The following is a 113,134-nucleotide window of genomic DNA, read 5'->3' as shown; positions in this document are numbered from 1 at the left end:
CTGTTCGGAGAAGGGCGCGCCGTTCGGCGACGGCACGGTCGGGTCGGTCAGGGTGGCCTGGGTGTGGCTGTTGGCGTTGTACAGCTGCACGTTGCCGCTGAGCGCGGGCGTGATCTGGAAACGGTGGTTGATCGAGGCGACGCGGTCGCGGGTCACCTGGCCGGTGTCGTACGGAATCAGCTCGGACAGCTCACCGCAGGTGTAGGCGCCGCAGGATTTGTCGGCGTTCTCCGGCGAAGCCACGTAGTACGCCCACGCATAGTCCGGATAGAAGCTGTCGGCCTTCCAGCCCAGCTTGCGGATCATGTCGAAGGAGATGTTGTTGTAGCCCCACACTGCGGCCTTGCTGTCGGACAGGAACACGGTGAAGTCACCCCAGGCAACGTCCTGCTGCAGCTTCAGGTCGCCGCGCAGGAAGTTCTGCGTGCCCTCGCCCTGGTACTTGTCGGCCGACACGCGCTGCAGGTCGACCAGCAGCTTCGGGCCGTGCTCGCCCAGCTGGCCGCTCTGGCCCGAGACCGTGGTGACCAGCGTGTTGTTGCTGCCCACGCCCTGCTTGATGCGCAGGCTGGGCGTGTCCTGCAGTTCTGCCAGCCGGTACTCGAGGCTGCCGCCGTTGACGCTGCTGGAGAACACGCTGACCGGCGCACCGCCCGGGCTGACCGTGATCGAACCGATGCCATCGGGTACGCCGACGTTGACCACGCTGGTGCCGGTAAGCGAGAGGAAGCCGTTGTCGTTCAGCGGCACGCCCTCGAAGGTGATGCCCATTTCATTCATGCGGAAACCGCGCACGAACAGGCTGGTGGCGGAAATGTCCAGACCGAGACCATCGGTGGCGGTGTAGCTGGCACCGGGCACGTTCTTCAACATCGACAGGCCGTTGTTGCCCGACACCATCGCGTCGAGGTCGGTGGCGTTGATGACGTAGCGGTTGGGGCCGACCACCTGGGTGGGGGCAACGGCAGCACCGCGTGGGGTGGCGATGACCTGCAGCGCGTTCAAGGTGGTGGGGGTGTCGTGCGCGGCGTCGGTGGACTCTGCGGCATAGGCGGGTGTGGCAATGACCGTGATGATGGCCAGGGCGAGGCGCGTCGTGGGTGGGGTGTTCATTGGCAGATCCAAGGTGCGGGTGAAGATGGCGCAGGCGCACGCCCAGCGCGTTGCAGCGCCGTTGTGCGGCGCGCTGGCTGGCGGTGCGATTGCGTTGAAAGGCGTGGCAGCGCAGTGGTTGCCTGGGCAATCCAGGCGCCGACGGCGTAGCGCAAGCGGATCCGGATCAGCAGATGGGAACGATCATCTGCGAGGGTGTACGTTCCTCAACGGTGGCGTGCGTGGGAGTGATTTCGACGTGCGAAATTCTTGCATCCACCTGCCGCTTGCGCCATCGCGCGTTGGTACAGCGGCGATGACGATGGGGATGGCCGGGTTATACGTGGGTATAGCCCGGGCGTGGTAGAGGCCGACCTTGGTCGGCGCTTGCCGTCTGCGTGTGCCAACCAAGGTTGGCACCTACCGGCGAAGATGGTCGCGCGGTTACTGCAGGACGAAACGCTCGATCGCCTTGGCCACGCCTTCATCGGCGTTGGTCGCGGTCTCGAAACGTGCGGTGGCCTTCACCGCCTCGATGGCATTGCCCATCGCCACGCTGGTGCCGGCGTACTGCAACATGGTCAGATCGTTTTCCTGGTCGCCGATGGCCATCACGTTGGCGCGATCAATGCCCAGGTGCTCGGCCAGCTTCTGCAGGCTCGGCCCCTTGCCGGCGCGGCGGTCGAACACTTCAAGGAAGAACGGCGCGCTCTTCAGCACCGCAAAGCGCTCGGTCAGCGCAGCCGGCAGGCGTGCGATGGCAGCATCCAGCACCTCTGGTTCGTCGATCATCATCAGCTTGATGAAGGACATGCCCGGGTCCATGTCGGCCACGCGGCGGTACGACAGTGGCATGCGCGAAAGATGCGAGTCGGCCACGGTGTAGATGCTGATGTCCTGGTTGGGCGTGTACATGCGCTGCGCATCAAGAGCCTGGAAATGCACGCCGATCTCGCGGGCGACCTGTTCGCAGTACACGAAATCGTCGAAGCTGAGCGGATACTCGACCACCGTTTCGCGCGGGCCGATACGCTGCACGAGGCCACCGTTGCAGGCGATGCAGTAGTCGTCGTCGCCCTCGATGCCAAGTTCCTGCAGGAACGGTGCAAGCCCTGGAACCGGGCGGCCGCTGGTCAGCACGATGTGCACGCCCAGCGCGCGCGCCTCGGCGATGGCCTGTTTTACCCGCGGAGTGAGCTTGTGGGCGGGGTCCAGCAGGGTGCCATCCATATCGATGGCGACCAGTTCGATGGTCGATTGCCTGCGACCCATGTCCATCATCTTCAACCAGTGCGGGGGATGCCCATTTTAGGCCAGGCCGCCTGGCGCTGCCGGCCTCATGGATCGTTCACCTCCGCGCAGCGCGGGCCGGAGATACTCATCGGGCCTGTGCGTCCCCCACCGCAGGACGGCCCTATCGACCGCCCTTCCCTGGACATTCTTTCGACGCATGACCTACCAAGCGCCCGACGCCAACGACACCGCCCCGCTGGCCCAGCAGATTGAAGACCTGATCGACGGCCTGCCCGGCGACCATATCCGCGTCGGCACCCTGCTGCATGCGCTCGGCGACGAAGGCCTGATGCTGGTGGTGATCCTGCTGTCAGCGATCTTCCTGATTCCGGTATCGATTCCCGGGCTGAGCACGGTGTTCGGTGCGTCCATCCTGCTGATCGGCCTGAGCCGCGTGCGCAACCGTCCGCTGTGGGTGCCGCAGCGCTTGGCCGACAAGCAGATCGCCACCGACAAGCTGAAAGCCAACCTGGGCCGTGCCCTGAAATGGGTGCATCGCATGGAGCGGTTGTCGCGGCCGATGCGGCTGGCAGCAATGGTGCGCTCGAAGAAGATGATGCGGTTGAACAACCTGGCGCTGGTGTTCGCCACGATCCTGCTGATGCTGCCGGCCGGGCCGATCCCCTTCAGCAACACGCTGCCAGCGCTGGCGCTGATGTCCTTCGCCATCGGTTTCATCCAGCGCGATGGCGCGGCGGTGGCAGCCGGCTACGGCTTCGTGGTGGCGTCGGTGGTGTACTTCGGTGTGCTGCTGGGTGGTGTGGGGTTTGCGGCCGAATCGGTGTTCAGTGGGTTGCGCACCGGGCCATCAGCGCTGTAGAGCCGAGCCCATGCTCGGCTGCTCTTCCATCTGGGCGTAGAAACCCCGCGCTGCGCACATCAGCCGAGCATGGGCTCGGCTCTACAGAAAGCCTGTGATGCGAGGGTGGTCGGCTACTTCGCCGACACCCGCCACACCACGTCGCCCACATCGTCGGCGACCAGCAGCGCGCCCTCGGCATCGATGGCCATGCCGACCGGCGCGCCCATCAGCGTCTTCTCGTCCTTGGACGCGAACCCGCTCACCACGGCTTCCGGGCGGCCGGCCGGCTTGCCGTCCTTGAACGGCACGTACACCACTTCGTAGCCGCTCAACGGCGAGCGGTCCCAGCTGCCGTGCTCGCCGATGAAGGCGCCACCGTGGTACTTCGCCGGCAATGCCTGGCCGGTGTAGAACAGCAGGCCCAGCGGTGCCACGTGCGAGCCGATGGCGAAGTCCGGGCGGATTGCCTTGGCCACCAGGTCCGGCCGCTGCGGCTGCACGCGCTCGTCCACATGCTGGCCGTAGTAGCTGTAGGGCCAGCCATAGAAGCCATGCTCCTGCACCGAGGTGAGGTAATCCGGCACCAGATCGGCACCGATCTCATCGCGCTCGTTCACCACCGCCCACAGCTTGCCGGTGCTCGGCTCCCAGTCCAGGCCGGTGGGGTTGCGCAGGCCCGAGGCGTAGATGCGGCTGCCGCTGGTGGCCACGTCCACTTCCAGTACCACCGCACGGCGGTACTCGACGGCCAGGCCGTTCTCGGTGATGTTGCTGTTGGAGCCCACTCCGACGTAGAGCTTGCTGCCATCGCGGCTGGCCAGCAGTTCCTTGGTCCAGTGGTGGTTGATGGTGCTGGGCAGGTCGGTGAACTCGCTGCCCTTGTCGGACATGCGGGTTTCGCCGGGCACGTAGTGGTACTTCATGATGTTGCCGGTGTTGGCCACGTACAGCGTGTCGCCGATCAGCTGGATACCGAATGGCGAGTGCAGGTTCTCGATATAGACGTGCTGGGTCCAGGCGTTGGTACCCGGCGTGCGCCGCAGCAGGGTGACCCGGTTGCCGCCCTTGCCGGCCTTGCCCGAGCGCGCCTTCACCTTGCCGGCGATCCACTGCTTGGGCGTGGTGACCGGCTCTTCGCCGGGGCCGTTGCCTTCCACCACCAGCACATCGCCGTTGGGCAGCGACAGCAGCCGGCGCGGATGCTGCAGGTTGGCGGCGATGCGCTCGATCTTCAGGCCGTCGGCCACCGACGGTGCCTGGCCCTCGGCCCAGCCCACGCCCTTGGGCACCTGCATCGGCGGCATCAGGTAGTTCTGCGGCGCGGGCAGCGGTGGCTGCGCACCGGACTGATCGGCCGGGTGGTATTCAGCCTTGCCGGCACAGGCGGCCAACGCCAAGGACAACGAGAGCACGCCCAGGACGGGCAGGATGCGCTTAGCCATGACGAGCTCCTTGCAGCACCGGCTGCTGCAGCGAAAGCACGATGAAACCGAGCGCGATCAGTGCCACCGTCAGCGCGGAGAGGATGGTGCCCGGTACCGCCGCCGCATAAGCGTCGCGGCTGTGCACGAAGGCGTTCCAGACGGCCAGCACGATGGCGATCAGGTTGAGCAGGAAATCGAGGCGGTCGGCGCCGGTGGCGGTGCCGTTGCGGCGCCAGACCGCGAACAGGTTGATCAGGCGCGGCAGGATGGCGATCAGCAGGCCGAAGGTGATCAGCCACGCGGCCGATTTGCCCCACATCACTTCAGCGGTGTTGAGGTAGAGGATGTCGAAGATGAGGCCGGCCACGAAGAAGCCGAACGGTATCGGATTCAACAGGCTGAAGAGTGTAGTGCCGAGGCCGCGGTGGGCCTGGGCGACGGGGTTGACCATGGTCGTGCTCCGTACGGGGAAGGGCTGCACGGGCTGTAGTAGCACAGGGGGGCGGGAGGGGGTGCGATGACCTGGGCATCGGATCGCCTCGACACTATGGCGATACCCAATGCGAAGTCCGCACGACGTGGCCAGCACCATCCAGCTCCACCGACCACGCCTCGATATGGGGCAGGAATGGATTTTCGTACCACAGCCGTTCCACGCAGGTGCCGCTGCATGGCGTGCTGGCATAGCGTGAAAACCGTTGTCCACGCGGCTCGGTGACATCGGGTGCACCCAGCGCATTGATGACCACCTCTCGGCGGTCCCCCGGCTGCAGGGAAGCGATGCCGCGACCGGTCAGGACGGAAGTAGCCGAGCATCCCCCCACGTAAAGCACGGCTGCCAGCGCCAACTGCCACGCCAGGGTCCTCACGTCTGCTCCTCCGCATCTGGCTCCATGGCGGCGTCGCGTATCTCATGGAACGGCAGCATGGTCTCGAAGCCGAATTCGTGTTCCATGCTGATGCGGACCAGGCCGCCAATCGCGTACCAGCTGGTGTTGGCGTGTACATCGATGCCACGCCAGCCACCCTCGGCCAGCAGGTCCAGCGTCTGCGCCCGGGGCATCTTTGTCCTTTCCTCCCACAGCAGCGCACGGCGGTGCCGTTTCATCAGCAGGCGCAGCTGCTTCACCGTGATGATGTTGAATGCGCTGAGCTCCGGCAGCAGCTCGGCGATGTCCGCGTCGGTCCCGTAATCGTGGCGACGGTGATACATCGACAGCACCACCTTGCGGATGGTGGCCACGGTGAGTGGGGCCAGATCGGCACGGGCGCGGGCATTGGGGCGTTTCATCCAGTGTCCTCCGGGGGGGCAGGCATGGTGGCATGGCGGGTTGTGCCAACCAAGGTTGGCATCTACCGAAGCACAGGCCAGAGCGGCGCAGTCGTCATTACCAGGCGGCATAAGTGTTTGTGACGCATTTGGCACATCAGCACATTGGCTGCGTGACGAGGTAGGGGGTTGTTCGTTGTGCCGCGTTTGGCTCGTTGCGATGGGGCAGATCCGCCCCGCCGTCCTGCCATGCCGATTCACAACAGAAGGATTCGTGTATGAAGCGACACACGCAACGCTCCGCGCCACCGCGCTCTGCGCGCCTGGCCCTGGCCACTGCCCTGATATTGGGCAGCCTGGCCCTTACCGCCCAGGCGCAACAGGCCGACCCGCTGGCGGGTATCCAGTGGCATCTGCTCAACACCGGGCAGACGGTACCGGCCGATACGCTGCCGGTGGCCGGCAACGATCTCAACGTCGATGGGCTGTTCCGCAATGGCATCCGTGGCCAGGGCGTGGTGATCGGCATCGTCGATGACGGCCTGCAGATCGCCCACCCGGATCTGGCCGCGAACGTGGCGGCGGTGGCCGGCAAGAACTTCGCCAACGGCTCCAACAACCCCACGCCGTCCAATCCCGATGCCGACAACCACGGCACGATGGTGGGCGGCATCGCCGGTGCCGTGGGCGCCAACAACCTGGGCGTGCGTGGTGTGGCCCCGGCGGCGACACTGAAGGGCTTCAACGTGCTGGCCTCCAATGCGCAGGGCAACCAGCAGAGCAACATCGAATACGCTTGGTGGGATGGCGCCGAGTCGGCCGATGTGCAGGTGTTCAACAACAGCTGGGGCGCCGGCCCGGGCAACCCCAACCTGCCCGTGGCCTACAGCCAGAACACGGTGAGTTCTTACGAGCAGGCATTGTCGGGCACGCGCGGTGGCCGCGGCGGCATCTACGTGAAGTCGGCCGGCAACAACTTCAACAATGCCTCGATCAGCCAGACCCAGGACGTCTGCACCACCGATACCAAGAACCGCAACACCGGCTGTGTGCCGGCTGGCCGCGATCCACGCAACAATCTGTTCAACGTGATCACCGTGGGTGCGGTGCGCGCCGACGGCGTTCGCTCGTCGTACTCGTCCACCGGTTCGGCACTGTGGGTGTCGGCCTTTGGCGGCGAGTACGGCCTGCAGGCGCAGTACGCACCGAACCTGGTGGCACGTGCATACGATCCGGCCATCGTCACCACCGACGTGACCGGCTGCACGCAGGGCAGCAACAAGAACACCAACCGCCAGAACACGCTGGACAGCAACCTGTCGGCGATCGACAGCACCTGCAACTACACCGCGAAGATGAACGGTACGTCGGCGTCGGCGCCGATGGTATCGGGCGTGGCGGCGCTGGTGCTGGAAGCGAATCCGAACCTGTCCTACCGCGATGTGAAGTACATCCTGGCCACCACCGCTACCCGCAACCACCCGAACCAGCCGGCAGTGACGCTGGCCGACGGTCGCACGCTGGTGCCGGGCTGGACGGTGAACGCTGCCAACCGCGCGTACAGCAACTGGTACGGCTTCGGTGTGGTCAACGCGGCGCGTGCGGTGCAGGTCGCCGAGACCTTCCAGTCGTTGGGCCCGCTGCTGGACACCGGCTGGCGCACCACGACGCGCACCGTTGCCATCGGCAACACCACCAACGCTGCCGCACGGTTGACCTTCCAGGTGGCCAATGGCGCACGCAACATCGAGTCGGTGCAGCTGGGCTTCCGGGTCAACCACAGCAACACCCGCCAGCTGCAGTTCGTGCTGGTTTCGCCCAGTGGCACGCGCAGCGTGGTGCAGCCGGCGTTCACCGCCATCGGCTCGGGTACCAATGGCGTGCAGCGCAACTTCACCAACTGGGATCTGCTGTCCAGCAACGCCTTCCTGGATGAAAACGCCACCGGCACCTGGACGCTGGAAGTAACCGACATGGGGCAGGCCGCGAACGCTGCATCGCGCGGCAACCTCGAATTCTTCAAGATCCGCGTTCTGGGGCACTGATGATGAAGACGACCATTCTGTTGAGCACCCTCGCCTTCGCGGCGATGACCTCCCCTGCCTGGGCACAGAGCTCGGGGCAGACCCCACCGGCCCGGAGCCTGTCCACCGTGGATGCGCAGGAACTGAAAGCCTCCGCCACCGGCCGTTCGTTCGATGTGGGCGGCGCGCGTTTCCAGCTGTCTCCTTCGACCACCGTGAAGCAGGCCGCAGGCGGTCAGTTCACGATCACCCCGCAGGCGGCAGCGACCACGACCAGCGCGCGCAGCAAGCGTTCACTGGATGGTGCAGCAGCAGGCGGCGCTGATGCCGGTGCCGGCAAGTTCGCGGCGGCGGTCTCCAACGACGGTGCGCCGGTGGTGGCGACCTCGCGGGTAAAGGTGTTCTTTACCGATGCGGCGTCTGCACAGCGCGCGGCGAAGGCCACTGGCGGCACCGTGGTGAAGGTGTCCAAGGCCGCTGGCCTGGCCATCGTGGAGTACCCGTCGGTGAACGCGGCGCTGGATGCGAGCACCCGGCTGCTGTCGACCGCGGGCGTGCGCGCGGCCGAGCCGGACGTGGTGCAGTGGGAAGAGAAGAAGTGATCTAGGGCGTTGCGTGGTACCCCCGGTCGGTAGGCTCTCCTGGCCGGCCGGGGGATTGGCGAGCGGGCGTGCCGACCAACGGTCGGCACCCACCAGATTCATTCATCGCGTGTCGACCAAGATCGGCACCTACCAGGGAGATGCGTCGTTCAGCGTGTGGCGACGCTCGCGCTGTACGGCAGTTTGCATGCCGCCATTGCCTCGCTTCCTGCCGCCGGATGTTCCGGTTCCAGCAACAGCCGCTGCACATCCGAGAACAGCTGTTCCACTGGCATGCCATAGGGGGCGAACAGGCGCAGGCGACCCTGGCGGTCGAACACGTAGCCGCCGGCGATGTGGCTCATCGTGTAGGTATCCGGCAGCTGCCCGGGCTCTTTCTCGTAGAACGCCTTGAAATCGCTGGCCATCGCCGAGAGCTGTGCTTCATCACCGACCAGTGCCATCGCCTTCGGGTCGAACGCGTGCACGTAGGTGTGTGCGACGTCGGGGGTATCGCGCGCCGGGTCCACGCTGACGAACACCACCTGCAGCTGGTCGGCATCCTTGCCCATCAGGTGCTTGACCTGGCTCAGTTCGACCATGGTGGTCGGGCACACGTCCGGACAGCTGGTGAAGCCGAAGAACAGGTAGGTCACCTGCCCCTGCAGGTCCTTCGGGCCACGCAGGGTGCCGGCGCTGTCGGGCATGATCCAGTGCTGGCCCAGTTCCTCGCAGGCGATGTCCTTGGAATAGAAATCCATGCGCGACTGCGCGCTGCAGCCGGCCAGCAGGCCGAGTGCGAGGCCTGCGGCAAGCAGCGGCAGGCGGAGGGAACGAACAACGGAAGCAACACGCATCACGGGTACCACCAACACGAGGTGGGCGCGGTCTCGGTCAGGCCTGCCCTGGGGGAGAGAGGGCTGAGGTGCCAGGGCGATCGCGCACTCCTTGCCGATCGCCCCGGCCACGGTCAGTTGATCATCATGTGGTAGTGCATGCTCCAGATGATCCAGATCGACAACGCGACCACGATGAACAGGATCACCAGGGTGAACACGAAACTGGCGAGGTTCCAGCCACCTTCGGACTTGCGGTCCATGTGCAGGAAATACACCAGCTGCACCAGGATCTGCGCGACCGCGAAGCCGACCAGCAGGAACAGCGTGACCGGCCGCGACAGCACCGGGTTCATCACCAGCGCGAACGGCACCACTGTCAGCAACGCACACAGCACGAAGCCGATGAGGTAGGACTTGGTGGAACCGTGCGCATTGCCGGCGCGCGAGGTTTCGACGTGGGCCATGTCAGAAGGCTCCGATCAGGTAGACGAAGGTGAAGACGCAGATCCACACCAGGTCCAGGAAGTGCCAGAACAGGCTCAGGCAGGACACGCGGGTGATGTTGGTCGGGGTCAGGCCACGGCGGTACACCTGGTGCATCACCACCGCCATCCAGATCAGGCCGCTGGCCACGTGCAGGCCGTGGGTGGCAACCAGGGCGAAGAACGCCGACAGGTAGGCACTGGTGCTGGGGCCGGCGCCTTCGTGGATCAGGTGCGAGAACTCGTATAGCTCCATGCCGATGAACGAGGCACCGAGCACGAAGGTCACGCCCAGCCAGCGCAGCACCGCCGCCTTGTCCAGGCGGTGCATGGCCAGCACAGCCTGGCCGTAGGTGATGCTGGACACCAGCAGGATGAAGGTCTCGGCCATCACGAACGGCAGCGAGAACAGTTCCTTGCCGGTGGGGCCGCCGGCGTAGGCGGTGCTGAGCACCGCGTACGAGGCGAACAGCGAGCCGAACAGCACCAGGTCGGACATGAGGTAGACCCACATGCCGAACACTTTCATGCCGCCCTGTTCGTGGGCGTGGTCGTGCTCATGGTGGTCGTCGTGGACCAGCGCGTCGCTGTCCAGCTGCGGACGGGTCAACAGGTTCATGCGCGCACCTCCTGCAGCTTGGCATGGTTGGCCGCTTCGGTACGCGCCACCTCTTCGGAGCTGACGTAGTAATCCACGTCCTCGTCGTAGGAGCGCGCGATCAGGGTGACGATCATCGCGATGAGGCTGGCACCGGCCATCCACCAGATGTGCCAGACCAGGGCGAAGCACAGCACCAGGATCCAGACATTGAGGATCAACGGCACGCCGGTGTTCTTCGGCATGTGGATCGGCGCGTACTTCTTCGGCGGCGGTGGCAGGCCGCGCTTCTTCGCTTCGTGGAAGGCATCCAGCTCATCGGCCTTGGGCACCACGGCAAAGTTGTAGAACGGCGGCGGCGACGGCGTGGCCCATTCCAGCGTACGTGCATTCCACGGGTCGCCGGTGAGGTCGAGGTTGCGCTTGCGGTCGCGCACGCTGACGTAGATCTGCACCAGCATCAGGATGATGCCCGCGAACACGAACAGCGCACCGATGAACGCGGCGATCAGGTACGGCGTCCACGCCGGGTTGTCGTACTGGTTCATGCGTCGGGTCATGCCCATGAAGCCCAGCATGTACAGCGGCATGAAGGCCAGGTAGAAGCCGATCACCCAGCAGGCGAAGGACCACTTGCCCAGGCGCTCGTTGAGGGTGAAGCCGAACACCTTCGGGAACCAGTAGACGAAACCGGCCAGGTAGCCGAACAGCGCGCCGCCGATGATGGTGTTGTGGAAGTGGGCCACCAGGAACAGGCTGTTGTGCAGCAGGAAGTCCGCGCCCGGGATGGCCAGCAGCACGCCGGTCATGCCACCGATGGTGAAGGTCACCAGGAAGGCGATGGTCCACAGCATCGGCACGCTGAACTCCACGTGGCCGCCGTACATGGTGAACAGCCAGGTGAAGATCTTCACGCCGGTGGGGATGGCGATGATCATCGTCATGATGCCGAAGAAGGCATTGACGCTGGCACCGGAACCCATGGTGAAGAAGTGGTGCAGCCACACGATGAAGGACAGGATGCCGATCGCCAGGGTGGCGCCGACCATCGACTTGTAGCCGAACAGCTTCTTGCGCGAGAACGTGGCGGTCACTTCAGAGAAGATGCCGAACGCCGGCAGCACCAGGATGTACACCTCCGGGTGGCCCCAGGCCCACACCAGGTTCACGTACATCATCGGGTTGCCACCCAATGTGTTGGTGTAGAAGTTGAAGTCCAGGTAGCGGTCCAGGGTGAGCGCACCCAGGGCCACGGTCAGGATCGGGAAGGCGGCGATGATGATCACGCTGGTGACCAGCACGGTCCAGGTGAACACCGGCATCTTCATCAACGTCATGCCCGGCGCACGCATGCGCAGGATGGTGATGAACAGGTTGACGCCGGTCAGCAACGTACCGATGCCGGACGCCTGCAACGCCCAGATGTAGTAATCGACACCTACCCCTGGACTGAACTCGATGCCCGACAGCGGCGGATAGGCGACCCAGCCGGTCATGGCGAATTCGCCGACACCCAGCGAGATCATCATCAGCGCAGCGCCGACCACGAAGATCCAGAAGCTGAAGGCATTGAGGAACGGGAACGCCATGTCGCGCGCGCCGATCTGCAGCGGCACGATGATGTTCATCAGGCCGACCACGAACGGGGTGGCCACGAAGAAGATCATGATCACGCCGTGCGCGGTGAAGATCTGGTCGTAGTGTTCCGGTGGCAGGAAGCCATCACTGCCCGGCCCGGCCGCCGCCAGCTGTGCGCGCATCATCAGCGCATCGGCGAAGCCACGCACCAGCATGACCAGCGCGACGACCACGTACATGATGCCGATCTTCTTGTGGTCCACGGTGGTGAACCAGTCGCGCCAGAGCACGCCCCACAGCTTGAAATACGTCACCGCGCCGAGCAGCGCGAGGCCGCCCAGCACCATGGCCGCCAGCGTGACCACCACGATCGGCTCGTGCAGCGGCACGGCCTCCCACGTCAATTTACCCAACATGTTCGTTACTCCTGGGAAACCTGGGCACCGGCGGCCGTACCGGCCGGGGCCGCAGCAGCGGTGTTCTCACCGACGCCGATGAACTGGTCGATGACTTTCTTGAACAGCAGCGGTTCAACGCTGGAGAAGTGCTGCACCGGCGCATTCTTCGACGGTGCGGCCAGCGTTTTGAACTGTTCGAAGCTGAGCGCCTCCGGCGCACTGCGAACTTCGGCCACCCAGCGATCGAAGTCTTCGTTGCTGCTGGCGGTGGCCATGAACTTCATGTTCGAGAAACCATGGCCGCTGTAGTTGCCGGACATGCCACGGAACTGGCCGGGCTCGTTGGCGATCAGGTGCAGCTGCGTGCGCATGCCGGCCATCGCGTAGATCTGCCCACCCAGCTGCGGGATGAAGAAGGTGTTCATCGTCGAGTTGGAGGTGATGTTGAACGCCAGCGCGCGGTTGGCCGGGAAGTTGAGCTGGTTGACCGTGGCGATGCCGAGGTCCGGGTAGACGAACACCCACTTCCAGTCGGTGGCGATCACGTCCACGTGCAGCGGTTCGCCGGCCACGTCCAGCGGCTTGTACGGGTCGAGTTCGTGGGTCGACTTCCACACGATCACCGCCAGCACCGCGATGATGATCAACGGCACGCCCCAGACCACCACTTCCACCTTGGTGGAGTGCGACCAGTCCGGCGTGTACTTCGCCTTGGTATTACCGGCGCGGAAGCGCCAGGCGAACACGAAGGTCAGCACGATGGCCGGCACGACGACGATCAGCATCAGGCCGATGCAGATCAGGATCAGGTCGCGCTGTGCGATCCCGACCATGCCCTTCGAATCCAGCAGCACCCAATCGCAGCCCGTCAGGGCAATGCAGGCCAGAGCGACCAGCGCCAGGCGGATGTGGTTCCAGCAGATATTCATTGGAGGTCAACCCTGTTGAAGATGCGCGCTTGACTGGCTCGCCTGCGCGCAGCGCCCGGGCGTGGAGCGGCTACACTGTGGGTACGAGGTCGCCTACAAACAGGTGAACCACTCCAATCAAGCCCATACAAGATACAGCATTGTATGGACTTGTGCATCTGCACGTATGGAAAAATCCGACCGATGACGCCTCCTGCTGCCGGCCGCCGCCTGAAACACCCCAACCGGACCTGGGTTCGCCCCTTCCGTGAGGGCGCCGGACCGCTGTACCTGCAGATCGCCCAGCAGGTGCGCGAGGCGGTGGACGATGGCGTGCTGCGCCCGGGCGACCGCCTGCCACCGCAGCGCGATCTGGCCCAGCAGGTGGGTGTGGACCTGACCACGGTCACCCGCGCCTTCGCCGAACTGCGCCAGGCCGGGCTGCTGGATGCACAGGGGGCCGGCGGCACCTTCATCGCGATGTCCGCCGGCAACCGCAGCACCTCGGTCGATCTGAGCATGAACATCCCGCCGCTGCTGGGCAGCGCGCCGTTCGCGCAGGGCATGGAGGCCGGTTTCCAGCACCTGGGCCAGCAGCTGGGCCAGGGCGAGCTGATGAGCTACCACGTCGGCGCCGGCAGCCGCGACGACCGCGCGGCGGCCGTGCAATGGCTGGCGCCGATCCTCGGCTCGGTCGCCGCCGAGCGGGTGGTGATCTGCCCCGGCGCGCAGACCGCGCTGTGCGCGCTGATCCTGGCCCGTACCCAGCCGGGCGAACTGATCGCCGCCGAACAGCTGACCTACCCGGGCCTGCTGGCCGCCGCGCGTGTGCTGCAGCGGGGCGTGGTGCCGGTGGCGATGGACGCCGAGGGCATGCTGCCCGATGCCCTGGAAGAGGCCTGCCAACTGCGTCGGCCACGCCTGCTGTATCTGGTACCGACCATTCAGAACCCGACCACGGCGACGATGTCGGCGCAGCGCAGGCAGGCCCTGCTGGCGGTGGCGCGGCGGCACGAACTGACCGTGGTCGAGGACGATCCCTACTGGCTGCTGGCCGGCGATGCCGCCCCACCACTCGCCGCGCTGGCCGACGGTGGCTGCCCGGTCTATTACATCTCCACCCTGTCCAAGTGCCTGGCTCCGGGCCTGCGCACGGCCTACCTGGTGGTGCCGACCGGCCAGCCGATGGAGCCGGTGCTGGACGCCCTGCGCGCGATCGCGCTGATGCCCACCCAGTCGATGGTGGCCGTGGCCTCGCACTGGATCCGCACCGGTCAGGCGCAGGCGATGGTGCAGCGCTTCCAGCAGGAACTGCGCGAGCGCCAGGCCATCGCTGCCCGCTACCTGCCGGCCCGCCGCCAGGCCCACCCTGCAGGCCTGCATGTGTGGCTGCCGTTGCCGCCGCGGCTGGACCAATACCGCTTGATCCAGGCCGCGCAGGAACAGGGCCTGGGCATCGCCAGCTCCGACGCCTTCAGCGTGGAGGAACCGCCACCGGGCAACGCCATCCGCCTGTCGCTGGGCGGGGCCGTTGACCAGGAGGCCTTGGCCGGGGCGCTGGCCAAGCTGAACGAGATCCTGTCCGAGGCGCCTGACGCGCGGCATTCGGCGATTGTCTGAGCCCCCCGTGAGCCATAACCATACAAGATGATATCTTGTATGTAATGTATGGACCGAGGGACGTGCCGCCGATGGCTGCCGACAAACTGAAGTTCCACCTGGTGATGGCCGGCTGCGGCGGCTTCGTCGTGCTGATGCTGGCCGCCCTTGCCTGGGTCTGCCTGCAACCGCAGACCGTGGATGTGCAGGCCGCCGAGCGCCACGCCATCGAACAGTGCCTGCAACGCAGCGAGGACGCGGCGCGCAGCGAGATCCAGCGCCGTGCCCAGGCCGATTCCTGCCGCGAGATGCGCAAGCAGTACGTGCACAAGTTCGGCGAGGACGGCTCCTGATGGGCGCAGCCGCGCCGCGTCCACGCCGTTCGATGCTGCCGGTGATGATCGCCCTCGCCTGCCTGTTCATGGCCGGCGTGGCGGCGGCCCTGTGGCAGTACTTCGGCTATGGCGAGCAGTCCACGTTCGCCGAACAGGCCATCGTCTTCGACGACTCGCAGCTGCGGTTGCCGGCGGAACTGGCCGGCGACAGCGGCCGCATCCGCGTGGTGCATTTCTGGGACCCGGCCTGCGGCGCGTGCAACCGCGAAACCGGTGCGCACCTCAGCTACCTGATCAGCATGTACCGCCGCGCCGGCATCGACTTCTATGCGATCCGTCGCCCCGGCACCGCAGGCGAGCTGCCCGAGCCGCTGCGCAACAAGGTCATCACCCTGCCGACCATCGACGGCATCGAGAACATTCCGGCCAGCCCGGCAGTGGCGATCTGGGACCGCCATGGCCACCTGGCCTATGCCGGCCCGTACAGCATCGGCATGGTCTGCAATTCGGCCAACAGCTTTGTCGAACCGTTGCTGGACAAACTGGTGCGCGGGGAAACCGTGCGCCCGAAAGGACTGCTTGCCGTGGGCTGCTACTGCCCCTGGCAGGCCAAGCGCTGAGGGCGCGCGATGACAGCACCGACGCTGGCCGGCGCAGCCGCCACAAACAACAACGGCGGTCGCCTGTCCGAACCGACCGATGGTTATGGACAGGCTCCCGCCGTTGGAAGCAACGATACGCCCCGACATCCTCCGTACATGCCGCGACCCGATGTCGCAGGGCCTGGTGCCGCAGGACTGGGCTGGGTGCAGGACGTGCACGTGCACAGCGGCCCGATCTACCTGCGCATCGTCAACACGCTGGAACGCACCATCAATCGCGGCGGCCTTGCGCCCGGGCAACGGCTGCCTTCGCAGCGCGCACTGGCACAGCAGCTGGGTGTGGATCTGACCACGGTGACCCGTGCGTTCGATGAAGCACGCAAGCGTGGACTGATCGAAGCACGTGGGCCACAGGGCAGCTTCATCGCACCGCCCAAGGCCGGTTTCGATCAGGCCGTTGATCTCAGCATGAACGTGCCGCCGGTACCTGACGCCGATGCACTGGCGGACATGCTGCGTCGTGGCGCAGCGGCGGTGCTCGCGCGCAGCAATGCGCCGAACCTGATGACCTATCACCTCGGCGGTGGCAATCCGACTGATCGCCACGCGGCGGCACGCTGGCTGCAGCCGATGCTGGGCACGGTGGACGATGCACGCCTGCTGCTGACCGAAGGCGCGCAGGTGGCGCTGGCGGCGATCCTGGTCAGCCAGGGACGCGAGCGCGATGCAATCCTCTGCGACCGCTTGGTGTACCCGGGCCTGCTGCAGGCGGCCGCTGCACTGGGACGGCGACTGGTCACGGTGGAGGGCGACGAACAGGGCATGTGCCCGGAGGCGCTGGCCCGCCGGGCGCGGGAATGTGGCGCGCGCCTGGTCTACCTCAACCCCACCTGCCAGAACCCGACGGCGCTGACCGTGCCCACCTCGCGGCGCGAAGCGTTGGCGCGGGTGCTGGAGCGCGAAGGCCTGCTGGCGATCGAGGACGATCCGTACTGGCATCTGGCCGTCACCGCGCCCATTGCGCTGGCGACGCTGGCACCCCGGCACGTGTTCCATGTAGCCACGCTGTCGAAGGTGATCAGCCCCGGTCTGCGTACCGCGTTCGTGCAATGCCCAAGCGCCGCCCACGCCGAGGCGATGGCTGCCGCACTGCGTGCCACGCGGCTGATGGGCCATCCGCTGGTATCCGCGCTGGCCAGCCAGCTGCTGCTGGATGGTTCGGCGCAAGCGCTGCTGGTGCAGGTGCGCGAGGAAGCGCGCGAGCGTACGCGGATGGCGCGGTATCTGCTGGCGCCCTCACTGCTGGAGCGCGCCGATGGGCTGCATGCGTGGTGCCGGGTGCCTGCGCCATGGACCGACGCCACGCTGGTGCGTACGGCACAACTGCAGGGCTTGGCGATCGCACCTTCATCGGCATTCTGTCCGCCGGGCGCAGCGTTCGCGAGTGGGGTGCGCCTGTCGTTGGGATTGGCTGCGGACCGGCGGCAACTGGAGAACGCGCTTCGGCGGATCGATCGGTTGTTGTTGTCCGATGCGTTGCCGGCCATTGACCGGTAGGCGGAGAGCATCCACGCATGGCGTGGCTCTACTGGGCCTGTTTCGGTGGATGCCAACCTTGGTTGGCAATGCCCGTTCACGCCATGCGTGGATGCGGTGCCGACCAAGGTCGGCACCCACCCGGGCAACGTCGGTGCCAACCAAGGTTGGCATCTACCAAAGCGGCGGGCGTTCAGGCCAGTGCGGCCAGCGCCGCCACCAGCGCATCCATCTGCGCGGGGCGGGTGAACACCGATGGCGTCACCCGCACGCAGGCGCCGGAATCCAGGCCATCGCGATGGGTAGTGAATATCCGATGTTCATCCAGCAGCCGTTTCTGCAGCGCCTGGTTGTCTTCCACCGAGGCATGGCCACGCAGGCGGAAGCTGGCCAATGCACTGGCCAACGCCGGATCCGGCGACGACAGCACCTCGATATGCGCCATCTGCCGCGCCGGCACCGTCCACCGCTCGCGCAGGTAACGCAGCCGAGCCTGCTTGTTCGCCGCGCCGATGCGCTGGTGCAACGCGATGGCCTCGGGCAGCGCCAGATAGGCAGCGAAGTTGACCGTGCCCGTATGCACGCGGCTGCCGACGCGACCATCGTCGGTCTCGCCCATGTACGGATCCAGGTCGGCCACGCGCCCTCTGCGTACGTACATCGCGCCCACGCCCACCGGCGCGCCGATCCACTTGTGCAGGTTGATGCCAACGAAATCGGCCTTCAGCGCCGGCACCGCGTAGTCGATCTGGCCGAAGCCGTGCGCGGCATCTACGATCACATCGATGCCACGCGCACGCGCACGCTCGGCGATCTCCGCCACCGGCAGCACCAGCCCATGGCGGTGGCTGACCTGGGTCAGCAACACCAGCTTCAGGTGCGGCAGGCGCGCGAACGCCTCATCGTAGGCCTGCAGGATCTGCCGATGGGTTGGCACCGCTGGCAACGCAATGCGCTCGACCTGCACGCCACGACGCTGCTGCAGCCAACGCATGGCGTTGATCATGCTGTCGTAGTCGATATCGGCGTACAGCACCTGGTCGCCGGGCTGCAGGCGGTTGTAGCCGCCGATCAGCGCCAGCATCGCTTCGGTGGCGCCGCGGGTCAGCGCGATCTCATCGGCGCCCACGCCCAGCATGTCGGCCACCTGCCGATGCACCGCCATGTACTGCGTGGGAAACGCATGGCGCCCGTACCAGGCGTTGCCGCGATTCACTTCGGTGGTGTGCCGCTGATAGCTGGCCAGGGTCACCCGGCCCATCGCGCCCCAGTAGCCATTCTCCAAGTGGTTCACTTCATCGGTGATGTCGAAGTGGCTGGCGACGGCGGACCAGTACGACTCGTCACGGGCCAGCACATCCGGCGTCGTGGAAGATGCGGGAATGTCCATCGGCACAGCGTAGCGCGCGGCTGCCGGGGCAGCCAGCGCGGCCAGCGCCGCACTGGCCGGCAACAGCGCACTCGCACGCAGCAGGGAACGACGGCGGCTGTCCATCAGAAGGTCAGCCGGTACTGCGCGTACACGTTGGCGCCGTCGGTGTCATACGGGGCGTTGCGCGAATAGATCAGGCCACGGCTGGCCTGGAACGTGGCTTCATCCGGGTAGCGGTCGAACACGTTGTCTGCACCCACGCGCAGGCTGTGGTGTTCGTTGATGCGATAGCCCACCGCCAGGTCGAAGAAGGTCATCGCACCGAACTGCTGGTAGATATCGCCCGTTGCATTGCCGGTGGAGTCGGTCCACTTGCCGTAGTAGCGAACGCGCGCCATCAACGACCACGCGCCGACATCCCAGCTGCCGGTGAAGCTGCCCTTGTGCTCGGGCAGGCGGTCTTCGAACAGCACGCGCTGGGTCTCGTTGGTCGCCACCGAGGTGCTGCCGTTGTCGACGCGGGTCTGGTTGTAGTTCCAGGCCAGGGTCAGCGTCATGCGCCCGGCGCCGAGATCGCGCAGGTAGTTGCCGACCACGTCCACGCCGGTGGTGGTGGTGTCGAAATCGTTGGTGAAGTAGTTCACCGAGGTATAGCCCAGCGGGTTGGGCGTGCCGGCCGGAATGGCGAAGCTGGCCGACTGGCTGAAGCGGTCGCTGAGCGTGATCCGGTAGACGTCGACCGACCCCGACAGCCCCATGTCGGTGCGCCAGGTCAGGCCAAGCGAGGCGGTGCGCGATTCCTCCGGAGTCAGCGGCTTGGCGCCCAGCAGCTGCGCCAACGGATCGGTCGGCGACAGGCGGCCGCTGGTGAAGATCTGCAGCGTACGCGTGTCCAGGCCCTGGGTGGTGCTGGTGGTGTTGAGCTGGGCCGGCGTCGGCGCGCGGAAGCCGGTGGACAGGGTGCCGCGCAGGGCCACGTCCGGGGTGATCGCAAAACGTGCCGACAGCTTGCCATCCACCGTGCTGCCGAAGCTGGAGAAGTCTTCATAGCGACCCGCTGCGCCGATGCTCCAACGCTCCCCCAGCGGCACTTCCATGTCCACGTAAGCGGCCTTGCTGCGCTGGCTCCACTGCCCGGCCTGGCTGGCCGAGAAGCCGGGCGCGCCGTTGGAGTTGGCTTCCAGCCCCGCCGCCGCACCACGGCCCACCGCATACGAGGCGGGGTCGCCGGCGCGTACCTGGTAGGTCTCCTGGCGGAACTCGGCACCGAAGGCGACGTTGATCGGCTTGGACAGCGCAGCCACATCCCATTCGTAGTTGAAGTCCGCATTGGCGTTCTTCTCGGTCTGGGTCAGGCGGCCGAGGTCGAAGGAGGTCGGGCTGTCCGGGCCAAGCGAGGCGTTGATCGAGTTGTCCAGGCTGTAGTCGATGGCATTGCGGCCATATGAGGCGCTCAGGTCCCAGCGCAGCTTGGGGGTGATCTCACCGCGCAGGCCAGTGACCAGCTGCAGGTCGTTCTGCGTGTTGCCGTACTGCGGGCTGAAGCCCACCGGGTAGATCGAACGCAGGTTCCAGCCGGGGAAGATGTTGGTGGTGCGATAGGCGCCGGTGGTGGTATCCGGGTTGCGCCAGTTGAAATCGCTGACGCCATCGCTGTGGCTGTACAGGCCGAAGGCATACAGCTCCAGGGTGTCGCTGGCATTGGCCTTCAGGTTGAAGCCCACGCGGCGGCTTTCCAGCTCCGGCTGGCCCCATCGCTGCACCGGGTTGGGCACCTCCAGCTCGGGGTGCGCGGCCTGGAAGGCGATGGCGTCGGGACGCTGGCGGGTACGCGAGGTAGCATCGGAATTCGACGATTCGGCGAACAGGGCCAGGCTGCCGTAGTCGCCCAACGCCCAGCCGGTGCGCGCACTGAAGTCGCGCGAGCCGCCATCGCCCTGCGCGTACTGCGAATAGCCGGCGGTGATCTCGGTGCCGGGGCTGTCTTCCAGGATGATGTTGATGACGCCGGCAATGGCATCCGAGCCGTACTGCGCCGACGCACCATCGCGCAGCACTTCGATGCGCTTGATGGCACTGGTCGGAATCTGCGCCAGGTCGGCGGCCTGTGCGCCGCGGTTGCCAAGCAGGGCACTGCGATGGAAGCGGCGGCCATTGACCAGCACCAGCGTCTGGTCCGGCGACAGGCCACGCAGCGTGGCCGGGCGCACGAACACCTGGCCATCGGCCATCGGCAGGCGCTGCACCACGAACGACGGCACCAGCTGCGCCAGCACGTCCTTCAGGTCGGTGGAGTCGACCGACTGGATGTCCTGCTTGGTGAACACGTCCACCGGCGCCAGGGTTTCAAACTGGGTGCGGTTGGAGGCACGGGTACCGGTGACCAGCATCGCGTCAAGCTGGGTGGGTGCGGTGCGGCTACCACTGCTGCTGGTGTCTGCCATTCCGGCATCTGCTGCGATCGCGCCTCCTGCGCTGACCAGACCAAGGGCGAGGAGGATGGAACGCGACAGCTTCGAACGATGCACGGCAGAACTCCGGGAAGGCACGACAGGACCAGGTGGGACCTGGACAAGGCGCGCAGTCTCGGGGCGGGATGTGAAGCAGCGATGACGTGGAGACGACAGTTGCAGCGGTTACGGTGCGGGTGCCACCCATACCGGGCTTGCGCTACCCGGCAGCGTCGTCGTCGTCGAAGCCGAAGGTGGCCGGCCGCGCCGTTCGCAATGGGATGAACAGTGCGAACGCGAAGACGACCAGGAAGGGTGCGGAGAGAAACGCCGCATCCTTGCTGCCAAAGGCGATGAAGTTGGCCTGCAGATCGCCGATCCACTCCAGCCGCGTCAGCACCAGCACCAGGCCTCCGACCGTGGGGCCCGGCAAGCCGCCGTGACCGGCCATCAGCAGCGTCGGTGACAACAAACCGGCCAAGAACGCGAAGCCGAGGCGGTACAGCCATGGATTGCCGCGCCAACGCGGCGCCCAGCGCCACATCAGCACCAGCAACGCCAAGGTCAGCAGCGCCGGTACGACGAGAACCGCGATCACCAGTCCGATCATCCGACCGACTCCACTGCTGCGGTACTGCGCGCCTGCTCTGGCATGTCCCTGGCCTCCATCGCGTCCATGAAGGCCCCATTGTTGCCGGTACAACGGCAAACGCAAAGCCCCGCCACCGCAAGAACTGCTAAGCGCCCCACCCTGTCGATCCGTTACGCTGCCCGGCATTCGAACAAGGAACAGCGCGATGAGCGCGGCAGGCAAAGCGTTGTGGTACATCGAAAGCCATGCGGACAAACCGCTGGCGCTGGCCGACATCGCGGCCGCCGCCGGACTGTCGCCGTTCCACCTGTCGCGCCTGTTCCAGGCCCGCACCGGTACGTCGGTGGTGCGCTACCTGCGTGGACGCCGTCTGACCACCGCTGCACAGCAGCTGGCCAACGGCGCCGGCGACATCCTTCAGGTTGCGTTGGCAGCAGGCTACAGCACGCATGCTGCGTTCACCCGTGCCTTCTGCGAGCAGTTCGGGCAGACCCCGGAGCGTGTACGCGAGCGCGGTCTGGCGGAGCTGTCGCTGGTGCACGCGATCCGTCTCGACGATGCACCACAGGCCTGCAGCGAGGCGCCCAGGCTGATCGACTGCACACCGTTCCAGGTGGCCGGCATCGGCATGCGCCACACCCGCGACAGCGGTGGTGCGATTCCCGGGCAGTGGGCACAGCTCAATCGCGAATGGCCAACGCCGGCACCGGTCAGTTTCGGTGTGTGCTGCAACAGCGATGACGATGGGGGTTTCGATTACATTGCCGCGCTGCCGGTGAATGCCCTGCCGTCGGTCCCGGCACACTGGCAGCGGGTGGAGGTGCCTGCGCGTCGTTACCTGGTGGCCTGGCATGGCGGCCATATCTCCACCATCCGCTCGACCTGGTTCTGGCTGCTGGACCAGTACCTGCCCGCCAACCACCTCAGCCTGGCCAACGCGCCGGACCTTGAGCGCTACGACACCCGCTTCGATGAGCACAGCGGCCACGGTGGCGTGGAGATCTGGCTGCCGGTCGATCAACATCCTGCCTGACCCGGAGAGACTGATGATGCGTGCGACGCGATGGATGCTGACCCTGCTGCTGGCTTCGCTGGCACCGATGGCGATGGCGGCGGCTCCCATCACCGCCGGTGAACGCCACGGTGTGACAACGCTGGAAAGCGCGGCGATACGAGATGACGCACACCGCGATGTGCTGCGCTTCACCGTGTGGTACCCGGCAACGCCAGGCATCGAAGAAACGCCGCTCACCATCGGACCAGCGGATGCGCCGCTGTTCGAGGTGGGGCGCGCGGCGAAGGACGCCCCCATTGCCGGCGCGCGCCTGCCGACGCTGCTGCTGTCGCATGGCAATGGCGGTACCGCGCGCATGATGGGGTGGCTGGGCACCGCGCTGGCACGCGCCGGCTACCTGGTGATCGCCGTGGACCACCCCGGCAACAACGGCGCCGACGAGATGACGCTGGCCGGCAGCGTACTGACCTGGCTGCGCGCCGACGACCTGAAGGCCGCGCTGGCGGCGGTAAAAGCCGACCCGCAACTGGGGCCACACATTGATGCGTCCCGACTGGGCGTGATCGGCTATTCCGCCGGTGGCTTCACCGCACTGCTCAGCGCCGGCGCGCGGCCAGACATGACGCGGCTGCTGGCGTTCTGCAAAGCGCACGCGGACGACGGCGTGTGCAGACCGCAGCAGGAAGCGGCCGCACATACGATGGAGGCGCGTCTTGCTGCAGCGGCATCGCCGCAACTGCAGCCCTACGTGCAACGCGCGCAGGATGATCGTTCGATTCCCGGTGTCCGCGCCGTGTTCGTACTGGCGCCGGCCATCGTGCAGGCATTCGCACCGGAGCAGCTGAAGGCATTGCAGCAGCCGGTGGCGATCGTGCTGGGTTCAGCGGATGAGGTGGCGCCACCAGCAACCAACGGCGATGTGGCGGCGGCACTGATTCCGAAAGCAACGCTGCACGCGCTGCCGAATGTCGGTCACTATGATTTTCTGTCCGGGTGCACGCCGCTGGCGAAGGAGCGGCTGCAGGCGCTGTGTGCAACTGCGGTGCCAAAGGAACAGACGCATGCCGTGGTGGTGGCAGACGCGGTGCGCTTCTTCGGCGAGGCACTGCGGTAGACGCTGTCGAGCACGGTTTGACGTCGGCGGTTGGCAGCAACGATTCGTTGCGCAGGTGATGACGCGGCGCGAAGGTGCGCGGGACTACACTGCAGCCAGCGTTACACGGAGGATCGACCATGCGCCTGCTGCACCTCACCCTGCCGGTATCCGACGTCACCCGCGTTGCCGCTTACTTCCGCGACGTGCTGCAACTGGAGGTGGACGGCGACCGGGTCCGCATCGGCTGGAGCACGATCCAGCTGCAACCTGCCGGCCACCACCCCGTTGGCGGCGTGCACCTGGCCTTCAATGTGCCGGACAACCGCTTCGACGCAGCCATGACCTGGCTGCGTGCACGCACGCCGCTGCAACGCAACCCGGAAGGCCTCGACTACTTCGCACTGGAAAGCAGTTGGCAATCGCAGTCGGTGTATTTCACCGGACCCGATGGACTGATCCTGGAACTGATCGGCCGCAGGCGCTTGCCGGCCAGCGAACGCAGCGGTGCCTTCCATGGCAGCGAACTGACCTGCCTGAGCGAGGTCGGCCTGCCCAGCCGTGATGTCGATTCGGTACGCGAACAGTCCAGCCAGCGCTTCGGCCTGCAACCGATCAGCCCGCCGTCGCCGCAGTTCGCACCGATGGGCGATGACGAGGGCCTGCTGATCGTGGTCGCTGCCGATCGTCGTTGGTTCCCCGAGCAGAAGGACCTGCCCAACGCGCAGGGACTGCAGCTGCAGGTGGACGATGTGAGCGGCAGCGGTGAACTGCATGATGCCGCGCTTGGCTGGCGGGTACAGGCGGCCTGAGCTACCAGCTGCCCGAGGCGCCACCGCCGCCGCTGCGGCCACCCCCACCGGACCAGTCGCTGGAACTGCTCGAGGACGAACTGGACGAGGAGCTGCTGGACGACGAACGGTAGCCTCTGGACGAACCGCGGCCGCTGCTGGCTTTTTCGCCGGGCAGCAGGGTGAACACCCAGATGAAATACAGGAACAGCGTGCCGACGCTGGACACGATCGTCGTCAGTACGCGGGCGTTCTCATCGCCGGCACGGTCGATGGCCAGCAGTGCGCCCAGCGCATAGCCAGCGGTCAGCAGCACCAACACCACCAGGCGCATGGCGAAGCTGTTGCGGTTCTTCCGCCAGCACGCGCGACCGGCCTGCACCAGGAAGAACACCAGCATGGCAGCGATGCCGACCGCCAGGTTCAGCAGCGTGTGCAGCGCAAGGCTGGGCGGCAACTGGCCACGCACCAGCATCACCGCGAAGAGGCCGGTGCTGACGGCCAGCATGCCGTACAGCACGATGCGTACGCCGCGGCTGCGATGCCAGCACCAGCCCAGCAGCGTCGCCACCGGTACGGCGGGCACCATCACGAAGAACAGCGCCGGCAGCACGTGGCGCGGCAGCAGCAGCGTCGCAGACAGCACCCCCGCGGCGATCACCGCCGTCACCAGCAGCGGCCGGCCCCAGGCAGGTAAGGTCGGCCACGTCGGCCTGGGCATCGCCGCATTGGCTGCCAGTGTCTTGCGCCGCCGCTCACGGCGGTTGCCGGTGAAATCGGCTTCGGTCCTGGTCGCCAGCAGACGCGGTGGCGATCGCCACAGACCAGCCAGGAAGCCCGCCAGCAACGTCAGCGCAACGACCGAATCCCCCGTGCGCCAATCCGGCGGCAACACGTTGCGTGCCAATGAATCGTCCCAGGGCGGTAGTTGTTCGCCATCGATCAGCGCCACCAGCACTGCGGTGCCGTCCAGCACGCCCTGGTCCAGGTCTCCTTCGCGCAGGCGCGGCACGATCGCCTTGTCGATGATGCGCGCGGCATACGCATCAGGAATGGTGCCTTCCAGGCCATAACCAGTCTGGATGCGTACGCGCCGATCCTGCACCGCCACCAGCAGCAGCACGCCATCATCGATACCGGCGCGGCCCAGCTGCCATTGGTCGAAGACCCGCTGCGCATAGGCTTCGATGCCTTCCTCGCCAACGCTGGGCACCACCAGCACCTGCAATTGCGCGCCCTTGCGTGCCTGCAGCTGCAATGCCTGCTCACGCAGCGTGTCGCGGCTGCTGGCCGACAGCGCATCGGCGGTGTCCACCACCGGGTCGTTCAACGCAGGGATCGGGGCTGCCGCCAGCGCCAGCAGCGGCAGCATGCAGAGCAGCAGCAGTCCAAGCCATGCCCACGGCCTGGCAACGCGCGCCTGCGGCACCCGGCTCATGTGCCCTGCCCTGCCTCGATCTGCGCATACAGCGCCTGCAGCCGGGCAGCGTTCTGCGCGAACACCTGCAGATCCGCATCGACCAGTGCCGGCCAGTCCGGTGCATGACCCAGCAACTGCGCGACCTGTTCCTGCGGTGCGCGGTCAAAGCCCTCACCCAGCACGGTCAGATAGCGCTGGCGGAAGCCCTCCGGGTCCTGCTGGTCCTGCACATACAGCTGCACTGCCAGCAATCCGGCGTAGAGATAGTTGACCAGATACTGCGGGTCGTCATACATCAGGCGCTTGCCTATCCAGCTGCTGCGCAGCTGCGGGTAGCGCTGCGGCTGCTGGCCGTAGCGCGCCAGCACCTGGCCAGTGAGTGCGTCCAGATCGTCGGCGGTGCCCAGGGTACTGCTGGCCACGCCCTGGTAGATCGACTGCTCCAGCTGTGCTTCCTCGGAGGAGGTGAACAGCTGCAACACCATGTCGTCGAGCAGCGACTTCAGGTAGTACGCCTTGGCGCGCGGGTCCTGCGCCTGCTGGTACAACTGGTCACGGAAGCGCAGCTCGTTGTAGATGGCGAACGCCTCGGTCATCCACGCACTGCCATTGAGATGCAATGGCGAGGCATGCCCGCGCAGCATCCACTGCCCATGCATGGCGTGCCCTGCTTCATGGGCGATCTCCACGTCACTTTCCAGATCGCCGCTGCGCAGCCCGACGAACAGCAGCGCCGGCGTGTCCGGTGCGAACACATGGAACGCGTCCTGGCTGCGACTGCCGAGTACGGTGGCCAGATCCATGTGTTTATGCGCCGGATCCAGCAACGCGCGCAGCTCGGCAACATACTCCGGCCCCAGCGGCTGCATGGCGTCGGCTGCGGTATCGCGCAGCTGCTCCAGGGTCAGCACCGGTGGGGTGTAGCCGGCGTCCGGCACGGTGGTATCCCACAGCTGCGGCGACACCACACCGCTGCGCCCGGCATGCTGCAGCAGCATGTCCTGGTAGTCACGACGGTCTGCGGCGTGGCGCTCGATCGCCGCCAGCGTCGCGTCGACCGTCTGCGTATCCAAGCCCATGCGTCGATAGCCGCGTGCGGTGGCCGAGCCGTCGCCCTGCAGACGCGCGGCGGCATCGTTCACCTGCACCAGGCCCAGCAGTACCGACGCCATCGGCTCGCGGCGCGACTGCACGCCCTGCCAGTATCCCTTCCAGCCGGCCTCACGCAACGCGCGGTCCGGATGCTGGGCCAGGGCCTGCTTGTCGGCGCCGGTATCCCAGCTGCGGCCAGCACCCTCGATACGCGGGTATTCCGCGCTGTGCATGATCTGCCGGCGCAAGCGCGCGAACGTATCCAGTGCCGGGTCGGCCAGCGTATCCACGGCATCATCCAGCTGCGGATTGGCCGGCGCCGCGCCTTCCTGCAGCGCGCGGGCGCGCAGGAACCCATAGGACGCCAGCCAGGGGGCATCCGCCGGCGCCTCACGCAGGGCGGCTCTGCCGGTGCGCGCGATGCGGCTGCACAGCCCCATCACCTGGTCCAGCGCCTGCGCCGGGCGACGATCGCGTGCATTGCGCGCGGCCTGCAGATGCAGATACGCATGGTGACGCAGGCACTGTGCCTGCAGCGCTTCGGCCTGGCGGAAGCGCGTGGCCGGCTCGCGCGCCGTGGCGCGCTGCAATGCCTCAACGCGCACGCCCAGCGTGGCACGTGCCGTCTGTTCGGCGGCGGCGCTGGGGAAGTAAGCGCGGTCATCGGCGTGCAGCGACTGCGCGTGCGCGCCGAGGAAGGTAGTCATCGCCCACAGCGTGGCGATGACGACGGTAGTGGTGCGCATCCTGCGGGCCTGCATCGGCGTCTCCGTGCCTTGATCGGGCTTCGAGCCTAGCAGCCGCCGGTAGTCCGCGCCTGTCCCGATCTGGCCTCAGATCGACTCGTCTTCGCGCTTGACCAGTGTCCAGCACGGCTTCTGCGCGAAGGTGTAGGTCTGCTGGTCGCTGCTGTCCGGCGTGCGGATCTGCACCTGCATCTGCCCATCGGCCACGGCCGTCACCTGCATCTCCCGGCCCTGCCCGGCCAGCCCGGCTGGATCGGGCATCACCGGCCATTCGACATCGGCCAATGCCACTGGGCGTTCCACTGTGCGCGGCTCAGGCTCGGCGCCAGCGTCAACGTAGCTGTCCAGCAGCGGATCGGCCGTGGCCTTTTCCTGCAGGGTGATCTCATTGCCGAAGTGCTTCAGGAAGGTATCGAACGCCGGATGGGGGCACGCCGCGGTCGCCACTGCGGGCGCGGGTTCCACCGCCGTCGCTGTGCTGGCAGGTGCCGCTGCAGGGGCCGGGGCTTCAGCAGGCGCTGGCTGCGGCGCAGGCGTGCAGGCGGACAGCGCAAGGCCAAGGGCGGGTGCCAGCAGCGCAAGGGAACGGCGGGGCTTCATGGGATCGTCCTGATTCCGGTCTGGTCGCGCCATCCTATCCTGCCGCCTACAATCGCGCCTTTCCGCCTGTCCGAGATGCCCATGCGCCGCCTCCTGCTATTGATGGGCATGCTGCTACCTGCCCTGTGGCCAGCCTTGGCGATGGCCATCGAGGTCCGTGAAGGCGACCTGCTGTTCGTCACTGCGGGTCATGCCGGCCTGAGCGCGGCCATCGACGATGCAACGGGAAAGCAAGGCGCGCCCAGCTTCGACCATGTCGCGCTGGTGGCGTCGGTGCCGCAGGGCTGGGAGGTGCTGCATGCCGATGAGAAGGGCTCGCGCCGGCAGACGCTGGACCAGTTCCGCGAGGATGCGCGTGGCAAGCGGCGGCAGATCGTGGTCCATCGCCTGCGCGCGCCGCCAGGGAATGCCATCACCGATGCCGTGGCCACCGCACGCACGATGCTGGGCAAGCCGTACAACACCGCCTATGTGTTGAACGACGAAAGCTACTACTGCTCGGACTTCATCGAACGCGCGTTCCGTGCGCACCATGTGTTCGCGCTGCAGCCGATGAACTTCCGCAACCCGCAGACCGGTGAAATCTCCCAGCACTGGGTTGATCTGTATCGGGGCATGGGCCTGGACGTTCCGCAGGGACTGCCCGGCACCAACCCCAACGACATGGCCGCAGCGGCGGTGCTGCAGCGGATCGGCGTGCTCGAGTAAACGAAGCCCCGCACGGGGCGGGGCTTCGTCGGTGATGGATGGCGGCTGCCAAGGTCACTCTTCCTCGTCCTGCCCGCCCTGCTGCTGGTTCTGGTTGCGCTTCTGCTGTTCCTGCTGCTGTTGCTGCTGCTGGTCGCGGCCGCGCCCCTGCTGCTGATCCTGCTGGTTCTGCTGGCCCTGCTGCTTCTGGTTCGGGTTCTGGTTCTGCTGTGCCATGTCCGATCTCCAAATGCCACGCGCGGAATGCGGTGGACGGGGCCATCGTCGGCAGCGATTGGTTAACCATGCGTTGTCAGCGGGCTACACCGATGTGTACGCGCGTGAATCAGCCCGCGCCAACCCTTGTGGCACAAGCGACTGAAGGATTCATGCGGGTTTGGCATGTGGTCATGCCGCAGCCGCAAACGCACGCATTCAGCGTCCGCCCCCCCGCAGCGCGCGCAGGGACGGCCTACGCCTATGGTCCCATTTGCAGCATGCAGGGCCGCCGCCTATCGTCGGGATGACATCACCCCGGAGATGCGCATGGCCCGCGACACCGCAGCACGCCCCACCTACGAACAGGCACTGGCCGGCTTCAGCATCGAGCACGGGCAACGGCAGCTGCACGGTGACCTGCAGGCCGGCATCAATGCCTGCGTGGAGTGCTGCGACCGCCACTGCGGCCGCAATGCGCTGGCACTGCGCTGGGTGGATGCCCACGGCGCCCTGCACCAGTACACCTTCGAGGACCTGCGCGATGCTTCCGCGCGTGTTGCCCAGGTATTGGCCGCGCAGGGCATCGGCAGGGGCGATGTGGTGGCCGGCCTGCTGCCGCGTACACCGGACCTGCTGGCGACCATCCTCGGCACCTGGCGGGTCGGCGCGATCTACCAGCCGCTGTTCACCGCGTTCGGCCCCAAGGCCATCGAAACACGGTTGAACACAGGGCGCACCGCACTGGTGGTGACCGATAGCGCAAACCGCAGCAAGCTGGACGAGGTCGATGGCTGCCCGCCGGTCGCCACTATCCTGGCATCGGGACAGACACTACGTGCCGGCGACATCGACTGGAGCGCACGCAGCGCCGATGCCACGCCTGACTTCGCGCCGGTGATGCTGCACGGCGATGCGCTGATGGCACTGCTGTCCACCTCCGGCACCACCGGCAGCCCCAAGGGCGTGCCGGTGCCGCTGCGCGCATTGCTGGCCTTTGCCAGTTACATGCAACTGGCCGTGGACCTGCGCGCAGACGACGTGTTCTGGAACATCGCCGATCCCGGCTGGGCCTATGGGCTGTACTACGCGGTGATCGGCCCACTGCTGCTGGGCCAGGCCACCACCTTCAGCGAAGCCGGTTTCAGCGTGCAGGGACTGAACGACATCGTCGCGCGGTTGGGTGTCACCAATCTTGCCGGCTCGCCCACCGCCTATCGCCAGATCATCGCTGCCGGCCCCGAAGCCAGTGCGTCCATCAAGGGACAGCTGCGGGTGGTAAGCAGTGCCGGCGAACCACTGAACCCGGAGATTGCCCGCTGGTTCGCCGCCCATCTGGGCACCACGGTGCTCGACCACTATGGCCAGACCGAGACCGGCATGGTGGTCAACAACCACCACGCGCTGGAGCATGCCGTGCGGCCAGGGTCATCGGGTGTTGCGATGCCCGGCTACCGCGTGGCGGTACTGGACGATGCCGGCAACGAACTGCCACCGCGCACGCCGGGCATCCTCGCCGTGGACCTGCGGCAGTCGCCGATCATGTGGTTCACCGGCTACTACGGCGCCGACACACCGGCGCTGGGTGATCGCTACTACCTCACCGGTGATTCGGTGGAATGCGAGGACGACGGCTCGATCAGTTTCATCGGCCGCTCGGACGACCTGATCACCTCGTCGGGCTATCGCATTGGTCCATTCGATGTGGAGAGCGTGTTGATGGAACACCCTGCGGTGGCGGAGACCGCGGTGATCGGCGTGCCGGATGCGGAACGCACCGAGATCGTCAAAGCGTTCGTGATCCTGTGCGATGGTTTCAGCGGCAGCGACACGCTGGCGCAGGAACTGCAGCAGCATGTGCGGCGCCGGCTGTCCGCCCATGCCTACCCACGGCAGGTGGAATTCGTGGCGGAACTACCGAAGACACCCAGCGGCAAGCTGCAGCGCTTCCTGCTGCGCAAGGCCGAGATCGAGAAGCAGGCGGCGGCTGGCTGAGGGTTTCTGGGGTCGGATCCTCTCCAGCGGAGAGGCTCTGACCCCACATGTCCTCGTGTTTTCGCTACGGCATGACCGGCGGCACGTAGGCCAGCGTCATCCCCAGCAGCCACAGCAGGCCCAGCACCAGCGGGATGTGCACCAGCAGCTGGATGAATGTGAAGCCGACGATGTCGCGGGCCTTCAGGCCGAGCACGCCCAGCAGCGGCAGCATCCAGAACGGATTGATCAGGTTCGGCAGTGCCTCGGCCGCGTTGTAGACCTGCACCGCCCAGCCCAGATGCGCCTGCAGTTCGTTCGCAGCCTGCATCACGTACGGCGCTTCGATGATCCACTTGCCGCCACCGGACGGTACGAAGAAGCCCAGCACCGCCGAGTACACGCCCATCACCAGCGCGAACGTATCGGTGCTGGCTACGTGCACGAACAGGCTCGACAGCCGATGCGCCAGGGTCTGTCCATCGCCACCGGCGGCGTGGGTGAGGATCATCGCGATGCCGCCGTACAGGGGGAACTGGATCAGCACACCGGTGGTGCTGGGTACCGCCTTGGCCACCGCGTTGAGGAAGCTGCGCGGGCGCCAGTGCAGCAGCAGGCCCAGCGAGATGAACATGAAGTTGTAGGTGTTGAGGTTGGCGATGGCGCTGACCAACGGCTTGTTGGCGAACTCGTTGAACAGCCAGCCGAAGGCCAGCAGCGAAAGCAGCACGGTCAACAACGGGCTGTATTCCAGCCATTCGCCCGGGCGCGTGCGGCGCTGCAGCGGCTCCGGCTCGGCCTGGGCGGCACCGGGGAAATCTTCGGCGGTACGCGCACTGCCAGCGGCCGGTGCGGTCAGCCAGGCGATCAGCAGCGAAACCAGGATCAACACCGAGGTCAGCGCGATCGACTGCCACAGGAAGATGGTTTCGGTGAACGGCAGCACGCCGGTGATCTCCACCAGCCCCGGCGGCATGCTGGCCGGATTGGCCTGCAGTTGCGCAGCCGACGAACTCAGGCCCATCGCCCACACCGCGCCCAGCCCCAGATAGGCCGAGGCTCCGGCGGCACGGTAATCCATGCGCAACTCGGTACGGCGGGCCAGCGCGCGCACCAGCAGGCCGCCGAACACCAGCGAGAAGCCCCAGCTGAGCAGCGAGGCCAACATGCTGACCAGGCCGACGTACACCACTGCACCACGACCGGCGCGCGGTACCCGGGCCAGGTAGTCGATGAAGCGCGCGACCACCGGTGCAGTGGCTACCGCATAACCACCGATGACCACGAAGGCCATCTGCATGGTGAAGGGAATCAGGCTCCAGAAGCCGTCGCCGAAGGCGCTGGCGGTGGCCTGCGGGGTGGCACCGAAGCCCATCGCTGCCAGCGCGACGATGACCACGCCGAGCACCGCGAACACATAGGCGTCGGGGAACCACTTTTCCGCCCAGGCGGCCGAACGCAGCGCGGCGCGCGCCATCCAGCCGTCCTGTACTGCTGCCGTCGAAGCCATCACCTACCCCCCCAGGTTCGATGGCCTGATTCTGGGCGGTGGGGTGCGGGCTGTCTGCCACCTATTGGTCGTAGGTGGCAGGAGGCCCGGCGCTGTGCGCCGCCGCCCGAGCATGGGCTCGGGCGCTACAGAAGCACTGTCAGCTGTAGAGCCGAGCCCACGCTCGGCTGCGCGTCTCAACGCAGCGCCAGATCCACGGCGATACCGGCAAACAGCGCGGCACCCACCCAGTTGTTGTGCAGGAAGGCCTTGAAGCACGGCCCACGCTCGCGGTTGCGGCAGATCCAGAACTCGTACACCACCAGCAGCGTCGCCACCGCTACGCCGGCCAGGTAGTACCCGCCCAGCCCGCCGCGCACGCCCACCAGCGCCATCGTGGCCAGGAACAACGCGTACAGCACGCCTTGGATGACCAGGTCCAGGTCGCCGAACAGGATCGCGGTGGAGTGCGATCCCATCTTCAGATCATCCTCGCGGTCGACCATGGCGTACCAGGTGTCGTAGGCGGTGGACCACAGGATGTTGCCGGCATACAGCAGCCAGCCCAGCAGCGGCACCTCGCCCTGCACGGCCGCGAAGGCCATCGGGATGCCCCAGCCGAACGACATGCCCAGGTACACCTGCGGCAGATGCGTATAGCGCTTCAGGTAGGGATAGCTGGCGGCCAGGAACACGCCGATGAAGCTGAGGGCGATGGTCAGGCCGTTCAGGGTCAACACCAGGCCGAAGGCCACCAGCATCAGCACCGCGAACAGTGCCAGCGCCGCACGGCCGCTGATCGCGCCGGTCGCCAGCGGCCGCGCCTTGGTGCGCTCCACATGCGGGTCGAGCCAGCGGTCGGCATAGTCGTTGATGACGCAGCCGGCCGAGCGGGTCAGCCAGACGCCGGCGGTGAACACGAAAAGGGTCCACAGCGGCGGCAGGCCGCCCGCAGCCAGCCACAACGCCCACCAGGTGGGCCACAGCAGCAGCAGCGTGCCGATCGGGCGATCGGCGCGCATCAGACTCCAGTAATGACGCCAGCGCGGCGTCGGCGCCGGATGCGGCGCGGAAAGGGGGGTATCAGCCATGGCACTAGGATACTCCTGTGCCTTCTGACCGACTTTGCCGGCGGGGGGAGATTTGTGCGGCAAAACTGGATAGAATGCCCATCCCGCACCGCCTCATTGCGTTGCGATGCCCGCCCCGGCCCTGGCCGACGGCGCGGCGGTTCCACCACGCGCTCGTAGCTCAGCCGGATAGAGTAGTGGCTTCCGAAGCCATTGGTCGGGGGTTCGAATCCCTCCGGGCGCGCCATCTTCCCTCAGTCTTCCGCCCCCGCCCGCCACCACGGCATGGCGCGCTGGTCGTGGATTCATTCGGCTTCCCGATCCCCCGCTGCGGCTCTGTTGACGCCAGGCTGGAAGGGAACCGAGCGGTGAGCGCAGCCCTGCACGTCGCGGACGATGATCGAGAATTCCTCCGCAGCGCCGATCGCGCCGGGCATAAACGCGCCGTCGCCGTCGAACAGCACCGTCATTGCCTCGCCAGGGGCGATCGACAGCCGTGCCGCCGGAGGCGCAACTTCTTCGAGGATGACATTGAAGGACCGCCACGCCTGTTCGCCAATCCGGCGAACCTCTGCGGTGGCTGTCCTGGCATACAGGCGTCTGTCGGCGCTGGCCAGCAACAGCTGCAGTGGCCGAGAACCATGCGGATTGATCTGGAAGCGGCCGTAGGTCATGCCATCCACCCGTGCGATGCCGGCATAGGTGACGACGACTGTCGGGCATGAGTCCGCGCGTGGTTCTTGGGCGGCGCATGCGGTCAGGCCAATGGCCAGACAGAGGACGAGATGCTTGGTCACGCTGCAGATCCTCCATTGATGTTCCGCGTGCCGCCTACCGGATGATCCGGCAGCGACGGCAGGGCACCTGCACCCTGCCGCCGCTCGACTCTTCATAGCACTACAGCGCCGCCGAGCATCGACCGTACACGTTGGCGGGCTTCTCCCGCAGGCTCACGGCAACCACCCGGTGCTTCTGCTCGCCGCAGCCCCCCATGACCCCATACATGAGGAGAAGTCCCTTGTCGTTGACGTAGCCGATGAACTTGCCATTGCCTTCATCCGAAGCGGCCCTGACGAGATAGACGCTCTCCCCGGGTGCTGGCTTCAGGCCACTCAACGGCATTGAACCGATCTTCCCTTCAACCTCTGATGCCGATACCGCGACCAGTGAATTCTTCAACATCCACTCCGCAATGGCGGCTTCACTATTCGGATCAAGCGTGAAGATGCGATCGAGCGGCAGAGTCGTGGAGTTTCCAGGGAAGATCGCATCGGATGAAACATCTACCCAGTCCGATCTCCATTCCGTGTGTTGAAACTGGTTGATGCTGCACCCGCCCAGCATTGGCAAGAGCAGCAGCGCTGCGCGCAAAATTCCAGCCATCGGCATTGCCGGGGTACCCCGAATCTTCCTGCGCTTGCCGCGCCACAGACCGGTCAGATACCCGCTGGTGGGTGGGCCCACCCTATCGGGAATACAGGCTGGTGCCCGGGCACCGGACGCCTCACTCATACCGTTCCACTCCCAGCTTTCTACATCGGCCGTCACCGCGGATCGACTCGCCAGCCCATGGCCAGGATGTCGAGCGAACTGCCGGTGGTGCAGGTTTCGATGCGGAAGCACTGAAGTTCTGGCAGCAACACCCCCGAGGCCGCCCAGCGCTGTCTGCAGTCGGCCAGTACCTCGCTTCCATCATCGACATACGCACGCTCGATCGTGTCCTCACCCAGCACTCCGAAGTTGAGCGCCAATCGAGCGCCGCGGCATTCAACGAAGGTCACCTGCTCGTTACGTCCGTCGGGCCAGCGCACGTGGACCACTACTTCATCGTGGTTGCCCGGATTGCTGCGATCAACGGACACCGCAACCAAGGTGGCGTCCGACCAGGGCAGTTCGTTGAACTCAAGGATCATGCGTGGAGGCCTGCTTCTTGGCACGTACGTAGCTTCGATCTGGATCCACCTTGTCACGGCAGATCGTTCCTCGCGCATGCATCGCCATCGCTGGTACGTGGCATAGCAGAAGCGCGGCTACCCAGAGCGCTGCCATCGCCATCCATTGCTGCTCCATGTAGGCCCATATCAGCGGAAAGGCCGCGATCAGCGCGATGAATTGCGTGTATAGCAAGAACAGAAGATACACGCCGATTGAAGAGTATGAACGAAGCACGATCCCACAGCCTCGACAGAGCTCTTTCGGCCGGCGCGCGAGTGCCGAAAGGATCGAAAAGCACTGCCGATCGGCGGCGCACAGGGGGCAGGCAAAGGTGAACAAGCGCACCAGACACCCTCTGTGCCATTCTGCACGTTCAACCGTCATGTAATTTCCTTGCTAGGCGCCGGCGGACTGAACACACGGCGGTACCAATAGGCGTCACTGCGCCTGAACCAAGTCGAGAAGGCAGTGTCACCTTTGCGGCGTCGGCTCAGCTGCACCGCACTTCGCACGGATACATACCGTAGCGAACTAGAAGCGCGTCGCTAGTTGCTGAGTACCATCTGCAACCCGTCCTCCAAAACGATCTTCGCGCGATCGAGGTCACGTCTAGAGATGGAGACCGAGGCCAGCCCAACAGCCCGAGCGATCTCGCATTGCGAGAAGAATGAGTCGTACGTATCTATCATGTCGGCGTGGAACATCTTCCGTGGAGCATTTGCTACTACCCTGAAAAGATCAGTCATGAAGTTCCAAGCATCAATAACAGCATCTGGACTAACTCCAACTCCCGAATCGATCGAAGATATCAAGGACTCGAAGTCGAGCAACGATTCACCCTCCCAGTCCAGGGCCCCCTCGCAAGCAGCGACTACGCAATCGAGATCCTCCTTGCTACCGGCTGATACAGGCCTCCCATTTTTTGATAGCACATAATCGTAGTCATCGGAAACCCACGCAAACCAGACGACTCTTCCATGCGCAGCAATCCCAACCGGATATATATCAGTCATCACAAACTCCCGCCTAAATGCCCCCATCAACCCTGAGCTCTTCTGGAATTGCGTCCATCAGAGGATCTTGACTGAAATTGAAAAAGAACTCCTCAAAGAATCCCGGCTTCTCACCGCTAGGAGTGAAGTGCGTTTCCGCATATTTTTTTAGCTTGCTCAAGTTTGACCCCTGCCCTTTGCCGGGGTCCTGACCAAACTCCTTGCACACTCGCTGGGCATACTGAACAGGTGTCTCCCCATTCGTAGGATTTGTACCCCGCGCCCAAGATGGTATGTCATTTTTTGACTTCCCTCCTTTAGGCGCAATTTTTTGCTGGGGCCGGCTGTACCACGAGTGCGATCTACCCGCACCTGCACTAGCTCCAGCCCCCCGACCAGAATTACCTGGGGGCCGAACGACGACCGGAGGCCGAGCAAGTACGCAACCGGGACAGAGACCAAGCGAGTCATCCCTTTCCATGGGACCGGATTCAGCGTAGGCGTAAGTGCTGATGCCACCACTAAGGCCAATCGGATCACTCTGCGAGTACCGCCCCACCGCCGGCTCGTACTCCCGCTGGTAGTTATAGAACAACCCACTCGCATCGGTCGCCTGCTGGCCCGGAAAGCGCAGCGCCAGGTCAAACACCACACCATCCCCATCGGGGTCATTGGCCGGTGCCTGATCACCAAACACCTCGCTCTTGTTGCTCCACGCCCAGATCGCGACATCGCGCACGGGGTCGATCACTACTCGCGGCGTACCCAAGTGATCGGGCTGGATGTACGCCAGCTCCGGCACGCCCGCGGCTGGTGTCTGGATCAACGCCACCGGGTAGTTGTCCAGCCAGATCGCCTGCTGCTGCGCCTGCCCGGTCGCCGAATAGTTGCCAACCCACTGCCCGGCTTCGTCATAGACCGTGACCTGCGCATTGCCACTGGCCGGGCTGCGCAGCACGCGCTCACCGCGATGGTTGTAACCGTAACTCTCCACTACAGCAGCGCCCTGCTTCACCGCATTCATGCGGTTGGCATCGTTGTAGGCGAACGCCTTGCCGCCAATGCTGATGGTATTGCCCGCGGCATCCTGGTTGCGCGCCTGACCGTCCACGGCAATCAGGCGATGGCTGTCAGCCGGATAGGTGTAGCTTGCGGTCCCGGCCGAGGTGGTCAGTGAGGTAAGGTTGACGGTGGCGTCGTAGCCATAGGTTTCAATCGGCGTACCCGTGGCGCCATCCTGGGTCTGGGTCAGGCGGCCCAGCGTGTCATAGGCGTACTTGGCCAGCACTTCCGAGCCCGCACCGCTCTTCAATTCGGTGATCGAACCGACGGAATCATGGCCATCCCATCAGAAATGACGACCATTCTTTCGGATCAATTATTTCTTCCCGACTTTGTTATCCATACTAGGGGCCCGCCCAACACGTAAAGGACAGCTTTCAGCACCTCGGCGATCTTCTGGCGCCCGCTCAAGGCAACGCTCGCTGAATACTTCTCCCGAATCGCGCGCCTCCTGCGTGCGACGCCAACTTTAGCGTCGCTTCGCGAAGCCGAAATCGTTCGTTTTGATTTACTTACCATCAGCCTCATCCATTCCCCGAGCAACGGCCAAGCTCAGAATTTTTCCAGGAACGATCAGCAGCAGCATATATCCACTCAGAAGGAATGGTATGGATTGCCTCTCAATGCTGCCCTGGAATCCAGCCGCAAGAATAGCCAGTGTTCCAGCCATCCCGATAGCAGATACCCACCGCCTTGATAATGTGACATTTATCTCGTGCTCGCCCCCATTCATCAGTGGAGCCACACTTTTCAAGACTAGGAACACCACAACCAAGTTCAGCATCAGCCCAGCGATAACAAGAATGAACATTTTCCAACCTGTCAATGGTGGAAACAGCACGCTCATGAAATCAAGCGACGCCAGAACGAAGCATGTCTTCAATCTGCTCTTTGTACTTTTCATCATTTGACCTTGCACCAGCACTCCTCAGCCGCTTCGGCGAATTTCATCGCTTCGACGCCCAAGCTTAGCAAGCCCAAATTGCGTCCAATGACTCGAAAAAGCTGATTTAGGCTCTTGTTAGCTTGGATGCCCGTTCTAATTTGAGATTGTTCTCTACGATTCCTTCCCCATCGATCAAGTTCCTGAAGCCTTGCGTTGGCAGCGGCATCTGCCCTCTGCGTGTGCACCTCAGTCGCCGCTGCAGCCGTGCTCATTACCGCGGAGGCTGAATCCAGAGAATTGGCACCCTCGGTGAACGCTTTGATTGTTCCAACTCCGGGCGTCAGATTTAGAGCAGAATCGAGGATTGCCGCATCCATGCACGCGTCAGAGGCCCGAGGCTCACCCCCGATGTACGCCCCCATGGGTCCAACGCTCTGCAAACCCTCTGGATCAGCGTAGCTCACCGGATTGCCATGTACATAGGCATAGGTACTTACGCCCCCTTCCAACCCAATCGGATCGCTCTGCGAGTACCGCCCCACCCCCGGGTCGTATTCCCGCTGGTAGTTGTAGAACAAGCCACTCGCATCGGTGGCCTGCTGGCCTGGGAAGCGTACTGCCAGATCAAACACCACGCCATCCCCATCGGGGTCATTGGCCGGTGCCTGATCGCCAAACACCTCACTCTTGTTGCTCCACGCCCAGACCGCGACATCGCGCACGGGGTCAATCACTACGCGCGGCGTACCCAGGTGATCGGGTTGGATGTACGCCAGCTCCGGCACGCCTGCAGTTGGTGTCTGGATCAGCGCCACCGGGTAGTTGTCCAGCCAGATCGCCTGTTGCTGCGCTTGCCCGGTCGCCGAATAGTTGCCAACCCACTGCCCGCCTTCGTCATAGACCGTGATCTGTGCACCGCCACTGGCCGGCGCGCGCAGCACGCGCTCACCACGATGGTTGTAGCCGTAACTCTCCACTACAGCAGCGCCCTGCTTCACCGCACTCATTCGATTGGCATCGTTGTAGGCGAACGTCTTGCTGCCAATGCTGGTGGTGTTACCCGCGGCATCCTGGTTGCGCGCAGCTCCATCCACGGCAATCAGGCGATGGCTGTCAGCCGGATAGGTGTAGCTTGCGGTCCCGACCGAGGTGGTCAGTGAGGTACGGTTGCCGGTGGCGTCGTAGCCATAGGTTTCAATCGGCGTACCCGTGGCGCCATCCTGGGTCTGGGTCAGGCGGCCCAGTGTGTCGTAGGCGTATTTAGCAAGCACCTCAGAACCTGCACCGCTCTTCAGCTCGGTGATCGAACCAACGGGATCGTAGCCATAGCCCAGTGACAGACCGCCTGCCGCGGGGTCATGCACCGCCTGCGGGCGGTAGTCCAGATCCAGCGGGCGCTGCAGTTGGCGCCCATTGCCGTAGGTCCAGCCGGTCGCCGGGCCGAAGGCTGCATAGGTCACGTTGCTGACCACCACCTGCCGGGCCTGTCCCGGGCGAGTCAGCCCAATCTGGCTGATACGACCCAGGGCGTCGCGTGCGTAGTCCGCCACACTTCCGTCCGGGTAGGTCAATGCGGTCAGGCGACCAGATTTACTGTACGCATAGCGCAGTGTGCTGGCCACGCCATTGATCGTCTGCACCTTGCGGGTGACCTGGCCGAATCGGTCATGGCAGTACACGGTGCTGCCATTGGCGTGCAGCACCTGACCCAGGCGACCCTTGGCGAAACGCTCGTCACTGGCACATACCGCTGGCGCGGTGTCGTAGTGATAGCCCACGTCCAGGTTGGGATCAGGATAGGCGATACCGACAAGCCGATTGAGCGCGTCGTAGCTGTAGGTGGCGGTCACGCCGCGCGCATCGGTGCGGGTCTTGCGATTGCCAGCAGCATCAACAGTGAAAGTAGCACTCCCACTGTCCGGACTGACCTGCCCAGTCAGATCACCAAAACCATTGTAGGCGTACGTGGTATGCAGCCCCTTGGGATCGGTCACCTGGGTGACCTGATCCAGCGCGTTGTACTGGCTGCGGATTTCCGCAGCAACACCGCCCACATCCTGCAGGGTCTGCGCCAGGCGGTTCAGCGGATCGTACTGCTGGCTCGTCACCCGCTGCAGAGCATCGGTGACCGACTGCGGATTGCCATTGGCGTCGTACGCAAAGCCGGTGGCGTTGTTGCCCGCATCCTTCAGCGTGGTCAGTTGCCCGAGTGTGTTGTAGACACGGGCCAGCGTGCGGCGCAGCGTGCCACCCGCATCGACCGTGCTCTCCTGCAGGCGGTTGCCGGCGTTGTCCAGGGTGTAGTGAATGGTGTTGCCGGCGCTGTCGGCAATGTCCGTCAGCCGCTGGGCGGCGTCGTAGACATAGGTGACGCTGCTGCCGTCGGGCTCGGTGACCTGCTGCACGTGGCCGGTGGGCCAATAGCTTAGTTGGGTGCTTCGGTCTTCGGCAGTAGTGGCGCCACGCACGGTGATCGACGTCGGCCAGCCACGCGGATGATAGGTGTAGTCGGTCACCACGCCATTGGCATCGCGCACCGACAGCGGGCGACCCAATGCGTCGTAAGCGAGTGTTTCAACGGTATGGCCCAATGCACTGGTGATGCTGCGAAGATCACCCTTGCGGAACGCGCAGGCACCGTTGGTCGCACATCCCGCATCATCGGCGGTGTACCAAGCATAGGTCACGGTATCGGTAACGTCCGTACGCGGACCGTCGATGCTTCGCAGCAAGCCCACCTGTGGGCAATCCGGACCTTCGGCCTCGCAGTAGTTCTGTGTGGTCACGCGGGTCTGGTTGGTCGTGGTATCGCGCACGGTGACGCTGGTCGGCTGCAGGCGCGCGTTACGGGTGATGCGGGTCTCTTGGTTGCCGACGGTCTGCTGCACCAAGCGATTGCTGTCGAGCGCGACACGCATCTCACTGACGCGCTGCTGGGGTGTTCCAGCCGCTTCGGTGGTGGTTGTCACGGTCACCGCACCGGCGGTCGGGTCGCTGGCTTCGGCGTAGGCGTATTGGGTCACCACGCCACGCCGATCGGTGAGGGATTGCAGGCGACGGCGGAAGTCCGTGCCCTCTGGGAGGTAGGTACGACCGGCGGTGCCACTGCTGTCGGTGATGCCATTGACCTTGCGTGGAAGACCGCTGCCATCGGCAGCCGTCAATCCGTAGGTACTCTGCTTACCCAGCGCGTCAGTCACAATGACTGGACCGGTGGCGGTGTAGTCCAGATGAATTCCATCAACACCGACATCCGTTCCGGTGCAGTCACCAGAATGCCGGCTGCAGAAGACGCGTCCCTTGTCATCATAGGCGTACCAGCTGTATCGACGATTGTCTTCGGCGGTGATTCCTGTGAGATACGCCGGGAAGCGAGCATCCTCATAGTGATAGCTTCGCGACTCGCCATCGGCATATGTAGCCGTCGACAGCTCACCTGCGGGCGTATAGGTATAGGCCACCACTATTTGCCCGGAAACCCGCAGGGCGGAGATCAAGGAGTCGTTTCCGGGGACGGCATACTCCATCTGCAGTTGGCGACCAGTGGAATGAGAGATGCCAAGCAACCGCTTCTGCTCGTCATAGGTGTAAACCAGCCAAGTGCCGTCCTCGAAGTCGCGGCGCTCCATCAGCCCGGAAGCGCTGAACACGATGCGCTCGCGCGAGCGCGACATCAGCCAGCTTGCTCCTTGCTGGACGACACGATCCCCACTGCCATCGTTGGACTCGTAGTACGCGCCGCGCTTCGGGAACGCGCCATGTGTGCCATCCTCGCTCAAGAGCCCCACTTTCAGTTCTGTCCCCGGCGGGTAAGTACTGCTGTCAACGCCAAGCGTAAGACGGAGATTGTGCGAGTGCGTCCAACCCGTACCCAGCGCACCGCCGGGCGTGCTTGTCAGCGAGTGATAGTGGCGACGAAAACTGATCCAGCCCAGATCAAAGTCCGGCTCAGGTTGGGTTTTGTCGCCCGTGGTCGGATCGCAGGGATTGCCAGGCGTGTCACACTGTTTGGCGACTGGGGAGCTTGTATACTTGCGCATCAGCGAAAGCGTGCCGGTATCCAGCGAAGGCGGCATCGCACACATACCCTTGGCTGCCTGCCAGGTCATGATGGTGCTGTTGATGTTCGGGCATTTGACTTCACGCTTGCGCTGAAGATAGCGGGTCCCGCCTATCAGCACGCAAGTTGAAGTACTCGGGTTGAGATAGTAGAAGTCAACGGTAGCTCCACCTTGCTCGCCGGTGTTGCTGCCATCCGCGCCCGCACCTGCGCCGCCCCCGGGAATGCCTTCCCAGTCCTCTCCAATTGTTACCTGCGTGATCGGACAGGAAGGTACTTGAGGCACTTCTGCCTTCAAGGCAGCAGACAGTTCTTCTGGAGAGTTGTATTCCTGGGATCCGTAGCTGTACACCCAGTCGGTCTTGATCAGCTTGGCAGGCTTGATCGCATAGTCATAGATCACCTTGCCGGGGAGCGATGCAACACCGCGCACCTCCCAACTGAACGCACCATACTGCTGATAACGCTCATATCGAGCCTCCACATCACGCTGTGCCAGCTTCTCGGTCGCGCGCTTTTGACTCCCCGGCGCCAATGCAAGCCATTCCTTCTGGACCTCCTGCGCCTGTACCGCAGTGGTACCCACGCACCCCAGCGCGGCTATCGCCAGCGCTGCGCACGAAAGATCCTTCAATCGCTTCAACATCCCTGTTCTCCATCCTGGGCGGTTACCACGCCGGGAGGAACGAAGGCGCTCGGGCAGCCATTGCCCTTTCCCGCCCTGCTTCGGATCGTCCCTGTTCCGGATTGCGGCGTGGCCGCATGGGGACGTTATCTCCGATGTGGGTTACGTATTCAAGTCAGAAACTGTGGAACCGGTTGAATTTCAGAGTTTTCTGATAGTCGCCAGCCACCGATAACGGGCGGCAGAAACAAAAACGCCGGGCAATGCCCGGCGTCTCCGTCACAGCGTGGAAGGGTGCAAACCTCAATACTTTCCGTCAAACGCAAAAATCGGCTTGCGCTTCTGCCACAGCCCCGCCGTGAAGTCCGGGAACTCCAGCGTCTGGAAACTGTTGGCGATCGACTGCTCGCTCAACGGGGTAATCGCACTCCACGTCACCGCGTCGTAAATATCGATCGGCATCGGTGCCTTGGCCTTCAGCGCTTCCACGAACGCATGGATCACGAACCAGTCCATGCCTCCGTGACCTGCACTCGCAGCAGTGTCGGCATTCTGCTTCCACAGCGGATGTTCGTACTGGCCCTGGTACGTCTTGAACTCTTCCCACTGGTGCGGCGGGCTGCGGCCTTCGATGTGGATCGAATGGTTCACATCCATCCACAGGCCTTTGGTGCCCTGCACGCGGAAGCCCATCGAATACGGGCGCGGCAGCGAGGTGTCGTGCTGCAGCAGGATGGTCTCGCCGTTCTCGCAGGCCAGCGTGGTGGTGACGATGTCGCCGAGCTTGAACTTGACCTTGGTGCTCGGGTGGGTGGTGCCACCACTCTTGACCACGGTGTATTCGTGCAGGCCGCGCGCCTTGGTGGCGAACGCGTTGATGTGGGTGAAGCGGTTGCCACGGTTGATGCCGGTGTACATCGCGCACGGGCCGATGCCGTGGCTGGGGTACAGCTCGCCATTGCGCTCCACCGAATGCTCGGTGCGCCAGCGTGCTTCGCTCCAGCCCTTGGGGCCGAATTCCACGCCGCTGTCGTAGGGCTGGTTCGGGTCGCCGGAGTTGAACTTCACCCCGCGCAGGTCGTGCTGGTAGCCGGCCTGCAGGTGTACCAGCTCGCCGAACAGGCCTTGGCGCACCATCTGCAGGGCGGCCATCACGTCGCGGCGGTAGCAGACGTTTTCCAGCAGCATGTACGGGGTGCCGGTGCTCAACTGGGCCTTCAGCACGTCCCAGTGGTCCTGCAGGGTGATGCCGGCCACCACTTCGCAGCCCACGGCCACGCCGGCCTGCATCGCGGCAATCGCCATCGGTGCGTGGTATTCCCACGGCGTGGCGATGATCACGCCGTCGACGCCCTTCTGCTCCAGCAGGCGCTTCCAGGCATTGATGTCACGATCCTGGCCGTAGGTCTTCGGCGCAGGCTTGCCCGCCTTGCTGACCATCTCCACGGCGCGACCGAGCATGATCGGCTCGATATCGCACAGGGCAACGACTTCCACGTCGTCGCGACGCACCAGTTCCTTCAGCAGTACCAGGCCACGCATGCCGGTGCCGATCACGGCCAGGCGTACCTTGCGGCCACGTGCCCATGCCGGGGTCTGCGGCAGCAGGCTGCTGGCGGCGACAGCGGCACTGGCCGCGATGAATTCCCTACGCTTCATGGCAAACACTCTCCTCTTGAAGGCGCGCCAGCCTTGGCTGGCGCGCCTGGTCACGCAAACGGAATTACTTGAACCGGTAGCCGATGGTCACACTGTAACCACGACCGAAGATGGTGGCGTAGTCACTGGAGTCACCCAGGAAGCTGTTCGGATCGTAGAACGGCAGGCGGTTGAACAGGTTCTTGACGGTGAAGCTCAGGTTCCAGGCATCGTCCGGGCGCCAGGTGACGCTCATGTTGGCGGTCCACCACGACGGTGCACCATCGCACTTGCTCTTCTGCAGTGCCAGGTAGCCGCCGGTGCAGGTCTCCTTGTTGTTGCTCACTTCGTCGACCTGGTCGGTGGCCCACTTGGTGCCGCCCACGTAGTTGACGAACATGCTGGTAGTGACCTGCTTGTAGGTCCAGTCGGCATTCAGCGTCGCGCGCAGGCGCGGGTTGTTGTAATAGCCCACCACGTCGCCGTAGAACCAGCCGTTCTGTTCATCCATGTAGAAGCGGTTGCGGTTGGCGATGGTCGCGGCCAGACCAATGTTCAGCCCACCCCATTCACCCAGCGAGAAGCGGCTGCGCGCATCGATGTCGAAGCCATCGATCAGGGTCTTGCCGCGGTTCTTGTACTGGCCCACCACGCTGGCCACGTTGCCGGCCGAGTAGCCCGGCAGCGTTCCCGGGCAGCTGACGCCGCTGGCCGGATCGGCGCACATCGCCGCCAGCTGCGCCAGGTTGGCGCGGTCGCTGTCGGTGATCGGCGAGCGCGACGACGAGATGATGTCTTCGGCGCGGCGGTAATCCGGGGCGACGATCTCGTTGTCGCGGTAGATGAACCAGTAGTCGGCCGACACCGACAGCCAGGTGGCCGGCTCATAGACGAAGCCCAGCGTGGCGATCTTCGCCTTCTCCGGCTTCAGGTTCTGGTTCGGCTGGGTCATGCGCGCGACGGTGCGGCTGCAGTCCACGTTGAGCAGGCTCTTGCCCAGGTCGACGTCACCGCCGCGCTGCGACTTCAGCAGCAGGTTGGCGATGGCGTTGGTCTCGGCGCAGCGCAGTTCATCACGGAAGCCGCCCAGCTGCGCGTACACGCCACCGTTGCCGGACTCGGCCAGGCTGGGGGCGCGGAAGCCGGTGGAATAGGTACCACGCAGCATCAGCTGATCGAACGCCTGGTACTTGAAGCCGATCTTCGGCGCGACGTTGGCGCTGAAGTTCGGGTACTTGTCCACGCGCACGGCCGCGTCCAGCTCCAGCTTCTCGGTGATCGGCGCCACCGTTTCAGCAAACAGCGCATAGGTGTTGCGCGCGCCATCGAACCACGAGCCACCCTGCTGGGTGATCAGGCCGGCGGCGGCATCGGCGTTGCCGGGGGTATAGAAGGTTTCGCGGCTGGCGTTGAAGCCGAACGCGGCGCGCATGTCACCGGCCGGCAGCTTGAACAGCGGGCCTTCGATCTTGCCGTCCAGGGTATGCAGGCGCGTCCACGACTGGATGTCGAAGGTCGGGAACGCTTCGCGGATCAGTGCGCCGTTGGCCTCGCTGATCTCACCGAACTTGTACGCCGGATGATCGGAGATGATCACCCGGCCCGTGCCCGGGTCGATGCTGTAAGGACCGAACGCCTTCTCGAATCCCTTCACGTTGACGTTGATCGTCTGGTAGGTGGTCGAGTGCGTGCCAGCGGTAGCGAACGCGGTTTCCCAGTTCCAGTCACCGACGTTGCCACGCGCGCCGGTCAGCACGCGGTAGCTCTTGTCGGTGTTGCGCTGGCCGAAGTAGTTGGCGCCGGCATCCTGCAACAGGTACTGCAGGCCGACCACGCCCCCCATCATGGCCTTCAGCTGAGGGCTGGCGTGGTTGTACTCGTTGTTCGGGCCCAGGAACGGATACAGGAACTGGTTGACGTTGTTGCCGGTATCACGCGAGAACCAGCTGGTCGGGTTGCCGGTGGTGGTGCCGTAGCTGCGCGGCGTGCCGCCGTTGGCACGCAGGTCGATATCGGTATAGGTGGCCTCGGCGAAGATCTCGGTGCTGTCGCCCACCAGGAAAGTGCCGTTGAGGTAAGCGGTGTTGCGCTCGGATTTGGCGCCGGCGTCGATCTCGTTGTTCATCCAGGTTTCCCAGACGCAACGCGGACCGGCCGCTTCACTGGTCAGCACGTTCTGGCAGCCCGGCGCGGCTTCCTGCACGCGGCGGCCGGTGACCGGATCGAAGGCGAAGTAACTGCCCGGGTTGAACTCACCCGGCTTGCTGCCCACGCCCAGGCGCAGGTTGTTCAGGTAGTTGGGGTTGTTGACGTAGTACTGGTCCGGCCGCTTGTCATAGAAGTCGGCCAGCGGAATCGCGTCACGGCGGTACATGTTCACCGCGCCGTAGATGTTGAAGCGGTTCTCGGTGAGGTCACCGAAGCCGGCGGTGATGCTGGCCTGGCGCTCGCCGTAGGAATCGATGCGCGAGGAGGTGTCGTTGGTGAAGCTGATCTCCGCGCCCTGGAAGTTGCGCTTGGTGATCACGTTGATCACACCGGCCACTGCGTCAGTGCCGTACACGGCCGAGGCGCCGTCGGTCAGCACTTCCATGCGTTCGATGGCGGCGGCGGGAATCGCATCGATGTTGACGAACTGGGTCTGGAAGCCGGCTGGCGCGCCGTAGTACGACAGGCGACGGCCATTCAACAGCACCAGCGTGCCCTGTGCGCCGAGGCCGCGCAGGTTGGCCTGCGATGCGCCGTCCGAGCCGGTGAACAGCGAGCGCGAATCCTGCTGCGCTGGCCGTGCGGCCGGCAGGTTGTCGAGCACCTGCAGCAGCGTGCGCGCACCCATGTTCTGGATGTCCTGCTTGCTGATCACCTGCACCGGCGAGGCGGTTTCAACGTCGGTGCGGCGGATGTTGGAGCCGGTGACCTCGATGCGGGCCAGGTCGGTGGCCTTGTCCTTGCTCTCCTGGGCGAAGGCAGGAATGGCGACCGACAGCAGCACGCCGGCAATGGCCAGCGACAGCGGTGCGATCGAACGACAGGGGGGACGGTGGTGGCGGGCGGGCAACATCGGGGTTCTCTCCTGGCAGGGGTGCGGCGCGAATGGTGGATCGGCGGGCAAAACGCTCCCGGGCCACGGCCGTGAGGGCCGCAGTCGGAATGGGCGGGGGAGGAGCGGTGTTACGTGGCGGTCATGGGGCGACGATGCTGGCGGAGTCGCCCTCCTGGCCGATCAGGACGGCGTTGGCCCAGTTGGCGCAGACCTGGGCGGGTTGGCTGCCCTGCGCACCCAGCGTGCGCAGGCTCAGGGTGGAAAGGCCACGGATGTCCAGCTCCGGCTTGACCACGCCGGGCGCCTTCACCAGGCCGCTGTCGTACAGCAGGTGGTTGTCACCCCAGACCTGGAACTGCAGGCCACCGGCAGTGCGGCAGGCGTCGTCGATGCCGAGGTCGGCGCGCAGCAACCGCCAGCCACCCTGCAGGCGCAGGTCGACGCGGCTGCTGGCGGCCACGCCGAGGCCACGGCGGAACTGCAGGCCGTTCATGCGCATGCCGGCGTCACCGGTGAACGCCTTGTCGGCGCGCACCTGGCTGGCCAGCGCGGCCGGCACCGGCAGCTCGGAGAGATAGCGCTGCCGGGCCGGTCGCTCCGGTTCCTGGTGTTCAAGGATGTGGAAGGTGGACAGGGCGATCGGGCCGACGTCGCGCGGCTGCAGCGCGTCGAAGGCACGCGCACTGCCCTGCGCGGCAGTCACCATCGGATCGGTACTGCTGCCGCCATCGCCTTCGGGGTTCTGCACGCTCAGCACGCGGAAGCGCAGCAGGCGGCCGGCGTGGGCGGGGAAGTCGATGCGCTGCACGCCTTCCTTCAGCTGCAGGTGGCCGCGGGCGATCGGTTCGCCCCACTCACCATTGCTGTCACCCAGGTACACCTCGTAGTCGCGCACCTGGCCGTGCTTCCAGTTCTTGTCGTTGCGCGGCGCGATGTCGATGCCATCGATCATCTTCCGTTCGCCGAAACCGATCACCCACTCGTGGGCACCGGTGCGCACGGCCTGGTTGCGCACGCTGCGGAACCAGGTGGCCGGATCATCATCGAAGGCATTTTCCAGCGCATGGCCGGGTTCTTCGGCCGGGCGGTTGACCACCAGCAGGCTGTCGGCCGGCAGTTCGCGGCCCAGCACCGGTGCGGCCGGGTAGGCATCATCGGCGGCCGCGGCGGCGACCGCGAAGTCCAGCTGCAGCTGCAGCGGCTGGCGGATGTCCTGCGCAGCGGTGCGGACATGCAAGGTGCCGCGACGCTCGGTTGCGTCGAAGTACCAGCCTTCGTTGGCGCTGTTGAATGCGGCCGCGTCAGCCAGTGCGGGCAGCGCGCGGCCGGCAGCCTGCACCGCACGCGGCGCCTGCCGGCTGAGCACACGCAGGCCATAGCGGCGTTGCGCCAGCTGGCCGGTGTACTGGCCCTGCACCGCATCGATCTGCACCTGCACCGGGCCACTGCCCTGTGCCGGCGCCTGCACGGTGATCTTCTGCGTGCTCGACTCGCCCTGCTGGTAGCGGCGGGTGTTGCCGTCATCTTCGTACAGCGTGTACTGCGACTCGCCCTGCGGGTACAGGTCGAAGGTCACTTCATCGAGGGGTTTTTCGCCGTCGTACAGCATCGACGGGTACATCGGCAGGATCGCACCGGCACGCACGAACAGCGGCAGCGTGGCCAGGTCCACCTGGCGGTCAAGCTGGCGGCCATCGGCGGTGGCCTGCACGCGGCGGCCATCCCAGTAGTCGATCCAGCCGCCGGCCGGCAGGTGGATGTCGCGGCGCCAGCCACGGCTGGCGGCCTGGCTGCGGTACACCGGCGCGACCAGCAGGTCGCGGCCGAGCAGGAACTGGTACTTGTAGGTTTCATCCTGCGCGTGCGGATCGCGCGGGTTGTCCCACATCAGGCCTCGCACCGGCGGTGCACCGGTCTGCGCGGCCTCGTGCACCAGCCCGTACATGTACGGGGTCAGGCGCATCTTCAACTTCAGGTAATCGCGGTTGATGCTGCGGTAGGGCTCGTCGTACCACCACGGGTGCTTGCGCGCGTTCGACGACCAGCCGCTCATGCCCATCAACACCGGGGTGAACGCCTTCCACTGCAGGTCACGGGTGAAGGTCTCGGCGCTGCCGCCGAAGATCGCATCGACATCGCCGCTGGCGTAGGCCATGCCGGACAGGCCCGACCCGACCAGGGTCGGCACATGCCAGCGAATGTAGTCCCAGCTGCTGCTCTGGTCGCCGGTCCAGGCCACGGCATAGCGCTGGATGCCGGCCCAGCCCATCACCGTCCACAGGAACGGGCGCGAATCGGAATTGTCGAGGATGCCGTTGAATGCCTGGCGATTGGCATCCATCGCGAACTGGTAACCCTTGCCGGTCCAGGCCACGTCCAGTTTCTGCACGCGGCTGCCGACCTTGCCCACTTCCCAGGCGATCTTGTCGACGCCGTTCTCGGTCCACAGCCCGGTGCGGAAACCATACCCGGCCAGGCCCTTCACGGTTTCCGGCAGCTGCTTGTAGCCGCAGCCGTAGCCATCGTTGGGCAGGATCCAGCCGCCGGGCATGTCGTTGGCGCGGTACTGCTTGGCCACGCTGTTGATCACGTCGGGGGTGGTGCCGGTCGGGCCGTCGCTCCAGCCTTCGGGCACGGTACCGGGCTTCTTGCTGTTGTCGCCATCGTTGTAGCAATCGGCATCGCCGTAGGACAGCGCCCAGCGCGCGACCATGTTCGGGCGGCCGGTCAGCTGGGTGTAGCGCTCGATCAGCTTCGGCAGGTCAGCGCCAACGAAGTAGTAGGCATCGAAGCGGTCTTCGCGATGCAGCAGGGTGGCCTGGTCGCTCTGGCGCAGGTCGTAGCTGCCGTCGCTCCATGTGTTGCGCAGCATGCCCCAGCCGCGGCTGCTCAGCAGCATCGGTGCCGGGCTCGGGCGATCGCCCTCTTCCCAACCGCCGGAATACGAGACTTCCAGCTCGCGGCCCTTGAACTGGTAGCGGCCGTTCTGCTGGCCACCACCGTAATAGCCTTCATCGGCCTGCGAGGACAGCACCTGCACGCTCTGCGTGGCATCCAGGTCCAGCGGCTGCAGTTCCTGCCACAGCGCGGTGGGCTGGCCGTTGTCCAGGCGTTCCAGACGCAGGCGCAGCGGCTGCCGCTGTACATGCAGCACGAGTGCAGCGGTACGTACGCGGATTTCCTGCGCGTCTTCTTCCAGTTGCGCCTGCACGTTGGCCTTGGGCTGCGGCAGTACGATCGGTGCGGCCTTGTCGCCGGCGCCGGTCAGCGTGCCGTTGCGGCCGGCCTGCACGCGGATGATGTCGGTGGCCGGCAGTTCGATGCGGATGCGCGTGCCGTTGTCGGTCTGCAGGTCCCAGCCACTTACGCCGTCGCTGCTGGCGCTGGCGCTGACCGAGCGCAGGTTGCCGGCCGGTGCGGCCTGGGCCGACAGGGACGCCGACAGCAATGCCGGCAACAGGGCCAGCAGCAGTGGCGAGCGACGAACGCAGATTTCCACACGGACTCCCAACCCATTCACCGGGCGTTTCGAAAGCGGTTGGGCCGACTCTAGGGCAGCGATTCGAAAGATGTCAACAAATTGAAAGGAAAAAGGAAGATATATTTATATGAAACGAAAGTTGTTGCGTTGCAATACTTTGTGTAAGCGCTTGCAGGGGCCTGTTAAGTATTGTGCGATACGACATTCGACGGCTTCTTTCGTTTCCAGCGGCCAGCCGCCCCGGGAAAGTGGGCATCGCGATATCTTTCTTTTTACTTTCGATATTTGACATTTCGAAAGAAAACGCAGATGGTGCGCTGGCCCAACTGGAACCTCCGAATGGACGTCACCCTGCTTTCCGATGTGTCCGCCTGGCAGCGCCGCGGCGGAGCCGATACCGCTACCGAAATCGCCCAGCAGCCGGCGCTGTGGGAAGCCCTTGCACAGGATCTGTCGCGTGCCCGCGACCGCCTGCAGGCCTTCCTCGGCGACAGCCTCAATGACCCGAACCAGCGCGTGCTGTTCACCGGCGCCGGCAGTTCCGGCTTCATCGCCGAAATGGTGGCCGATGCGATCAATGCGCAGTGGCCAGCCGAGGTGCGCGTGGTGCACACCACCAGCCTGCTCACCCATCCGGCGCTGTACCTGCAGCGCGACCGTCCGACCCTGCTGGTGTCGTTCGGCCGCAGCGGCTCCAGCCCTGAAAGCGTTGCCGCCGTCGATCGCGTGCGCAGCGACGTGGATGATGCGCGCTTCCTCGATATCACCTGCAATGCCGATGGCGAACTCGCCCGTCGCGGCGCCGGCCGTGCCGACACCTGCACCCTGTTGATGCCCTCGGCCAGCTGCGACCGCGCCTTCGCCATGACCAGCAGCCTGACCTGCATGCTGCTGGCCGCACTGACCGTGTTCGACCGTTCCCCGTGGGATGCGCGTATCGCGCGCCTGAAGCAGATTGCCGGTCTCGCCCGCGAAGGCCAGGCGCAGTGGGACGCACCGGTGGCCGCGCTGGCGCAGCGCCCGTTCAACCGGGTGATCTACCTTGGCAGCGGCCCGCTGGAAGCACTCGCTCGCGAAGCCGCGTTGAAGGTGCTGGAGCTGACCGCCGGCCGCGTGCTGGCGCTGGCCAACACCCCGCTCGGCTTCCGCCACGGCCCGAAATCCACGCTGGACGGCAGCACCTTGGTGGTCGTGCTGCGCAGCGGGCAGCCGCTGGCGCGCCGCTATGAACAGGATCTGCTGGAAGAACTGCGCCGCGATGGCGTGGCCGGGCAGGTATTGTCGATCGGCCCGCATTCGGATATCGGCGCCGACGATGACTACACCCTCACCGTGCCGGCACTGGATGACCCGTGGCTGGCGCCGGTGTGGCTGGGCTTTGCGCAGCTGTACGCGCTGCAGCGGTCGGCCGCACTTGGCCTGACCCCGGACAATCCGTTCCCGGACGGCACCGTCAACCGCGTGGTCAAGGGTGTCACCATCCACCATGGCTGAGCTGATCGCCAACGCCTGCTATGGCATCGACATCGGCGGCACCAAGATCGAGCTGGTGGTGTGCGATGCGGCGATGCAGGTCACCTGGCGGCGCCGCGTGGCCACCCCGCAGGGCGACTACGACGGCTTCCTGCAGGCGGTGGTGACACTGGTCGCTGAGGCCGATGCCGCGCTGGGTCGCAGCGATGCGGCCATCGGCATCGCCCTGCCCGGCGTGCGTGATCGTCGCAGCGGCCGCCAGCTCAGCGCGAATGTTCCTGCGCTGACCGGCCAATGCGTGGCAACCGACCTGCAGGCACGCCTGCAGCGCCCGCTGCATTTCGGCAACGACCTGCAGTGTTTCGCGCTCTCTGAAGCGCATGGCGGCGCCGCCGATGGCTACCCCAGCATGTTCGGCGCCATCCTCGGCACCGGCGCCGGTGGCGGCTTCTGCCTGCAGGGGCGCCTGCTGTCCGGCTTCAACGGCCTGGCCGGCGAATGGGGCCACTGGAGCGTGCCAGGGCACCTGCTGCAGCGCCATGGCCTGCCGTTGATCGATTGCGCCTGCGGCCTGCAGGGCTGCGTGGAGCGCTACGTGTCCGGTAGTGGCGTGGCGATGATCGAGCGCCACCTCGGTGGCAGCGCTGCCGATGCCAGCGTGGTGATCACCCTGGCCGAAGCCGGCGATGCGCGTGCACGGCAGGCGCTGGACATCCATCGCGACCTGCTCGGCCACAGCCTGGCCGCACTGGTGCTGGCACTGGACCCGCACGTGATCGTGCTCGGCGGCGGCCTGTCCCAGTACGCACCGCTGTACCAGCTGCTGCCTGCGGCCATCGCCGCGCATCTGTTCAACGGCGTGCAGGTACCGCCCATCGTGCCGCCGCGCTTCGGTGATGCCGGTGGCGCACGCGGTGCCGCCCTGCTGGCCAGCCAATCTTCGTTTTCCTGATGTCCGGAGCCTGACCATGTCCCCGTTGCAGACCCTGCTTGCCTCCCACCGCGACGGTGCCAACGTCGGCCTGTACAGCGTCTGCTGCAGCAACGAGCAGGTGCTGCGTGCGGCCATGCACGTGGCGTTGGCGCACGATACCGTGCTGCTGATCGAAGCCACCTCCAACCAGGTCGACCAGTTCGGCGGCTACACCGGCATGACCCCGCCGCAGTACCGCGACTACGTCGGCACCCTGGCCGATGAGGAAGGCTTCCCGCGCGAGCGCCTGATCCTCGGCGGCGACCACCTCGGCCCGAACGCCTGGCAGAAACGCCCGGCTGCCGAAGCGATGACCCATGCGCGCGTGCTGATCGAAGCCTACGTCGCCGCTGGTTTCCACAAGATCCACCTGGACTGCAGCATGTCCTGCGCCGATGACCCGGTGCCGCTGCCCGATGCCATCGTCGCTGCACGTTCGGCCGAACTGGCTGAAATCGCCGAGCGCACCGCCGCCGAACACGGCCTGCCGCCGCCGGTCTATGTGATCGGCACCGAAGTGCCGATTCCCGGGGGCGAAGCCTCGCTGGCCGGTGGCCTGCAGGTGACCACCCCGGCCGCAGCCGCACAGACCCTGGCCATCCACCAGCAGGCCTTCGATACCCCGCAGCTGCGCGATGCATGGCAGCGCGTGCTGGCCATGGTGGTGCAGCCGGGCGTGGACTTCGACCACAGCAGCGTGCACGAGTACGACGCTGCCGCCGCCAGCGAACTGGCCGACTTCCTCGAACAGCAGCCGCGCATCGTGTTCGAAGCGCATTCCACCGACTACCAGCGCGAAAGTGGCCTGCATGCCCTGGTGCGCGACCATTTCGCCATCCTCAAGGTCGGCCCCGCGGCCACCTTCGCCTACCGCGAAGCGCTGTTCGCGCTGGCTGCGATCGAAGCCGAGCTGCTGCCGGCCGCGCAGTGCTCGCGCCTGCCGCAGGTGCTGGACGAAGTGATGGTGGCCCAGCCGAAGTCCTGGCAGTCCTATTACCAAGGCGACGAGGCGACCCTGCGCCTGCTGCGCAGCTATTCCTTCAGCGACCGCTGCCGCTACTACTGGGGCGAGCCGGCGCTGCTGCAGGCCGTGCAGACCCTGTTCGCCAACCTGGAACAGCACGCGCCGCCGCTGGTGCTGCTCAGCCAGTACCTGCCCGAGCAGTACCGCGTCGTGCGCGAGGGCACCCTGGCCAATACGCCTACCGCCCTGGTGCAGCATCGGATCGGCCTGTGCCTGGGCGAATACGCACGCGCCTGCAGCGCCAACCAGGCTGGAAGCCGCAAGCACAACGAAAGTTCGGCTGCCGCCGATCTTGCGAACGGCTAATCTCTACCTTTCCCCGCGAAACCGAGAATGGCCATGCGCAACACCCGCTCCCGCCGGCAACAGATCCTGCAGCTGCTGATCGAGCACGGCTCGGTGCAGGTGGCTGACCTGGTCGAGCGTTTTGGCGTGTCGGCGGTGACCATCCGTGCCGACCTGACCCACTTCGAAGCACAGGGGCTGGCCACGCGTACCCACGGTGGTGCCACCCTGGTGCGTACGCCGCCGCAGGAACAGGACATCCATGAAAAGGATGCGCTGAACCTGCCGCTGAAGGATTCCATCGGCACGGCCGCCGCGCGCCTGGTGCAGGCCGGCGACAACATCATCATCGACTCCGGCTCCACCACGATGACGTTGGCCCGCCACCTGCGCGAACACCGCGATGTAACGGTGATGACCAATGGCCTGAACATCGCCTGGGAACTGGCCAACGCCGCCGGCATCACCGTGCTGTTGACCGGTGGTCTGCTGCGCCAGCAGTCGTTGTCGCTGCAGGGCAGCCAGGCCGAAGCCAGCCTCAATTCCTACAGTTTCGACACGCTGTTCCTGGGCGTGGATGGCCTGGACCTGCAGTTCGGCCTGACCACCCACGACGAAGCCGAAGCCCGCCTCAACCACCGCATGGTCGAACGCGCGCGGCGCATCGTGGTGCTCACCGACGCCTCCAAGTTCGGCCGCGTCAGCCTGCACCGCATCGCCCGCCTCGACCAGATCCACGCCATCATCACCGACGCCGGCATCGACGACGCGACCCGCGAGGGGCTGCAGCGGCTGGGCATCGAAGTGATCATCGCCGAGCCCCCCGCATGACCGATATCCGCTCCCTGCACGGCCGCATCCTCACCCCGTTGGGTTGGCGTCGCGGCCAGGTCCAGTTCGATTCGCACGTGCGCCAGCTGCAGGTGGACGACCACAGCGGCGGCGATGACCCGCGGCTGCCGGTGATCCTGCCCGGTTTCATCGACCTGCACGTGCATGGCGCAGCCGGCGTCGACCTGATGCAGGGCGGCGACGTGGCCCGCACCATCGCCCGCACCCATGCGCGCTTCGGCACCACCACGCTGCTGGCGACCACCATGACCGCCGGCCTGGACGAGATCGAATACGCGCTGCACGGCGTTGCGGCAACAATGGCAGCGCCTGATGCCGATGCCGCCTGCATCGCCGGCGTGCACCTGGAAGGCCCCTTCATCAGCCCGCAGCGGCTGGGCGCACAGCCCAACCGCACGATCGAGGCGACGATGGCGCTGGTGCAGCAGCTGCACGCACTGGCACCGATCCGGGTGATGACGCTGGCGCCGGAGATCGGCGAGCACACCGCGCTGATTCCCGCGCTGTCCGCACTCGGCATCCGCGTGCAGCTCGGCCACAGCGCCGGCACCTATGAGGAAGGCGTTGCCGCATTGCAGGCCGGTGCTTCCGGCTTCACCCATCTGTTCAACGGCATGACCGGCGTCGACCACTACCGGCCTGGCATCGCCGCGGCTGCCCTGGCGCACGCGCAGTACGCCGAGATCATTCCCGACCTGCAGCACATCCACCCGGGCGTGATCCGGCTGGCCGCACGCGCGATTCCACGACTGTACGCAGTGACCGACGCGACGGCCGCCACCGGCATGCCCGACGGCGAGTACGCGCTGGGCGAGCAACGCGTGCACAAGTGTGGCGGCTGCGTGCGCCTGGCCACCGGCTCGCTGGCCGGCAGCGCGCTGACCATGGACCAGGCGCTGCGCAATCTGGTGCAGGTGGGATTGGATCTGGCTGACGCGTCGCAACGCGTGTCCACCTTCCCGGCCGATTACCTGGGCTTGAGCGATCGCGGCCGCATTGCGCCCGACGCCCGTGCCGATCTGGTGGTGCTGGATGCCGAACTGCGCCTGCAGCAGGTGGTGGTCGGTGGCCGCGTGATCGACCTGCACTAGGCGACGCACGTCTGTAGAGCCGAGCCATGCTCGGCTGCTTTTCGCACCGACATCGACGACGTCCGCGCCGCGCTTCGCGCGGCAAGCCGAGCATGGCTCGGCTCTACATGAAGCGCGCAAGCGCATTGCATCAGCCACGCACCATCCCCGTTATTCCAGGAATACGCCGATGACCGCAGCCACTGCACCTGCCGTACCCGCTTCCACCGCCCCGCGCTGGCCCGTGCGCTATCTGCTGTTCATCGGCGGCCTCGGTGGCCTGCTGTACGGCATCGACATCGGCATCATCGCCGGCGCCCTGCCCTATCTTGAAGCCACTGCCAGCCACGCCTGGCAGCTCAGCAGCCAGCAGCTCGGTTTCGTCGTCGCTGCAGTGCTGCTCGGCAGCGTGCTGTCCTCGCTGTTCGCCGGCATGATCGCCGACCTCATCGGCCGTCGCGGTGCGATGCTGCTGGCCGGCATCCTGTTCACCGCCAGCATCCCGATCATGGCGCTGGCCTCGGGCTACACCCCGCTGCTGCTGGGACGCCTGCTGCAGGGTGTCAGCGGTGGCCTGATCGGCGTGGTCATTCCACTGTACCTGGCTGAAGTGCTCAGCCCCGAGCGGCGCGGTCGCGGTGCGGCGATGTTCCAGCTGCTGCTGACCGTCGGCCTGGTGCTGGCCGCATTGATCGGCCTGTACCACGCGCATGCCGTGGACGCCGCCGCCGAGGCCGTGCGCTCGCTGCCGGTTGCACAGCAGGCGCAGGAACTGTTCACGGTGAAGGACCACGCCTGGCGCACCATCTTCTGGACCTGCCTGGCGCCGGGCCTGCTGTTCTGCGCCGGCATCTTCTGGCTGTCCGAATCGCCACGCTGGCTGGTGCGCCGTGGCCGCATCGATGATGCCCGCCGCAGCCTGCAACGCGTGCTGCCCGCGGCCGATGTCGAGCCCACGCTGGCGCAGATCCAGGCGCCGGAATCGAGCAGCAGCAGCGGCAAGCGCGACCCACTGCTCAGCCGTCGCTACGTGGTGCCGTTCGTGCTGGCCTGCGTGGTGCTGGCCTGCACCCAGGCCACCGGCATCAACTCGGTGCTGGCCTATGCGGTGAATATCCTCAACCAGGCAGGCCTGTCCGGCTCGGTCGCCAACGGTGCCGACGTGGCGATCAAGCTGCTCAACGCGGTGATGACCGTGGTCGCGCTGCTGCTGGTCGACCGCAAGGGCCGCAAGTTCCTGCTGATGCTGGGTAGCGGTGGCATCTGCGTTGCCTTGCTGGCTGCAGCAACGCTGTTCTTCCAGGCCGAGCGTGGCCGCGCCGACGTACAGCCGCAGCTGCAGGCCGCAGTAAGTGGCGATGGCCTGCATCTGGTACTGGACGACGCGCAGTGGCAACGTCTTGCCGGTGGCATCGACCGTGAGGGGCGACCACTGCAGCTGACCGTGTCCTACGCCTATGGCGACTTCACCAACGTGCGTGCGCTGCGCAGCGACAACCTGACCGACCGCGAGCTGCGCATCGAACGCGCGGGCACCGTACAGCCGGACAGCATCATCGGCGCGTTCTTCCGCACGGTGCACCTGAATCCGTTCGCCGACCCGGCCAGCGCCGCGCAGGCACCGCTGCGCATCGAGCAGGCACGCATCGGCCCGATCCCGCCGCCGGCGCATGGCTGGGCCGTCGCCGCCTGCATCCTGGTGTTCGTGGCGTTCTTCGCGGTCGGCCCCGGCGTGTGCGTATGGCTGGCGCTGTCCGAGCTGATGCCCAACCGCATCCGCTCCAACGGCATGAGCATCGCGCTGCTGATCAACCAGTTCGTGTCCACCACCATCGCCGCGATCTTCCTGCCCACGGTGGGGCACTACGGCTACGCCAGCATGTTCCTGTTCTGGGCCGGCTGCACGTTCGTGTTCTTCCTGGTGGCCGCGTTGTGGCTGCCGGAAACCAAGGGCCGCTCGCTGGAAGAGATCGAAGCCGGCTTTGCAGGAAAGCAGCGCTGATTCAGCGCTGCTGTGACGGCGCAGGGCCGCCGTGGACGATGTAGCGCGCCATGTCGTGCACTTCGGCCACGCTCATGTCCGTACCAACCACCTGCATGGACTCGCCAAAAGGGCCCGCTATGGTGGCCACGGACAGCACGTGGTCATCGACGGTAAGGGCGACCTGCTTGCCCACCAGGGCCTCGGTCGCGTGCAGCAACCGGTCGACGGACTCCTTGCGGAACGTCAGTTCGAGCACGGGCTGGTGGGCGGCGTCCAGCTCCGCTCGCACGTCGAGGATATCGGCACTGGTGAGCATCGGCGGCTCTTTCACGGCGATGCTGCGCCCTTGCCACTGCAGGGTAGCGCGGCCATCGGGATCGACCACACGCATCTGCACCTGCACGCCCTGCCGCGGCGGATGCCGTGTCTCCGCCGGAAGCACCCGGTTGCAGCCCACCAGCAGCAACACTGCGAGGCCGCTGCCGAGCAGCGCCCATCTGCTCCAGCCCCACATCAGCGCAGCTTCCTCAACTTGAACGCCACCAGCACCTGCAGCACGCCGTACAGCAGGCTGCCGATACCGATCCACAGCGTGGTCACCGCCACGCCTGCATAGGGGTTGGCTGCGAACAGCAGGCCCAGCACGATGGCCAGCACGCCGCTGAGGATCAGCAGCCACTCCCCCTGGATCTGCTTGCGTACGCGTAGGGCGAAGACGATGCGGTAGATGCCCGCCACCAGCAGCCATGCCGCCAGGAACAGCACCAGCACGCTGGCGGTGGCCAGCGGATTGATCACGGCCAGCACGCCGAAGCCCAGCGAGGCAACCACGTACAGCAGCAGCCAGCCGCGCGAGGCGCCACTGGCACCGGTGATCAGCGCCAGCAGACTGATGACGCCCTCGACGATGGCCATCACGCCCAGCGTCCACGCCAGCGCGATGGCTGCCGACATCGGCCAGCCGATCGCGATGATGCCGAAGCCCAGCGCGACCAGACCGTACAGCAGCAGGATCCACCAGCTGCGTCCAACGGCCGACAACAGGGGAGACAAGGGGGAATTCATGACCACTCCTTCGATCCGGGTTCGTGCTCATCCTAGCCCTTGCGGATGAAAGGAGCGATCACGGCACGCGCGCGCAGACCCATGCACGCACCTCCCCTGCACCCACCAGCCGCAGTGTCTCTGCAATTTCCAGCATGGTGCTGCCAGTGGTCATCACATCGTCGACGATGGTCAGCCGCGCTGGCACGGCGCCGCGCACATCGAAGGCGTCGAACAGGTTGTCGCGGCGCTGCTCGGCACTGCGTTCGGACTGCGGCGCGGTGTGGCGACGACGATACAGCCCGCGCCACGTCGGCAACTGCAGCAGGCGGCACAGTTCAGCAGCCTGGTCGTAGCCACGTTGACGCAGGCGCTTGCGGTGCAGCGGCACGGGTACCAGCGGCGCGCACGACCACGGCGGTGGATTGCGCAGCATCAACTGCGCAAGCAGGCGTCCGGCAGCCAGGTCCTGATGGAACTTGTAGCGGACCAGCAGCTGATCGACCGGCGGCAGGTACAGCAGGCTGGCATGGGTTGCGGTCTGCGCTGGCGGCTCATCGCGGCAGGTCCCGCAGATGGGCAGGGCTTCATCCGGTAGCGGCAGCGCGCAGCGAAGGCAGGCGCGACCCGCCCACGGCAGATCGGCGAGGCAGGCGGGGCAGAGATCGAGGGTGTCATGACCGCGCTCGCTGCAGACCAGGCAGCGCAGGGGCAGCAGCAGGCGAAAGGCGGATGGCAATAGCTGGCCAAGGGCGGAAGGCAGTGGGAGGCGCATGCCGCAGCATCTCCCTGCAGGCGCAGGCTGCCCATAGGCATATCCAGCGTATTCGCGTCAGGGAAGAGACTGATCCGTCTCTCCCACTTACTGGCTGGGGTCCTCAAAGTGACGGCAGTGTTTCCGCTTTCGCTTGGGAACCCGGTCCGTATCCACAGGCCTCCAGTTCCTCACCGTGCCGCTCGGTCTTCTGCAGCCAGGGCTATGCACATCGACCAGCGCCGTGCACGAAACTCCGAACGGATCGACGTCAGGCGCGCGTAAGCGCGATCCATCGGTAGCCGAAATAGACGGCGCCTGCGGCCACGGGTGCCAGACTTATCCAGAGCGGCAGCCCGAGCACGAAGAACATCAGCGAGGCGGCGGCAAGCGCGAGGATCGACAGCCCGATCACCCTGATATCGAACAACGCGATGTCCGCTGCGTCTTCTTTCCAGGTGTTTTGCGCCCGGCCCCTGCTGGCGCGCTGCCGACGCAGCAGCCATACATCGGAGACGTAGCTGGCTATCCCTTCCAACAGATCACCGATGAAGCCAGACATGGACGATCCCTGACGGCCGGATTGAAGGGGTAGATCTTCATGGCGCGCGCGTTGGCCCGTCAAGCGATTGTTCCCGGGGCCCGGGGGAGCCGATCCAGCGTGATGGATCGTGGCATGCGCTGCTTGACAGGCAACCGGGATGTCCTGACTCTCCGCAGCATGACTATCGACGTTGAACATCTGAGCCTGCGCGAACTGAACGCCCTTGTGGCTGCTGCCGAGCAGCGGAGGGCGCTGGTCGCCAGCCGCCGCCCGGTTGCCGTCGTGCGCCGCAAGCTGATCGCCTTCGCTGCGCAATGCGGTTACACGATCGAGGAACTGATCGGCACCGCGCCCGCCGAGGCCACGGCGCCGGCCAGAAAACCTGCCGCACGGCGCAAGCCCGGCAAGGTGGCCGCCAAGTACCGCGACCCTGACAACAAGCGCAATACGTGGTCCGGCCGTGGCCGGATGCCGCGCTGGCTTGCCGAGAAGACCAAGCATGGCCGCAGCCCCGCTGATTTCCTGATTCCCGGGCTGGGCCGGTCCGCCGCTCGCAAGACCAGCACGATCGGCCAGCGAACGGTCTTCAAACAAGGCTGACTGCAGACGCTGGGCGCCCGGAGCGGACGCTGGCCGGCCGCTCACGGCGCCGTCTCATCGCTGAACCGTGCAGCCAACGCGCGCGTTTCCAGGTACGGCGGTGCATCCGCTGGTCTGCCTGCTGCGTACCTTCCATGCCCCCATGCCGGGGGCGGAAGTACCCAGGAGACGCACCATGCACGCTCTTCTTCAACGTATCGCCCTCACCGCCAGCCTTGCTGTGCTCTGCGGCACCGCCTCGGTCAGCTTCGCCGCTGACACGGTGATGGTCGGTGGCGCTGCGATGTACCCGAACAAGACCATCGTTGAGAACGCCCTCAACTCGAAGGATCACACCACGCTGGTGGCAGCCGTGAAGGCCGCCGGGCTGGTGGACACGCTCAATGGCAAAGGCCCGTTCACGGTCTTTGCGCCCACCAACGAAGCATTCGCCAAGTTGCCCGCAGGCACGGTCGACACCCTGATCAAGCCGGAGAACAAGGCAGACCTGACCAAGATCCTGACCTACCACGTGGTCGCCGGCACCCATACCTCGCAGCAGTTGATGGCCGACGCCAGGAAGCACGGCGGCACGGTGTCGCTGAAGACAGTGGAAGGCGAGCCGCTGACCGTGAAGCTGCACGACGGCGCGCTTTGGGTGGTTGATGCCAAGGGCGGCAAGGCCGCCATCAGCATTGCCGATGTCAGGCAGTCCAATGGCGTGATCCATGTCGTGGACACGGTGCTGATGCCGAAGTGATCTGATGCGCCGGGCGGGCACTCACGCGAGTGCCCGATCTGGTGTGGGCTTACGGCCGGGCCTCTGCAAGAACGCGCTCCTGCAGCGGCATCCGCAGCACTTGTGAGATGTAGCAGACGTCATGCCCCGAGACGATTGAGTACGTGCACCAGCTCCAACTGGTTGCAGCCTGCGGCGGGCAGCACGCCATCCGCGCCCGGCACTCCTATCTCGAACCCATGCTCCACATCCTCGAAGTACAGCAGGCCCTGTGGAAAGTGAGCCACGACCAGCACCGGCTCAATCAACCCCAAGCGATGCAACCGCACCGTATGGATCGGCACCCTCAGCACCGCAAAGGCAGCTTGCTGCTGCGGCGAGCAATCCTGCAGCTGGCGCGCAATCAACGCTTCCAGTTCCTGCACGGTCATCGGTTCCCAGCTGTCCACCTGGACTCCTGCAGTTTCACTTCCCGCTGTCGGCAGCATCAGCGTACGCTCCGCACCTCGCAATAGCGCATGCGCGACAGATCACCTACGGCCTCCAGCACGCCCCGCTCGACCAGCTTGCGCACACGTCCTGCGTAGAACACATCTGGAATTCCAGGCTGACGCTTGGGGTCCAGCGACATGGCCGTGCCCACGACATAGGCGACGTTGCGGAACTGGCCGTCACAGTGGGAAAGCAACTGCTGATCGATCCACGCGATGTCCTCGTCGGTCAGCGCTGCGATGCGGTGCCGCTGCTCGTCGGTGAGGTGCGCGTCGCTGTCCGGTGCATCGTCAGCATCAGGTAGCCGGCCATTTACAGCCAGCAGGCGGACCAGTACGAAAAAGCCAAAGTCCGCCAACTCTGCCTCAGACAGGCCTTCGGGTTCGGCAAGAATGTTTGGTGGATAATCCTTGAACGTAACAAACGTGTGGTGCTGCCACATACCAGCGGCGTCCGATTTCCGCAGGTCATCCACTACCACGCGCATGCCCCCATCGGGCAGTTCAGCCAGGCTGCACAGCACAGCGTTGCGACGGGTTGCGGCGTTCTTGTGCGTGTCCATGCCGATTCTCATGTTCCATGCGTAGCGGCGAACTTAGCACCACTGCATTTGATCCGGGCCATCACACACTGTAAACCAAAACTATAAATAGATAGTTGACATAAGTTTCGGCCCCACCCAGACTGCGCCCTCGCTCCAGCACTTCCAAGGTCCCGCCATGGCAACCGCCATCCGCCACGACTGGCACCACGACGAACTGCAGGCGCTGTTCGACCTGCCCTTGCCGGAACTGCTGTTCCGCGCCGCCACCGTCCACCGCGAGCACTTCGACCCAGCCCAGGTGCAGGTCTCCACGCTGCTGTCGGTGAAGACCGGTGGCTGCCCGGAAGACTGCGCGTACTGCCCGCAGGCGCAGCGCTACAGCACCGGGGTCAACGCGCAGAAGCTGATGGACACCGACGCGGTGCTGGCCAAGGCACGCCAGGCGAAGGCTGCCGGTGCTTCGCGTTTCTGCATGGGTGCGGCGTGGCGTTCGCCGAAGGACCGCGACATCCCCAAGGTGGCGGCGATGATCGCCGGAGTGAAGGCGCTGGGCATGGAAACCTGCGCCACGCTGGGCATGCTCAGTGGCGAGCAGGCGCGCGCGTTGAAGGACGCCGGCCTGGACTACTACAACCACAACCTCGATACCGCGCCGGACTACTACGATTCGATCATCCACACCCGGCAGTACCAGGATCGGCTGGATACGCTGGGCCATGTGCGCGATGCGGGGCTGAAGACCTGCTGCGGCGGCATCGTCGGCATGGGCGAAACGCGCGCGCAGCGGGTCGGCCTGCTGCTGGCGCTGGCCACCTTGCCGGCACATCCCGATTCGGTGCCGATCAACAAGCTGGTGCAGGTCGCCGGCACGCCGCTGCATGGCAGTGCCGAGCTGGACCCGTTCGAGTTCGTGCGCATGATCGCCGTGGCGCGCATCGCCATGCCGCGTTCGATGGTGCGGCTGTCGGCCGGCCGCGAAGCGATGAGTGACGAACTGCAGGCGCTGTGCTTCCTGGCCGGCGCCAACTCCATCTTCTATGGCGACACGCTGCTGACCACCGGCAACCCGGAAAGCGAGCGCGACATGGCCCTGTTCGCACGGTTGGGGCTGCAGCCGATGGCGGTGCAGGTGGACGCCGATGGTCACGACCATGGCGGCACCGTGCATGCCGATATCAGCGCCGATGCCCCCGGCTGCGGCTGCGCCCACGCGGCCTGAGCCGGCGGCCAAGCAGGCGTCGCGGCAACGCGCTACCCTAGCCGCCCCGTCGCCGCATCCAGCCGCCATGGCACGCCCCGACCTGACCGCCCGCCTCCAAGCCCAGCGCGCGTTGCGCGATGCACAAGGCCGTCGCCGCCCACGGCGCACGGTCACCCGTCGCGATGGTGTGCGCCTGGAAGTCGATGGACGCTGGCTGACCGGCTTCTGCAGCAACGATTACCTGGGCCTGGCCCAGCAGTTCAGCGTGGTCAACGCACTGCAGGATGCCGCCGCGCGCGAAGGTGCCGGTGCCGGTGCTTCGCACCTGGTCTGCGGTCACCACGCGCTGCATGATGCATTGGAACGCGAAGTGGCCGAGTGGCTCGGTTACCCGCGTGCGCTGCTGTTCGGCAGTGGCTTCGCCGCCAACCTGGCCGTGCAGCAGGCGTTGCTGAGCGAAGAGAACGATGTCTGCGTGCAGGACAAGCTCAACCACGCCAGTCTGCTCGATGCCACCCGGCTGGCCGGCGCACGCCTGCGCCGCTACCCGCACCTGGACGCGGAAGGTGCGATGCGCCAGCTCAAGCATGCGCCCGATGGCGCGGCGATGCTGGCCACCGACGGTGTCTTCAGCATGGATGGCGATATCGCGCCGCTGCGTGCGCTGTCGCTGGTCGCGCGCCTGCAGCAGGCGTTGTTCTACGTTGACGATGCGCATGGCGTGGGCGTGCTTGGCGATGGCCGTGGCGCGGTCGCCACCGCCGGCCTGGGCGTGGACGATGTGCCGTTGCAGCTGGTCACCCTGGGCAAGGCGCTCGGCGGTTCCGGGGCGCTGGTGCTCGGCCGCGAGGACCTGATCGAGCACTTGGCCGAAACCGCACGCCCCTACATCTACACCACCGCCATGGCGCCGGCGCTGGCGGCATCCGCACTGGAAGCGGTGCGCCTGGCCCGCCGCGATCATTGGCGGCGCGCGAAGCTGGCCGATCTGATTGCACTGTTCCGCGGCGAAGCGCGCCGTCACGGGCTGGATCTGATGGCATCGGAAACGCCGATCCAGCCGTTGCTCTGTGGCGACGACCACACCGCCGTGGCGATGTCGCAGGCGCTGGAACAGGCCGGCTGGCTGGTCGGCGCGATCCGCCCACCGACCGTGCCGGAGGGCAAGGCGCGCCTGCGCGTCACCTTGTCCGCGCTGCACACCACCGAACAGGTGCGCGGCCTGGTCGAAGCCATCGCCGTTGCACGCAACCGCGTGGCCTTTGCCGCGCGCGAAGTACTGCCACCGTCGTTGCCGGCGCTGGCCTGAGTGATCGTGTAGTTCCCCATGCATATTGAAGTGACCGGCCATGGGCCGGACCTGGTACTGATCCACGGCTGGGCCCTGCAGGGCGGCGTGTTTGCGCCGCTGGTGCAGCGCCTGGCCGATCGGTTCACGCTGCATCTGGTCGACCTGCCCGGCCACGGCCACAGCCGCGACGACAGCACCCCGCTACGCCTGCCGTTCGTGGTCAACGCCATTGCCGCGGCCACGCCGCCGGCGGTGTGGTGCGGCTGGTCACTGGGCGGCCTGTTCGCGCTACACGCGGCGGCCACGCTGCCGAAGGTGCGTGGTCTGGCGATGATCGCCGCCACGCCGCGCTTCGTGCGCGCTGATGACTGGCCGCACGCTGTGGAGCCATCGGTGTTCGAGCAGTTCGGTCGTGACCTGGCGCAGGACTTCAGTGGCACCCTGGAACGTTTCCTGGCACTGGACGTGATGGGTTCGGCGCATGCCCGCGAGGAACTGCGCACCCTGCGCCAGCGCCTGGTCGAACGCGGTGCGCCTGCCGAACGCGCATTGCGCGAGGGCCTGCAGTTGCTGGAGAACACCGACCTGCGCGGCGCCCTGCCCGCACTGGGCAAGCCCAGCCTGTGGATTGCCGGCCAGCGCGACCGTCTGGTCTCGCCGGCCGCGATGCAGGCCGCTGCTGCGCTGGCGCCGGGCGGCCAGTCGCTGACCGTCGCCCATGGCGGCCACGCCCCCTTCCTCGGCCATGCCGATGAAGTGGCAGCCGCTCTGCAACACTTCGTTGCCGGCCTGTCACCAGCCGATGGCGGACAATGAGCCTCCCAACGCTTCTGCAGGACTGACGCATGGATCTGGGCATTTCCGGCCGCTGGGCACTGGTCTGCGGCGCCAGCAAGGGGCTTGGCCTGGGCTGCGCACGGGCGCTGGTGCGCGAAGGCGTGAACGTGGTCATCGTCGCCCGCGGTGACGCTGCGCTGCAGGCCGCGGCTGCGGAACTGCGCACACTGCCCGGTGCCGCTGAAGTGCGCGCCATCGCCGCCGACGTCACTACCGAGGCGGGCCGCGCCCACGCGCTGGCCGCCTGCCCGCAGGTCGACATCCTGGTGACCAACGCCGGTGGCCCGCCGCCGGGCGACTTCCGCACGTTCGAGCGCGACGACTGGATCGCGGCGCTCGACGCCAACATGCTGGCGCCGATCGCGCTGATCCGCGCCACCGTGGACGCGATGATCGAACGCGGCTTCGGCCGCATCGTCAACATCACCTCGTCATCGGTGAAGGCACCCATCGATACGCTGGCGCTGTCCAACGGCGCGCGCAGCGGCCTGACCGGCTTCGTCGCCGGGTTGGCGCGGCGCACTGTCATCCACAACGTCACGATCAACAATCTGCTGCCCGGCCAGTTCGATACCGACCGCCTGCGCGCCAACTTCGCCCACGCGGCGGGGCAGGAGGGTGATGCGCAGGCTGTGGCCGAACGCCGCCGCCAGCAGATCCCCGCCGGTCGCTTCGGCACGCCGGACGAATTCGGCGCCGCCTGCGCCTTCCTGTGCAGTGCACAGGCCGGTTACCTCACCGGACAGAACCTGCTGATCGATGGCGGCGCCTACCCCGGTACGTTCTAAGAGACTTTCGCAATGCCGTCCCACTTCGATGCCCGCCATATCCGCCGCGCCTTTGCACGCGCCGCCAGCAGCTACGACGCTGCCGCCGCCCTGCAGCGCGAGGTGCAGTCGCGGCTGCTGGAATCGCTGGATTACCTGGAGGCGCGCAAGCCGGAGGTGGTGCTGGATATCGGCGCCGGCACCGGCCATGCCAGCGCGCTGATGAAGAAGCGCTGGCCGAAGGCGCAGGTGATCGCGCTGGACGTGGCGCTGCCGATGCTGGACCAGGCCAAGCGCCAGGCTGGCTGGTGGAAGCCGTTCCAGCGCCTGGCCGCCGATGCCACGGCGCTGCCGTTGGCCGACAACAGCGTGGATGTGATCTTCAGCAACCTGTGCCTGCAGTGGGTGGATGACCTGCCGGCGGTGTTCGCCGGTTTCCGCCGCGTGCTCAAGCCCGGTGGGCTGCTGCTGTGTTCGACCTTCGGGCCGGACACGCTGGTCGAGCTCAATGAAGCTTTCGCCGCCGCCGATGACCGTCCGCATGTCAGCCGCTTCGCGCAGATCGCCCAGTTCGGCGATTCGCTGATGATGGCCGGCTTCCGCGACCCGGTACTCGACCGCGACCTGTTCACCCTCACCTACGACGATCTGCCTTCGTTGATGCGCGAGCTGCGCGCGATGGGGGCGACCAACGCGCGGGTCGATCGCCGCCATACGTTGACCGGTCGCGGTCGGTTTGCGGCGGCCGCGGCGGCGTACGAACCGATGCGCCGTGACGATGGCAAGCTGCCCAGCAGCTGGGAAGTGATCTACGCCCATGCCTGGGCACCCGACCCGGGCGCACCGATCCGCGAAGGCGGGCATGACATTGCTTCGGTGCCCGTGTCGGCGATTCCGATCCGGCGCAAGCAGACCTGATCGAGCGGCCGCAGGTCATGCGCCGACCAAGGTCGGCGACTACCGATTCATGCACGGAATCCGCTCTGGTAGTTGCCGACCTTGGTCGGCGCTGTGCTTCCCGTGCCGACCAAGGTCGGCAACTACCAACAGCAGGTCCCGGCCGGCCCCATTGCACGCCTGCCCTCAGGTATTGGCCGGTGAACTCAGCGGCGGCCGTACCAGGTCGCGATGGAAGAAGTAGATCTCCTGCACCAGAAAGCGCCAGCTGGTATGGAAGCTGCGGAAGCGCGTGCTCGGCGTGGACGATGCCAATGCCTGGATGCCCAGCGCCTTGCTCAGGCGCAGCGCGCGCGCCATGTGCAGCGGGTCGCTGACGATGATCACCGAATGCAGCTTGCGCTGGTCCATCAGCCGCTTGGCCTCGACCAGGTTCTGCACGGTATTGCGCGAGGCGGTCTCGATGAGGATCGCCTCATCGGGAATGCCGTGCTTGAGCGCATAGCGCCGGGCCACCTGCGATTCCGAGAAGCGCGCGCCGGTGCCGCCGTAGCCACCGGTAAAGATCAGCAGGGGCGCGTAGCCGGCGTCGTACAGATCCAGGCCGTGGCGGATGCGCTCTTCAAACACCGGCGAGGGCTTGGCATCGTAGGCCGCCGCGCCCAGCACGATGATCGCGTCCGCCTTGGCCGCCTGGTCACGTTCGCCGACCCAGACGATCCAGGCGGTCACCCCCAGCAGCCAGATCACCAGCAGTACGAACAACCGCCACACCCAACCGAACAGGCCGGTGCGTTCGCGATGGCGGCCACGGCTCATGGCGCTCCCCAACGCAGGACAGGCAGATCGACATTGCCGCCGGACAGCACCAGTCCCACGCGCAGGCCGGCAAAGCGCGCGGGTTGGGCAAGCACCGCCGCCAGCACGATCGCCGAGGACGGCTCGACCACCTGCTTGAGCACGTCCCACAGCAGGCGCATCGCCGCCACGGTGGCGGCATCGTCAACCACGATGACTTCGGCGCCTGCGGCCTGCAGCAGCGCGAAGTTGGGTGCGCCGATCAGCGTGCGCAGTCCGTCGCAGATCGTGTCCGGGGTAAATGCTTCCTGCCGCTTGCCAGCCGCCAGCGAACGGGCGGTATCGTCGGCACCGGCCGGTTCGGCCAGCACCAGCCGGGTCTCCGGGCTGGCGTGCTGCAGGGCCAATGCGGTGCCACTGGCCAGGCCACCGCCGCCTACCGGCACCACCAGCACGTCGAACGGACCCTCGCTGTGCAGCAGCTCCAGCGCAGCCGTGCCCTGCCCGGCCATCACTGCCGGGTTGGCGTACGGATGGACCAGGGTGGCGCCGGTATCGGCCTGCACCTTGGCGCAGGTGGCCTCGCGGTCGGCGATGGTGGCCGGGCAGCGCCAGAGGGTGGCGCCATGCCGGGCAATGTTCGCCAGCTTGGCGGCCACTGCCCCTTCGGGCACCACCACATGGCAGGGAATGCCCCGTGTGCGGGCAGCCAGCGCCAAGGCGGCGCCGTGGTTGCCGGAGGAATGGGTCACAACACCGGCACCGGCGTGACCGGCGTCCAGCGACCACACCGCATTGCACGCACCGCGGAACTTGAACGCGCCGCCGCGCTGCAGGTGCTCGGCCTTGAACGCCAGCTGCGCACCGGCCAGTGCGTCCAGCGTGCGCGAGCGCAGCACCGGGGTCACGCTGGCATGGGGCGCGATCCGCGCGGCGGCGGCGAGGACGTCATCAGCGCGGGGCAACAGTGAATCGCTCATGACGCAAGATTAACGTATGCCTCCGCGCTGGCGAGGGCGCCATCGGTCATGCCAGCATGCTGGCGTACACCGCCATTCATCCTGGGCGGCGAAATTAAGGGCTGATTCAACGCCGGCGGCTGAAGCTGCCTGCATACCCGTCCTCTGGGGGGACCCATCATGAAAACGCGCCTGATGCTTGCCGGTGGCCTGCTGCTGGCCCTGACCGGTTGCACCACCTACGACTATGTCGGTGGCCGCGGCGGTGGCTATTACCACGGTGCGCCGTCGGTGGAGTACCGCTACCCCTATGGCTACCCGGCCGACTACGGCTATCCGTATTACGGCGGCGGTGGCTATTACGGCTATGGCGGCCCGTACTACCAGCGGCCGATCTACCGCCCGCCGCACCACAACCACCGCCCGCCGCCGCGTCCGGGCAATGGCGGCGAAAACCGCCCGCCACCGCCGCCGCGCCAGAACAATGGCGGCTCGCCCTGGCGCAACATGGATTCGATGCGTCGACCGCCGCAGCCTGCACAGCGGGTCGAGCGCCCCTCGCCGCCGCCGCAGGCCCGTCCGGCTCCGGCTCCGCGTGCGCCGAGGATGAACAGTTCCCCCTGGCGTGCCATGGATCGTGAGAGATAGCGCACAGTTGACGCTTGTTCCATCTTGCATTTCACACGGTCCAAGCCTCAATCTACGCAGGTGGTGACGGCCAGCGTCACAAAGTGACAAAAGCGTTAAGAGGCCGTCCCAAAAAGCTCTGCGTCGATATCCGACAGGAACATCTGGATCCCCCCTGTTCCGGCCCTGTCGGATGTCGGCACCTTTAAAGACGAACGGCCCCGCAGTGCGGGGCCGTTTGCTGTCCGGGGCGCCGCAACGGCATCCACGCATGGCGTGGATCTACCTGCAGGGCGCCCGGGACAGTAGATCCACGCCATGCGTGGATGGCGCTTTCCCGGAAGCCAAAAAAAACAGGGCCGGACAGTCGCCCGACTGCCGGCCCCTCTGCTTCCCCACCGTGCGCCTGTACCGGCCCCTGTTCCAATTCCGGTCACCAGCGCCTGCGACGCCAGCCACGGTGGGTGCTATTGGGTTATCTGCAAAAATCCTGCCAACTTTAGGGTTGATTTCGACGCCAGCCGGCCGGCGCCGACGCCCCTGCCCCGATTGGCGCTAAAATCGCCACCCCGGCGCGGCCCCCCGGCTGCGCCCGTCCCTTGCTGAACAGCCCCCATGATCGATTCCTTCCATCGTTACGACGTCATCGTCATCGGCGGTGGCCACGCCGGCACCGAGGCCGCGCTGGCTGCGGCCCGTACCGGCGTGCGCACCCTGCTGCTGACCCACAACATCGAAACGGTCGGGGCGATGAGCTGCAACCCGGCCATCGGCGGCATCGGCAAGGGCCATCTGGTCAAGGAAATCGACGCCCTCGGCGGTGCGATGGCGCATGCCGCCGACCGCGCCGGCATCCAGTGGCGCACGCTCAATGCCTCCAAGGGCCCGGCCGTGCGCGCCACCCGCTGCCAGGCGGACCGCAACCTGTACCGCATGGCGATCCGCGCCATCGTCGAGGGCCAGGCCAACCTGACCGTGTTCCAGGCGGCGGTGGATGACCTGATCATCGAGGGCGACGCCGTGCGCGGGGTCATCACCCAGACCGGACTGCGTTTCGACGCCGAGGCCGTGGTGCTGACCGCCGGCACCTTCCTGGCCGGCAAGATCCACGTCGGCCCGACCCAGTACGCTGCCGGCCGCATGGGCGATCCGCCGGCCACCACGCTGGCCGCGCGCCTGCGCGAGCGGCCGTTCCAGGTGGACCGCCTGAAGACCGGCACGCCGCCGCGCATCGACGGCCGTTCGCTGGACTACAGCGTGATGGACGAACAGCCCGGCGACACGCCTCGCCCGGTGATGTCCTTCCTCGGCTCGGTGGACGAGCATCCGCAGCAGGTCAGCTGCTGGATCACCCACACCAGCGAGCAGACCCACCAGATCATCCGCGACGCCCTGCACCGCTCGCCGCTGTACAGCGGCCAGATCGAAGGCATCGGCCCGCGCTACTGCCCGTCCATCGAAGACAAGGTGGTGCGCTTCGCCGAGAAGGCCAGCCACCAGATCTTTGTAGAGCCGGAAGGCCTGGGCATCGTCGAGATCTACCCCAACGGCATTTCCACCTCGCTGCCGTTCGACGTGCAGCTGGAGATGGTGCGCAGCATCCACGGTTTCGCCAACGCGCACATCACCCGCCCTGGTTACGCCATCGAGTACGACTTCTTCGACCCGCGCGGGCTGAAGGCCTCGCTGGAAACCAAGCTGGTCAACGGCCTGTTCTTCGCCGGCCAGATCAACGGCACCACCGGTTACGAAGAAGCCGCCGCGCAGGGCCTGCTGGCTGGCCTCAACGCCGCACGCCAGGTGCGTGGCCTGGAGGGCTGGTGCCCGCGTCGCGATGAAGCCTACCTCGGCGTGCTGGTGGACGACCTGATCACCCACGGCACCAACGAGCCGTACCGCATGTTCACCAGCCGCGCCGAATACCGCCTGCAGCTGCGCGAAGACAATGCCGACCAGCGCCTGACCCCGGCCGGGCGCGACATGGGCCTGGTCGATGACCGCCGCTGGCGTGCGTTCGAGACCAAGCAGGCCGCCGTGGCCGCCGAGCGCACGCGCCTGGGCGCGCTGTGGGCGACGCCGGCCAATGCGCTGGGCCGCGAAGTACAGGAAACGCTGGGCGTGGCGGTCAGCCGCGAAACCAACGTGCTCGACCTGATCAAGCGCCCGGAACTGGATTACGCGCAGCTGATGCAGGTGCCCTCGCTCGGCCCGGCCGTGGCCGATGGCAAGGTGGCCGAACAGGTGGAAATCGGGGTGAAGTACGCCGGTTACCTGGATCGCCAGCGCGAGGAGATCGAGCGCCAGCAGCGGCATGAAGCAACGCCGATTGCCGGCGATTTCGACTACGCCATCGTGCGCGGGCTCTCAGCTGAAGCGCTGCAGAAGCTGGAGCGCGTGCGACCGCAGACCATCGGCCAGGCACAGCGCATTCCGGGCATGACCCCGGCAGCGATCTCGCTGCTGCTGGTGCACCTGGAACGCGCGCGGCGCGGACGCGTGGCGTAACGCGGGATCGGCAAATGCCATCCACGCATGGCGTGGATCTACTCGCGGTCCGATCTGGTAGGTGTCGACCTTGGTCGACACGGATGCATGAAGCATCCCGGTCGCTGCAGGCGCCCGCAGGGTCGGCATCGGCAGAGCGCGTATCATCGTCGTGTCAGCCCCACCTGGAGACACCGATGACCCCGCTGCGCCCTTTCCGCGACAAGATGCCGGTACTCGGCCAGCGCGTGTATGTCGATCCGGCCTGCACCATCATCGGTGATGTCGAACTGGCCGACGACGTGTCGGTCTGGCCGGGCACGGTCATCCGGGGCGACGTCAATGTCGTCCGCATCGGTGCACGCACCAATGTGCAGGACGGCACCATCATCCACGTCAGCCACCACAGCCCGTACAACAAGGCTGGCTACCCGACCCTGATCGGCGAAGGCGTGACCGTCGGCCATGGCTGCATCATCCACGCCTGCAGCATCGGCGATTACAGCCTGATCGGCATGGGCGCGTGCATCCTCGACGGCGCCCGGGTCGAGCGCCATGGCTTCGTCGGTGCCGGTGCAGTGGTCGGCCCCGGCAAGGTGGTGGGCGAAGGCGAACTGTGGGTGGGCAACCCCGCCCGTCCGGCGCGCACGCTCAGCGACAAGGAGATCGAGTCGCTGCATTATTCGGCCGACCACTACGTGCGGCTGAAGGACGAGTACCTGGGCTGAGCCCGCATCACGGGTGGCCGGGCTCTGCTAAAGTCTGGGCCCGACCAGGAACCGTCGAGATCCCCCATGCCCGTGGCTGCACGCCGGAGAGGACTCCAGCGCCCACTTCGGCGGCCATCGCGCTGATGGCCGCGCCGATGCTCGATACCTACCGCGAGGTGGTAACGCCGGAAGGCGTGCCGCTGCAGTTGCCTGCGGCCGGCCCGATGCCGCGTGCGCTGGCCTGGCTGATCGACCTGGCAGTCCGCTTCGGCGCGCTGACCGCGCTGTCCATTCCGCTGGCCCTGCTCGATGAGTTCGGCCGCGGCCTGTACATGGCGCTGATGTTCCTGCTGATGTGGGCCTACCCCATCGTCTGCGAAGCGCTGTGGGGCCGTACCCTCGGCAAGCGCGTGCTGGGCCTACGGGTGCTCGCGCAGGATGGCGCACCGGTGGGCTGGATGGCCTCGATCACCCGCAACCTGCTGCGCACCGTGGACATGCTGCCCTTCGGCTACGCGTTGGGCCTGATCAGCAGCCTGTTCGATCCGCATGGCCGCCGCCTGGGCGATCTGGTTGCTGGCACGATGGTGGTGCATTCGCCACCGCATTACCTGCCGCCGCCGGCGACCATCGACAGCGTGCTGGCGCCGCCGCAACCGCTACGGCCGGAAGAACAGGCGGCAGTGATGGCCTTCGCCGAACGCGCGCCACGCCTGTCTCCCGCTCGCCAGCAGGAGCTGGCCGGCATCGCCGAGCCATTGACCAGTGCGTCCGGCCAGGTCGGCGTGCTGCGCCTGTATGCGATGGCCAACTGGCTGCTGGGTCGACGATGAAGCAGGAACAGTTCGTCGCCCGCCATCAACAGGAATGGCATGACCTGGAGCAGTGGCTGCAGCATCGCGCTGGTGCCTCGCGTCGGCGCAGGCGCAGGCCGGGCGCGGAAGAAGCCGGCGATATCGGCTTCCCGCAGCGTTACCGACGGCTGTGCCAGCAGCTGGCGCTGGCCCGTGAGCGCGGCTACAGCCCGCAGCTGGTGCAGCGCCTGCAGCAGCTGATGCAGCACGGCCATGGCGTGCTGTACCGCACGCCACCGACCCGCTGGCGGCGCGCGCTGGAATTCCTGGTCGCTGATTTCCCGCTGCTGGTACGCAGCCAAGCGCGCAGCATGTGGGCGGCGCTGGCGATGTTCGCGATGCCGGCGCTGGCCTGCTTCGTGCTGGTACAGGTGTACCCGGACAGCATCCACCTGCTGATGGACAACGGCCAGATCGCCGAGATGGAGCGCATGTACGATCCATCCGCCGAGCGCCTGGGCCGCGACAGCGGCACCGACTGGATGATGTTCGGCTACTACATCATGAACAACATCAGCATCGCCCTGCGCACCTTCGCCAGCGGCCTGCTGGCGGGGTTGGGCACGTTGCTGGTGCTGCTGTTCAACGGCATCACCATCGGCGCGGTCGCCGGTCACCTGCAGCACATCGGCCATGGCGGCCCGTTCTGGCGCTTTGTGGTCGGCCACGGTGCGTTCGAGCTGACCGCGATCGTGATTGCCGGCGGCGCCGGCCTGCAGCTGGGCATGAAGCTGCTGGCGCCCGGGCGGCGCCGCCGCCTGGATGCGCTGGTCGAAGGCGGGCGCATCGGCGCGCGGCTGTGCCTGGGCGTGGCCTTCATGCTGCTGCTGGCCGCGTTCGTGGAAGCATTCTGGTCGTCCATCGCCGAAATCCCGGCTGCAGTGAAGTTCAGCGTGGCCGGTGTGCTGTGGGCCGGTGTGCTGCTGTGGCTGTGGCGCGGTGGACGCGGAGGCAACCATGCGGATTGACCACCTGGACGTGGTGCTGCGCGCGCGCAGCAGCTGGGAAGCGATGGAGCTGGGCAGTGCGCTGGCCCGCCGCCATGCACGCGGTGTGTGGGGCAGCTGGCTGCTGGCCAGCGCACCGTTGTTCGTGCTGTTCAATGCGCTGGCCTGGTGGCTGGATGCCTTTGGCTGGGCCTGGCTGGCGATGTGGTGGTGCAAGCCCTCGTTCGAGCGCGCGCCACTGTACGTACTCTCGCGTGGCATCTTCGGCGAGCGGGTCGGTGCGCGCGATGCGCTGCGCGCACAGCGGCATTGGGGCGGCAGCGGCTTCTGGGGCTACCTGGGCTGGCGCCGCTTCAGCGGCCTGCGCAGCCTGTGCCTGCCGGTCAATCTGCTGGAGGGCAATGCGCCCGCCCAGCGCGGCGCTCGCCGCCGAGCGGTGGCTGCCGGCGCCGCGGGCCCTGCGCTGGTGCTGGCGGTGACCTGCCTGGCATTCGAGCTGGTGCTGGTGATGGGCGCGATCGCCACCATCTTCATCTTCATCCCCCTGGAACTGTTGCCCGAATCCTGGCGCGCGGCGTGGGCGATGGTCAGCGTGGAAGCGCCTGCGTGGGCCAAGCTCGGCCTCAACCTGCTGTGCTGGCTGGCAGCAGCGCTGATCGGGCCGTTCTACGTGGGCGCCGGCTTCGGCCTGTACTTGAACAGGCGCACGCAGATGGAAGCCTGGGACGTGGAAATCGCCCTGCGCCGCCTGCGCGAACGCTTGCTGCCCATCGCCTCTTCGTTGGTGCTGCTGCTGTGCCTGGCGCTGCCGTTGGCGCCCGTACACGCGCAGGACGCCGACACACAGGACGCCGGGCAGACCGCTGCGGACAACGCCGATGAAGACGCAGAGGCGGAAGATGCTGAAGAAGCCGATGACGTGGCCACTGCGGAAAACGATCCGGCCAATACACCGGCAGTGATCTTCGGCGACACGCCGGTGGATACCGCTGGCTTCCGCCAGGCCGTCAACCGCGCCTACGAAGATCCGCTGCAGCGGCCGACGCGGCAGGTCAGCCGGTGGAAGCCGATCGAAGACGCGGCCGAAAAGAACAAAGACAAGAAAGAGCTGCAGAAGGACACCGGCAGCAACGCCGACCGCAAGGCGCGCAGGAGCGGCCAGCTGTGGCTGGCGCGGATCGCCGAATGGGGCCTGTGGGGGCTGCTGGGTGTCCTGCTCCTGGTGCTGTTGTTGACCGCGCGGCTGTGGCTGCCGTGGTTGCGCGGTTCCGGCCGCCGCAAGCAGAAGCAGGCACCGCAGATCACCGAAGAGCAGGTGGTAATGCCGGTGGTGCTGCCACCGGATGTAGCGACCCAGGCCGGGCTGCTGTGGGACCAGGGACGCCCGCGGCAGGCGCTGGCCCTGTTGTATCGCGCCAGCGTACGCACGCTGGTGGAGCGCACGGGTATCGCGTTGCCGCCCGGTGCGACCGAAGCACAGTGCCTGCGTGCCTCCCGGCGCATGACCGACAGCAGCGACCGTGAACTGTTCGCGCGCATCGTGCGCATGTGGCAGTACGCCGCCTACGGTGGGCGCCTGCCCAGCCGCAGCGATTTCGATGCGTTGGCCAGCACCCTGCGCCAGCAGTACGGGTGGCAGGCATGACGCCGCGCCTGTTCTGGTCATTGCTGCTGGGCGCGCTGGTCCTGTTCGGGGTACCACTGACGATCCTGTTCCTGCGCACGCACGAAAAGGTGACCGAGACCGTTGTGTTGCCGCCGCAGGGCGAAGCCAGCTACAACCCGCTGTATGTGCTGGGCCAGGCCCTGCGCGCCGACGGCATCGAGGTGCAGTCCCGGCAGCGGTTGGACCTGGCACAGATGCCACTGGCCGCCACCGATACGCTGGTGCTGCTGCAGGACACCGCCGACATGCCGCCGCGCACTGCGCAGGCCCTGCTGGACTGGGTGGATACCGGCGGCCATCTGCTGCTGCGCACGCAGCCGCCGGCCGAGGACGACGCCAGCAGCACGCAGGGTCCCTTGCTGGACAGGATCGGCGTGGACAGCCTGTTCCATGGCAGCGACTGCCAGCCCTTCCATGTGGTCGATGATCCCAGCCATGTCGAGTTCTGCGGCGGCCGGCGCTTCAGCCTGGGCTTCCAGGCCAACGCCACGGCCGAGCGCCGCTGGGGTGGCAACGAAGGGCTGGTGTTCGCGCGCCTGCCACACGGCAAGGGCAGCATCGACGTGCTCGCGGACATGGACGTCATGCGTGGTGATGGACCGAACGCGTCCACGCGCCGCCGCCCTGTCGGCGTCGATGCCGTTGCCCGCGATGGCCTGCATGACCTCTCGCACCGCGACCTGACACGCTACCTGCTCGATCCCAACTATGGGCAGGGCACGGTCTGGCTGGTGTACGGCAGCCGCCCGCCCTCGCTGGGCGCGCGCATCTTCTACCACGGCTGGCCGCTATGGGTGCCGCTGCTGCTGGCGATCCTCGGCTGGCTGTGGTCGCGTGCGCAACGCTTCGGCAGTGCCCTGCCCGCGCCGGTGATCGAGCGCCGTTCGTTGCTGGAACACGTCCGCGCCAGTGGCGAACTGCTGCTGCGCTTCGGCCATGGCACGCGCCTATACCTGGCCGTGCAGGCGCTGTTCCTGCATCGCCTGCGCCTGCGTGCGCCCGTGGCTGCCGCACTCGACGGTGCCGCGCGTGACCAAGCCATCGCCGCGGTGCTGCAATGGCCGGTCAGTCGTGTCACCAGTGCACTCACGCCGCCTTCGCCGCATGATTCCTCCGCCCTGCGCGAGCGCATCCGCTTGCTGCTCCAGATGAGATCCCTGCTATGACCGATGCCCCTGAACTTCCGGCGGCCGCCACCGCCCGCCTGATCGAACGCGTCGACGCCATCCGCCAGGCCGTCGGCCACGCCTTCATCGGCCAGGCCGATGTGCTCGACCAGATCCTGGTCGCCCTGCTGGCCGGTGGCCACGTGCTGATCGAAGGCGTGCCCGGCCTCGGCAAGACCCTGCTGGTGCGCGCGCTGGCGCAGGCGCTGGAACTGGACTATGGCCGCGTGCAGTTCACCCCCGACCTGATGCCCAGCGACGTCAGCGGGCATGCGGTGTACGACCCGAAGAGCGAGAGCTTCAAGATCCGCCGCGGCCCGGTGTTCACCAATCTGCTGCTGGCCGACGAGATCAACCGCGCCCCGGCCAAGACCCAGTCCGCGCTGCTGGAAGTGATGCAGGAGGGCCAGATCACCATCGAAGGCAAGGCCTTCACCCTGGCGCCGCCGTTCATGGCGCTGGCCACGCAGAACCCGCTGGAACAGGAAGGCACCTATCCGCTGCCGGAAGCGCAGCTGGACCGTTTCCTGCTGAAGGTGCTGATCGACTATCCGCAGCTGGAAGACGAGAAGCGCATGGTCGCGGCGATCACCAGCGGCCGTGCCGCCAGCGATTTCGACCTGAGCCAGGTGCCGCGCGTACTCGGTGCCGGCGAACTGCTGGCGTTGCAGCAGGCCACCGCGGCGATCACCGTCGATGACGAAGTGATCGACTACGCGGTGCGCATCGTGGCCGCCACCCGCCAGTGGCCGGGCATCGCCGTCGGTGCCGGCCCGCGCGGCAGCATCGCCCTGGTGCGTGCCTCGCGCGCGCAGGCGGTGCTGGCCGGGCGTGATTTCGTCACCCCCGATGATGTCCGCGACATCGCCCGCCCTGCCCTGCGCCACCGCATCGCACTGGCACCGGAGCTGCAGATCGAAGGCCAGGATGCCGACGACGTGCTGGGTGCGCTGCTGGCCAAGGTCGAAGCGCCGCGCCGATGAGGCCTGCGCCGCTGCTGCTGGCGTTGCTGTTGGCCTGGGCCGTGCTGGGCGGCATGGTGCTGGGCGGCCTGCTGCCGCGCTGGAGCTGGGCGCTGGCCGGCGCGTTGATTGCGGTGCTGGCACTGGTTGATCTGTGGCGACAACGGCGACGGCCGTCGCCCAGCGTCGAGCGCGACGTGCCCGAGGCGCTGGCACTGGGCGTGCGCCGCGAGGTCGGCCTGCGCCTGCACAGCGAACAGGCCATGCACGTGCACGTGTTCGATCTGGTGCCGGGCGGTTGGCCACTGGAATCGCTGCCGCAGCGCGTGCCGTTGCGGGCCGGCCATGTCAGCTCGCTGCATTACCACGTGCAGCCGCAGCAGCGCGGCCGTTTTGCCTTTGAGGGTGTGCAGCTGCGCATCCGCTCGCCGTGGCGGCTGTGGTGGCAGCAACGCACGCTGCCACCGGCGCTGGAGGTGCGGGTCTATCCCAACTTCGTGCCACTCACCCGCTTCGCGCTGTTCAGTGCCGACCAGGCCTCGCGACTGGTCGGTGCCCATGTGAAGCGCCGCCGCGGCGAAGGCACCGACTTCCACCAGATGCGCGAGTACCGCATCGGCGACAGCCTGCGCCAGCTCGACTGGAAGGCCACCGCACGCGCGCGCAAGCTGATCTCGCGCGAGTACCAGGACGAGAAGAACCAGCAGCTGCTGCTGATGCTCGACAGCGGCCGGCGCATGCTGGCCAGCGAAGGCGGGCTCTCGCATTTCGACCATGCCTTGAACGCCTCGCTGGTGGTGGCTTACCTGGCGCTGCGCCAGGGCGATGCCGCCGGCCTGTTCGCGGTGGGCGGCGAGCGCCGCTGGGTGGCCCCGCAGCGCGGCATGGGCACGGTGCAGCACCTGTTGCGCGCCAGCTACGACCTGCAGCCGCAGGCGGTGGCCACCGATTATCTGGCCGCCGCCACCGAAGTATCACTGCGCCAGCGTAGGCGCGCGCTGGTGATGCTGGTCAGCAACGTGCGCGACGAGGACATAGAAGACCTGCTTGCTGCCGTGCGCCTGCTGCAGCGCCGCCACCTGGTGTGCGTGGCCAGCCTGCGCGAGCGCGAGCTGGATGCTGCGCTGGAAGGTGAGGTGCACACGGTGGAAGATGCCGCGCAGGCCGGTGCCGCCGCGCTGTACCTGCAGCAGCGCGCGCAGGCGCATGACGCCCTGCGTGCGGAACGGGTGATGGTGCTGGACGTAACCGCCGACGCGCTGCCCGCCGCGCTGGTGGAACGCTACCTGGCGGTGAAACGCGAAGGGTTGCTCTGATACCAGCGACGGTTGTCGGCCAGCGGCCGGCACTACCCCTGCAGCAAGCGCTTCTGCAGCCGCTCCACCGCGCGCTGCAACAGCACGCGATGCCGCGCCAGCTTCATCCACTGCGGCAGCCGCGAGAACATCGAGCGATGATGCCCTTTGGTTTCACGCAGTGTCGCGACAGCGTACTCATGAAGCGCCTGCAGATGCTCGGCGTTGTAGGCCCAAAGCAGACCTGCGCGGGTCGGCTCGACCAGATGCAGCGGCAAGCCGAAATGTGGATCGGCGGGCTCGGCATCGCGCAGCGGACGCGTCACGACCGTGACATCGCTGCTGCGACCACATTGCCCGCATCTGGACGAAAACGTTGGTGGTGCGGGCACGCCAGCGGGAATCCTCCGATGTACATGCAACCATTGGTGCCCGCAGAATCCACAGGGTTGACGCCCCGACATGCACATCGCGCCCACCCAGTCACCACTGTCCAGCGCAACGCTGCAGCCAGTGCAGCGGAAACGCGCCGTCCAGTGGTAGGGCTGCCAGCTCGCCATCACCCAGCCCGGCGTATCGCAGCGGTGGCAGCGCACCGCGATGCGGTCAGCGAACGCATTCAGCCCGCGACCATCGTCGAAATGACGGCCCGCCACGGGAGTAGGACGCCCGCGCCGACCGGGCAGACGCCGCACCACCATCAGACGTAGATCCGCGTCGGCGCCTCGTCGACGATCGCGTGCGGCACGAAGCGCGCGCTGTCGCGGGTGATCGCGCTGTCGTCTTCGCGGATGCCGATGCCGCAGGCGTGGTCGCCGATCACCCAACTGCCGATCAGCGGGTAACCGCCTTCGAAGCGGGTGAGCGGGTGCGCACGCTGGAGGATCGCCGGACCGTCGTACGGGCCGTCGCTGCGCTGCGTGCTGCCATCGGCCAGATGCATCTCGATGTTGGCACCTTCGCGCGAGAACAGCGGCTTGCGCACCCAGCCCGAGGCCAGTGCACTGCCATCGTCGAAATGTGCTTCCAGCAGGTTCGGATGGCCGACATTGCGCTGCCACAGCAGCGGCAGGATGCCCTTGTTGCTCAGCACCGCCTTCCACGCCGGTTCCAGCAACTGTACGCCCGAGCCCGGCAGCGCGCGGCCGAATTCCTCGGCCATCAGGTCTTCCAGCGGGTACAGCTTGAACAGCGTGCCGATCACCGTGTCGTCCAACGCGGTGAAGCGCCCATCTTCGGACAGGCCGATGTCTTCAATAGCGATCGCTTGCCCGTGCAGGCCCGTCTGCGAGGCACAGTCGCGCAGGTAATCGACCGTACCGCGGTCTTCCTCAGAGCTGCCCACCGCACTGAAGTACAGCGGCGGCGGCAGCTGCGTGGCCAGCTCGCCAAAGCGTTCAACCAGGGCTTCATGGATCGCGTTGAACTGGTCGGCATGCTGCGGCAGGCGCCCAGCGTTGCGCTGGTCCTCCAGCCATTGCCACTGGAAGAAGCTGGCCTCGAACAGTGAGGTCGGCGTGTCGTAGTTCAGTTCGTACAGCTTGGCCGGGCCGGTGCCGTCATAGGCCAGGTCCAGGCGCCCGTACAGGTGCGGCTGGCGCTGACGCCAGCTGTCGGCGATCCAGTCGCGGTAATGCGCGGGGATCGCCAGCTGGTCCATCAGGCGCTCGCTGGCGATCACATCGCCGACCAGATCCATCGCCATCGCATGCAGCTCGGCGCTGGGGTCTTCGATGTCCTGTTCGATCTGGCGCAGGGTGAACGCGTAATACGCGCTTTCATCCCAGTACGGCTGGCCGTCGATGGTGTGGAAGCGGAAACCGGCTTCCTCCGCGCGCGCCCGCCACTGGGCGCGCTCGGCAATACGGATACGTTGCATGGATTGATCAGCCGCCGACGCTGCTGCCGCTGCGGCGCGCACTGGTGCTGCCGAAGCCGCTGCGGCTGGCGGTCACCGCACGGTTCGGTTCGCTGCTGACCGGGGCCAGCCCGGCCTTGCCCGCGCCGATGCCGCTGGCGGTGTTCAGGCCGCCGCTGCCGCCCGGGGCAGGACGCGCCCAACCGGCGCTCTTGTCCTGGTAGGCAGGCGCCGACGCCGGCGCCTGCGGGGCCAGGCTGCCGCGGTTGCTCAGCATCTGCGACATGAAGAAGCCCATCATCATCGGGCCGATGAACGAGGTGCCGGCCGAGGTGTGCTGCTGCACGCACTGCTCAGGCTTGTAGTCCTGTTCGCAGGCTTCCTTGGTCGCGTACTTCGGCGCTGCATCGGCGGACTTCTTCTGCGCCTCGGCAAATGCATTGCGGCAGGCAGAAGGATCAGCGGTAGCCGTGGTGCAGGCCTCCACCGAGGTATACAGGCCTTCCTGCACCTGCACCTGCTCTTCCTTCTGGCAGGCAGTGAACAGCAGCGGCGCAGCGCTCATCAGCAGCAGCGCGGTGGTGCGGGAACGTTTCATGGCCTCATGCCTTCAAGTCGGAACAATGCCCCATCATGCCAAATCCCGGCCAACAACCGGAATCGGCAAAGTGGGAAAGATGAACGATCTTTCATTTTCGCCGTCCTCCCCAGCCCCATCCACGCACAACGTCGATCGCCCGTGTCGACCAAGGTCGACACCCACCAACTGCGGCGGGAACCCCGCCATCCCAGGGATAGCCAGTTTTTGACGTTGACGTTGCCGTTGATTCGGCAGGTGCAGGGCGCAGCCCTGCCGGACCACCACCGGTGGTTGCAGCAGCAACCGAAAAACTCCGCCATGATCAACCGACCCCCACGTCGTACGGCCCGCCCGTTCCGCCAGCCATGCCTGAATACCGCTCCCGCACCTCCACCGCCGGCCGCAACATGGCCGGCGCCCGCGCCCTGTGGCGTGCCACCGGCATGAAGGATGGCGACTTCCACAAGCCGATCATCGCCATCGCCAACTCCTTCACCCAGTTCGTGCCCGGCCACGTGCACCTGAAGGACCTTGGCCAGCTGGTCGCGCGCGAGATCGAACAGGTCGGCGGCGTCGCCAAGGAATTCAACACGATCGCCGTGGACGACGGCATCGCCATGGGCCACGACGGCATGCTGTACTCGCTGCCCAGCCGCGAGATCATCGCCGACGCCGTCGAATACATGGTCAACGCCCACTGCGCCGACGCGCTGGTGTGCATCAGCAACTGCGACAAGATCACCCCCGGCATGCTGATGGCGGCGCTGCGCCTGGACATCCCGGTGGTGTTCGTCTCCGGCGGACCGATGGAAGCCGGCAAGACCAGGCTGTCCGAGCACAAGCTGGACCTGGTCGACGCGATGGTCGTCGCTGCCGATGACAGCGCCTCGGATGAGAAGGTTGCCGAGTACGAGCGCAGCGCCTGCCCCACCTGTGGCTCGTGCTCGGGCATGTTCACCGCCAATTCGATGAACTGCCTGACCGAAGCGCTGGGCCTGTCGCTGCCCGGCAACGGCACCACCCTGGCCACGCATGCCGACCGCGAAGCGCTGTTCCGCCGTGCCGGCCGCCTGATCGTCGAGCTCTGCCATCGCTGGTATGGCGGCGAGGATCCGCGCGCACTGCCGCGCGGCATCGCCACCCAGGCCGCGTTCGCGAACGCGATGACCCTGGACATCGCCATGGGCGGGTCCACCAACACCATCCTGCACCTGCTGGCCGCCGCGCAGGAAGCGGAGGTCGACTTCGACCTGTCCCACATCGACGGACTGTCGCGGCGCGTGCCACAGCTGTGCAAGGTGGCGCCGAACTCGCCCAAGTACCACGTCGAAGATGTGCATCGCGCCGGTGGTGTGTTCGGCATCCTCGGTGAGCTGGACCGCGCCGGGTTGCTGGATACGTCCGTGCCTACCGTGCACAGCAGCACGCTCGGTGAAGCACTCGATCGCTGGGACGTGATGCGCAGCGACAACGACACCCTGCACACCTTCTTCAAGGCCGGCCCCGCCGGCATTCCCACCCAGGAAGCCTTCAGCCAGGCCACGCGCTGGCCATCGCTGGACCAGGATCGCGCCGAAGGCTGTATCCGTGCGCTGGAGCATGCCTATTCGCAGGAAGGCGGGCTGGCCGTGCTGCGCGGCAACCTCGCCATCGACGGCTGCGTGGTGAAGACCGCCGGCGTGGACGAATCGATCCACGTGTTCGAAGGCAATGCGCGCGTGTTCGAAAGCCAGGACGCGGCGGTGGCCGGCATCCTCGCCGATGAAGTAAAGCCCGGCGACGTGGTGGTGATCCGCTACGAAGGACCGAAGGGCGGCCCGGGCATGCAGGAAATGCTGTATCCGACCAGCTACCTGAAGTCGAAGGGGCTGGGCAAGCAATGTGCGCTGCTGACCGATGGTCGTTTCTCCGGTGGCACCTCGGGCCTGTCGATCGGCCACGTTTCGCCGGAAGCGGCCAGCGGCGGTGTGATCGGACTGGTGGAGGATGGTGACCGCATCCGCATCGACATTCCGGCGCGCCGCATCGACCTGCTGCTGGACGATGCCACCCTGGCACAACGCCGCGCCGACGCCGACGCGCGTGGCTGGAAGCCGCGTGCACCGCGTCCGCGCAAGGTCACCAGCGCGCTGAAGGCGTACGCCCTGCTGGCCACCAGCGCCGACAAGGGCGCCGTACGCAACACCGCCCTGCTCGGTGATTGACAGAAAAGGGGACGGAGGGGATTAAGTCGTTTGTGCCACAAACGACTTAATCCCCTCCATGCCCTTTTTGCTCAGAACGAGAACAGCTCGCCATCCATGCGGCACGAGCCTGCGGAAACGTGGACCGCACCGCCGGACTGCAGCTCGAACACCACGCGGATGCCGCCCTCGGCGCGATCCTCGCTCGCCATCACTTCGTTGATCGATGCACTCGGACCCCAGGGCTCGCTCCTGTCCAGCACCACATGCTCGACCGCTTCGAACTGCAGATGGCGCTCCGTTTGGGTCGCATCGCGGAGGACGAGCTCGAAAGTGGCGGCGATCCAGTCACTGTGGGTCGCGATGATTGTCCAATCGTGCATGTGACTCCCCTCTGCGCGTGCGGTCGCGCCATGGTAGTCCAATCCGCGAGGTTGCCGGCCAGCGGCCGGCACTACCACTTCAGGGGTTGAGGCTTTTCACCGGACATGGCCCGCCGCTACCAGAGCGCGTCAGCCGATGGTGCGCTTGAACGGCGGCAGCGCGTCGATGATGCGCTTGCCGTAGCGACGGGTCAGCAGCCGCGAGTCGAGGATGATCACCCGGCCGGTGTCGGTGGAGGTGCGGATCAGGCGGCCGGCGAACTGGGTCAGCGTGCGCAGCGCATGGGGAATCGCGATCAGGTTGAACGCATTGAGCCCGCGCGCTTCCACCCACTCGCTGAGGGTGGCGGTCTGCGGATCGGTCGGCACCGCGAACGGTACCTGGGTGATCACCACCGTGGTGCAGGCCTCACCCGGAAGATCCAGGCCTTCGCCGAACGAGTTGAGCCCGAACAGCACCGAACCCTCGCCGGCGGCCACGCGGCGCAGGTGTTCGTCGATCATGCGCGTCTTCGACATCTCGCCCTGCACCAGCACCTGCTTGCGCTTGGCGGCCGGCATCAGGCCCGCCACCTTCTCCATCTTCCAGCGCGAGGTGAACAGCACCATCGAGCCTTTCGTCCAGTCCAGTTCCTTGCCGATGTAGCGCGCCACCTCACGCGGATGGCCTTCGCGATCATCGGGCGTGACCGGGAACGGCGGCACGATCAGCTCGGCCTGGTTGGGCAGGTCGAACGGGGAGGACAGCGAGACCATCTCGGCGGTTTCGGGGATGCCGTTGTCGATCGCCAGTGACTGGAAGTCGCCACCGCCGGTCAGCGTCGCCGAGGTCATCACCACCGAATCCACTTCATCCCACAACAGCTTGCGCAGCACGTGCGCGGCCGACACCGGCGAGCCATGCAGCACCAGGTCGCCATCGCGGGTGGCGGTCACCCAGCGTGCCATCGGTGGCGCGCCTTCTTTGTCCTCGCGGCGCCAGACCTGCCACAGGTTGTACTGCTGCTCGATCATCTCCAGCGCCATGCCCAGGTTGCGCTGCAGGCGCTCGCGCGCCGGATCGTCCGGCTTGCCCTTGGCGACCTGCGCGGTGGCCGCGTGCGCCCAGTTGTAGAGGCTGCGGGTATCGTCGGCCAGCGCCTCGATCGGCTCGCGCCAGGCCTCGGGCAGGCGTCCGTTGGCCGCGCGCCACATCGGCTCCTCGTCGGCCGGCGCCGGCATCCACACCGCCTCGACATGGTCGCGGAACGCACGCAGGCCCTTGGCCACGTTGCTGGCCGCGTCGATGGCTTCGTTCGGCAGCAGGTTGCCGAGGCGATCCTTGTCGACCGCGCGGTAGGCACCGGCGATCAGGATCTGCAGGCGGCCGGTGCGCTTGGCCATTTCATCCAATGCCAGGCTGGCCGCGCCCTGGTCGATGGCCACATTGCCAACGTGGTGGCCTTCGTCGAGCACCAGCAGCATGTCCGACGGCGCGGCGATCATCGGCTGGCCGTTGTCGCTGTCACCAATGGACAGCGCCGACAGCAGCAGGGCGTGGTTGGTGACCACGATCTGCGCATCGCGCACGGTGTTGCGCGAGCGCAGCACCGCGCACTGCGCCGAGTACGCACAGCGCCTGCCCGCGCAACCCGAGGCCGGCGTGGTGATGCGGCTGCGCAGGCCGGGGCTGATGGTTTCCGGTGCGTTGTCGATGTCGCCGTCCCAGCTGCCGTTGCTGAAGGCCACGGTGAGGCGCTTGGCGATGTCCATCTCGATCGGTGCCAGCGGGCGGTCGAACAACGGCTGCTCGTCCTCGAACATGCCGTTCTGCGCGCCCTCGCCATGTGCCTCGGCGGCGTTGCGCGTGCACAGGTAGCGGGTGCGGCCCTTGGCCAGTGCAACGGTCGCTTCCAGGCCGGTGGCCTTGAGGAAGTTCGGAATATCGCGCTCGACCAGCTGCGACTGCAGCGCCACGGTACCGGTGCTGATCACCAGCTTCTTCTTGCTGGCCAGGGCAATCGGCACGCCGGCGGTCAGGTAGCCCAGGCTCTTGCCAACGCCAGTCGGCGCCTCGACCACGCCCACGCCACCACTGGTGGACAGCGCACGTGACACCACGCCGATCATCTGGCTCTGCGAACGGCGGGTGGAGAAGCCGGGGGTATTGGCCTGCAGCGTCGTGTACGCCTTGCGGATCGCGTCCTTCAAGGTGTCATCGAGCTTGCGTGGGGCGGCGACGGTTTCGGTCACGCCAGAACTACCGTAGCGGGGTCAGGCCGGCCATTGTCGCATGGCCGGCCACGGGCTCCGAGGCGCGGGCGCTGAACAGGGTCAGCCGCGTCGCGCGATGACTGGATGCGCGCGCCGCAACAGCACCGACGCGGCCAAGGCCGCCATCGCAGTCAGGGCGTAGCGGCGCGCTGCCGCAGCAGCCGCACCAGTGCCCAGACCAGCAGTACCGTGCCGACGGCATCGAGCATGGCCAGGCCGAAGTGGACCACGCCCAGCACGGTGCTCAGCTGCGAGATCGCACCGAAGTCGCCGTTGCTGACCATCCACATCGGCACCAGATTGGCCAGCAGGCTGCCCATGCTGGACGCCAGCAACAGCAGCAGGCCGGTCAGCGCGCCGGTGCGTGCCGGATCGCGTGGCGCGCCCATCACCCAGACCAGGCCGACGCACAGGGCGATCAGCACCGGCAGGCGCACGCCGACCATGGTCAGCAGGGAGACCATCAGAGCCTGGCTGTCCATTGATCAGTCCTGCCCGGCGAAGGCACCGGCACCGGCGCGCAGCTGCTGGTAGACCTCGTCGGTCTGCGGGCGTACGGCATGCCACTGCAGGAAGCTCTCCGCCGCCTGCTCGACCAGCATGCCCAGGCCATCGACCGTGTTGCGGCACTGCGCGGCGCGCGCCCAGGCCAGGAACGCGATGGCGGCCTCGCCGTAGTTCAGGTCGACCGCCGTGGTCATCGAATTGACCAGCGACAGCGGCAGCTTGAACTCGGCGTCGCGATCGCGCCCGGCCGAGGTGGCGTTGAGGATCAGCTCGAAGTCACCGAGGTCGCGCAGATCGTCCCAGTAGCGGCTGAGCGCGCGGCCCGGCTCGCCCATGGCATCGATCAGTTCGTCGGCGCGTTCCGGCGTGCGGTTGACCACCACCAGTTCGGTGATGCCGGCATCCAGCAGCGCCGGCGCAACGCTGCGCGCCGAACCACCGGCGCCCAGCAGCAGCACGCGGCGGCCGCGCAGGTCCAGGCTGTGGCGGTCGGTGAGGTCGCGCACCAGGCCGATGCCATCGGTGGTGTCACCGTGCCAGCGGTCGCCCTTGCGCAGCAGGGTGTTGACCGAGCCGGCGCGGCGCGCGCGCGCGGTCAGCGTGGTGCACACCGAGAACGCCGCTTCCTTGTGCGGTGAGGTGACGTTGGCACCGACACCGCCCTCGGCGGCGAATGCCTCCAGCCCGGCCAGGAAGGCGTCCGGAGCAAGATCGATGCTGCGGTAGTCGAGGGAGATGCCTTCCTGGCGACCGAACGCCGCATGGATCTGCGGCGACTTCGAGTGGGCGACGGGGTGTCCGAAGACGGCGTAACGATCGGTCATGGAATCCTCAAGCTGGCTAGACTGGTGCTCTTTCGTGCATGGACCTGGATGATGCGTATCGCCCCGACCCTGCTGGTGCTCGCCGCCAGTCTACTCTCTGCCCCGGTGGCGATGGCGTTGAACGAGTACGGCATCGAGGGCATGGGCGTGGTCTCCACCCGCGCCGATGAGGGCCGGGCCACGATCAGCGCCGACGGCCAGCGCATCGTCTTCGCCCGCCGTGGCGAGGCCGGCTGGGGGCTGTGGCAGGCCCGCGTGGTCGACGGCCGCTGGCAGCAGGCGCAGGCCTTGCCGCTGGCGGTGTCCGGCGAGGTGCGCGATCCGTATTTCAGCCGCGACGGCCGCTGGCTGCTGTTCGCCGCAGGCCGCGAGGGCCGGCTGGCGCTGTACCGGGCAGCGATCGCTGCCGATGGCAGCGTGGGCACGCCGCAGCCATTGGCCGGCGATGGCGGTCGCCATGAGGAGCGCGGCCCGGCATTGAGTGCGGACGGGCGGCGGCTGCTGTTTGCCCGCCAGCAGGGCCGTGGTGCCGGCTGGGACCTGTTCGTGGCCACGCTGGACGCGCAGGGCGCGCGCGGGCCGGCGACAGCGTTGCAGGCATTGAACAGTGCTGCCGATGAAACCGATGGCGACTGGCTGGGCAGCGCAGGCGCGGTGGCCTTCAGCCGTGGCAGCGGTGGCCCCGCGCAGGTCTGGACCAGCGGCTGCGCGTGGACGGGCGCTGCGTTGCAGCCGTTGGGGTTGTCGTTCAACCAGGCCAGCGGCTGGACCGGCGCGCCGGTGGTCGACAACGCCAAGCCGGGCGAAATGATGGTGGCCAGCAGCGCGGCGAAGTCGCCACGCGCCGGTGGCGTGGACGTGTATCGGCTGGCAGTGCCGAAGATGGTGGCAGTGGCGGAGTGCGTGCGGTAGATCCACGCCATGCGTGGATGATGGTGCGGTGGGTGCCGACCGATACCCCTCCGGTAGGTGCCGACCGCCCCCCTCCGGCAGGTGCCGACCTTGGTCGGCACAGAAACAAAACCGCCAACCAAGGTTGGCGACTACCCGTAGATCCACGCCATGGGTGGATGGCCCGGATGCGGGGCCACGGTTCTCAGCGCGACAGCACCTTCGCGCGCTGCTGTTCGTATTCCACTTCGCTGAGCCGGCCGTTGTCCTTGCGCCGGTTCAGTTCGGCCAGCTCGGCCTGCATGCTCTCAGGCAGGGCCTGCTCGCGGGCAACCTGGGCGGCAGCGGAGAGCTGCTCGGGCGGCCGTCGTGCGGCACGCCAGGCAGCGACGAACACGCCGACGATGATGGCCCCGAACACCAGCGTACCGGTGCCCCAGATCAACCATTGCATCCAACCCATTTCAGGTCCCATCGCGTGTTCCTCCGTCCGTCGTGGGCGCTATTGTCAGCGCTCGCGCAGCCAACGCGCCACCTGCGGCGCGAAATAGGTCAGCACGCCATCGGCGCCGGCACGCTTGAAGCCCAGCAGCGATTCCAGCACGCAGGCGCGCTCGTCCAGCCAGCCGTTGGCGAACGCCGCCTTCATCATCGCGTACTCGCCGCTGACCTGGTAGGCGAAGGTCGGCACACCGAAGGTCTCCTTCACCCGCCGCACCAGGTCCAGGTACGGCATGCCGGGCTTGACCATCACCATGTCCGCGCCCTCCTCCAGGTCCAGGGCGATTTCCCGCATCGCCTCGTCACCGTTGGCCGGATCCATCTGGTAGGTCTTCTTGTCGGCCTTGCCAAGGCTGGCCGCACTGCCCACCGCGTCACGGAACGGGCCGTAGAACGCCGAAGCGTACTTGGCCGAGTAGGCCATGATGCGCACGTTGAGGTGGTGGTCGGCATCCAGCGCACGACGGATCGCACCGATACGGCCATCCATCATGTCCGACGGAGAAATGATGTCCGCGCCCGCCTCGGCATGCGACAGCGACTGCTTGACCAGCGCTTCGACGGTGATGTCGTTGAGCACATAGCCCTTGTCATCGATGATGCCGTCCTGGCCGTGCGTGGTGTACGGATCCAGGGCCACGTCGGTCATCACCCCCAGCTCCGGGAAACGCGACTTCAGCGCGCGGATCGCACGCTGCGCCAGGCCGTCCTCTGCCCACGCCGCGGATGCGTCCAGCGACTTCTGCGAGGCGTCAAGCACCGGGAACAGATCGATCACCGGGATGCCGAGTTCCAGCGCTTCCTCGGCCACCTTCAGCAGTTCTTCGATCGACAGCCGCTCTACGCCGGGCATCGACGGCACCGCGACGCGGCCAGCCGGTTCGTGCACGAACACCGGATAGATCAGGTCGTCGGTGGTCAGCGTGTTCTCGCGCATCAGGCGGCGCGAGAATTCGTCATGGCGCATGCGCCGTGGGCGGTAATGGGGATGAGGCATGGCAGGCTCCGGGGAGTGGCTATTGCAACAGGTAGCCCTGCGGCAGCAGGGGTTCGGGCAACGGGCGTTCGCCGAGGGCATCGAGCTGGTCGATCTCGATGGTGCGCACCAGCGCGTCCAACGGCAGGTCATTCGGCTCCAGGCCGAACGGGTCTTCCATTTCTTCACCCAACTGGTCCAGGCCGAAGAAGGCATAGGCCAGCACCGCCGACAGCATCGGTGTGGCCCAACCCAGCGAGCTGGCCAGACCGAACGGCAGCAGTACGCAGAACATCCACGCGCAGCGATGCAGCAGCAGGGTGTAGGCGAACGGCAGCGGGGTGGTGAGGATGCGCTCGCAGCCAGCCTGGATCGAGGACATCGCGTGCAGGCGCTCTTCCAGCTGGACGTAGAGGATGGAATCGAGCGTGCCTTCGCGATGGGCCTGGGCCAGTTCGGCGGCGATCATCGCCAGCAGCGCATCGGGCACGTTGCCGCGCAGCGCCAGCTGCCCGCGCTGCGCTTCGTCCAGCCATGGCACTGCGGCCAGCGCCACGTCGCGGGCGCGCAGGCGCGCGGCCAGTGCATAGGCAAAAGCGGTGGTCAGGTAGCTGATGCGCTGGCGGCGTGGCGCATCGTCGGCCAGCAGTACCTGTACCTGCCGCGCCAGCGAACGCGATTCGAACACCAGTTGGCCCCACAGCTTGCGACCCTCCCACCAGCGGTCGTAGCAGGCGCTGTTGCGGAAGCTGAGGAAGATCGACAGGACCAGGCCGAGCAGGGTGAACGGGGTGACCGAGACGCGCTCGATGCCGATCGGCGGCGCCAGCTCCACCACCGCGGCGACTGCGACGGACAGGATCAGGATGGCCAGTACCTTGGGCGCGATCGCCGGAACGATGGAGCCACGCAGGATGTACAGCAGTTGCCAGCCGTGGGGACGGGAACGAATGATCATGGGAGCAGCCGCGCAGCGCGCAGTTCGACAGGCGCGCGGGGGGCTCGCGCAGCCGCCCATTCTACTCTCTGCCCGGCCAGCGGCCGTGTCCCTGCGACGCCCTGTCGCACCGGCCGGGCCGGCTCAGATCACCCCGCCACCCAGCCCCAGGCGCAGGATGCCGACCACCACCACGATGCCGTTCAGGATCAGCCCCGTCCAGGCCCTGCCGCGCTTGCTGGGGTGAGTGAACAGGATGCCGAGCGCAGCAATGATCGCGCCGACCGCAGCAAACGGGATCAGGAACCAGTTGCCCCAGCCCAGCAACGGTATCAACGCCAGGATCATCCACACCAGCGCCAGTACGCCCCACAACAGACTGATCACACCCATAGCGCGCTCCCGTGGTTGTTCTGGCCCCAACCATAGCCGTTCCCGGCAGCGCCGCCTACCGCCGTTGCCGTCAACCTCACCGGCGCCGTGCTAGCGTGCGGCCATGGGTCGAGCACCGATGTTGGCGCCGATTCAGAGTGCCCGGCTGATGATCCGAACCAGTCCTACAGGGGTATACGCCATGAACATCCGTTGGGTCGCCTTGGCGGCCATGCTGCTGACCGTTGCCGGTTGCGCCAGCACTTCCAAGGTCATGCTGGGCCGCGCCCGCGCGCCGATCGATCCGGCCCAGGTGCAGATCTATTCGACGCCACCCGCCGGTTCGCAGGAAATCGCCCAGCTGGAGTCGTCTTCGGCGGTGGGCTTCGGCACGCAGGGCCAGACCGACGCCGCCGTGGCCCGCCTGAAGCGCGAAGCCGCTGCGCTCGGTGCCAACGGCGTGATCCTGATGGGCGTGGGCAGCAGTGGCTCACCGGTCGGCATGTCGGTGGGTGCCGGCAGTTTCGGTTCACATGTGGGCGGTGGCGTGGGCATCGGCATACCGACCACGCAGAAACGCGCCGCCGGCGTGGCGATCTGGGTGCCGAACCCGGCGCCGCCGGCACGCCTGCCGACACAGACGATCACCCCGCAACCGCAGCGGTGACCCGCACGGGTCACCGCAGGTAGCGCCGGGCCATGCCCGGCGTCTCTTCCACTGCGCTCGCCGGGCGTGGCCCGGCGCTACCGTTACTTCTTCTGGTATTTCGGCACGAACACCTGGTTCACCGCTTCGGCCAGCTGGTCCGGCGGCAACAGGCCCTGGTCGAGCAGGAAGTTGTTGAACGCCAGGCGGTCGAACTTCGCGCCCAGTGCCAGCTCGGTCTGCATGCGCAGTTCGAGGATGCGGGTGTAGCCGTAGAAGTAGCTGCCCGCCTGGCCCGGCATGCGCACCATGTAGCGGTCCAGTTCCTGGGTCGCCATCGCCTTGGACAGACCCACCTGCTCGATCAGCACGCGCTCGCCGTTGGCACGGTCGGTCAGGCCGAGGTTGAGCATCGGGTCCAGCATGGCGCGGGCGGCACGCAGCAGGCGGAACTGCAGCGCGATCATCTGCCCGTCCAGCGGCTCGTACGGCACCATCTCCGCTTCGGCATACAGCGCCCAGCCTTCCACGTTCACCGAATTGAACGCGAACATCGTGCGCGCCAGCGACACGCCGCGCTCGACCATCGCGGTGAACTGCAGTTCGTGGCCCGGGCGGCCTTCATGCGCGCTCAGCGTCCAGGCTGCCGAACCGAAGTTGAAGTCGTCGTACTGCGCACCTGCACCGGCGGCCGGGTTGCCCAGCGGCAGCACGAAGGTGCCCTGCTGCCCGGTGTTGTTGACCAGCGGCGCGGGCAGGAAGTGCGGTGCCGGGCTGGCAGCGCTTTCGGCGGCCGAGCCCAGGCGCATCTGCATCGCGCGCTGCGGCACATCGACGATGCGGTGTTCGCGGATCAACGGATCGATGGCATCGATCACCTTGCGGTAGTGGCCTTCAAGCTGGTCATCGGCGATCTTCTCGCCCTTCAGCGCACGGATCACCGCCACCGGGTCACTCGGATCACTGACCTTCAGGCCTTTCTCTTTCACCACCAGCGGCGCCAGCTGGCGCATCGCCGAGCGGGTTTCCATGAACTCCAGCTGCGCGCGCTGCATGAGCAGCTTCGGGTCGATGTCAATGCCTACCTGCTTAAGCTGGTAGGCGTACAGCGGGGCCGGCAGGCGCGCATCGGCACGTGCCTTCGGCAGCACCTCCTTGCGGGTCCATGCGGCGTAGTCCTTCATCTGCACGGCAAGCGTCTTCATCGCCTCGTCGGCACCGGCGACCTGGTACTTCTTCAGCAACGACTCGATGCCGGTGATGTAGGTCTCGACGTTGTCCAGCGACTGCTGCACTTCGATCTTCGTCGGCTGCAGCAGCGTGCTGTCCTTCAACCGCTCTTCGTAACGCTGGCGGGCCAGCGTGGTGAACGCGGTGCCACCCGGCTGCAGGCCCGCGTATGCCTTGAGGCGATCGACCGCCTTGGCCCGGCGCTCGGCCGGCACCTGGTCGGACAGCAGCAGGTTGAGGCCGCTGAACACGCTCTGCGGCGCATCACGCCACGGCAGCAGGTACTTCTGGTTGAGCTCGCTGCCTTCAATGTTCTGGTTGGCGGCGGCGATCATGATCTCCAGGTCCTGGCGGACGTTGGGATCCTTCTCGCTGGCCAGCTTGGCCTTCAGTTCGTCACGGGCCTTGGCCATCGCGGCGCGGTAGCGCTGGTCGTTGTCCGGGCCCAGGTCGGCCACCTTGTCGTCGTAGCCGGGCACGCCGAAGAAGCCGGTTTCCTCGGGCTGGAACGGGCCCTGGGCATCCAGCAGGATCTGCGCAAGCGCGTTGCTGCGCGCGACCCAGGCCGGGCTGGCCGGGGTAGCCGCCTTGGCGGCGGGTGCGGCCAGGGCCGACGGTGCGGACAGCAGCGGGGCGGCGGTCAGGGCCAGGGCGATGGCAAGCGCGATCGGCTTCATGGAGCACTCCAGGACAGGGTTGCCCGCACCCTACGCGCTCATGGCGGTGGCGACAATCGGCCGGAGGTCACGCCCTCTACAGCGCGGCCGTCAGCGCACATTCCCCACGCTCCCGGCATTCCTGCAGTTCGCATTCGCCGGCCGCCTCGGCATCATCCAGCGCGCTCAGGTCGAAGGTCTGCTTGTCTTCGGCCAGCACGTACATCACCGGGTAATCCCACACGTCGTCGCTGCGGGTGCCCTTCACGAACAGGCGGCCATGCGCATGCGGTCCTTCCAGCGCCACGGTCAGGCCGACATCGCGCTCGCCGTTGATGGCGGTCTGCATGCTGCCCAGCGGCAGCGTGCCGGCCTGCAGCGGTTCCCCGAACACCTGCACCAGTTCGACGCTGCAGCCGGCCCGTCGCATCGCCTCACGCATCGGCGCACTGTCGTGCGCGGCCTCGGTCCAGCGCAGCACGCTCCAGGCGATGGCGCCGCCCAGCGCGGCCAGGAACAGCAGCACCGCCAGCGGCATCGCCCAGCGCCAATGCCGGCACCACCAGCCGGAGGCCAGGTTGGAGGGAGCGGGAATCGGCGGCGGCAGGGTCATGGGCGGGCTCCTTCCCGGATGATGATCAAGGCTTCAGGCAACGTCCCAGGAAGGCTTCGGCAACACGGTAGCGATGCAGTGCGTCGGCACCGGACAGGCCGTGCTTGGCACCCGGGTAGGTCATCAGTTCAAACGGCTGGCCGCGCTTCTGCAGCGCGCTCATCAGGCTGGTCGAATTGGTGAACAGCACATTGTCGTCGGCCATGCCGTGGATCAGCAGCAGCGGCGAGCGCAGGCCCTCGATGTGGGTCAGCACGCGTGCTTCGCGGTAACCGGCGTCGTTGCGCGACGGCAGGTCCATGTAGCGCTCGGTGTAGTGGCTGTCGTACAGGCCCCAATCGGTAACCGGCGCGCCGGCCACACCGCAGGCGTAGCTGTCCGACGCCTTGGCCAGCAGCATCAGGGTCATGTAGCCGCCGTTGGACCAGCCCTGCACGCCGATGCGCGCCGGGTCCACCCACGGCTGCTGCTTCAACCACGCCACGCCACGCAGCTGGTCGGCTACTTCCACCGTACCCTGCTTGCCATACAGCGCACCACCGAAGTCACGGCCACGGCGCGGGGTGCCGCGGTTGTCCAGCGAGAACACCACGTAGCCCTGCTGGGCCAGGTACTGGTTGAACAGATGGTCGCCCCGGCCGGGCCAGCTGTCGGTGACGGTCTGGCTGGCCGGGCCGCCATACACGTACACCGCCACCGGGTAGCGCTTGGCCGGATCGAAGCCTGCCGGCTTGATCACGCTGTAGTTCAGCGGCGTCCTGCCGTCGGCGGCAGTCAGCGTGCCGAATTCGACCGGGCGCTGCGCCTCGCGATAGCGCGCATACGGATGCTTGGGATCGGCCAGATCGTTCTCGACCAGGGTGGCGATCTTCTCGCCATTGGCGCGGAACAGTTCGATCTGCGGCGGGGTGCTGCTGTTGGACCAGCTGTCCACGTACACGCTGGCGTTGCGCGCGAAGCTGGCGCTGTGCATACCCGGTGCCTTCGACAGGCGCTGCGGCTGGCCGCCCTGCAGCGGGACAGCGTAGATCTGGCTTTCGCGCGCCGATTCGATACCGGCGCGGAAGTACGCCAGGCCGGCCTTTTCATCGACCGCCAGCAGTTCATCGACCGACCAGTTGCCGTGGGTCAGCGCGGCGGCCTTGCCCTTGCTGTCGATGCGGTACAGATGCTGGAAGCCGGTGCGCTCGGAGGACCACAGGATGCTGCCGTCGTCGAGGAAACGCAGGCTGTTGTGCAGCGGCACCCAGGTCGGGCTGGTTTCGTGGGCCAGCACACGCTGCTGGTTCGAGGCCAGGGTGACTTCCACCAGGTCCAGCTTCTTCTGGTCGCGCGACTGGCGCTGGAAACTGAGGTGCTGCGGATCGCGCCAGTCGACGCGGGCGAGGTAGATGTCCTGCTCCTTGCCGAGGTCGATCCACTGCGTCTGCGCCTGTTCCGCCGGCGAGATCACGCCCAGCTTCACCTGCACGTTGGCATCGCCCGCGGCCGGGTAACGCTGTTCGATCACATCGGTGCGGTCGGCATAGACTTCGTAACGCTTCTGCACCGGCACCGGGCTTTCATCGATGCGGGCGTAGGCGATGGCCGAATCGTCCGGCGCCCACCAGTAGCCGGTATGGCGGTCCATCTCCTCGTCGGCGACGAATTCGGCGATACCGTTGCCGATGGTGGTGCTGCCATCAGCGGTCAGCTGCATCTGCCTGCCGCTGGCCAGGTCGATCACCCACAGGTTGCGGCCGCGGATGAAGCTGACGAAGCCGCCCTTGGGCGACAGCTTGGCGTCGGTGGCAAAGCCTTCGCCGTGGGTCAGCTGACGCACTGCCGCCTTGCCTTCCTGCTTGAGGTCGTACAGGTACAGCTCGCCGCCCAGCGGGAACAGCAGGCGCTGCGCGTCCGGCGACCACTGGTAGTCAACGATGCCGGTCATCGCGGCGATGCGCTGGCGCTCGCGGCGGGCCTTCTCCTCGTCACTGAGGGTTTCGGTACCGGGCAGCACCACCTTCGAGTCCACCAGCAATCGGGTCTGGCCGCTGCCTATGTCGTAGCTCCACAGGTCCAGCTGGTTGCGGTCGCTGTCCTTGCCGCGCAGGAAGGTCACGCGCGAGCCGTCCGGCGCCACCTTCGGCTTCATCAGGGTCGGACCGGACAGCGGCAGCGGGCCGGTGATGGCTTCCAGGGTGAGTTTTTCAGCGTGGGCGACGGTACTGGTGGCGAGCATGAGGGCGAGCGAGGCGAACAGATGGCGCATGGAGGATCCCGGCAAACGGCAGGTCCGTCACCGCGGCGGGCGCGGGACGGTCAGCCTCCATCCTAACCAAGCCGGTGCGGGAAGACAGCATGACCTTCTGCCCATGAGGAGTGCCGACCAACGGTCGGCACCCACCGCCAGTAGATCCACGCCATGCGTGGATGAGGCCTCCCTGGCCCTCAGCGCTTGCCGAACAGGTGCTTGCGCTCTTCGTCGCTGAGCGGCTTGCCAGCGTCCGGGTTCACCTGCGTGCGCAGCGCATAGGCGCGCTGGGTGGCCGGACGGGCGGCGATGGCCTGGTGCCAGCGCTTGAGGTTCGGGAACGCGTCGAAGTCGGCCGGCAGCTTGTCGTAGGCGCCAACCCACGGGTAGCTGGCCATGTCGGCGATGGTGTAGTCCGCGCCGGCCAGGAAGGCGTGCTCGGCCAGGCGCTTGTCCATCACCCCGTGCAGGCGGCGCACTTCATTGTCGTAGCGCTCGATCGCGTACGGGATCTTCTCCGGCGCGTACACGTTGAAATGGCCCATCTGCCCGCTCATCGGGCCCAGCCCGGCCATCTGCCAGAACAGCCATTCCAGGGTGGTGACGCGGCCACGCGGGTCGGCCGGCAGGAAGCGGCCGGTCTTCTCTGCCAGGTACAGCAGGATCGCGCCGGACTCGAACACGCTCTGCGGCGCGCCGCCGTCTGCCGGGGCGTGGTCGACGATGGCCGGCATCTTGTTGTTGGGGGAAATGGCCAGGAATTCCGGCTTGAACTGGTCGCCCGAGCCGATGTTGACCGGGTGGATGCGGTACTCCAGGCCGGCTTCTTCCAGCAGCAGGGTCACTTTGTGGCCGTTCGGGGTAGGCCAGTAATACAGGTCGATCATGGCGGCGGCTCTGGGGTACGGAAAGGAACCTGAAGTCTAGTGCGTGCGTTGGCTTGGCACCGTCATGGCGGGCCGGTAACCTCGCCTCTTCCCCGAAACGCAGCATACTCCGCATGAGTGCAAACCGTCCGCTACTGTCCCCGCTGTCCAGCCTGATCTTCGCTAGCCGCTGGCTGCAGCTGCCGCTGTACCTGGGTTTGATCGTTGCCCAGTGCGTTTACGTGTTCCTGTTCGGCAAGGAACTGTGGCACCTGATCTCGCACTCGGTGTCGATGGGCGAGCAGCAGATCATGCTGATCGTGCTGGGCCTGATCGACGTGGTGATGATCTCCAACCTGCTGGTGATGGTGATCGTCGGCGGCTATGAAACCTTCGTCTCACGCCTGCGCCTGGAAGGCCACCCGGACCAGCCGGAATGGCTGAGTCACGTCAACGCCAGCGTGCTGAAGGTAAAGCTGGCGATGGCGATCATCGGCATCTCCTCGATCCATCTGTTGAAGACGTTCATTGCAGCCAGCCCGCTGAACGGCCTGCCGCTGTGCAAGCCGGAACAATGGGCGGCAGCGGCTTCGTCAGCATCGGCCAGCTTCTACAACGCCGGCCCCGATACCTGCACGACCCTGACCCCCGATGGTGTGCTGTGGCAGACCATCATCCACTGCGTGTTCATCCTGTCGGCGATCGGCATCGCCTGGACCGACAAGCTGATGTCCAACAGCCACAGCAAGGCTGCCGCGCACTGACGCCAACGCCGGCGGCGGCATGACTGCCGCTGCCGGCGCCGCTCCCGGCCCTTGTACGCAAGGGTGGCCGGGATGCTAGATTGCACCCTCGCTGCAGGCGACGGTGACGCTGGGAAACGTCCCCCCGCCACGCCCGGACCTTCGGTCCCGGCCATGCGTATCAACGTTTTTCGTAACGTCGTCTTCTTAGAGGGGAGCAGGATGTCGCACGTCGCAATGATCGCTGCCGCGCGCCGGTGGTTGCCGGTCGCTCTGGCTTTGGCCCTGGCTGCCTGCTCGGGCAAGGATGAAACACCGGCCCCGGCCGCGCAGGGTGCCGCCGCCCCCGTCGCTGCAGCGCCAGCCGCACCGGCGGTGGCTGCCAAGGTGCAGTCGATGGGCACCGAGCAGCTGCGCGAATCGGCCAGCCAGGCACTGCGCGAGAACCGCATGTACGCCCCGGCCGGCGACAACGCCATCGAGTACTACCTGGCGCTGCGCGACAAGACGCCGGACGATGCCTCGGTGAAGAGCGCGCTGACCGACCTGCTGCCCTACACCCTGATCGCCGCCGAGCAGCACCTGGGCCGCGAGGATTTCACCGAAGCGCAGCGGCTGGTCGCCCTGATCGAAAAGGTCGACGCCTCCGCCCCGGCCCTGCCGCGCCTGAAAGAAGGCCTGAGCAAGGGCGTACAGATCGCTGCCAAGCGCACCGAAGACGAGACCGAGAAGGTCAAGAAGGACGCTGAAGACCGCACCAAGCAGCTGGCCGAGCAGCAGCGCCTGAGCGAACAGCGCGCCAAGGAAGCCGAGGCGGCCAAGCAGATTGCCGCGCAGCAGGATGCTGCCCGTCGTGACAGCGAGCGCCAGGAGGCCGAGCGCCAGGCCGCCGCCCGCCGCGATGCCGAGCAGAAGCAGCAGCAGGCCGCTGCCCAGCAGGCCAACGCCGCCCGCCAGGCCGCGACCGCCGCCGCGCCAAGCCTGCGCCCGGTCAGCACGCCGGCACCGCGTTACCCGGCAGAAGCGCTGCGTTCGGGTACCTCCGGCGAAGTCCTGATGGAGATCACCGTCGGCACCGACGGCTCGGTGACCAACGCGCGCGTGCTGCGCGCGACGCCCTCGCGCGTTTTCGATCGCGAAGCCCTCAACGCGGTCAAGCGTTGGCGCTTCGAGCCGGTCAATGCCCCGGTCACCACCCGGCGCACGCTGGTGTTCGCACCGGGCGGCTGATGCCCAAGGCGGTAGCGCCGGGCCGCGCCCGGTGGTTCTGGAGCAAGGCCCGGCATGTCCGGGCCTTGTACGTTTCAGGTTGCGCCGTCGATCAACCTTTGCAGCGCCGGATCACGTGCGGCCAGCACCTGGAACAGGCCCAGCGCGTGCAGCCCGGGCAGCAGACTGCGCAGATCGGCTTCGGCGGCGGCACGGGTGGCGGAGTCACCGGCCGGGTCCTGCCAGTCGCGGACGCTGGCGAGGAAGGCGCCTACACTGCCCTTGCGCACGATGAGACCGTTCACCTGCACGTCGTTCTGGTGATCGGGAAGGATGTCCTGCGGTTGCATGGCGTGCTCCTGGGGAATGGACGCCCAGTGTCAACGCTCGCCACCGACTGTTCTGCCGTATAACTGCCAATTGACATGGCAGAACAGACACACCAGACACCCCTGATCGATCCTGCACTGGCTGATGCCAGCGCGGGGCCCGCCCTGTTCGGTACGCAGCTGGCGATGCCGGGTTCACGCCGCACCGCCCGCCACCAGCACGCGCGCGGGCAACTGCTGGGCGCCCACACGGGCCTGCTGCGGATCGAGGCGGGTGACATCCACTGGCTGCTTCCGGCCGGGCACGTGGCGTGGCTTCCGCCTCAGCACCCGCACGCGCTTTCCAGCATCGGCAGCTTCGATGGCTGGAGCCTGTACTTCAGCAGGGAAGCCTGCGCGGGCTTGCCCACCGCACCACGCATCTTCCAGCCCAGCGACCTGCTGCAGGTGGCGGTGCCGCGGGCACTGCAGTGGTCCGGGCAGGCGTTGGATGCGGTGCAGCAGCGCCTGGCCGGGGTGATCATCGATGAGATCGCCGCCGGCACGCCCTTGCCGCTGGCCCTGCAGCAACCCAGCGACCGCCGCCTGCGCCGCATCGCCTCGGCCCTGGCACGCGCGCCGCATGACACCCGCAGCGTCGAGGACTGGGCCGCAGCGAGCGGCCTGTCCAGTCGCAGCCTCGCCCGCCGCTGGCAGGCCGAGACCAACATGACCCTGACCCACTGGCGCCAGCGCCTGCGCGTGCTGCTGGCGCTGCCGCGATTGCTGGCCGGTGAGCCGGTCACCACCGTCGCACTGTCATTGGGCTACGACACGCCCAGTTCCTTCATCGCCGTGTTCAAGCGCGAGATGGCAGTGACGCCAGCGCGGTATGCGGACGGAAACGCCTCGCTGCGCTGAAATGGACGAGGCCCGGAATGACCGGGCCTCGTTCTGCATCCGCCGGGCATGGCCCGGCGCTACCGGTTACGCTCAGCCGGAAATCGCCAGGCGTTCGTTGTGGTAGCGACGCACGGCAGCGAACCACAGCACCGCAGCCAGACCCAGGCTTGCGCCGAGGTACACCGCCCAGATCGTGGGGCTGATCGCCTCGTGGCGGATCACCTTCAACAGCATCTGGTTCTGCGACAGGAACGGCACTGCGTACTGCCACAGCTCGCTCTTCACCGGATAGGCCATCAACGCGTAACCGGGCAGCATCGGCAGCAGCACCAGCCAGGTCATGTGGCTCTGCGCCTCCTTCATGCTCTTGGCCGCAGCCGAGAGGAAGGTCAGCAGCGAGGTGCCGATCAGCAGCATCGGCACCATCACCAGCAGCATCTGCAGCATCGAGCCGATGTTCATGTTGAGTTGCCGGCCGACATTGCCGGGCGCGATCTGCGCACTGGCCTTGAACGCGATCAACGTCAGCAGCAACGAGGCGAAGCCGACCACGCACGCGGCGGCGATCTTGCCGCTGACGATGGCACTGCGCGAACCCGGAGTCGCCAGCAGCGGCTCCAGCGATTGCCGCTCGCGCTCACCGGCGGTGGCATCCATCACCAGATAGGCGCCACCAATGAACGAGGTCAGCGTCAGCAGCACCGGCAGCAGCATCGACAGCATCATGCCGCGCTTGGCCTCGGCGCTGGCCATGTCCTGGGTAGCCACATCCAGCGGCCGCGCCACCTGTGCGTCGACGCCACGTGCCATCAGCCGCAGTGCACCGACCTGGCCGTTGTAGGTCGCCAGGGCCGCCTGCAGGCGGGCGCTGGGTACCTCGGCGGCGCGCCGGGTACTGTCACGGATCACTTCCACCAGCGCGGGCTTGCCGCCGGCCCAGTCCTTGCCGAACTCGGGGCTGATGCGCAGGGCCACGTCGATCTCCTGCGAGCGGATCGCTTCGGCCAGATCCTTCGGTGCCGGCGTGGCGTTCAATCCCTGCGCCGCCAGGAAGCGCACCAGGTTCGGCGCATTCTCGGCACCGATGATCGGGATCTGCAGCGGCTGTTCAATCTGGATGCGTACGCGGCTTTCGGCCAGCTTGCCCATGCCCAGGATCAGCAGCGGGTACAGCAAGGGACCAAACAGCAGGGTCAGCAACAGGGTGCGGCGGTCGCGCGAGAGGTCGCGCAGTTCCTTGCGCATCACCGTCATCATGGTCGACATCATGCTCATGCGTGCAGGCCCTCTTCGCTGCCGATCAGTTTCACGAACGCATCTTCCAGGTTGGGTTCACCGGACTGCGCGCGCAGTTCATCGGCACTGCCAGCGGCCATCACCGTGCCCTTGGCGATGATTACGATGTGGTCACACAGCGCACCGACCTCCTGCATGATGTGGCTGGACAGGATCACGCAGCGCCCTTCCTCGCGCAGTCCCAGCAGGAAGCGGCGAAGCGCGCGGGTGGTCATCACGTCCAGGCCATTGGTGGGTTCGTCGAGGATCACGTTGCGCGGGTCGTGCACCAGCGCACGGGCAATGGCGGTCTTGGTGCGCTGGCCCTGCGAGAAGCCATCGGTCTGCCGATCGAGGATGTCAGCCATGTCCAGCGCATGTGACAGCACTTCGATGCGTTCGCGGATGCGCGACGCGGACAGGCCATGCAGCTCGCCGAAATAGGCGATGTTCTCGCGCGCGGTCAGCCGCTTGTAGACGCCACGCGCATCGGGCAGTACGCCGAGATGACGACGTACCTCCACCGGATCGCGGGCTGCGTCGATGCCATCGACGGTAATGCTGCCTTCGTCCGGCGTCATCAACGTGTACAGCATGCGCATGGTGGTGGTCTTGCCTGCACCGTTCGGGCCGAGCAGGCCGGTGATGCGGCCATCCTCGGCGCGGAAGCCGACGTCGGCCACCGCCTGGATGCGGCCGGTGCGTGTGTTGAACGCCTTGTGCAGGTTGTCGGCGACGATCATGGGGCCCATCCGTTGAACGAGGTGAACGCCGGCACGTAGCTCAGCGTGTCCAGGCAGCTGGCATCCAGCGCCTTGGCATCGGTGGTGTCGATGAACTGGCCGAGCAGGCGCGGCATGCAACCGGCGGCCAGGGTGCCGTGGCCTTGCCCGCGGGCGACCAGCGCACGTCCCTTCGGCAGCCCCTTGAGCACCTGTTCGGCGTAGCGCGGCGGCGTCACCGGGTCCAGCTCGCCGGACAGCAGCAGCACCGGCAGATCGCTGCGCAGCGGCGCTGCCGCAGCCGCCGGCGCCGGCTGATGCGGCCACACCGGGCAGGCGGCGAAGAACGCACGCGCCGCTTCCGGTCCGAACAGCGCGTCCCCGCTTTCCGCCGGCGCCTGGTAGCGCGGAGCATCTTCGCTGCAGATCACCGACCATTGCATGCCACGGTTGATCTGGAAATCCATGCTGCGGGTCGCACCGCGTACCAGCGAGGCCAATGGCGCATAGCGCCCCTGCGCGGCCTCGTCCAGCACCAGTGGCAGCAGCGAGGAATACTGCGGCACGTAGGAGAAGGCGAACGCCAGGCCGACCACGCTGTCCGGGGTCAGCACATCCTTGCGCGGCGCATTCGTACCCGGATCGCGGTACTCGACGGTAACCGGCGTGCGGCGCAGGGCGTCCGCAACGCTGCGCAGCTGTGCGCGGGTATCGACCGGGAAGCGCTTGCTGCAGGCAACGTCCTTGCGGCACTGCGCCGACTGCAGGGTGATGGCGTTGTCGAAGGTGTTGGCGAACTCACCCCCAACCACCAGATCGTTCGGCACCACGCCGTCGATGACGATGCTGCGGGTGTGCTGCGGATAGGCAGCCGCATAGCGCTGGGCAACGCGGGTACCGTACGAGCCGCCGACCAGGTTGAGCGTATCGGCGCCCAGTGCCTGGCGTACCGCGTCCAGATCGGCGATGGCCTCGGCGGTGGTATAGAAGCGCGGGTCGGCACGGCCCTTCAGCGACGCAGCGCAGCGTTCGGCGTACTCGCGCAGCATCGCTTCGCTGGGCGCAGCATCCTCATCCATCGGCAGCTCCTTGCCATCCGCGCCCAGGCAGCTGAGCGGATTGGAGCCGCCAGTGCCGCGCTGGTCGATCAGGAAGATGTCGCGCTGCTTGCGCACCTGGCGCAGTGCCGTATCGACGATGACGGCGACCTCGCTGGCCGCCTGGCCGGGGCCGCCGGCCAGGAAGAACACCGGGTCTGGTAGGCCCGAACCGCTGCTGCCGGCCTCCAGCCAGGCAATGCGCAGGTCGATCCTGCGACCCTCCGGCTTGCTCCGGTCCTCCGGCACCTGGAACGTAGCGCACTGCGCCTCGACGTTGGCGCTGGCGCCTTCAGTGGCCAGCGTGCAGGGGCGGAAATCGATCTGGCCGTAGCGGCGGCTGGGCGTATCGCCTGCGCCGTCGGTGCCTGCCTGCGGCGGTGCGCTGCAGCCGGCAATCAGCATGCTGGCCAGCAACCCGGCCCGCGCGAAATGGTGTCGTTGCATCGTGCGTGATTCCCCTGGGAATGTTCCTGTCCACCACGACGGTGTGCCGCGGCAGATGTGACCAAACAGATGTGACCCAACTTACACGCGCCGGGCGCTGGCGGCGACAGGCGGATGTCCTAGGCCGGCGTCGGCACCGCCACCAGGCGGTTGCGGCCCTCGGCCTTGGCCCGGTACAGGGCGCTGTCGGCCAACGCGATCAAGCCGGAAAGATCGGTCCGGCCGTCGTCCAGCACCAGCCCGATGCTGGCGGTCACCGCCACCGGGCCGGTATCGAGCAGGGCCGGACGCTGCTGCAGCCCGTGGCGGATCGCGTCGGCCAGCGCCGTCGCCTCGCTACCGCTGCTGCCAGGCAGCAGCAGCAGGAACTCCTCGCCCCCATAGCGGCTGAGCAGATGCACGCGACCCATCGCGCAGCGCTGCAGCACCCCGGTGAAATGCTGCAGCACGTGGTCACCCGCCAGATGGCCCCAACGATCGTTGACCTGTTTGAAATGATCCACATCCAGCAGCAGCACCGCCAACGGCGTACCGTGCCGGCGTCCCTGTTCCAGCTGCAGCTGCCCATCCGCCAGCACCGCGCTGCGATTGAGCAGGCCGGTAAGACCGTCGATCCGTGCAGCCCGGCGCAGTTCCACCAGCATGCGTTCGACCAGCAGCAACACCAGTGCGAAGCAACGGGCCAGCTCCAGCATCACCCCGGCCAGGTAGGTCACGAACATCGGCGTGCCGGTACGCATGATGTCCTCACCGGCACCGGCCGCCACCGGCAGGAACAGGCGCACCACGTACAGCAGGCCCTCGGCGAGGAATACCGCCGCAGCCAGCCTGCAGCTGGTGCGTTGCTGTGGCGGGGCGTGGCGCAGCAGCAGCCAGGCGATCCAACCATCGATGATCGCAGCGAACACACTGAACACATGCAGGCGCACCATCAGGTTCGGCCACGGCACCAGAAACAGGAAGATGCCGGCCATGAACGCGGCCACCAGCAACAGCGGTCGCCATACCGGCAGGGGTTGGCCCAGATGCAGGGCCATGCCACGCAGCAGCAGCACCGCGCAGGCGGCCATCGCCGCGTTGCCGGCCAGAATCGCCGGCACCTGCGGCAGGTAGGGACGCAGCGCCAGCAGGGTCACCCCCAGGGTCAGGGCCCACAGGCTGAGCGTCCACAGCCGCAACACCGGTTGCCCGCGCAGCACCACCAGCAGCAACGAGAACCCCAGCGCGATGCCCACGCAGAGCAGGAAGCCAAGCACGGCGACGGTGGGGAAATCCAGGGACATGCGGCGCTGCATGAAGGGCGGCGCGCGCATCTTAGCGCCTTGTGGCGGCCGCACGGACCGTCGCACCTGGGCAAGGCCGGGCCAGCCATCGAATCCGGTGGCGGAAAACGGCGAGCACGCAGCCCGCGGCGGCGACAGAATGCGCGCAAAACCGGGAGACACTCATGCATCCGTGGCAACTCAGTGGCATCGACCACCAGCCGTTCGAGGCGCTTTTCGAATCCAGCGACGATGCGCTGGCCGCGCGGGGTATCGTGCGGCGACGCGCAGGCGACAGTGGTGGCTACCCCTGCAGGGTCAGCCTGACCGACGCGCCTGCGGGTGCCGAATTGCTTCTGCTGCCTTACACACACCTGGCCACGCATTCGCCTTACCGCGCCTCGGGCCCGATCTTCGTGCAGCGCGGTGCAACCCGCTGCGTGCTACCAGCAGGCGTGGTACCTGCCTACGTGCACCGTCGGCTGATTTCGGTGCGCGCCTATGACAGCGAGGACTTCATGCTGAGCGGCCTGGTCTGCCAGGGCACCGAGGTTGCCGCGCACCTGGACCGGCTGTTCGCCGATGGGATGGTGGCCTTCGTGCAGCTGCACAACGCAGGGTATGGATGCTTTTCGTGCCAGGTGGAACGGGTCGGCCACCCGCGGCAATGAAGTCGCATAGGAACGTGATCGTCGCCGCGCCGCAGGCGTGACCGCCAACGCACTCGTTCAGTGTGGCGTGAAGCCCGCGGGAAGGGGTTCACACGCGCAGTCACGGATCGGCATCGACGTGGTTTCCCACTGTGCATTGCAGCTCGATACTCGCGGCGGTACCGCTCATCGTCCGTCGCGCCGCACAGCGCGGGTTCTGCGGTCACCGCTCTCTTCGACGACCACAAGGATGCGCCATGTCTCTGCGATACACCCCATTGCTGTTGGCCACCGTCTTCGTTGGCGCCGGTGTTGGCGTTGCCGGCAACGCCGCCGCACACGGCACGATGATCACCCCGGTCAGCCGCGTCTATGCCTGCTTCCAGGGCAACCCGGAAAACCCCACCAACCCGGCCTGCGCGGCCGCCAAGGCAGTGGCCGGTTCGCAGGCGTTCTACGACTGGAACGGCATCAACCAGGCCAACGCCAACGGCAACCACCAGGCCGTGGTGCCCGACGGCAAGCTGTGCAGCGGCAACAACCCGACTTTCCGCGGCCTGGATCTGGATCGCAGCGACTGGCAGACCACGCCGATCCAGCCCGATGCGAACGGCAGGTTCACCTTCGTGTTCAAGGCCACCGCCCCGCATGCCACGCGCGACTGGAAGTTCTTCGTCACCCACGCCGGCTGGCAGCCCGGCAGCCCGCTGCGCTGGGCCGACCTGCAGGAATTCTGCTCGCTGGGTAACACGCCGCTGTCGGCCGATGGCACCTACAAGCTGCAGTGCATGCTGCCGCAGCGCAGCGGCCAGCATGTGATCTACAACACCTGGCAGCGCGCCGATTCGACCGAAGCGTTCTACACCTGCATGGACGTGCGCTTTGAAGGCGGCGGCGGTACCACGCCGGTGCCGCAGTGGCAGGATGCCGGGCCGGTCACCGCGCGTACCGAGCTGCCGGTTGGCACCACCCTGGCGCTGCGTGTGTTCAATGCCAACGGCAACGACGTGGAACGTGTGGAAGCCACCTTGGCCACAGGCCAGACCGCGCCGTCGCAATGGCCGTTGGCGCTTGCGCGCAAGGTCAACGGCAGTGCCCAGCATGCGCGCGTCGGCGTGCTCAACAACGGCGCCATCACGCCGACCGCCTCGGCCACCGACAACCGCGTGTACCTGAAGGACGGCAACCGCTTCCAGCTGGACACGAAGGTGCCAGACCCCGGCACGCCGTCACCCGGCGGCGATTTCGATCATGTGTATCCGGCCGGTATCGGCAGCTACGTGCCCGGGCAGACCGTGGTGAAGGGCAGCGACGGCAAGCTGTACGCCTGCCGCCCGTTCCCGGAAGGCGCATGGTGCAACGTCAATGCTGAGGCGTACCGGCCGGGTGTGGGTTCGGCCTGGCGCGATGCCTGGGTGCCGTACTGATCCCGGCGGCTGAGGCCGCCATACGCTGCCTCCGTTGGGAATGCGCGTCAAGCGTCCATGAGGTTGCCGGCCAGCGGCCGGCACTACCCTTGGGCCTATTTGCTGCTGACGTACTTCTCGCGGCGGATCTGCGGATTGCCCAGGCCCGCCGCCTTCAGCGCTTCGGCGCAGGCGTCGACCATGTCCGGGTTGCCGCACAGGTAGGCGATATCGGTGGCCGGGTCCGGCGTGAATTCCGCAAGCGCCTGCTGCACGTAGCCATGGTGTACATCCGGGTGCGGCTCGGCCGGTAGTTCCCGCGACAGGCACGGCACATAACGGAAGTTCGGGTGCTTTTCGGCGAAGCTGTAGAAGTCTTCGCTGTACAGCAGCTCGCCCGGACTGCGTGCGCCCTGCAGCAGGACCACCTGCACGCCACGCTCGGCCATCGCCGTTGCCAGCAACGGCAGCATCGAGCGGTACGGGGTGACGCCGGTACCGGTGGCGATCAGCAGGTAGCGGCCGTTGTGGTCGCCGGGGTTCAGGCAGAACCGGCCGTAGGGGCCGGACGCGCTGACCTGGCCGCCGATGTCCAGCGCCTCAAACAGGGCCGTGGCGGCGCCACCGGGGACGAAGCTGACCGCGATATCCACCGCCTCGCCGGGCCCCAGCGCGTGGTCGTGGATGGTCGCCAGGGAGTAGCTGCGCTTGGTTTCGGTGCCATCGGCGTAGCTGAAATGGACCTGGATGAACTGGCCGGGCTGGAAATCCAGCGGCTGGCCGTCGTCACGCACGAACTGGTAATGGCCGATGGAGGGCGCCAGCATGCGGCGGTCGACCAGTTTGATGGGGAATTGGACAGGCACGACTTTTCGGGACAGTGTGTAGCCGGGGCAAGCCCTCGGGGTCTTCTATAATAGACCTTCCCCGCCCCTCTCCAGCGCCAGCCCATGGGCGCGAAGGCTTCGAGCTTGGCTTCCCAGAACGATACGGCGCCCGCCCTGCGCGTGCGCGACCTGCGTAAAACCTATGACAACGGCACCCAGGCCCTGAAAGGGGTCTCGCTGGAAGTGGCCCCGGGCGACTTCTTCGCCCTGCTGGGCCCGAACGGTGCCGGCAAGTCCACCCTGATCGGCATCATCAGCTCCCTGGTCAACCTCAGCGAGGGCCAGGTGGAAGTGTTCGGCAGCGACCTGGTGCGCAACCGCAGCGCCACCATGCGCCTGATCGGGCTGGTGCCGCAGGAGATCAACTTCAACCTGTTCGAAAAGCCCTTCGACATCCTGGTGAATTACGCCGGCTTCTACGGCGTGCCGCGCGCGGAAGCCGAGCAGATGGCCGAGGTCGAGCTCAAGCGCGCCCACCTGTGGGAGAAGGCGCAGGTGATGAGCCGCACTCTGTCCGGTGGCATGAAGCGCCGGCTGATGATCGCCCGCGCGATGATGACCCGCCCGCGCCTGCTGATCCTGGACGAACCAACCGCTGGCGTGGACATCGAGATCCGCCGCGACATGTGGCGGGTGCTGAAGGAGATCAACGCGGCCGGCACCACGATCATCCTGACCACCCACTACCTGGAAGAGGCCGAGCACCTGTGCCGCAACCTGGCCATCATCGACCACGGACAGATCGTCACCCAGGGCCCGATGCGCGAACTGCTGGCCAAGCTTGATGTGGAAGGCTTCCTGCTGGACATCGACGGCGCCCTGCCCGCCCAGCTGCCGGTGATCGAGGGTGCGACCCTGATCGCCACCGACGGCCATACGCTGGACATCGACATGCCGCGCGCGATGGATCTGAACCGCGTGTTCGAGGCACTGAACGCAGCGGGCATCCGCGTGCGTTCGATGCGTACCAAGAGCAACCGCCTGGAGGAACTGTTCGTGCGCCTCACCGGCAACCAGGAGACGTCCGCATGAGCAGCACCCCGACCCCGGTCCTGACCGACGGCCAGCGCAACCGCATCGCACTGATGACCATCGTGCGCCGCGAAGTCGCCCGCATCATGCGCATCTGGGGCCAGACCCTGGTACCGCCGGCGATCACCATGACCCTGTACTTCCTGATCTTCGGCGGCCTGATCGGCTCGCGCGTGGGCGACATGGGCGGCTACACCTACATGCAGTTCATCGTGCCGGGCCTGGTGATGATGAGCGTGATACAGAACAGTTACGGCAACATCAGTTCGTCGTTCTTCGGCGCCAAATTCGGCCGCCACGTGGAAGAGCTGCTGGTCAGCCCGATGCCGAACTGGGTGATCCTGTGGGGTTACGTGGCCGGTGCAGTCCTGCGCGGGCTGATGGTGGGCGTGATCGTGCTGATCATCGCAATGTTCTTCACCCCGGTGCGCATTCCGCATCCGCTGGTGACGCTGACCACGGTGATCCTGGGCGCGACGATCTTCTCGCTGGCCGGCTTCATCAACGCGGTGTATGCGAAGAAGTTCGATGACGTGGCGATCGTGCCGACCTTCATCCTGACTCCGCTGACCTACCTGGGCGGCGTGTTCTATTCGGTGAAGCTGCTGCCGCCATGGGCGGAGGCGGCCACGCACGCGAACCCGATCTTCTACATGGTCAACGCATTCCGCTATGGCCTGCTGGGCAGCAGCGATGTGCCGGTGGTGGTGGCGTATGCGCTGATGATCGGTTTCGTGGTGGTGCTGACGGCGCTGGCGCTGTGGCTGCTGAAGCGTGGCGTGGGCATGCGCAGCTGAGGATGTCCTGCAGGGCCTGCGGCCCTGCACCCGCAGTGGTGGTGCCGGCCGCTGGCCGGCAACGTCAACGTCAACGTCAAAAGCGAGATATCCGTGGGTTGGCGGGGTGGTGTCGGAACGGCGGTCTATGCTGCTGTTGGTGGGTGTCGACCTTGGTCGACACAGTAGATCCACGCCATGCGTGGATGGCTGGAGATCATGTAGAGCCGAGCCAATGCTCGGCTCTTTCTGTTTGCGATCTGATTGGATGTGGATCCACCGGAAAGATGATCGAGAGAACCGAGCGAAGCGACCCGCTGTTGCTTCTGATTTTCTTTTTTGTTTTCCGTGATGGACGCACCAAGGGTCGGGGGGGGGGGGGGGGGGGGGGGGGGGGGGG

The 113,134-nt window shown here is 66.5% G+C and carries 102 protein-coding genes, 1 tRNA gene and 1 pseudogene (1 of these 104 cut by a window edge); 45 read left to right on the top strand and 59 right to left on the bottom strand.

The features are described 5' to 3' along the window. Positions 1–1,113 carry the beginning of a TonB-dependent receptor gene (locus WKB25_RS02800; RefSeq protein WP_340568657.1) on the bottom strand. It extends 1,206 nt beyond the left edge of the window, so the window shows 1,113 of its 2,319 coding nt (coding positions 1–1,113); the start codon lies at positions 1,111–1,113; its stop codon lies off the left edge, out of view. A 423-nt stretch (positions 1,114–1,536) separates the two neighbouring features. Continuing rightward, on the bottom strand, positions 1,537–2,370 hold the full coding sequence (gene yidA, locus WKB25_RS02795; RefSeq protein WP_340568656.1) for a sugar-phosphatase: 834 nt from the start codon (positions 2,368–2,370) through the stop codon (positions 1,537–1,539). A gap of 172 nt (positions 2,371–2,542) precedes the next feature. On the opposite strand from yidA, the gene WKB25_RS02790 reads away from it, so the two are divergent. After that, the gene (locus tag WKB25_RS02790; protein WP_340568655.1) at positions 2,543–3,205 is read left to right on the top strand and encodes an exopolysaccharide biosynthesis protein; all 663 of its coding nucleotides are present in this window, start codon (positions 2,543–2,545) and stop codon (positions 3,203–3,205) included. Between the two features lie 113 nt (positions 3,206–3,318). On the opposite strand, the gene WKB25_RS02785 is transcribed toward WKB25_RS02790, so the two are convergent. The 3 genes from WKB25_RS02785 to WKB25_RS02775 form a co-directional block, all read right to left on the bottom strand. After that, the gene (locus WKB25_RS02785; RefSeq protein WP_340568654.1) at positions 3,319–4,629 is read right to left on the bottom strand and encodes a sorbosone dehydrogenase family protein; all 1,311 of its coding nucleotides are present in this window, start codon (positions 4,627–4,629) and stop codon (positions 3,319–3,321) included. After that, positions 4,622–5,062, bottom strand: coding sequence for a DUF2231 domain-containing protein (locus tag WKB25_RS02780; RefSeq protein ID WP_340568653.1), 441 nt, complete (start codon positions 5,060–5,062; stop codon positions 4,622–4,624). The genes WKB25_RS02785 and WKB25_RS02780 overlap by 8 nt, the downstream gene beginning before the upstream one ends. A 414-nt stretch (positions 5,063–5,476) precedes the next feature. Then, on the bottom strand, positions 5,477–5,902 hold the full coding sequence (locus tag WKB25_RS02775; RefSeq protein WP_340568652.1) for a hypothetical protein: 426 nt from the start codon (positions 5,900–5,902) through the stop codon (positions 5,477–5,479). A 257-nt stretch (positions 5,903–6,159) separates the two neighbouring features. Between WKB25_RS02775 and WKB25_RS02770 the strand changes: the two genes are divergently transcribed. Further along, on the top strand, positions 6,160–7,926 hold the full coding sequence (locus WKB25_RS02770) for a S8 family serine peptidase (protein WP_340568651.1): 1,767 nt from the start codon (positions 6,160–6,162) through the stop codon (positions 7,924–7,926). Beyond that, on the top strand, positions 7,926–8,507 hold the full coding sequence (locus tag WKB25_RS02765) for a DNA breaking-rejoining protein (protein WP_340568650.1): 582 nt from the start codon (positions 7,926–7,928) through the stop codon (positions 8,505–8,507). Before WKB25_RS02770 ends, WKB25_RS02765 begins: the two co-directional genes overlap by 1 nt. A gap of 149 nt (positions 8,508–8,656) precedes the next feature. On the opposite strand, the gene WKB25_RS02760 is transcribed toward WKB25_RS02765, so the two are convergent. From WKB25_RS02760 to cyoA, 5 genes are all read right to left on the bottom strand, one after another. Further along, the gene (locus WKB25_RS02760) at positions 8,657–9,343 is read right to left on the bottom strand and encodes an SCO family protein (protein ID WP_340568648.1); all 687 of its coding nucleotides are present in this window, start codon (positions 9,341–9,343) and stop codon (positions 8,657–8,659) included. 113 nt (positions 9,344–9,456) lie between these two features. Then, the gene (gene cyoD / locus WKB25_RS02755) at positions 9,457–9,789 is read right to left on the bottom strand and encodes a cytochrome o ubiquinol oxidase subunit IV (RefSeq protein WP_025877422.1); all 333 of its coding nucleotides are present in this window, start codon (positions 9,787–9,789) and stop codon (positions 9,457–9,459) included. A 1-nt stretch (position 9,790) separates the two neighbouring features. Beyond that, complete coding sequence (gene cyoC / locus WKB25_RS02750; RefSeq protein WP_080149637.1) at positions 9,791–10,426, bottom strand: cytochrome o ubiquinol oxidase subunit III; 636 nt, start codon at positions 10,424–10,426, stop codon at positions 9,791–9,793. Further along, a complete protein-coding gene (gene cyoB / locus WKB25_RS02745) occupies positions 10,423–12,399 on the bottom strand; it encodes a cytochrome o ubiquinol oxidase subunit I (protein ID WP_340568643.1) in 1,977 nt (658 codons plus the stop codon). Before cyoB ends, cyoC begins: the two co-directional genes overlap by 4 nt. Positions 12,400–12,404: 5 nt before the next feature. Further along, on the bottom strand, positions 12,405–13,310 hold the full coding sequence (gene cyoA / locus WKB25_RS02740) for a ubiquinol oxidase subunit II (protein WP_340568641.1): 906 nt from the start codon (positions 13,308–13,310) through the stop codon (positions 12,405–12,407). A 183-nt stretch (positions 13,311–13,493) separates the two neighbouring features. On the opposite strand from cyoA, the gene WKB25_RS02735 reads away from it, so the two are divergent. The 4 genes from WKB25_RS02735 to WKB25_RS02720 all read left to right on the top strand — a co-directional run bounded on the left by WKB25_RS02735 (position 13,494) and on the right by WKB25_RS02720 (position 17,382). Beyond that, positions 13,494–14,909 (top strand): PLP-dependent aminotransferase family protein, encoded by a 1,416-nt coding sequence (locus WKB25_RS02735; RefSeq protein WP_340568640.1) that lies wholly within the window; start codon positions 13,494–13,496, stop codon positions 14,907–14,909. A gap of 71 nt (positions 14,910–14,980) precedes the next feature. Continuing rightward, on the top strand, positions 14,981–15,241 hold the full coding sequence (locus WKB25_RS02730; protein ID WP_099819766.1) for a hypothetical protein: 261 nt from the start codon (positions 14,981–14,983) through the stop codon (positions 15,239–15,241). Next, positions 15,241–15,843, top strand: coding sequence for a DUF6436 domain-containing protein (locus WKB25_RS02725; RefSeq protein ID WP_340568638.1), 603 nt, complete (start codon positions 15,241–15,243; stop codon positions 15,841–15,843). The genes WKB25_RS02730 and WKB25_RS02725 overlap by 1 nt, the downstream gene beginning before the upstream one ends. A gap of 9 nt (positions 15,844–15,852) precedes the next feature. Then, positions 15,853–17,382, top strand: a complete 1,530-nt coding sequence (locus WKB25_RS02720) for a PLP-dependent aminotransferase family protein (RefSeq protein WP_340568635.1) — start codon at positions 15,853–15,855, stop codon at positions 17,380–17,382. A 172-nt stretch (positions 17,383–17,554) separates the two neighbouring features. On the opposite strand, the gene WKB25_RS02715 is transcribed toward WKB25_RS02720, so the two are convergent. From WKB25_RS02715 to WKB25_RS02705, 3 genes are all read right to left on the bottom strand, one after another. Beyond that, complete coding sequence (locus WKB25_RS02715; protein WP_340568633.1) at positions 17,555–18,856, bottom strand: aminotransferase class V-fold PLP-dependent enzyme; 1,302 nt, start codon at positions 18,854–18,856, stop codon at positions 17,555–17,557. Continuing rightward, positions 18,856–21,261: a TonB-dependent receptor gene (locus tag WKB25_RS02710; RefSeq protein ID WP_340568632.1), complete on the bottom strand. Its 2,406-nt coding sequence runs from the start codon at positions 21,259–21,261 to the stop codon at positions 18,856–18,858. The genes WKB25_RS02715 and WKB25_RS02710 overlap by 1 nt, the downstream gene beginning before the upstream one ends. A 142-nt stretch (positions 21,262–21,403) precedes the next feature. Then, the gene (locus WKB25_RS02705) at positions 21,404–21,793 is read right to left on the bottom strand and encodes a hypothetical protein (RefSeq protein ID WP_340568630.1); all 390 of its coding nucleotides are present in this window, start codon (positions 21,791–21,793) and stop codon (positions 21,404–21,406) included. A 187-nt stretch (positions 21,794–21,980) separates the two neighbouring features. Between WKB25_RS02705 and WKB25_RS02700 the strand changes: the two genes are divergently transcribed. The 3 genes from WKB25_RS02700 to WKB25_RS02690 all read left to right on the top strand — a co-directional run bounded on the left by WKB25_RS02700 (position 21,981) and on the right by WKB25_RS02690 (position 24,695). Beyond that, positions 21,981–22,808 carry an AraC family transcriptional regulator gene (locus WKB25_RS02700; protein ID WP_340568627.1) on the top strand — a complete coding sequence of 276 codons (828 nt, stop codon included), beginning with the start codon at positions 21,981–21,983 and terminating at the stop codon, positions 22,806–22,808. 16 nt (positions 22,809–22,824) lie between these two features. Continuing rightward, positions 22,825–23,904: an alpha/beta hydrolase gene (locus tag WKB25_RS02695; RefSeq protein ID WP_340568625.1), complete on the top strand. Its 1,080-nt coding sequence runs from the start codon at positions 22,825–22,827 to the stop codon at positions 23,902–23,904. A gap of 119 nt (positions 23,905–24,023) precedes the next feature. Further along, positions 24,024–24,695, top strand: coding sequence for a VOC family protein (locus WKB25_RS02690; protein WP_340568623.1), 672 nt, complete (start codon positions 24,024–24,026; stop codon positions 24,693–24,695). Between the two features lies 1 nt (position 24,696). Here the strand turns inward: WKB25_RS02690 and WKB25_RS02685 are convergent, their stop codons facing one another. The 3 genes from WKB25_RS02685 to WKB25_RS02675 all read right to left on the bottom strand — a co-directional run bounded on the left by WKB25_RS02685 (position 24,697) and on the right by WKB25_RS02675 (position 28,532). Beyond that, the gene (locus WKB25_RS02685) at positions 24,697–26,112 is read right to left on the bottom strand and encodes a TPM domain-containing protein (protein ID WP_340568620.1); all 1,416 of its coding nucleotides are present in this window, start codon (positions 26,110–26,112) and stop codon (positions 24,697–24,699) included. Continuing rightward, positions 26,109–27,947, bottom strand: coding sequence for a M3 family metallopeptidase (locus tag WKB25_RS02680; RefSeq protein WP_340568618.1), 1,839 nt, complete (start codon positions 27,945–27,947; stop codon positions 26,109–26,111). Before WKB25_RS02680 ends, WKB25_RS02685 begins: the two co-directional genes overlap by 4 nt. Before the next feature lie 72 nt (positions 27,948–28,019). Next, positions 28,020–28,532, bottom strand: coding sequence for a hypothetical protein (locus tag WKB25_RS02675; protein WP_205405265.1), 513 nt, complete (start codon positions 28,530–28,532; stop codon positions 28,020–28,022). 81 nt (positions 28,533–28,613) lie between these two features. Between WKB25_RS02675 and WKB25_RS02670 the strand changes: the two genes are divergently transcribed. Continuing rightward, entirely contained in the window at positions 28,614–29,240 is a 627-nt protein-coding gene (locus WKB25_RS02670; protein ID WP_340568616.1) for a YiiX/YebB-like N1pC/P60 family cysteine hydrolase, read from the top strand. Positions 29,241–29,294: 54 nt separating this feature from the next. Here WKB25_RS02670 and WKB25_RS02665 read toward each other — a convergent pair whose 3' ends face one another. Beyond that, positions 29,295–29,456, bottom strand: a complete 162-nt coding sequence (locus WKB25_RS02665) for a hypothetical protein (RefSeq protein ID WP_164745118.1) — start codon at positions 29,454–29,456, stop codon at positions 29,295–29,297. Positions 29,457–29,765: 309 nt separating this feature from the next. Between WKB25_RS02665 and WKB25_RS02660 the strand changes: the two genes are divergently transcribed. Continuing rightward, positions 29,766–31,430: an AMP-binding protein gene (locus tag WKB25_RS02660; RefSeq protein WP_340568615.1), complete on the top strand. Its 1,665-nt coding sequence runs from the start codon at positions 29,766–29,768 to the stop codon at positions 31,428–31,430. Positions 31,431–31,494: 64 nt separating this feature from the next. On the opposite strand, the gene WKB25_RS02655 is transcribed toward WKB25_RS02660, so the two are convergent. Next, complete coding sequence (locus tag WKB25_RS02655; protein ID WP_340568614.1) at positions 31,495–32,919, bottom strand: TIGR00366 family protein; 1,425 nt, start codon at positions 32,917–32,919, stop codon at positions 31,495–31,497. Positions 32,920–33,095: 176 nt separating this feature from the next. After that, the gene (gene ubiA / locus WKB25_RS02650) at positions 33,096–33,989 is read right to left on the bottom strand and encodes a 4-hydroxybenzoate octaprenyltransferase (RefSeq protein ID WP_340568612.1); all 894 of its coding nucleotides are present in this window, start codon (positions 33,987–33,989) and stop codon (positions 33,096–33,098) included. 149 nt (positions 33,990–34,138) lie between these two features. Between ubiA and WKB25_RS02645 the strand changes: the two genes are divergently transcribed. Then, positions 34,139–34,215, top strand: a tRNA-Arg gene (locus WKB25_RS02645). Between the two features lie 58 nt (positions 34,216–34,273). Here WKB25_RS02645 and WKB25_RS02640 read toward each other — a convergent pair. The 11 genes and pseudogenes from WKB25_RS02640 to WKB25_RS02590 form a co-directional block, all read right to left on the bottom strand. Then, positions 34,274–34,765 carry an adhesin gene (locus WKB25_RS02640; RefSeq protein ID WP_340568610.1) on the bottom strand — a complete coding sequence of 164 codons (492 nt, stop codon included), beginning with the start codon at positions 34,763–34,765 and terminating at the stop codon, positions 34,274–34,276. Between the two features lie 100 nt (positions 34,766–34,865). Continuing rightward, entirely contained in the window at positions 34,866–35,480 is a 615-nt protein-coding gene (locus WKB25_RS02635; protein ID WP_340568609.1) for a hypothetical protein, read from the bottom strand. 32 nt (positions 35,481–35,512) lie between these two features. After that, positions 35,513–35,881, bottom strand: coding sequence for a hypothetical protein (locus WKB25_RS02630; protein ID WP_340568608.1), 369 nt, complete (start codon positions 35,879–35,881; stop codon positions 35,513–35,515). Beyond that, a complete protein-coding gene (locus WKB25_RS02625) occupies positions 35,871–36,287 on the bottom strand; it encodes a hypothetical protein (RefSeq protein ID WP_340568607.1) in 417 nt (138 codons plus the stop codon). The genes WKB25_RS02630 and WKB25_RS02625 overlap by 11 nt, the downstream gene beginning before the upstream one ends. Positions 36,288–36,448: 161 nt before the next feature. Further along, the gene (locus WKB25_RS02620) at positions 36,449–36,916 is read right to left on the bottom strand and encodes a hypothetical protein (protein ID WP_340568604.1); all 468 of its coding nucleotides are present in this window, start codon (positions 36,914–36,916) and stop codon (positions 36,449–36,451) included. Positions 36,917–37,391: 475 nt separating this feature from the next. Continuing rightward, positions 37,392–38,237: pseudogene (locus WKB25_RS02615) on the bottom strand (RHS repeat-associated core domain-containing protein); the annotation flags it as partial. A 228-nt stretch (positions 38,238–38,465) separates the two neighbouring features. After that, positions 38,466–38,861: a hypothetical protein gene (locus WKB25_RS02610; protein WP_340568603.1), complete on the bottom strand. Its 396-nt coding sequence runs from the start codon at positions 38,859–38,861 to the stop codon at positions 38,466–38,468. After that, entirely contained in the window at positions 38,861–43,549 is a 4,689-nt protein-coding gene (locus WKB25_RS02605; RefSeq protein ID WP_340568602.1) for an RHS repeat-associated core domain-containing protein, read from the bottom strand. Before WKB25_RS02605 ends, WKB25_RS02610 begins: the two co-directional genes overlap by 1 nt. A gap of 282 nt (positions 43,550–43,831) precedes the next feature. Then, the gene (locus tag WKB25_RS02600; protein ID WP_340568600.1) at positions 43,832–45,187 is read right to left on the bottom strand and encodes a Gfo/Idh/MocA family oxidoreductase; all 1,356 of its coding nucleotides are present in this window, start codon (positions 45,185–45,187) and stop codon (positions 43,832–43,834) included. A 64-nt stretch (positions 45,188–45,251) separates the two neighbouring features. Beyond that, positions 45,252–48,227, bottom strand: coding sequence for a TonB-dependent receptor (locus WKB25_RS02595; RefSeq protein ID WP_340568598.1), 2,976 nt, complete (start codon positions 48,225–48,227; stop codon positions 45,252–45,254). Between the two features lie 121 nt (positions 48,228–48,348). Next, positions 48,349–51,708, bottom strand: coding sequence for a TIM-barrel domain-containing protein (locus tag WKB25_RS02590; protein WP_340568596.1), 3,360 nt, complete (start codon positions 51,706–51,708; stop codon positions 48,349–48,351). A 321-nt stretch (positions 51,709–52,029) separates the two neighbouring features. On the opposite strand from WKB25_RS02590, the gene WKB25_RS02585 reads away from it, so the two are divergent. From WKB25_RS02585 to WKB25_RS02560, 6 genes are all read left to right on the top strand, one after another. Beyond that, a complete protein-coding gene (locus WKB25_RS02585; protein ID WP_340568595.1) occupies positions 52,030–53,184 on the top strand; it encodes an SIS domain-containing protein in 1,155 nt (384 codons plus the stop codon). After that, positions 53,177–54,115 carry an ROK family protein gene (locus WKB25_RS02580; protein WP_340568594.1) on the top strand — a complete coding sequence of 313 codons (939 nt, stop codon included), beginning with the start codon at positions 53,177–53,179 and terminating at the stop codon, positions 54,113–54,115. Before WKB25_RS02585 ends, WKB25_RS02580 begins: the two co-directional genes overlap by 8 nt. A 16-nt stretch (positions 54,116–54,131) precedes the next feature. Continuing rightward, positions 54,132–55,466 carry a D-tagatose-bisphosphate aldolase, class II, non-catalytic subunit gene (locus WKB25_RS02575; RefSeq protein ID WP_340568592.1) on the top strand — a complete coding sequence of 445 codons (1,335 nt, stop codon included), beginning with the start codon at positions 54,132–54,134 and terminating at the stop codon, positions 55,464–55,466. A gap of 33 nt (positions 55,467–55,499) precedes the next feature. Continuing rightward, positions 55,500–56,276, top strand: a complete 777-nt coding sequence (locus WKB25_RS02570) for a DeoR family transcriptional regulator (protein ID WP_340568590.1) — start codon at positions 55,500–55,502, stop codon at positions 56,274–56,276. Next, positions 56,273–57,388, top strand: a complete 1,116-nt coding sequence (locus tag WKB25_RS02565; protein WP_340568588.1) for an amidohydrolase family protein — start codon at positions 56,273–56,275, stop codon at positions 57,386–57,388. Before WKB25_RS02570 ends, WKB25_RS02565 begins: the two co-directional genes overlap by 4 nt. Positions 57,389–57,557: 169 nt before the next feature. Beyond that, complete coding sequence (locus WKB25_RS02560; RefSeq protein ID WP_340568586.1) at positions 57,558–59,369, top strand: MFS transporter; 1,812 nt, start codon at positions 57,558–57,560, stop codon at positions 59,367–59,369. A 1-nt stretch (position 59,370) separates the two neighbouring features. Here the strand turns inward: WKB25_RS02560 and WKB25_RS02555 are convergent, their stop codons facing one another. The 4 genes from WKB25_RS02555 to WKB25_RS02540 all read right to left on the bottom strand — a co-directional run bounded on the left by WKB25_RS02555 (position 59,371) and on the right by WKB25_RS02540 (position 61,711). Further along, positions 59,371–59,865, bottom strand: coding sequence for a hypothetical protein (locus WKB25_RS02555; RefSeq protein ID WP_340568585.1), 495 nt, complete (start codon positions 59,863–59,865; stop codon positions 59,371–59,373). Then, positions 59,865–60,416, bottom strand: coding sequence for an HdeD family acid-resistance protein (locus tag WKB25_RS02550; RefSeq protein ID WP_312704568.1), 552 nt, complete (start codon positions 60,414–60,416; stop codon positions 59,865–59,867). The genes WKB25_RS02555 and WKB25_RS02550 overlap by 1 nt, the downstream gene beginning before the upstream one ends. A gap of 58 nt (positions 60,417–60,474) precedes the next feature. Beyond that, entirely contained in the window at positions 60,475–61,170 is a 696-nt protein-coding gene (locus WKB25_RS02545; RefSeq protein ID WP_340568583.1) for a ComF family protein, read from the bottom strand. 250 nt (positions 61,171–61,420) lie between these two features. Then, positions 61,421–61,711 (bottom strand): hypothetical protein, encoded by a 291-nt coding sequence (locus tag WKB25_RS02540; RefSeq protein ID WP_340568581.1) that lies wholly within the window; start codon positions 61,709–61,711, stop codon positions 61,421–61,423. A 102-nt stretch (positions 61,712–61,813) separates the two neighbouring features. On the opposite strand from WKB25_RS02540, the gene WKB25_RS02535 reads away from it, so the two are divergent. Continuing rightward, positions 61,814–62,293 carry an H-NS histone family protein gene (locus WKB25_RS02535; protein WP_340568580.1) on the top strand — a complete coding sequence of 160 codons (480 nt, stop codon included), beginning with the start codon at positions 61,814–61,816 and terminating at the stop codon, positions 62,291–62,293. A gap of 175 nt (positions 62,294–62,468) precedes the next feature. After that, entirely contained in the window at positions 62,469–63,032 is a 564-nt protein-coding gene (locus WKB25_RS02530; RefSeq protein WP_340568578.1) for a fasciclin domain-containing protein, read from the top strand. A 119-nt stretch (positions 63,033–63,151) separates the two neighbouring features. On the opposite strand, the gene WKB25_RS02525 is transcribed toward WKB25_RS02530, so the two are convergent. Further along, positions 63,152–63,499: a hypothetical protein gene (locus WKB25_RS02525; RefSeq protein WP_340568576.1), complete on the bottom strand. Its 348-nt coding sequence runs from the start codon at positions 63,497–63,499 to the stop codon at positions 63,152–63,154. Continuing rightward, complete coding sequence (locus WKB25_RS02520; protein ID WP_340568575.1) at positions 63,499–64,065, bottom strand: DUF3658 domain-containing protein; 567 nt, start codon at positions 64,063–64,065, stop codon at positions 63,499–63,501. The genes WKB25_RS02525 and WKB25_RS02520 overlap by 1 nt, the downstream gene beginning before the upstream one ends. Before the next feature lie 157 nt (positions 64,066–64,222). On the opposite strand from WKB25_RS02520, the gene bioB reads away from it, so the two are divergent. The 5 genes from bioB (at position 64,223) to bioC (ending at position 69,061) form a co-directional block, all read left to right on the top strand. Beyond that, the gene (bioB, locus tag WKB25_RS02515; RefSeq protein ID WP_340568574.1) at positions 64,223–65,266 is read left to right on the top strand and encodes a biotin synthase BioB; all 1,044 of its coding nucleotides are present in this window, start codon (positions 64,223–64,225) and stop codon (positions 65,264–65,266) included. A 67-nt stretch (positions 65,267–65,333) separates the two neighbouring features. Then, positions 65,334–66,557, top strand: coding sequence for an 8-amino-7-oxononanoate synthase (bioF, locus tag WKB25_RS02510; RefSeq protein WP_340568572.1), 1,224 nt, complete (start codon positions 65,334–65,336; stop codon positions 66,555–66,557). A gap of 18 nt (positions 66,558–66,575) precedes the next feature. Next, entirely contained in the window at positions 66,576–67,355 is a 780-nt protein-coding gene (gene bioH, locus WKB25_RS02505; protein WP_340568571.1) for a pimeloyl-ACP methyl ester esterase BioH, read from the top strand. Positions 67,356–67,384: 29 nt separating this feature from the next. Beyond that, a complete protein-coding gene (locus tag WKB25_RS02500; protein WP_340568569.1) occupies positions 67,385–68,164 on the top strand; it encodes an SDR family oxidoreductase in 780 nt (259 codons plus the stop codon). Positions 68,165–68,176: 12 nt separating this feature from the next. Then, positions 68,177–69,061, top strand: coding sequence for a malonyl-ACP O-methyltransferase BioC (gene bioC, locus WKB25_RS02495; protein ID WP_340568568.1), 885 nt, complete (start codon positions 68,177–68,179; stop codon positions 69,059–69,061). Positions 69,062–69,226: 165 nt separating this feature from the next. On the opposite strand, the gene WKB25_RS02490 is transcribed toward bioC, so the two are convergent. Both WKB25_RS02490 and WKB25_RS02485 read right to left on the bottom strand, forming a co-directional pair. After that, positions 69,227–69,859, bottom strand: coding sequence for a YdcF family protein (locus tag WKB25_RS02490; protein ID WP_208082302.1), 633 nt, complete (start codon positions 69,857–69,859; stop codon positions 69,227–69,229). Then, positions 69,856–70,818, bottom strand: a complete 963-nt coding sequence (locus WKB25_RS02485) for a pyridoxal-phosphate dependent enzyme (protein WP_340568565.1) — start codon at positions 70,816–70,818, stop codon at positions 69,856–69,858. Before WKB25_RS02485 ends, WKB25_RS02490 begins: the two co-directional genes overlap by 4 nt. A gap of 159 nt (positions 70,819–70,977) precedes the next feature. Between WKB25_RS02485 and WKB25_RS02480 the strand changes: the two genes are divergently transcribed. The 9 genes from WKB25_RS02480 (at position 70,978) to WKB25_RS02440 (ending at position 81,529) form a co-directional block, all read left to right on the top strand. Then, positions 70,978–71,445 carry a hypothetical protein gene (locus WKB25_RS02480; RefSeq protein ID WP_032952020.1) on the top strand — a complete coding sequence of 156 codons (468 nt, stop codon included), beginning with the start codon at positions 70,978–70,980 and terminating at the stop codon, positions 71,443–71,445. A 594-nt stretch (positions 71,446–72,039) separates the two neighbouring features. Further along, a complete protein-coding gene (gene mnmG / locus WKB25_RS02475; protein WP_340568563.1) occupies positions 72,040–73,929 on the top strand; it encodes a tRNA uridine-5-carboxymethylaminomethyl(34) synthesis enzyme MnmG in 1,890 nt (629 codons plus the stop codon). Between the two features lie 176 nt (positions 73,930–74,105). Next, positions 74,106–74,636: a gamma carbonic anhydrase family protein gene (locus tag WKB25_RS02470; protein WP_340568561.1), complete on the top strand. Its 531-nt coding sequence runs from the start codon at positions 74,106–74,108 to the stop codon at positions 74,634–74,636. A 125-nt stretch (positions 74,637–74,761) separates the two neighbouring features. Next, positions 74,762–75,451 (top strand): RDD family protein, encoded by a 690-nt coding sequence (locus WKB25_RS02465; RefSeq protein ID WP_089237631.1) that lies wholly within the window; start codon positions 74,762–74,764, stop codon positions 75,449–75,451. Then, positions 75,448–76,440: a stage II sporulation protein M gene (locus WKB25_RS02460; protein ID WP_340568558.1), complete on the top strand. Its 993-nt coding sequence runs from the start codon at positions 75,448–75,450 to the stop codon at positions 76,438–76,440. Before WKB25_RS02465 ends, WKB25_RS02460 begins: the two co-directional genes overlap by 4 nt. Beyond that, positions 76,430–78,064: a DUF4129 domain-containing protein gene (locus WKB25_RS02455; protein WP_340568555.1), complete on the top strand. Its 1,635-nt coding sequence runs from the start codon at positions 76,430–76,432 to the stop codon at positions 78,062–78,064. Before WKB25_RS02460 ends, WKB25_RS02455 begins: the two co-directional genes overlap by 11 nt. Next, positions 78,061–79,251 (top strand): DUF4350 domain-containing protein, encoded by a 1,191-nt coding sequence (locus WKB25_RS02450; RefSeq protein ID WP_340568553.1) that lies wholly within the window; start codon positions 78,061–78,063, stop codon positions 79,249–79,251. The genes WKB25_RS02455 and WKB25_RS02450 overlap by 4 nt, the downstream gene beginning before the upstream one ends. Beyond that, positions 79,248–80,234, top strand: coding sequence for a MoxR family ATPase (locus tag WKB25_RS02445; RefSeq protein ID WP_340568552.1), 987 nt, complete (start codon positions 79,248–79,250; stop codon positions 80,232–80,234). The genes WKB25_RS02450 and WKB25_RS02445 overlap by 4 nt, the downstream gene beginning before the upstream one ends. Next, entirely contained in the window at positions 80,231–81,529 is a 1,299-nt protein-coding gene (locus WKB25_RS02440) for a DUF58 domain-containing protein (protein ID WP_340568551.1), read from the top strand. The genes WKB25_RS02445 and WKB25_RS02440 overlap by 4 nt, the downstream gene beginning before the upstream one ends. A gap of 32 nt (positions 81,530–81,561) precedes the next feature. Here the strand turns inward: WKB25_RS02440 and WKB25_RS02435 are convergent, their stop codons facing one another. From WKB25_RS02435 to WKB25_RS02425, 3 genes are read right to left on the bottom strand one after another with little or no spacing between them, the layout of a single operon-like run. Then, positions 81,562–82,209: a hypothetical protein gene (locus WKB25_RS02435; protein WP_340568549.1), complete on the bottom strand. Its 648-nt coding sequence runs from the start codon at positions 82,207–82,209 to the stop codon at positions 81,562–81,564. After that, entirely contained in the window at positions 82,209–83,387 is a 1,179-nt protein-coding gene (locus tag WKB25_RS02430; protein WP_340568548.1) for a glutathionylspermidine synthase family protein, read from the bottom strand. The genes WKB25_RS02435 and WKB25_RS02430 overlap by 1 nt, the downstream gene beginning before the upstream one ends. 7 nt (positions 83,388–83,394) lie before the next feature. Continuing rightward, positions 83,395–83,964, bottom strand: a complete 570-nt coding sequence (locus WKB25_RS02425; RefSeq protein ID WP_340568547.1) for a DUF1190 domain-containing protein — start codon at positions 83,962–83,964, stop codon at positions 83,395–83,397. Positions 83,965–84,311: 347 nt separating this feature from the next. On the opposite strand from WKB25_RS02425, the gene ilvD reads away from it, so the two are divergent. Continuing rightward, complete coding sequence (gene ilvD / locus WKB25_RS02420; protein ID WP_340568545.1) at positions 84,312–86,150, top strand: dihydroxy-acid dehydratase; 1,839 nt, start codon at positions 84,312–84,314, stop codon at positions 86,148–86,150. Between the two features lie 71 nt (positions 86,151–86,221). On the opposite strand, the gene WKB25_RS02415 is transcribed toward ilvD, so the two are convergent. From WKB25_RS02415 to aroE, 4 genes are all read right to left on the bottom strand, one after another. Continuing rightward, complete coding sequence (locus tag WKB25_RS02415; protein WP_340568543.1) at positions 86,222–86,512, bottom strand: hypothetical protein; 291 nt, start codon at positions 86,510–86,512, stop codon at positions 86,222–86,224. Positions 86,513–86,641: 129 nt separating this feature from the next. Then, entirely contained in the window at positions 86,642–88,744 is a 2,103-nt protein-coding gene (gene dinG, locus WKB25_RS02410; RefSeq protein ID WP_340568541.1) for an ATP-dependent DNA helicase DinG, read from the bottom strand. A 152-nt stretch (positions 88,745–88,896) separates the two neighbouring features. Then, on the bottom strand, positions 88,897–89,247 hold the full coding sequence (locus WKB25_RS02405; protein WP_340568539.1) for a hypothetical protein: 351 nt from the start codon (positions 89,245–89,247) through the stop codon (positions 88,897–88,899). A 3-nt stretch (positions 89,248–89,250) separates the two neighbouring features. Beyond that, the gene (aroE, locus tag WKB25_RS02400; protein ID WP_340568536.1) at positions 89,251–90,096 is read right to left on the bottom strand and encodes a shikimate dehydrogenase; all 846 of its coding nucleotides are present in this window, start codon (positions 90,094–90,096) and stop codon (positions 89,251–89,253) included. 48 nt (positions 90,097–90,144) lie between these two features. Here aroE and WKB25_RS02395 point away from each other — a divergent pair, with 48 nt between their 5' ends. Further along, positions 90,145–91,008 carry a hypothetical protein gene (locus tag WKB25_RS02395; protein WP_340568535.1) on the top strand — a complete coding sequence of 288 codons (864 nt, stop codon included), beginning with the start codon at positions 90,145–90,147 and terminating at the stop codon, positions 91,006–91,008. A gap of 184 nt (positions 91,009–91,192) precedes the next feature. Here the strand turns inward: WKB25_RS02395 and WKB25_RS02390 are convergent, their stop codons facing one another. The 4 genes from WKB25_RS02390 to WKB25_RS02375 all read right to left on the bottom strand — a co-directional run bounded on the left by WKB25_RS02390 (position 91,193) and on the right by WKB25_RS02375 (position 93,794). Beyond that, complete coding sequence (locus tag WKB25_RS02390) at positions 91,193–91,462, bottom strand: SHOCT domain-containing protein (RefSeq protein WP_340568534.1); 270 nt, start codon at positions 91,460–91,462, stop codon at positions 91,193–91,195. Between the two features lie 33 nt (positions 91,463–91,495). After that, positions 91,496–92,485, bottom strand: coding sequence for a porphobilinogen synthase (hemB, locus tag WKB25_RS02385; RefSeq protein ID WP_025877543.1), 990 nt, complete (start codon positions 92,483–92,485; stop codon positions 91,496–91,498). 19 nt (positions 92,486–92,504) lie between these two features. Next, positions 92,505–93,422, bottom strand: coding sequence for a bestrophin family ion channel (locus WKB25_RS02380; protein ID WP_340568533.1), 918 nt, complete (start codon positions 93,420–93,422; stop codon positions 92,505–92,507). Between the two features lie 123 nt (positions 93,423–93,545). Continuing rightward, positions 93,546–93,794 carry a hypothetical protein gene (locus tag WKB25_RS02375; RefSeq protein WP_340568532.1) on the bottom strand — a complete coding sequence of 83 codons (249 nt, stop codon included), beginning with the start codon at positions 93,792–93,794 and terminating at the stop codon, positions 93,546–93,548. Positions 93,795–93,975: 181 nt separating this feature from the next. On the opposite strand from WKB25_RS02375, the gene WKB25_RS02370 reads away from it, so the two are divergent. After that, a complete protein-coding gene (locus WKB25_RS02370; RefSeq protein ID WP_100462055.1) occupies positions 93,976–94,440 on the top strand; it encodes a hypothetical protein in 465 nt (154 codons plus the stop codon). An 83-nt stretch (positions 94,441–94,523) separates the two neighbouring features. On the opposite strand, the gene WKB25_RS02365 is transcribed toward WKB25_RS02370, so the two are convergent. The 4 genes from WKB25_RS02365 to WKB25_RS02350 form a co-directional block, all read right to left on the bottom strand. Next, positions 94,524–96,326, bottom strand: coding sequence for a DUF885 domain-containing protein (locus tag WKB25_RS02365; protein ID WP_340568530.1), 1,803 nt, complete (start codon positions 96,324–96,326; stop codon positions 94,524–94,526). Positions 96,327–96,402: 76 nt separating this feature from the next. Beyond that, on the bottom strand, positions 96,403–96,918 hold the full coding sequence (locus WKB25_RS02360; protein ID WP_340568529.1) for a cytochrome c oxidase assembly factor Coa1 family protein: 516 nt from the start codon (positions 96,916–96,918) through the stop codon (positions 96,403–96,405). A gap of 25 nt (positions 96,919–96,943) precedes the next feature. Next, complete coding sequence (locus WKB25_RS02355; protein ID WP_340568527.1) at positions 96,944–99,169, bottom strand: DPP IV N-terminal domain-containing protein; 2,226 nt, start codon at positions 99,167–99,169, stop codon at positions 96,944–96,946. Positions 99,170–99,348: 179 nt separating this feature from the next. Further along, positions 99,349–100,038: a glutathione binding-like protein gene (locus tag WKB25_RS02350; protein WP_180165037.1), complete on the bottom strand. Its 690-nt coding sequence runs from the start codon at positions 100,036–100,038 to the stop codon at positions 99,349–99,351. 113 nt (positions 100,039–100,151) lie between these two features. Here WKB25_RS02350 and WKB25_RS02345 point away from each other — a divergent pair, with 113 nt between their 5' ends. Then, positions 100,152–100,781, top strand: a complete 630-nt coding sequence (locus WKB25_RS02345) for a TIGR00645 family protein (protein WP_340568525.1) — start codon at positions 100,152–100,154, stop codon at positions 100,779–100,781. Positions 100,782–100,982: 201 nt separating this feature from the next. Beyond that, a complete protein-coding gene (locus WKB25_RS02340) occupies positions 100,983–101,990 on the top strand; it encodes an energy transducer TonB (protein ID WP_340568524.1) in 1,008 nt (335 codons plus the stop codon). Positions 101,991–102,064: 74 nt separating this feature from the next. Here the strand turns inward: WKB25_RS02340 and WKB25_RS02335 are convergent, their stop codons facing one another. Next, positions 102,065–102,319 (bottom strand): hypothetical protein, encoded by a 255-nt coding sequence (locus WKB25_RS02335; RefSeq protein WP_340568523.1) that lies wholly within the window; start codon positions 102,317–102,319, stop codon positions 102,065–102,067. 75 nt (positions 102,320–102,394) lie between these two features. Between WKB25_RS02335 and WKB25_RS02330 the strand changes: the two genes are divergently transcribed. Next, positions 102,395–103,198, top strand: coding sequence for a helix-turn-helix transcriptional regulator (locus tag WKB25_RS02330; protein WP_340568521.1), 804 nt, complete (start codon positions 102,395–102,397; stop codon positions 103,196–103,198). 72 nt (positions 103,199–103,270) lie between these two features. On the opposite strand, the gene WKB25_RS02325 is transcribed toward WKB25_RS02330, so the two are convergent. The 4 genes from WKB25_RS02325 to WKB25_RS02310 all read right to left on the bottom strand — a co-directional run bounded on the left by WKB25_RS02325 (position 103,271) and on the right by WKB25_RS02310 (position 108,004). Next, complete coding sequence (locus tag WKB25_RS02325) at positions 103,271–104,455, bottom strand: ABC transporter permease (protein WP_340568520.1); 1,185 nt, start codon at positions 104,453–104,455, stop codon at positions 103,271–103,273. Continuing rightward, complete coding sequence (locus WKB25_RS02320; protein WP_025877565.1) at positions 104,452–105,198, bottom strand: ATP-binding cassette domain-containing protein; 747 nt, start codon at positions 105,196–105,198, stop codon at positions 104,452–104,454. Before WKB25_RS02320 ends, WKB25_RS02325 begins: the two co-directional genes overlap by 4 nt. Further along, a complete protein-coding gene (locus tag WKB25_RS02315; protein WP_340568515.1) occupies positions 105,195–106,721 on the bottom strand; it encodes an alpha/beta fold hydrolase in 1,527 nt (508 codons plus the stop codon). Before WKB25_RS02315 ends, WKB25_RS02320 begins: the two co-directional genes overlap by 4 nt. A 119-nt stretch (positions 106,722–106,840) precedes the next feature. Beyond that, a complete protein-coding gene (locus WKB25_RS02310; RefSeq protein WP_340568513.1) occupies positions 106,841–108,004 on the bottom strand; it encodes a GGDEF domain-containing protein in 1,164 nt (387 codons plus the stop codon). Positions 108,005–108,168: 164 nt separating this feature from the next. Here WKB25_RS02310 and WKB25_RS02305 point away from each other — a divergent pair, with 164 nt between their 5' ends. Beyond that, complete coding sequence (locus WKB25_RS02305; RefSeq protein WP_340568511.1) at positions 108,169–108,654, top strand: DUF1203 domain-containing protein; 486 nt, start codon at positions 108,169–108,171, stop codon at positions 108,652–108,654. Between the two features lie 236 nt (positions 108,655–108,890). Continuing rightward, positions 108,891–110,060: a lytic polysaccharide monooxygenase gene (locus WKB25_RS02300; protein WP_340568509.1), complete on the top strand. Its 1,170-nt coding sequence runs from the start codon at positions 108,891–108,893 to the stop codon at positions 110,058–110,060. 95 nt (positions 110,061–110,155) lie between these two features. Here the strand turns inward: WKB25_RS02300 and WKB25_RS02295 are convergent, their stop codons facing one another. Beyond that, positions 110,156–110,905, bottom strand: coding sequence for a ferredoxin--NADP reductase (locus WKB25_RS02295; RefSeq protein WP_089237690.1), 750 nt, complete (start codon positions 110,903–110,905; stop codon positions 110,156–110,158). A gap of 84 nt (positions 110,906–110,989) precedes the next feature. On the opposite strand from WKB25_RS02295, the gene WKB25_RS02290 reads away from it, so the two are divergent. After that, the gene (locus WKB25_RS02290; RefSeq protein WP_312786358.1) at positions 110,990–111,958 is read left to right on the top strand and encodes an ABC transporter ATP-binding protein; all 969 of its coding nucleotides are present in this window, start codon (positions 110,990–110,992) and stop codon (positions 111,956–111,958) included. Next, on the top strand, positions 111,955–112,755 hold the full coding sequence (locus WKB25_RS02285; RefSeq protein ID WP_099819852.1) for an ABC transporter permease: 801 nt from the start codon (positions 111,955–111,957) through the stop codon (positions 112,753–112,755). The genes WKB25_RS02290 and WKB25_RS02285 overlap by 4 nt, the downstream gene beginning before the upstream one ends. The last annotated feature ends 379 nt before the right edge of the window (positions 112,756–113,134 follow it).

The sequence above is a fragment of the Stenotrophomonas sp. G106K1 genome, from assembly GCF_037969685.1.
Classification (GTDB): domain Bacteria; phylum Pseudomonadota; class Gammaproteobacteria; order Xanthomonadales; family Xanthomonadaceae; genus Stenotrophomonas; species Stenotrophomonas lactitubi.
Note: the sequence above shows the minus strand (reverse complement) of the source record. Positions and strands in the feature narration are given on the sequence as shown.

Bases quoted from the DNA above. Each gene is read 5' to 3' on its own strand.
- WKB25_RS02575 (WP_340568592.1), top strand. From the start codon at position 54,132: ATGTCCCCGTTGCAGACCCTGCTTGCCTCCCACCGCGACGGTGCCAAC.
- WKB25_RS02685 (WP_340568620.1), bottom strand. From the start codon at position 26,112: ATGAGCCGGGTGCCGCAGGCGCGCGTTGCCAGGCCGTGGGCATGGCTT.
- WKB25_RS02440 (WP_340568551.1), top strand. From the start codon at position 80,231: ATGAGGCCTGCGCCGCTGCTGCTGGCGTTGCTGTTGGCCTGGGCCGTG.
- WKB25_RS02660 (WP_340568615.1), top strand. From the start codon at position 29,766: ATGGCCCGCGACACCGCAGCACGCCCCACCTACGAACAGGCACTGGCC.
- WKB25_RS02455 (WP_340568555.1), top strand. From the start codon at position 76,430: ATGCGGATTGACCACCTGGACGTGGTGCTGCGCGCGCGCAGCAGCTGG.
- WKB25_RS02335 (WP_340568523.1), bottom strand. From the start codon at position 102,319: ATGCAACCGCAGGACATCCTTCCCGATCACCAGAACGACGTGCAGGTG.
- WKB25_RS02540 (WP_340568581.1), bottom strand. From the start codon at position 61,711: ATGTCTGGCTTCATCGGTGATCTGTTGGAAGGGATAGCCAGCTACGTC.
- WKB25_RS02610 (WP_340568603.1), bottom strand. From the start codon at position 38,861: ATGAAAAGTACAAAGAGCAGATTGAAGACATGCTTCGTTCTGGCGTCG.
- WKB25_RS02425 (WP_340568547.1), bottom strand. From the start codon at position 83,964: ATGAAACGTTCCCGCACCACCGCGCTGCTGCTGATGAGCGCTGCGCCG.
- WKB25_RS02340 (WP_340568524.1), top strand. From the start codon at position 100,983: ATGTCGCACGTCGCAATGATCGCTGCCGCGCGCCGGTGGTTGCCGGTC.
- WKB25_RS02635 (WP_340568609.1), bottom strand. From the start codon at position 35,480: ATGAGTGAGGCGTCCGGTGCCCGGGCACCAGCCTGTATTCCCGATAGG.
- WKB25_RS02600 (WP_340568600.1), bottom strand. From the start codon at position 45,187: ATGAAGCGTAGGGAATTCATCGCGGCCAGTGCCGCTGTCGCCGCCAGC.
- WKB25_RS02735 (WP_340568640.1), top strand. From the start codon at position 13,494: ATGACGCCTCCTGCTGCCGGCCGCCGCCTGAAACACCCCAACCGGACC.
- WKB25_RS02375 (WP_340568532.1), bottom strand. From the start codon at position 93,794: ATGGGTGTGATCAGTCTGTTGTGGGGCGTACTGGCGCTGGTGTGGATG.
- WKB25_RS02395 (WP_340568535.1), top strand. From the start codon at position 90,145: ATGATGCGTATCGCCCCGACCCTGCTGGTGCTCGCCGCCAGTCTACTC.
- WKB25_RS02355 (WP_340568527.1), bottom strand. From the start codon at position 99,169: ATGCGCCATCTGTTCGCCTCGCTCGCCCTCATGCTCGCCACCAGTACC.
- WKB25_RS02445 (WP_340568552.1), top strand. From the start codon at position 79,248: ATGACCGATGCCCCTGAACTTCCGGCGGCCGCCACCGCCCGCCTGATC.
- WKB25_RS02345 (WP_340568525.1), top strand. From the start codon at position 100,152: ATGAGTGCAAACCGTCCGCTACTGTCCCCGCTGTCCAGCCTGATCTTC.
- WKB25_RS02620 (WP_340568604.1), bottom strand. From the start codon at position 36,916: ATGACTGATATATATCCGGTTGGGATTGCTGCGCATGGAAGAGTCGTC.
- WKB25_RS02525 (WP_340568576.1), bottom strand. From the start codon at position 63,499: ATGCTGCCGACAGCGGGAAGTGAAACTGCAGGAGTCCAGGTGGACAGC.
- WKB25_RS02730 (WP_099819766.1), top strand. From the start codon at position 14,981: ATGGCTGCCGACAAACTGAAGTTCCACCTGGTGATGGCCGGCTGCGGC.
- WKB25_RS02760 (WP_340568648.1), bottom strand. From the start codon at position 9,343: ATGCGTGTTGCTTCCGTTGTTCGTTCCCTCCGCCTGCCGCTGCTTGCC.
- WKB25_RS02560 (WP_340568586.1), top strand. From the start codon at position 57,558: ATGACCGCAGCCACTGCACCTGCCGTACCCGCTTCCACCGCCCCGCGC.
- WKB25_RS02315 (WP_340568515.1), bottom strand. From the start codon at position 106,721: ATGCAACGACACCATTTCGCGCGGGCCGGGTTGCTGGCCAGCATGCTG.
- WKB25_RS02780 (WP_340568653.1), bottom strand. From the start codon at position 5,062: ATGGTCAACCCCGTCGCCCAGGCCCACCGCGGCCTCGGCACTACACTC.
- WKB25_RS02605 (WP_340568602.1), bottom strand. From the start codon at position 43,549: ATGTTGAAGCGATTGAAGGATCTTTCGTGCGCAGCGCTGGCGATAGCC.
- WKB25_RS02675 (WP_205405265.1), bottom strand. From the start codon at position 28,532: ATGAAGCCCCGCCGTTCCCTTGCGCTGCTGGCACCCGCCCTTGGCCTT.
- mnmG (WP_340568563.1), top strand. From the start codon at position 72,040: ATGATCGATTCCTTCCATCGTTACGACGTCATCGTCATCGGCGGTGGC.
- WKB25_RS02365 (WP_340568530.1), bottom strand. From the start codon at position 96,326: ATGAAGCCGATCGCGCTTGCCATCGCCCTGGCCCTGACCGCCGCCCCG.
- WKB25_RS02405 (WP_340568539.1), bottom strand. From the start codon at position 89,247: ATGGACAGCCAGGCTCTGATGGTCTCCCTGCTGACCATGGTCGGCGTG.
- WKB25_RS02775 (WP_340568652.1), bottom strand. From the start codon at position 5,902: ATGAAACGCCCCAATGCCCGCGCCCGTGCCGATCTGGCCCCACTCACC.
- WKB25_RS02520 (WP_340568575.1), bottom strand. From the start codon at position 64,065: ATGGACACGCACAAGAACGCCGCAACCCGTCGCAACGCTGTGCTGTGC.
- WKB25_RS02480 (WP_032952020.1), top strand. From the start codon at position 70,978: ATGAAAACGCGCCTGATGCTTGCCGGTGGCCTGCTGCTGGCCCTGACC.
- WKB25_RS02380 (WP_340568533.1), bottom strand. From the start codon at position 93,422: ATGATCATTCGTTCCCGTCCCCACGGCTGGCAACTGCTGTACATCCTG.
- WKB25_RS02565 (WP_340568588.1), top strand. From the start codon at position 56,273: ATGACCGATATCCGCTCCCTGCACGGCCGCATCCTCACCCCGTTGGGT.
- WKB25_RS02300 (WP_340568509.1), top strand. From the start codon at position 108,891: ATGTCTCTGCGATACACCCCATTGCTGTTGGCCACCGTCTTCGTTGGC.
- WKB25_RS02310 (WP_340568513.1), bottom strand. From the start codon at position 108,004: ATGTCCCTGGATTTCCCCACCGTCGCCGTGCTTGGCTTCCTGCTCTGC.
- WKB25_RS02705 (WP_340568630.1), bottom strand. From the start codon at position 21,793: ATGATCGGACTGGTGATCGCGGTTCTCGTCGTACCGGCGCTGCTGACC.
- WKB25_RS02285 (WP_099819852.1), top strand. From the start codon at position 111,955: ATGAGCAGCACCCCGACCCCGGTCCTGACCGACGGCCAGCGCAACCGC.
- WKB25_RS02655 (WP_340568614.1), bottom strand. From the start codon at position 32,919: ATGGCTTCGACGGCAGCAGTACAGGACGGCTGGATGGCGCGCGCCGCG.
- WKB25_RS02360 (WP_340568529.1), bottom strand. From the start codon at position 96,918: ATGACCCTGCCGCCGCCGATTCCCGCTCCCTCCAACCTGGCCTCCGGC.
- WKB25_RS02725 (WP_340568638.1), top strand. From the start codon at position 15,241: ATGGGCGCAGCCGCGCCGCGTCCACGCCGTTCGATGCTGCCGGTGATG.
- yidA (WP_340568656.1), bottom strand. From the start codon at position 2,370: ATGGACATGGGTCGCAGGCAATCGACCATCGAACTGGTCGCCATCGAT.
- WKB25_RS02550 (WP_312704568.1), bottom strand. From the start codon at position 60,416: ATGAATTCCCCCTTGTCTCCCCTGTTGTCGGCCGTTGGACGCAGCTGG.
- WKB25_RS02625 (WP_340568607.1), bottom strand. From the start codon at position 36,287: ATGACGGTTGAACGTGCAGAATGGCACAGAGGGTGTCTGGTGCGCTTG.
- bioB (WP_340568574.1), top strand. From the start codon at position 64,223: ATGGCAACCGCCATCCGCCACGACTGGCACCACGACGAACTGCAGGCG.
- bioF (WP_340568572.1), top strand. From the start codon at position 65,334: ATGGCACGCCCCGACCTGACCGCCCGCCTCCAAGCCCAGCGCGCGTTG.
- WKB25_RS02630 (WP_340568608.1), bottom strand. From the start codon at position 35,881: ATGATCCTTGAGTTCAACGAACTGCCCTGGTCGGACGCCACCTTGGTT.
- WKB25_RS02555 (WP_340568585.1), bottom strand. From the start codon at position 59,865: ATGTGGGGCTGGAGCAGATGGGCGCTGCTCGGCAGCGGCCTCGCAGTG.
- WKB25_RS02595 (WP_340568598.1), bottom strand. From the start codon at position 48,227: ATGTTGCCCGCCCGCCACCACCGTCCCCCCTGTCGTTCGATCGCACCG.
- WKB25_RS02390 (WP_340568534.1), bottom strand. From the start codon at position 91,462: ATGGGACCTGAAATGGGTTGGATGCAATGGTTGATCTGGGGCACCGGT.
- WKB25_RS02665 (WP_164745118.1), bottom strand. From the start codon at position 29,456: ATGGCACAGCAGAACCAGAACCCGAACCAGAAGCAGCAGGGCCAGCAG.
- WKB25_RS02770 (WP_340568651.1), top strand. From the start codon at position 6,160: ATGAAGCGACACACGCAACGCTCCGCGCCACCGCGCTCTGCGCGCCTG.
- WKB25_RS02350 (WP_180165037.1), bottom strand. From the start codon at position 100,038: ATGATCGACCTGTATTACTGGCCTACCCCGAACGGCCACAAAGTGACC.
- hemB (WP_025877543.1), bottom strand. From the start codon at position 92,485: ATGCCTCATCCCCATTACCGCCCACGGCGCATGCGCCATGACGAATTC.
- WKB25_RS02580 (WP_340568594.1), top strand. From the start codon at position 53,177: ATGGCTGAGCTGATCGCCAACGCCTGCTATGGCATCGACATCGGCGGC.
- WKB25_RS02585 (WP_340568595.1), top strand. From the start codon at position 52,030: ATGGACGTCACCCTGCTTTCCGATGTGTCCGCCTGGCAGCGCCGCGGC.
- WKB25_RS02305 (WP_340568511.1), top strand. From the start codon at position 108,169: ATGCATCCGTGGCAACTCAGTGGCATCGACCACCAGCCGTTCGAGGCG.
- ubiA (WP_340568612.1), bottom strand. From the start codon at position 33,989: ATGGCTGATACCCCCCTTTCCGCGCCGCATCCGGCGCCGACGCCGCGC.
- WKB25_RS02700 (WP_340568627.1), top strand. From the start codon at position 21,981: ATGAGCGCGGCAGGCAAAGCGTTGTGGTACATCGAAAGCCATGCGGAC.
- WKB25_RS02415 (WP_340568543.1), bottom strand. From the start codon at position 86,512: ATGCACGATTGGACAATCATCGCGACCCACAGTGACTGGATCGCCGCC.
- bioH (WP_340568571.1), top strand. From the start codon at position 66,576: ATGCATATTGAAGTGACCGGCCATGGGCCGGACCTGGTACTGATCCAC.
- WKB25_RS02320 (WP_025877565.1), bottom strand. From the start codon at position 105,198: ATGATCGTCGCCGACAACCTGCACAAGGCGTTCAACACACGCACCGGC.
- WKB25_RS02680 (WP_340568618.1), bottom strand. From the start codon at position 27,947: ATGCAGGCCCGCAGGATGCGCACCACTACCGTCGTCATCGCCACGCTG.
- WKB25_RS02570 (WP_340568590.1), top strand. From the start codon at position 55,500: ATGCGCAACACCCGCTCCCGCCGGCAACAGATCCTGCAGCTGCTGATC.
- WKB25_RS02765 (WP_340568650.1), top strand. From the start codon at position 7,926: ATGATGAAGACGACCATTCTGTTGAGCACCCTCGCCTTCGCGGCGATG.
- ilvD (WP_340568545.1), top strand. From the start codon at position 84,312: ATGCCTGAATACCGCTCCCGCACCTCCACCGCCGGCCGCAACATGGCC.
- WKB25_RS02370 (WP_100462055.1), top strand. From the start codon at position 93,976: ATGAACATCCGTTGGGTCGCCTTGGCGGCCATGCTGCTGACCGTTGCC.
- WKB25_RS02325 (WP_340568520.1), bottom strand. From the start codon at position 104,455: ATGAGCATGATGTCGACCATGATGACGGTGATGCGCAAGGAACTGCGC.
- aroE (WP_340568536.1), bottom strand. From the start codon at position 90,096: ATGACCGATCGTTACGCCGTCTTCGGACACCCCGTCGCCCACTCGAAG.
- WKB25_RS02790 (WP_340568655.1), top strand. From the start codon at position 2,543: ATGACCTACCAAGCGCCCGACGCCAACGACACCGCCCCGCTGGCCCAG.
- WKB25_RS02330 (WP_340568521.1), top strand. From the start codon at position 102,395: ATGGCAGAACAGACACACCAGACACCCCTGATCGATCCTGCACTGGCT.
- cyoA (WP_340568641.1), bottom strand. From the start codon at position 13,310: ATGAATATCTGCTGGAACCACATCCGCCTGGCGCTGGTCGCTCTGGCC.
- bioC (WP_340568568.1), top strand. From the start codon at position 68,177: ATGCCGTCCCACTTCGATGCCCGCCATATCCGCCGCGCCTTTGCACGC.
- WKB25_RS02695 (WP_340568625.1), top strand. From the start codon at position 22,825: ATGCGTGCGACGCGATGGATGCTGACCCTGCTGCTGGCTTCGCTGGCA.
- WKB25_RS02545 (WP_340568583.1), bottom strand. From the start codon at position 61,170: ATGCGCCTCCCACTGCCTTCCGCCCTTGGCCAGCTATTGCCATCCGCC.
- WKB25_RS02715 (WP_340568633.1), bottom strand. From the start codon at position 18,856: ATGGACAGCCGCCGTCGTTCCCTGCTGCGTGCGAGTGCGCTGTTGCCG.
- cyoD (WP_025877422.1), bottom strand. From the start codon at position 9,789: ATGGCCCACGTCGAAACCTCGCGCGCCGGCAATGCGCACGGTTCCACC.
- WKB25_RS02290 (WP_312786358.1), top strand. From the start codon at position 110,990: ATGGGCGCGAAGGCTTCGAGCTTGGCTTCCCAGAACGATACGGCGCCC.
- WKB25_RS02670 (WP_340568616.1), top strand. From the start codon at position 28,614: ATGCGCCGCCTCCTGCTATTGATGGGCATGCTGCTACCTGCCCTGTGG.
- cyoB (WP_340568643.1), bottom strand. From the start codon at position 12,399: ATGTTGGGTAAATTGACGTGGGAGGCCGTGCCGCTGCACGAGCCGATC.
- WKB25_RS02690 (WP_340568623.1), top strand. From the start codon at position 24,024: ATGCGCCTGCTGCACCTCACCCTGCCGGTATCCGACGTCACCCGCGTT.
- WKB25_RS02720 (WP_340568635.1), top strand. From the start codon at position 15,853: ATGACAGCACCGACGCTGGCCGGCGCAGCCGCCACAAACAACAACGGC.
- cyoC (WP_080149637.1), bottom strand. From the start codon at position 10,426: ATGAACCTGTTGACCCGTCCGCAGCTGGACAGCGACGCGCTGGTCCAC.
- WKB25_RS02435 (WP_340568549.1), bottom strand. From the start codon at position 82,209: ATGGTGGTGCGGCGTCTGCCCGGTCGGCGCGGGCGTCCTACTCCCGTG.
- WKB25_RS02535 (WP_340568580.1), top strand. From the start codon at position 61,814: ATGGATCGTGGCATGCGCTGCTTGACAGGCAACCGGGATGTCCTGACT.
- WKB25_RS02490 (WP_208082302.1), bottom strand. From the start codon at position 69,859: ATGAGCCGTGGCCGCCATCGCGAACGCACCGGCCTGTTCGGTTGGGTG.
- WKB25_RS02450 (WP_340568553.1), top strand. From the start codon at position 78,061: ATGACGCCGCGCCTGTTCTGGTCATTGCTGCTGGGCGCGCTGGTCCTG.
- WKB25_RS02785 (WP_340568654.1), bottom strand. From the start codon at position 4,629: ATGGCTAAGCGCATCCTGCCCGTCCTGGGCGTGCTCTCGTTGTCCTTG.
- WKB25_RS02470 (WP_340568561.1), top strand. From the start codon at position 74,106: ATGACCCCGCTGCGCCCTTTCCGCGACAAGATGCCGGTACTCGGCCAG.
- WKB25_RS02530 (WP_340568578.1), top strand. From the start codon at position 62,469: ATGCACGCTCTTCTTCAACGTATCGCCCTCACCGCCAGCCTTGCTGTG.
- WKB25_RS02500 (WP_340568569.1), top strand. From the start codon at position 67,385: ATGGATCTGGGCATTTCCGGCCGCTGGGCACTGGTCTGCGGCGCCAGC.
- WKB25_RS02430 (WP_340568548.1), bottom strand. From the start codon at position 83,387: ATGCAACGTATCCGTATTGCCGAGCGCGCCCAGTGGCGGGCGCGCGCG.
- WKB25_RS02460 (WP_340568558.1), top strand. From the start codon at position 75,448: ATGAAGCAGGAACAGTTCGTCGCCCGCCATCAACAGGAATGGCATGAC.
- WKB25_RS02485 (WP_340568565.1), bottom strand. From the start codon at position 70,818: ATGAGCGATTCACTGTTGCCCCGCGCTGATGACGTCCTCGCCGCCGCC.
- WKB25_RS02465 (WP_089237631.1), top strand. From the start codon at position 74,762: ATGGCCGCGCCGATGCTCGATACCTACCGCGAGGTGGTAACGCCGGAA.